The 115,343-nt window shown below is 71.6% G+C and carries 92 protein-coding genes, 2 tRNA genes and 2 pseudogenes (2 of these 96 cut by a window edge); 38 read left to right on the forward strand and 58 right to left on the reverse strand.

The window, feature by feature from the left end; all coding sequences use genetic code 11:
• The 3 genes from C593_RS0102875 to C593_RS0102885 form a co-directional block, all read left to right on the forward strand.
• Nucleotides 1–1,883, forward strand: the 3' portion of a protein-coding gene (locus C593_RS0102875) for a hypothetical protein (RefSeq protein WP_018845807.1). Its footprint begins 526 nt before the window's first position; 1,883 of the gene's 2,409 nt are visible here — the last part of the coding sequence; its start codon lies off the left edge, out of view; the stop codon is at nucleotides 1,881–1,883.
• On the forward strand, nucleotides 1,880–2,935 hold the full coding sequence (locus tag C593_RS0102880) for a hypothetical protein (RefSeq protein WP_018845808.1): 1,056 nt from the start codon (nucleotides 1,880–1,882) through the stop codon (nucleotides 2,933–2,935). Before C593_RS0102875 ends, C593_RS0102880 begins: the two co-directional genes overlap by 4 nt.
• Nucleotides 2,936–3,233: 298 nt before the next feature.
• Nucleotides 3,234–4,649 (forward strand): hypothetical protein, encoded by a 1,416-nt coding sequence (locus tag C593_RS0102885; RefSeq protein ID WP_018845809.1) that lies wholly within the window; start codon nucleotides 3,234–3,236, stop codon nucleotides 4,647–4,649.
• Nucleotides 4,650–4,745: 96 nt separating this feature from the next.
• Here the strand turns inward: C593_RS0102885 and C593_RS0102890 are convergent, their stop codons facing one another.
• The 5 genes from C593_RS0102890 to C593_RS0102905 form a co-directional block, all read right to left on the reverse strand.
• Nucleotides 4,746–6,323, reverse strand: a complete 1,578-nt coding sequence (locus tag C593_RS0102890; RefSeq protein ID WP_018845810.1) for an HsdM family class I SAM-dependent methyltransferase — start codon at nucleotides 6,321–6,323, stop codon at nucleotides 4,746–4,748.
• Nucleotides 6,323–7,120: a restriction endonuclease subunit S gene (locus tag C593_RS31220; protein WP_486591075.1), complete on the reverse strand. Its 798-nt coding sequence runs from the start codon at nucleotides 7,118–7,120 to the stop codon at nucleotides 6,323–6,325. Before C593_RS31220 ends, C593_RS0102890 begins: the two co-directional genes overlap by 1 nt.
• A gap of 26 nt (nucleotides 7,121–7,146) precedes the next feature.
• Nucleotides 7,147–10,707, reverse strand: coding sequence for a DEAD/DEAH box helicase family protein (locus C593_RS0102895; protein ID WP_026277290.1), 3,561 nt, complete (start codon nucleotides 10,705–10,707; stop codon nucleotides 7,147–7,149).
• Between the two features lie 196 nt (nucleotides 10,708–10,903).
• A complete protein-coding gene (locus C593_RS0102900; RefSeq protein WP_020610213.1) occupies nucleotides 10,904–11,386 on the reverse strand; it encodes an NUDIX domain-containing protein in 483 nt (160 codons plus the stop codon).
• Nucleotides 11,387–11,396: 10 nt separating this feature from the next.
• Nucleotides 11,397–12,620, reverse strand: a complete 1,224-nt coding sequence (locus tag C593_RS0102905) for a helix-turn-helix domain-containing protein (RefSeq protein WP_026277291.1) — start codon at nucleotides 12,618–12,620, stop codon at nucleotides 11,397–11,399.
• 206 nt (nucleotides 12,621–12,826) lie between these two features.
• On the opposite strand from C593_RS0102905, the gene C593_RS0102910 reads away from it, so the two are divergent.
• The 8 genes from C593_RS0102910 (at nucleotide 12,827) to C593_RS0102945 (ending at nucleotide 20,384) form a co-directional block, all read left to right on the forward strand.
• Nucleotides 12,827–14,074, forward strand: a complete 1,248-nt coding sequence (locus tag C593_RS0102910; RefSeq protein ID WP_018845814.1) for a methionine adenosyltransferase — start codon at nucleotides 12,827–12,829, stop codon at nucleotides 14,072–14,074.
• A complete protein-coding gene (locus tag C593_RS0102915; protein WP_018845815.1) occupies nucleotides 14,074–15,000 on the forward strand; it encodes an aminoglycoside phosphotransferase family protein in 927 nt (308 codons plus the stop codon). Before C593_RS0102910 ends, C593_RS0102915 begins: the two co-directional genes overlap by 1 nt.
• Complete coding sequence (locus C593_RS0102920; protein ID WP_018845816.1) at nucleotides 14,997–15,710, forward strand: histidine phosphatase family protein; 714 nt, start codon at nucleotides 14,997–14,999, stop codon at nucleotides 15,708–15,710. Before C593_RS0102915 ends, C593_RS0102920 begins: the two co-directional genes overlap by 4 nt.
• Complete coding sequence (gene serS, locus C593_RS0102925) at nucleotides 15,703–16,995, forward strand: serine--tRNA ligase (protein ID WP_026277292.1); 1,293 nt, start codon at nucleotides 15,703–15,705, stop codon at nucleotides 16,993–16,995. The genes C593_RS0102920 and serS overlap by 8 nt, the downstream gene beginning before the upstream one ends.
• A 1-nt stretch (nucleotide 16,996) precedes the next feature.
• Nucleotides 16,997–18,019 (forward strand): glycosyltransferase, encoded by a 1,023-nt coding sequence (locus C593_RS0102930; protein ID WP_018845818.1) that lies wholly within the window; start codon nucleotides 16,997–16,999, stop codon nucleotides 18,017–18,019.
• Nucleotides 18,013–19,029 carry a hypothetical protein gene (locus C593_RS28700; protein WP_018845819.1) on the forward strand — a complete coding sequence of 339 codons (1,017 nt, stop codon included), beginning with the start codon at nucleotides 18,013–18,015 and terminating at the stop codon, nucleotides 19,027–19,029. The genes C593_RS0102930 and C593_RS28700 overlap by 7 nt, the downstream gene beginning before the upstream one ends.
• 473 nt (nucleotides 19,030–19,502) lie before the next feature.
• Nucleotides 19,503–20,102 (forward strand): restriction endonuclease, encoded by a 600-nt coding sequence (locus C593_RS0102940; protein ID WP_018845820.1) that lies wholly within the window; start codon nucleotides 19,503–19,505, stop codon nucleotides 20,100–20,102.
• Between the two features lie 30 nt (nucleotides 20,103–20,132).
• Complete coding sequence (locus C593_RS0102945) at nucleotides 20,133–20,384, forward strand: hypothetical protein (RefSeq protein WP_018845821.1); 252 nt, start codon at nucleotides 20,133–20,135, stop codon at nucleotides 20,382–20,384.
• A gap of 235 nt (nucleotides 20,385–20,619) precedes the next feature.
• On the opposite strand, the gene C593_RS30865 is transcribed toward C593_RS0102945, so the two are convergent.
• The 6 genes from C593_RS30865 to C593_RS0102975 form a co-directional block, all read right to left on the reverse strand.
• The gene (locus tag C593_RS30865; RefSeq protein ID WP_018845822.1) at nucleotides 20,620–21,582 is read right to left on the reverse strand and encodes a ParB N-terminal domain-containing protein; all 963 of its coding nucleotides are present in this window, start codon (nucleotides 21,580–21,582) and stop codon (nucleotides 20,620–20,622) included.
• Between the two features lie 18 nt (nucleotides 21,583–21,600).
• Entirely contained in the window at nucleotides 21,601–23,313 is a 1,713-nt protein-coding gene (locus C593_RS0102955) for a relaxase/mobilization nuclease domain-containing protein (protein WP_018845823.1), read from the reverse strand.
• On the reverse strand, nucleotides 23,310–23,870 hold the full coding sequence (locus C593_RS0102960) for a plasmid mobilization relaxosome protein MobC (protein WP_018845824.1): 561 nt from the start codon (nucleotides 23,868–23,870) through the stop codon (nucleotides 23,310–23,312). The genes C593_RS0102955 and C593_RS0102960 overlap by 4 nt, the downstream gene beginning before the upstream one ends.
• A 334-nt stretch (nucleotides 23,871–24,204) precedes the next feature.
• On the reverse strand, nucleotides 24,205–24,897 hold the full coding sequence (locus tag C593_RS0102965) for a DUF2637 domain-containing protein (protein WP_018845825.1): 693 nt from the start codon (nucleotides 24,895–24,897) through the stop codon (nucleotides 24,205–24,207).
• A gap of 360 nt (nucleotides 24,898–25,257) precedes the next feature.
• Entirely contained in the window at nucleotides 25,258–26,583 is a 1,326-nt protein-coding gene (locus C593_RS0102970; RefSeq protein ID WP_018845826.1) for a DUF3631 domain-containing protein, read from the reverse strand.
• A gap of 233 nt (nucleotides 26,584–26,816) precedes the next feature.
• Nucleotides 26,817–27,011, reverse strand: coding sequence for a hypothetical protein (locus C593_RS0102975; RefSeq protein WP_106434553.1), 195 nt, complete (start codon nucleotides 27,009–27,011; stop codon nucleotides 26,817–26,819).
• 129 nt (nucleotides 27,012–27,140) lie between these two features.
• On the opposite strand from C593_RS0102975, the gene C593_RS0102980 reads away from it, so the two are divergent.
• Together C593_RS0102980 and C593_RS28710 are read left to right on the forward strand one after the other, a co-directional pair.
• A complete protein-coding gene (locus C593_RS0102980) occupies nucleotides 27,141–27,818 on the forward strand; it encodes a helix-turn-helix domain-containing protein (protein WP_018845828.1) in 678 nt (225 codons plus the stop codon).
• Nucleotides 27,815–29,423 (forward strand): annotated as a pseudogene (locus C593_RS28710) (tyrosine-type recombinase/integrase). Before C593_RS0102980 ends, C593_RS28710 begins: the two are co-directional and overlap by 4 nt.
• A 121-nt stretch (nucleotides 29,424–29,544) precedes the next feature.
• Here the strand turns inward: C593_RS28710 and C593_RS0102990 are convergent.
• The 11 genes from C593_RS0102990 to C593_RS0103040 all read right to left on the reverse strand — a co-directional run bounded on the left by C593_RS0102990 (nucleotide 29,545) and on the right by C593_RS0103040 (nucleotide 46,867).
• Nucleotides 29,545–29,618, reverse strand: a tRNA-Thr gene (locus tag C593_RS0102990).
• Between the two features lie 162 nt (nucleotides 29,619–29,780).
• Nucleotides 29,781–31,322 (reverse strand): alpha/beta hydrolase, encoded by a 1,542-nt coding sequence (locus tag C593_RS0102995; RefSeq protein WP_018845830.1) that lies wholly within the window; start codon nucleotides 31,320–31,322, stop codon nucleotides 29,781–29,783.
• Nucleotides 31,323–31,479: 157 nt separating this feature from the next.
• On the reverse strand, nucleotides 31,480–32,685 hold the full coding sequence (locus C593_RS0103000) for a DNA polymerase III subunit delta' (RefSeq protein WP_026277296.1): 1,206 nt from the start codon (nucleotides 32,683–32,685) through the stop codon (nucleotides 31,480–31,482).
• A 317-nt stretch (nucleotides 32,686–33,002) separates the two neighbouring features.
• Nucleotides 33,003–36,551, reverse strand: coding sequence for a dTMP kinase (tmk, locus tag C593_RS0103005; RefSeq protein WP_018845832.1), 3,549 nt, complete (start codon nucleotides 36,549–36,551; stop codon nucleotides 33,003–33,005).
• A 135-nt stretch (nucleotides 36,552–36,686) separates the two neighbouring features.
• Nucleotides 36,687–39,614: a type I DNA topoisomerase gene (gene topA, locus C593_RS0103010; RefSeq protein ID WP_018845833.1), complete on the reverse strand. Its 2,928-nt coding sequence runs from the start codon at nucleotides 39,612–39,614 to the stop codon at nucleotides 36,687–36,689.
• A gap of 293 nt (nucleotides 39,615–39,907) precedes the next feature.
• Entirely contained in the window at nucleotides 39,908–40,105 is a 198-nt protein-coding gene (locus C593_RS0103015; protein WP_018845834.1) for a hypothetical protein, read from the reverse strand.
• Nucleotides 40,106–40,493: 388 nt separating this feature from the next.
• Complete coding sequence (locus C593_RS0103020) at nucleotides 40,494–42,011, reverse strand: N5-glutamine methyltransferase family protein (RefSeq protein ID WP_018845835.1); 1,518 nt, start codon at nucleotides 42,009–42,011, stop codon at nucleotides 40,494–40,496.
• Between the two features lie 121 nt (nucleotides 42,012–42,132).
• Complete coding sequence (locus C593_RS0103025; protein ID WP_018845836.1) at nucleotides 42,133–42,726, reverse strand: hypothetical protein; 594 nt, start codon at nucleotides 42,724–42,726, stop codon at nucleotides 42,133–42,135.
• A gap of 212 nt (nucleotides 42,727–42,938) precedes the next feature.
• On the reverse strand, nucleotides 42,939–45,356 hold the full coding sequence (locus tag C593_RS0103030) for a sodium-translocating pyrophosphatase (protein ID WP_018845837.1): 2,418 nt from the start codon (nucleotides 45,354–45,356) through the stop codon (nucleotides 42,939–42,941).
• A 625-nt stretch (nucleotides 45,357–45,981) separates the two neighbouring features.
• Nucleotides 45,982–46,422, reverse strand: a complete 441-nt coding sequence (locus C593_RS0103035) for an ATP-binding protein (RefSeq protein ID WP_018845838.1) — start codon at nucleotides 46,420–46,422, stop codon at nucleotides 45,982–45,984.
• A 91-nt stretch (nucleotides 46,423–46,513) separates the two neighbouring features.
• Nucleotides 46,514–46,867 carry an STAS domain-containing protein gene (locus tag C593_RS0103040; RefSeq protein ID WP_003967428.1) on the reverse strand — a complete coding sequence of 118 codons (354 nt, stop codon included), beginning with the start codon at nucleotides 46,865–46,867 and terminating at the stop codon, nucleotides 46,514–46,516.
• A gap of 79 nt (nucleotides 46,868–46,946) precedes the next feature.
• Between C593_RS0103040 and C593_RS28715 the strand changes: the two genes are divergently transcribed.
• Nucleotides 46,947–49,508, forward strand: a complete 2,562-nt coding sequence (locus C593_RS28715) for a DEAD/DEAH box helicase (RefSeq protein WP_078521136.1) — start codon at nucleotides 46,947–46,949, stop codon at nucleotides 49,506–49,508.
• 95 nt (nucleotides 49,509–49,603) lie between these two features.
• Here the strand turns inward: C593_RS28715 and C593_RS31225 are convergent.
• The 7 genes and pseudogenes from C593_RS31225 to ssd all read right to left on the reverse strand — a co-directional run.
• Nucleotides 49,604–49,897, reverse strand: a pseudogene (locus C593_RS31225) (Rv3654c family TadE-like protein); the annotation flags it as partial.
• Nucleotides 49,894–50,433, reverse strand: coding sequence for a TadE family type IV pilus minor pilin (locus C593_RS33550; RefSeq protein ID WP_018845840.1), 540 nt, complete (start codon nucleotides 50,431–50,433; stop codon nucleotides 49,894–49,896). The pseudogene C593_RS31225 and the gene C593_RS33550, both read right to left, overlap by 4 nt.
• On the reverse strand, nucleotides 50,420–50,689 hold the full coding sequence (locus tag C593_RS0103055; RefSeq protein WP_018845841.1) for a DUF4244 domain-containing protein: 270 nt from the start codon (nucleotides 50,687–50,689) through the stop codon (nucleotides 50,420–50,422). Before C593_RS0103055 ends, C593_RS33550 begins: the two co-directional genes overlap by 14 nt.
• Before the next feature lie 72 nt (nucleotides 50,690–50,761).
• On the reverse strand, nucleotides 50,762–51,583 hold the full coding sequence (locus C593_RS0103060; RefSeq protein ID WP_018845842.1) for a type II secretion system F family protein: 822 nt from the start codon (nucleotides 51,581–51,583) through the stop codon (nucleotides 50,762–50,764).
• Nucleotides 51,580–52,416 (reverse strand): type II secretion system F family protein, encoded by an 837-nt coding sequence (locus C593_RS0103065; RefSeq protein WP_020610214.1) that lies wholly within the window; start codon nucleotides 52,414–52,416, stop codon nucleotides 51,580–51,582. Before C593_RS0103065 ends, C593_RS0103060 begins: the two co-directional genes overlap by 4 nt.
• A gap of 14 nt (nucleotides 52,417–52,430) precedes the next feature.
• Nucleotides 52,431–53,579 carry a TadA family conjugal transfer-associated ATPase gene (locus C593_RS0103070; protein WP_018845844.1) on the reverse strand — a complete coding sequence of 383 codons (1,149 nt, stop codon included), beginning with the start codon at nucleotides 53,577–53,579 and terminating at the stop codon, nucleotides 52,431–52,433.
• Entirely contained in the window at nucleotides 53,576–54,679 is a 1,104-nt protein-coding gene (gene ssd, locus C593_RS0103075) for a septum site-determining protein Ssd (RefSeq protein WP_018845845.1), read from the reverse strand. The genes C593_RS0103070 and ssd overlap by 4 nt, the downstream gene beginning before the upstream one ends.
• Nucleotides 54,680–55,154: 475 nt before the next feature.
• Between ssd and C593_RS0103080 the strand changes: the two genes are divergently transcribed.
• The gene (locus C593_RS0103080) at nucleotides 55,155–56,012 is read left to right on the forward strand and encodes an HAD-IB family hydrolase (RefSeq protein ID WP_037744632.1); all 858 of its coding nucleotides are present in this window, start codon (nucleotides 55,155–55,157) and stop codon (nucleotides 56,010–56,012) included.
• Nucleotides 56,013–56,433: 421 nt separating this feature from the next.
• Here the strand turns inward: C593_RS0103080 and C593_RS0103085 are convergent, their stop codons facing one another.
• Entirely contained in the window at nucleotides 56,434–57,264 is an 831-nt protein-coding gene (locus C593_RS0103085) for a Fic family protein (RefSeq protein WP_018845847.1), read from the reverse strand.
• Nucleotides 57,265–57,365: 101 nt separating this feature from the next.
• Here C593_RS0103085 and C593_RS0103090 point away from each other — a divergent pair, with 101 nt between their 5' ends.
• Entirely contained in the window at nucleotides 57,366–58,352 is a 987-nt protein-coding gene (locus C593_RS0103090; RefSeq protein WP_018845848.1) for a nucleotide-binding protein, read from the forward strand.
• A gap of 104 nt (nucleotides 58,353–58,456) precedes the next feature.
• Here the strand turns inward: C593_RS0103090 and C593_RS0103095 are convergent, their stop codons facing one another.
• A complete protein-coding gene (locus tag C593_RS0103095) occupies nucleotides 58,457–59,737 on the reverse strand; it encodes a hypothetical protein (RefSeq protein ID WP_018845849.1) in 1,281 nt (426 codons plus the stop codon).
• Between the two features lie 421 nt (nucleotides 59,738–60,158).
• Here C593_RS0103095 and acs point away from each other — a divergent pair, with 421 nt between their 5' ends.
• The 5 genes from acs to C593_RS33555 all read left to right on the forward strand — a co-directional run bounded on the left by acs (nucleotide 60,159) and on the right by C593_RS33555 (nucleotide 65,703).
• Complete coding sequence (acs, locus tag C593_RS0103100; protein ID WP_018845850.1) at nucleotides 60,159–62,114, forward strand: acetate--CoA ligase; 1,956 nt, start codon at nucleotides 60,159–60,161, stop codon at nucleotides 62,112–62,114.
• A 217-nt stretch (nucleotides 62,115–62,331) separates the two neighbouring features.
• Entirely contained in the window at nucleotides 62,332–63,750 is a 1,419-nt protein-coding gene (nhaA, locus tag C593_RS0103105; protein ID WP_018845851.1) for a Na+/H+ antiporter NhaA, read from the forward strand.
• 75 nt (nucleotides 63,751–63,825) lie between these two features.
• A complete protein-coding gene (locus tag C593_RS0103110; RefSeq protein WP_018845852.1) occupies nucleotides 63,826–64,332 on the forward strand; it encodes a phage holin family protein in 507 nt (168 codons plus the stop codon).
• 90 nt (nucleotides 64,333–64,422) lie between these two features.
• Nucleotides 64,423–65,370, forward strand: coding sequence for an alpha/beta fold hydrolase (locus C593_RS0103115; RefSeq protein ID WP_018845853.1), 948 nt, complete (start codon nucleotides 64,423–64,425; stop codon nucleotides 65,368–65,370).
• A 144-nt stretch (nucleotides 65,371–65,514) separates the two neighbouring features.
• Entirely contained in the window at nucleotides 65,515–65,703 is a 189-nt protein-coding gene (locus tag C593_RS33555) for a hypothetical protein (RefSeq protein WP_078521138.1), read from the forward strand.
• 66 nt (nucleotides 65,704–65,769) lie between these two features.
• On the opposite strand, the gene C593_RS0103120 is transcribed toward C593_RS33555, so the two are convergent.
• From C593_RS0103120 to nth, 3 genes are all read right to left on the reverse strand, one after another.
• Nucleotides 65,770–66,969 carry a MarP family serine protease gene (locus C593_RS0103120; RefSeq protein ID WP_018845854.1) on the reverse strand — a complete coding sequence of 400 codons (1,200 nt, stop codon included), beginning with the start codon at nucleotides 66,967–66,969 and terminating at the stop codon, nucleotides 65,770–65,772.
• A 116-nt stretch (nucleotides 66,970–67,085) separates the two neighbouring features.
• Entirely contained in the window at nucleotides 67,086–67,814 is a 729-nt protein-coding gene (locus C593_RS0103125) for an NUDIX hydrolase (protein ID WP_078521140.1), read from the reverse strand.
• 82 nt (nucleotides 67,815–67,896) lie between these two features.
• On the reverse strand, nucleotides 67,897–68,739 hold the full coding sequence (gene nth, locus C593_RS0103130; RefSeq protein WP_078521142.1) for an endonuclease III: 843 nt from the start codon (nucleotides 68,737–68,739) through the stop codon (nucleotides 67,897–67,899).
• A gap of 293 nt (nucleotides 68,740–69,032) precedes the next feature.
• On the opposite strand from nth, the gene C593_RS0103135 reads away from it, so the two are divergent.
• On the forward strand, nucleotides 69,033–69,707 hold the full coding sequence (locus tag C593_RS0103135; protein WP_018845857.1) for a Crp/Fnr family transcriptional regulator: 675 nt from the start codon (nucleotides 69,033–69,035) through the stop codon (nucleotides 69,705–69,707).
• Between the two features lie 332 nt (nucleotides 69,708–70,039).
• Here the strand turns inward: C593_RS0103135 and C593_RS0103140 are convergent, their stop codons facing one another.
• The 4 genes from C593_RS0103140 to sp36 all read right to left on the reverse strand — a co-directional run bounded on the left by C593_RS0103140 (nucleotide 70,040) and on the right by sp36 (nucleotide 72,503).
• Complete coding sequence (locus tag C593_RS0103140) at nucleotides 70,040–70,885, reverse strand: MBL fold metallo-hydrolase (RefSeq protein WP_018845858.1); 846 nt, start codon at nucleotides 70,883–70,885, stop codon at nucleotides 70,040–70,042.
• On the reverse strand, nucleotides 70,882–71,748 hold the full coding sequence (locus C593_RS0103145; RefSeq protein WP_018845859.1) for an NUDIX hydrolase: 867 nt from the start codon (nucleotides 71,746–71,748) through the stop codon (nucleotides 70,882–70,884). Before C593_RS0103145 ends, C593_RS0103140 begins: the two co-directional genes overlap by 4 nt.
• A gap of 132 nt (nucleotides 71,749–71,880) precedes the next feature.
• The gene (locus tag C593_RS0103150) at nucleotides 71,881–72,351 is read right to left on the reverse strand and encodes a RidA family protein (RefSeq protein WP_018845860.1); all 471 of its coding nucleotides are present in this window, start codon (nucleotides 72,349–72,351) and stop codon (nucleotides 71,881–71,883) included.
• Entirely contained in the window at nucleotides 72,348–72,503 is a 156-nt protein-coding gene (sp36, locus tag C593_RS32270; protein ID WP_018845861.1) for a Sp36 family protein, read from the reverse strand. Before sp36 ends, C593_RS0103150 begins: the two co-directional genes overlap by 4 nt.
• 200 nt (nucleotides 72,504–72,703) lie before the next feature.
• Between sp36 and bagA the strand changes: the two genes are divergently transcribed.
• A complete protein-coding gene (bagA, locus tag C593_RS0103160) occupies nucleotides 72,704–73,666 on the forward strand; it encodes an ATPase BagA (RefSeq protein ID WP_026277300.1) in 963 nt (320 codons plus the stop codon).
• The gene (bagB, locus tag C593_RS0103165; protein ID WP_018845863.1) at nucleotides 73,663–74,973 is read left to right on the forward strand and encodes an ATPase BagB; all 1,311 of its coding nucleotides are present in this window, start codon (nucleotides 73,663–73,665) and stop codon (nucleotides 74,971–74,973) included. Before bagA ends, bagB begins: the two co-directional genes overlap by 4 nt.
• Before the next feature lie 65 nt (nucleotides 74,974–75,038).
• Here the strand turns inward: bagB and C593_RS0103170 are convergent, their stop codons facing one another.
• Nucleotides 75,039–75,383: a WhiB family transcriptional regulator gene (locus C593_RS0103170; protein ID WP_018845864.1), complete on the reverse strand. Its 345-nt coding sequence runs from the start codon at nucleotides 75,381–75,383 to the stop codon at nucleotides 75,039–75,041.
• Nucleotides 75,384–76,014: 631 nt separating this feature from the next.
• On the opposite strand from C593_RS0103170, the gene C593_RS0103175 reads away from it, so the two are divergent.
• Nucleotides 76,015–78,273: a transglycosylase domain-containing protein gene (locus C593_RS0103175; protein ID WP_018845865.1), complete on the forward strand. Its 2,259-nt coding sequence runs from the start codon at nucleotides 76,015–76,017 to the stop codon at nucleotides 78,271–78,273.
• A 101-nt stretch (nucleotides 78,274–78,374) separates the two neighbouring features.
• On the opposite strand, the gene C593_RS0103180 is transcribed toward C593_RS0103175, so the two are convergent.
• Nucleotides 78,375–78,839, reverse strand: a complete 465-nt coding sequence (locus C593_RS0103180; RefSeq protein WP_018845866.1) for a GatB/YqeY domain-containing protein — start codon at nucleotides 78,837–78,839, stop codon at nucleotides 78,375–78,377.
• Between the two features lie 104 nt (nucleotides 78,840–78,943).
• On the opposite strand from C593_RS0103180, the gene C593_RS0103185 reads away from it, so the two are divergent.
• Together C593_RS0103185 and C593_RS0103190 are read left to right on the forward strand one after the other, a co-directional pair.
• Nucleotides 78,944–79,882, forward strand: coding sequence for a metallophosphoesterase (locus C593_RS0103185; RefSeq protein WP_018845867.1), 939 nt, complete (start codon nucleotides 78,944–78,946; stop codon nucleotides 79,880–79,882).
• Between the two features lie 89 nt (nucleotides 79,883–79,971).
• Nucleotides 79,972–80,045: transfer RNA gene (locus C593_RS0103190), tRNA-Pro, on the forward strand.
• Nucleotides 80,046–80,089: 44 nt separating this feature from the next.
• Here C593_RS0103190 and C593_RS32875 read toward each other — a convergent pair.
• Together C593_RS32875 and C593_RS28725 are read right to left on the reverse strand one after the other, a co-directional pair.
• On the reverse strand, nucleotides 80,090–80,242 hold the full coding sequence (locus C593_RS32875) for a hypothetical protein (RefSeq protein ID WP_018845868.1): 153 nt from the start codon (nucleotides 80,240–80,242) through the stop codon (nucleotides 80,090–80,092).
• Nucleotides 80,239–81,060: an MFS transporter gene (locus C593_RS28725; RefSeq protein ID WP_051093606.1), complete on the reverse strand. Its 822-nt coding sequence runs from the start codon at nucleotides 81,058–81,060 to the stop codon at nucleotides 80,239–80,241. Before C593_RS28725 ends, C593_RS32875 begins: the two co-directional genes overlap by 4 nt.
• A 435-nt stretch (nucleotides 81,061–81,495) precedes the next feature.
• On the opposite strand from C593_RS28725, the gene C593_RS28730 reads away from it, so the two are divergent.
• Complete coding sequence (locus C593_RS28730) at nucleotides 81,496–81,732, forward strand: hypothetical protein (RefSeq protein ID WP_158686793.1); 237 nt, start codon at nucleotides 81,496–81,498, stop codon at nucleotides 81,730–81,732.
• Nucleotides 81,733–81,919: 187 nt separating this feature from the next.
• Nucleotides 81,920–82,495, forward strand: a complete 576-nt coding sequence (locus tag C593_RS0103210) for a TerD family protein (protein ID WP_018845870.1) — start codon at nucleotides 81,920–81,922, stop codon at nucleotides 82,493–82,495.
• Between the two features lie 115 nt (nucleotides 82,496–82,610).
• Here C593_RS0103210 and C593_RS0103215 read toward each other — a convergent pair whose 3' ends face one another.
• Nucleotides 82,611–83,666, reverse strand: a complete 1,056-nt coding sequence (locus C593_RS0103215) for a helix-turn-helix domain-containing protein (RefSeq protein ID WP_018845871.1) — start codon at nucleotides 83,664–83,666, stop codon at nucleotides 82,611–82,613.
• A 201-nt stretch (nucleotides 83,667–83,867) separates the two neighbouring features.
• Here C593_RS0103215 and C593_RS0103220 point away from each other — a divergent pair, with 201 nt between their 5' ends.
• From C593_RS0103220 to C593_RS0103230, 3 genes are all read left to right on the forward strand, one after another.
• On the forward strand, nucleotides 83,868–84,524 hold the full coding sequence (locus tag C593_RS0103220; protein ID WP_026277301.1) for a hypothetical protein: 657 nt from the start codon (nucleotides 83,868–83,870) through the stop codon (nucleotides 84,522–84,524).
• Nucleotides 84,525–84,865: 341 nt separating this feature from the next.
• On the forward strand, nucleotides 84,866–86,947 hold the full coding sequence (locus tag C593_RS0103225; RefSeq protein WP_018845873.1) for an SPFH domain-containing protein: 2,082 nt from the start codon (nucleotides 84,866–84,868) through the stop codon (nucleotides 86,945–86,947).
• Nucleotides 86,948–87,229: 282 nt separating this feature from the next.
• The gene (locus C593_RS0103230) at nucleotides 87,230–92,215 is read left to right on the forward strand and encodes a DNA repair ATPase (RefSeq protein ID WP_018845874.1); all 4,986 of its coding nucleotides are present in this window, start codon (nucleotides 87,230–87,232) and stop codon (nucleotides 92,213–92,215) included.
• Between the two features lie 155 nt (nucleotides 92,216–92,370).
• On the opposite strand, the gene C593_RS0103235 is transcribed toward C593_RS0103230, so the two are convergent.
• Nucleotides 92,371–92,826: a nuclear transport factor 2 family protein gene (locus C593_RS0103235; RefSeq protein ID WP_018845875.1), complete on the reverse strand. Its 456-nt coding sequence runs from the start codon at nucleotides 92,824–92,826 to the stop codon at nucleotides 92,371–92,373.
• Nucleotides 92,827–92,968: 142 nt separating this feature from the next.
• On the opposite strand from C593_RS0103235, the gene C593_RS0103240 reads away from it, so the two are divergent.
• Together C593_RS0103240 and C593_RS0103245 are read left to right on the forward strand one after the other, a co-directional pair.
• Nucleotides 92,969–94,792 carry a S9 family peptidase gene (locus tag C593_RS0103240; protein ID WP_018845876.1) on the forward strand — a complete coding sequence of 608 codons (1,824 nt, stop codon included), beginning with the start codon at nucleotides 92,969–92,971 and terminating at the stop codon, nucleotides 94,790–94,792.
• A 137-nt stretch (nucleotides 94,793–94,929) separates the two neighbouring features.
• Nucleotides 94,930–95,688, forward strand: coding sequence for an SURF1 family protein (locus C593_RS0103245; RefSeq protein WP_018845877.1), 759 nt, complete (start codon nucleotides 94,930–94,932; stop codon nucleotides 95,686–95,688).
• Between the two features lie 233 nt (nucleotides 95,689–95,921).
• Here the strand turns inward: C593_RS0103245 and C593_RS0103250 are convergent, their stop codons facing one another.
• The 7 genes from C593_RS0103250 to C593_RS0103280 form a co-directional block, all read right to left on the reverse strand.
• The gene (locus C593_RS0103250; protein WP_158686794.1) at nucleotides 95,922–97,079 is read right to left on the reverse strand and encodes a hypothetical protein; all 1,158 of its coding nucleotides are present in this window, start codon (nucleotides 97,077–97,079) and stop codon (nucleotides 95,922–95,924) included.
• Entirely contained in the window at nucleotides 97,076–97,738 is a 663-nt protein-coding gene (locus C593_RS0103255) for a SigE family RNA polymerase sigma factor (protein WP_078521151.1), read from the reverse strand. The genes C593_RS0103250 and C593_RS0103255 overlap by 4 nt, the downstream gene beginning before the upstream one ends.
• A 338-nt stretch (nucleotides 97,739–98,076) precedes the next feature.
• Nucleotides 98,077–99,141 (reverse strand): aspartate-semialdehyde dehydrogenase, encoded by a 1,065-nt coding sequence (locus C593_RS0103260; protein ID WP_018845880.1) that lies wholly within the window; start codon nucleotides 99,139–99,141, stop codon nucleotides 98,077–98,079.
• 25 nt (nucleotides 99,142–99,166) lie between these two features.
• Nucleotides 99,167–100,438, reverse strand: coding sequence for an aspartate kinase (locus C593_RS0103265; RefSeq protein ID WP_018845881.1), 1,272 nt, complete (start codon nucleotides 100,436–100,438; stop codon nucleotides 99,167–99,169).
• A gap of 358 nt (nucleotides 100,439–100,796) precedes the next feature.
• Nucleotides 100,797–101,456, reverse strand: a complete 660-nt coding sequence (locus tag C593_RS0103270) for a DUF5063 domain-containing protein (protein ID WP_026277304.1) — start codon at nucleotides 101,454–101,456, stop codon at nucleotides 100,797–100,799.
• Nucleotides 101,449–102,048 carry a recombination mediator RecR gene (gene recR, locus C593_RS0103275; protein ID WP_018845883.1) on the reverse strand — a complete coding sequence of 200 codons (600 nt, stop codon included), beginning with the start codon at nucleotides 102,046–102,048 and terminating at the stop codon, nucleotides 101,449–101,451. The genes C593_RS0103270 and recR overlap by 8 nt, the downstream gene beginning before the upstream one ends.
• Before the next feature lie 194 nt (nucleotides 102,049–102,242).
• Nucleotides 102,243–102,578 carry a YbaB/EbfC family nucleoid-associated protein gene (locus C593_RS0103280; protein ID WP_078521153.1) on the reverse strand — a complete coding sequence of 112 codons (336 nt, stop codon included), beginning with the start codon at nucleotides 102,576–102,578 and terminating at the stop codon, nucleotides 102,243–102,245.
• 383 nt (nucleotides 102,579–102,961) lie between these two features.
• On the opposite strand from C593_RS0103280, the gene C593_RS0103285 reads away from it, so the two are divergent.
• Entirely contained in the window at nucleotides 102,962–103,714 is a 753-nt protein-coding gene (locus C593_RS0103285) for an SLATT domain-containing protein (protein ID WP_018845885.1), read from the forward strand.
• 157 nt (nucleotides 103,715–103,871) lie between these two features.
• Here C593_RS0103285 and C593_RS0103290 read toward each other — a convergent pair whose 3' ends face one another.
• The 4 genes from C593_RS0103290 to C593_RS0103305 form a co-directional block, all read right to left on the reverse strand.
• Complete coding sequence (locus C593_RS0103290) at nucleotides 103,872–104,753, reverse strand: SGNH/GDSL hydrolase family protein (RefSeq protein ID WP_018845886.1); 882 nt, start codon at nucleotides 104,751–104,753, stop codon at nucleotides 103,872–103,874.
• Between the two features lie 296 nt (nucleotides 104,754–105,049).
• A complete protein-coding gene (locus C593_RS0103295; protein WP_018845887.1) occupies nucleotides 105,050–105,700 on the reverse strand; it encodes a hypothetical protein in 651 nt (216 codons plus the stop codon).
• A 144-nt stretch (nucleotides 105,701–105,844) separates the two neighbouring features.
• Nucleotides 105,845–108,406, reverse strand: a complete 2,562-nt coding sequence (locus C593_RS33560; protein ID WP_018845888.1) for a dolichyl-phosphate beta-glucosyltransferase — start codon at nucleotides 108,404–108,406, stop codon at nucleotides 105,845–105,847.
• Nucleotides 108,403–109,125 (reverse strand): GntR family transcriptional regulator, encoded by a 723-nt coding sequence (locus C593_RS0103305; protein WP_018845889.1) that lies wholly within the window; start codon nucleotides 109,123–109,125, stop codon nucleotides 108,403–108,405. Before C593_RS0103305 ends, C593_RS33560 begins: the two co-directional genes overlap by 4 nt.
• 107 nt (nucleotides 109,126–109,232) lie before the next feature.
• Between C593_RS0103305 and C593_RS0103310 the strand changes: the two genes are divergently transcribed.
• On the forward strand, nucleotides 109,233–109,787 hold the full coding sequence (locus C593_RS0103310; protein WP_018845890.1) for a hypothetical protein: 555 nt from the start codon (nucleotides 109,233–109,235) through the stop codon (nucleotides 109,785–109,787).
• A 70-nt stretch (nucleotides 109,788–109,857) separates the two neighbouring features.
• Here the strand turns inward: C593_RS0103310 and C593_RS0103315 are convergent, their stop codons facing one another.
• The gene (locus C593_RS0103315; RefSeq protein WP_018845891.1) at nucleotides 109,858–111,642 is read right to left on the reverse strand and encodes an FG-GAP-like repeat-containing protein; all 1,785 of its coding nucleotides are present in this window, start codon (nucleotides 111,640–111,642) and stop codon (nucleotides 109,858–109,860) included.
• A gap of 365 nt (nucleotides 111,643–112,007) precedes the next feature.
• Nucleotides 112,008–113,384 carry an aspartate aminotransferase family protein gene (locus C593_RS0103320; RefSeq protein ID WP_018845892.1) on the reverse strand — a complete coding sequence of 459 codons (1,377 nt, stop codon included), beginning with the start codon at nucleotides 113,382–113,384 and terminating at the stop codon, nucleotides 112,008–112,010.
• A 353-nt stretch (nucleotides 113,385–113,737) separates the two neighbouring features.
• Here C593_RS0103320 and C593_RS0103325 point away from each other — a divergent pair, with 353 nt between their 5' ends.
• Nucleotides 113,738–114,346 carry a DJ-1/PfpI family protein gene (locus tag C593_RS0103325; RefSeq protein WP_018845893.1) on the forward strand — a complete coding sequence of 203 codons (609 nt, stop codon included), beginning with the start codon at nucleotides 113,738–113,740 and terminating at the stop codon, nucleotides 114,344–114,346.
• Complete coding sequence (locus tag C593_RS0103330; protein WP_018845894.1) at nucleotides 114,343–114,945, forward strand: MarR family winged helix-turn-helix transcriptional regulator; 603 nt, start codon at nucleotides 114,343–114,345, stop codon at nucleotides 114,943–114,945. Before C593_RS0103325 ends, C593_RS0103330 begins: the two co-directional genes overlap by 4 nt.
• Here C593_RS0103330 and C593_RS0103335 read toward each other — a convergent pair.
• A protein-coding gene (locus C593_RS0103335; protein WP_018845895.1) for an N-acetylmuramoyl-L-alanine amidase crosses the window boundary here: on the reverse strand, nucleotides 114,938–115,343 show its 3' portion. It continues 1,859 nt past the right edge of the window; only the last 406 of its 2,265 coding nucleotides appear in the window; the start codon falls outside the window, past its right edge — the gene reads right to left on this strand; it ends in the stop codon at nucleotides 114,938–114,940. The two genes, C593_RS0103330 and C593_RS0103335, sit on opposite strands and share 8 nt — an antisense overlap.

Genomic DNA, 115,343 nt, shown 5'->3' on the forward strand with positions numbered 1-115,343 from the left:
TGAAGTCACTGAACGGCCTGCAACGGTTCTTTGACCTGCCCATCGAGTTCTACTCCACGCTCCTGCCTGCCGCAGTGGACCTCGAGCCCGCACGTCGCCTCCGCACGCTGAACTCCTGCATGCTGTCTGCCCTCGTCGTGGGTTACGCCCAGGTCGACTTCGGCGGCCGCACCGGGCGGGACGTCCTCCTCGATCACAAGCGGACCTGGTTCCACACACTGCCCTTCCTCGTCACTGACGACTTACTCCTGGTCCAGCAGCGAATCGGCCGCAGCCACGTTATCCATGGCCTGCTGAACAGCGTCCTGCCCACCGTGTCCGCCTTCGATGTGCTGGGCAGCAACCGTCGACATGTACCGCTGCCGGCCCTGTCCCAGTATTCGGTGGCTGAGCAACGACTCGACATCTCTCTCCGACCGTCCACCCAGTCGCCGTACCAGCAGATGATCGAGGTTCAGTGCTACCTCGACGGTGGCTACGTCGACCGCCGCGACCTGGAGGAGGCTCACCGGAGGGGCGTCGCCGCCATCGTGGCGCCGCTGCCGTCCGACCTACGGGCCTTCGTCGAGCAGGACGAACGGCTGAGCGAGACCGTCGTCGTCCCGGGGGAAACCGGCTCCGACTCGGTGGCACAGACTCGGGACCAGGTACTCCAGCTCCTCGTGGCCCGCGCCTACCGGCAGGGCACCGCGTCGGTGCGCAACCAACGCCTCCAGTTCAACCTGGCTCGAGACTTCCCGCTGGAGGAACCCGGCAAGCTCAGGTTCTACCGCGTGCACCGGCACAGCGTGCACGATCTACTCCGGACCTTCGAGAGCCGCAACGGCGTCCGGCTCTGGTGCAGTGTTCGGCGCAGCGGCAAGACCACCGCCGGCTTCGATCTGGCGTCAACGACCGGGGAAGCGGTGGTGGTCAGCCAGACCTGCTCCTCCACCGGTGAAATCGCCAACGACGGTGACTGCTACGAGCGCATCTGCGACGCCCTGGACGAGGGCCGCCGCATCCCTGGCACGTTCTTCGCGAACCTGGTCAACCACTGTGCGGACGGTGCGGCGGCAGACAGTACGCGCACTGTGTTCGTTCTCGACGAGTACGAAACGCTCTTCGGAGTCCTCGGGCAGGCTCTGCGACGTGACCCCGGCATCAGGTACACGGTCGTCCAGCCCCTGCTCAACCAGATGGTTCAGTTCGCCAGGGAGAACCTCCTGGTGTTCCTCGGGCAGCAGCCTGACGCACATTTCATCCTGATGGAACAGAACCAGCTCAGTCCGTACGTACGTCAGGACCCCTTCCCTCTCTTTGCACACGAAAGCGGCTCGGAGGAAAGCGAGTTCGCCCGGTTCACGCAGAAGGTGTTGAGCCAGCAAGTGTCGATGGACGTGGGCTTCATCGACGCTGTTCATGCGGAGACGGCCGGCCACCCGTGGCTCACCGTGAACCTGCTGCGCGACTTCGTGGACTTCCTCATCCAGCAGGAACGGCGGCAGTCCGACCTGTACCTCAGGCAGGAAGATGCCGCCGAGTTCGCCGAGCTGCGGCTACGCGCGAGCCACATCAGTCGTAGCCGGGAGTACGAATTCTTTAGGAGGGCAGCCTCCGAGGCGATGGGCGAGCGTCAAGGCTCGGACACCGTGTGGCTACGCTCCGTATATCGCTGCCTGAGCGAGATCGTCCGCGCGTCGCCAGAGAGCATGCGGTGCAGCATGAAGGACTTCACCGACATCGTCGCGCGACTCGGGCCAGGGACCGGTATCAGCGCCGACCGCCTGCTGTCCAGCGCAACGGAGAGCAACTTCCTCAACCACGATAACGAATGGGTGTGGCCCAAGATTCGCCTGCTGGGCCGAATCGCCGCCACCACACAAGGAGAAGTGACCGCGTGAGCCCCACGGCCTTCGGCGACGATCAGCTCCCGCCAGCCCGCCTTGCCGCCGAGATCAGAGACCGGCTCGCCGCGTCGGACAGTGAGCTGAGCGGGTTCTGGTTCCAGGTTCGGGAGAACCGGTCCGACTACGCCCTAGAGGTGCAGGAACACCTCGCGGGCCATCCCGTGGCGGTCCTGGTGGTGCGCAAGACCCGCTTCGACAACACCAATGCGGTACTCGACGACTTCGTCGAACTGCTCCAGGACAACCAGGAAGCGTGCGAAAAGCACCTGATCGGTGACGTCACCACGGACCGGCGGGCGGTGGTGCTCCTGGCGCGCAACACCCTGGACTTCCCCCAGATCTCCTCCCCGGTCATCCTGCCGGCGTGGTTCCCGCGACTCGGCGGCCGACTGGCCAACGTCATCATTGAGGACCTCACCTGGCGCGTCGCCTGTCCTCTCAACGCGGAGGAAACCGCCGTCGACCAACTCTGCCAGCTTGTCTTCGCCCTGGAAGGGACCATGCTGGAGCGACTCCAGCAGGTGCAAGCACAGAAGAAGTCCGAAGCGGCTTCTTTCTGGGATCACGTGAAGCGCGACAAGGACACGCACAGCTCCTTCGGGGACTTCCTCGAAGGCGTACGAGATGCACGACGCGGGGTGCTCAACCCGTCCTCGTACCGCCCCAGCGTGCGGGACGGCAATTCGCTGCTGGCCCGTATCTGGGGTAAGACACAGGGGACCGCCCCCGATTCCATGGGACGTCTGGCTAAGGCCCTCGCCCGTGCCCTGGCACTCCCCGACTCGCTGGACCCTTCCTGGCACCGCAGCCTGGTCGCCGTCCTGTTCCGCCCACCCAACGACTCAACCCCAGATACTCAGGCCCTCTTCGCTTCCAACCTGCTGACCACAATTCTTGCCACCTGCCAACTGATCACGGCCGCCGCCCACGCCGATGCCTACCCCAGTTACCCGGTACCCCTGATTCGCTCGACGTCCTTTGACCTCCGCCAAACCCTCGCCGATGCTAGACGGACCCTCATCACCCTCGATCCGTACACAGGATGAACAAGTCCTGTGCCTGCTCTCCCTCCCCTTGAGCAGGGCGAGCAGGCACAGGCCCTTCGTCGTGTCTCCCTGATCTCAAGAATGTGGGTACGGTTTGATCGACATGGGGTGTGGCCTCCGTGTTCGACCGCCATCCTGAGGTGACGACGGCGCAGAGCTCTGGGTCCTGTCGACACAGGTGGCTACGCCGGCTGGCGGGCTATCCGACGACCGCAAGCCCGCAGGTATCTGGTGTTGCCAGAGGCGACCACCCGTACGAGTCATTGCTCCTGGCTCGGCTGCGGGGTGAGCTGTTGCCATGCATCGCTGGTCTCCCCTGAACGAACGACAGCTCGCCCTGCTCGGCCGACTCGCGAACGGCAAGGAGTCCGAGGCTTGGGACCCCGGTGAGTTCCGCACGGCCTACGCGCTGCGCGACCGAGGGCTGGTGACGATCAAGCGCAGTGGGGGCGAGATGGATGCCCAGGTCACTGAGGCAGGCACCTTCTACATCAAGCACGGCCACCACCCGGACGATCCCGCGCACGCTGGGGAAGAGAAGGCCGCCAAGGGGAAAGCGGCAGGCAGCACCCGCTCCGCGCCCTACGCCGACAGGCCAGTGACACTCGCCCGCCGGACCAAGGCGAAGGAACTCATCGAGCGACTCGTTACGGACAGGCGGGTCACCTTCACCAAGCCCGACGACGCCACGGTGACGGAGTGGCGACGCGTGATCGACTACGCGAAGCGCCACAGCCTAATCCCTGCGGGTAAGCGCATCGAAAGTCTCCGCATGTGGAATCGCGACCTGCAGATCTCTCTAGTCGAGGGGCCACACCCCAACTCACTGCGACAAAGGCCGGACGAGGCGCCGCCCGTCCACGTACCCACTCAGTTGCGCTCTCCGCATCCGGTGGTGGCCGCACTGAGAGACGACGAGGGCCGACTCGTCATGCCCGCCCCGCTGCGCCGCCGATCGTTGCTGCTTCTCCAGGGCCTCGCCGCCGAGGCAGTACGTCGAGGGCACAAGGTGCAGGAGCATGAAGTCCCCTCCCGCCGGCGCAGCCGTGCCTACACGTACAACGGGCGGCACTACCCCTCCAGCTACTCCCTCCGCGAGGGCGAACTGGACCTGGTCGTGAACGGCTTCACCTACACCGTCACGATCCAACAGGAGTCTCCCCAGTCCGCCGACCCAGAGCGCTCGAAGAGCCTCGTGATCGAACTCGGCTACAGTCAAGCCAGCCGGCAGTCCCGCTGGGCCGACCGCAAGCGCTGGGTGCTGGAGGACATCCTGGGAGCCGTGCTCCGGGAGATCGAGACCCGCGCCGTAGAGGACGCCCAACGGAAGGCGGACGAAGAGCGGGCCAAGGCTGAGCGCGAGGTCCGTTGGCGGGCGGCCATGGAGAAGGCGAAGGAGCTGGCCGCCCAGGAGCAATATGCCGAGGTACTCCGCGCGCAGACCCGCCAGTGGCAGGAAGCGGCGGACCTGAGCGCGTACTGCGACGCCCTGGAACGCCGACTGGAAGACCCGTCTGGACAAGATGAGGCGGCGGTGGACTCAGCACAACGCTGGCTGACCTGGGCGCGCCGTTACGTTCAGAGCCTCGACCCACTGACCCGTCTACCCGCCCTGCCCACCGCTCGCGAACCGAAGCCCGAGGAGCTCGCGCCCTACCTGAACGGCTGGAGCCCGCATGGCCCCGAAGCGCACCGCGGCTGGGGAGCCCGCTGAAGAGAAACGGGAACCCCCACACGAGGCGCTCCCACACCGAGCTGGTGCCGGCCTCGCGCCTTGGGCGGGACCGGCACCGGCGGAAGATCCCCGGACCTACGCCTCCGCGATGACTTCCTCAGCTGCGACGTCCGGCTTGACCTCGCCACCCAGTGCCTCGGCGATCGCCTCAAACTCGGCGAGGGCTGCCTGGAGGTCCTCCACGATCTCCTGGGCGATGACCTCGGGAGGGAGCAGGCTGTCAGCGTCGTCGAGCGCCGGGTCCTTCAACCACGTGACGTCGAGGTTGACCTTGTCACGGGCAACGAGCTCGTCGTACGTGAACCGCTTGAAGCGGCCGTCCTCGGTCTCCTTGCGCGCAGACCGGTCGTCCGCCTTGTACGCCTCGATGAAGTCGGCCAGGTCAGCCAGGCGGAGGGGACGCTGCTTGAGCGTGAAGTGCATCCCGGTCCGGAAGTCGTACACCCAGACCTCGGACGTGTTGGGTACGTCGTCGGCCCGCGGGGGCTTCTTCTCGAAGAACAGGACGTTCGCCTTCACGCCGCCGGCGTAGAAGATGCCCGTGGGCAGGCGCAGGATCGTGTGCAGGTTGAACTCCTGGAGGAGGCGCCGCCGGATCTTCTCGCCAGCCCCGCCCTCGAACAGGATGTTGTCGGGCAAAACAACTGCCGCGCGACCGTCCATCTCCAGCAGCGACATGATGTGCTGCAGGAAGTTCAGCTGCTTGTTGGTCGTCGTCGCCCGGAAGTCAGACCGGTCGTACGTGATGTCCTCACGGTCGGTCTTGCCGTCCGTGCCCACCACAGTGATCGCCGACTTCTTACCGAACGGCGGGTTCGCCAGAACCAGTGACGCCCGGTCGCTGGGAGCATCGGCAAGCGCGTCGCCGGTGGTGACGAGAGACTCACCACCAGCTTCGCCGATGCCGTGAAGCAGCATGTTCATCGCGGCGAGGCGGGCTGTGCCTGGGACGAGCTCGTTTCCCCAGATGCTGCCCTGACCAAGCCCGAGGCGCTGCTCTCGGGTGAGGCCCTTGAGGTGGTGCTCGCGGATGTAGCTGTGCGCAGCAATCAGGAAGCCGGCGGTTCCGCAGGCCGGGTCCGTGATCCTGTCCTTGGGGCCAGGCCGCATCACATGCACCATGGCATCGATCAGGGGGCGCGGTGTGAAGTACTGTCCGGCGCCGGTCTTGGTGTCCTCAGCCCCCTTGGCGAGCAGACCCTCGTATGCGTCCCCCTTAAGGTCGGTGCCTTCGAGGACCCAGTCCGTCTTACCAATCAGGTCGACTACAAGCTTCTCGAGGAGAGCTGGCTCGGTGATCCTGTTCTGAGCCTTTGCGAAGACTGTTCCCAGCGTCGTGCCAGGGCGCTTTCCAAGTTCGGCGAGCACAGCGCGATAGTGCACCTCCAGCTCCTCGCCACGCTTGGAGACAAGAGACTGCCAGTCGTAAGCAGGCGGCACGATGGGACCGGCCGCCTCCTCAGCGAACGGATCCGCACCCAACTCGTCGGCCATCTTTAGGAATAGAAGGAACGAGAGCTGTTCGACGTACTCGATGGTCGACAGCCCATTGTCGCGAAGGACGTTGCAGTAGTTCCAGAGCTTGGCGACAAGCGAGCCGGTCTGCGCGGTTACCTTGGCAGGGGCAGTCGAATTGATCTCAGTAGTGCCCACTAGAGCTCGAACTCCTGCTGAATCTCGGCGTGAGGTGTCGGGGGCGCGACAGCAGAAGAAGACGGCAAAGACGCAGGTCCAGCCTCGGTGCTCTTCTTGCGTGCCCGGCGGGCGCGCTTTGGCGGATTGCCAGCTGCTTGCAGTTCTTCTCCAAGCCGATCGAACAGCAAGCTGGCGGCCTCCTCACTTGGATCCTGAGGAACGAGAGCGCCTGTGAAGGCGCGATACAGGAGGGATTTCCGCAAGCTGGCCGCGCGCAACTGCGCAAGTTCGATACCCCTTTCTGCCATGTCGAGGCGCGAAAGATAGGCATCGAGAGCCCCAACGATCCGCCTTTGCTCATCGATTGGCGGAACGGGTAGCTCTATACCCTCAAGGATCTTCTGGTTGATCTTGTAAATTCCCGCAGTCGTGCGAACCGAATCCTCGATTTGGCTCCTCACGATACTGGAATCCCAAATGAACTCCAGATACTCAGAGAGAATCATAGAACGTCGGACTCGAACGCGAATCATAGTATCCGGAAACGCGACCGGAAACGTCACGCACTTAACCGTCGCACCGCGCCCAACAAGATTCCGAGAGCCGTTTCCGCGACTCAGAAGAAAGTCTCCTTCAGATACCAGAAACGGGGCCGCCTCATCTTCGTTCCACGCCCCAGATTTGTGCTCCGAAAGGTCGACTCCACCACGCTTAAGTGCAGTAAGACGCAAGACCGGGAATCCACCATCCATGCTGCGCACGGAACGGCCATTAATCAACGGCTCACTCAGTACGTCTGCCAGACGGACACGCACCCACCCGGGCGGAAGTTCCGTGGTGCTCAAGCCAGTTCTCGATTCAGCTCATTCAGGAAGTCATGCGGGTTGCGCCCTGGAAATGCCAAGGCCAGCCCCCTGCCGCCGCCGCGGCTGACGAACGGTTCGGCTCGGAAGTCGGGAGGAGCGATGCCGACGTCGCTGGCGACAACATCGCGGATGCCCTCCAGCCACCACATCTGGTCCTCCGTGAAGTCCACGCCGGCCTGCCGCTGCCGGAGTAGCCAGCCTTCGAAGCGCTCCTCTACCGTCTCACGGTACGGCTTGAGCTCCGAATCCACGCCGAGCTCGTACCGGATGAGCGAGATGAGGTCGGGCACGCCGGCCTCCCTGCCCGGCTGCTCAGTGGCACGGCCGAGGTCCTCGTAGTACGTCCACAGGACCTGCGGGGTCCATGCGAAGTCGGGGCGCCGAATCTTGTCGGCCAGCGCCTTTAGCGCCGTGTACGCCTCCGTCGGGCCGACCGAGCGAGGGCTGGAGAGTGCGATGGAGATCGCGGCGATCTTGTCGCGTTCATCCTCGAGCAAGCGACTCCAACGGTCGACCTGCTCGCGTGCCCGCTCCTCGCGGGGAATCGCGTGAACGTTAGTGACGGCGACCGCAGTGGTCTCATCCATCACGTAGTCCTTGTCCCGGCGGATCTCGATGATCAGCCGGCGCAGGTCGGGGCTGGCGGTGAGAGGAGCGACGGCAGAAACAATCAAGGCGTGGGCTGCCTTCTCGCCGCCCTCCGCCGTGGCCCGGTCTTGCCTGTCGGGGTCGGCGGCCTGGACGATCTTGCTCGCGATATCCGAGAGGGTGAGGCCGGCTGCCGCCTTGGTGATCTGATCGCGCTCGCCGTCGTTGAGCTGCTGATTCAGTCGGGCGAGGCGACCGGCAAGGATCTCCGCCTCCGAGGCGCTGATCGACTTGGTGCCGGCCTTGTCGAGGAGCTTGGCCAGGGAGACCTGGCGCTCCCCGGCCGGAACGAGCGGTCGTGCATCCACAAGCGGGGAGTCGGTAACACCGACTGCGTCCACAAGGACGAAGCGCTCCTTGCGCACCCGGTCATCTCCGCCTGGGGTCACCTCAAGCAGCTCGGTGGCGTCGATAGTGCGGGCGCCACGTCCCTTCATCTGCTCGAAGAGGACCGCGCTGCGTACCTCCCGCAGGAAGATCACGCACTCCAGTGCCTTAACGTCGGTGCCGGTCGCGATCATGTCGACGGTCACGGCAATCCGCAGGCGGGGGGACGTCCGCAGGGCACGAATCAGCTCGTCAGGGTCCTCGCCGGCCTTGCGGCTCTTGTAGGTGATCTTCTTGGCAAACTCGTCACCCCGCCCGAAGACTTCCTTGGCCTGAGCGAGAACGTCCTCAGCGTGGTCCTCACCCACCGCGAAGATCAGCGTCTTGGGGACTTCCTTGCGGCCGGGGAACCACCGTTGCCAGTTGTCCCGATAGGCGGTGAGAACGGCTCGGATCTCGTCGACGGCTACCACCGAGCGTCCGATCTGACGGGTGGTGTAGGTGAAGTCGTCCGCCAGCTGCTCGTAGCGCTGGTAGCGGGTCTTGCGGTCGCGGATCTTGACCGTGGTGCCCTCTTCTATGGTCGCGCCGCCGTTCTCCCGCAGATCTGTGTGAATGCGGATGACGTCGAAGTCGACGTTGACACCGTCGGCCACTGCCTGGGGGTAGGTGTACTCGGAGACCAGGTTCCGGCCGAAGAATCCAAGGGTCTGAAGGGTCGGAGTGGCGGTCAGCCCGACGAGGTGGGCGTCGAAGTACTCCAGCACCGCACGCCAGAGGCCGTAGATCGAGCGGTGGCATTCGTCCACGATGATCAGATCGAAGGACTCGATCGGCACAGCCGGGTTGTAGCCCACCTCGATGGGCTTCTCTGCGGCGTAGGACTCTTCGTACGCCGTGTCGTCGTTCGCCTCGTCTATCGGGTCGTCGTCGACGAGCTGCTCACCGGTCAGTAGGCGGTACATCTTCTGGATGGTGCAGATCACCACCGAGCTGCTGTCCTGCAGTCCCGCCGCGCCCAGGCGGTCGACGTTGTAGATGTCGGAGAACTTGCGGCCGTCGTCCGGGGTCGTGAACTTTCGGAACTCGTCCAGCGCCTGCTTACCGAGGTTGTTTCGGTCTACCAGGAACAGCACACGGCGGGCTCGGGCGTGCTTGAGCAGCCGGTACGTCTGGGAGACGGCGGTGTAAGTCTTGCCCGCGCCGGTCGCCATCTGAATCAGGGCCCGCGGCTTGTCCAGGGCGAGTGAGCCCTCCAGCCCCTTGATTGCCTCGATCTGCGCCGGCCGAAGACCGTTGCGGTGAAGCTCCGGAACACTGCGCAAGGCGGCGCGGAAGGTCCGGGCCGCTGGGTGCTCCTCGGCACGGCGCATCCAGTCGGCGATGGTCTCCGGCTTATGGAAGGCGAACACCTCACGGGAGCGCGCCTCGGGGTCCAACCGATTGATGAAGTAGGTCTCAGTGCCCGTGGTCGCGTACCGGAAGGCGAACGGCTCATCCTCGCGCCACACGGCGAGCCGGTGCTCCTTGAGCACTCCGCCGGCGTAGCGGTCGTTCTGAGCGACTGCGCTGGCCAGGTGCGTGCCCTCACGCTTGGCCTCGATGACGCCAGCGATCTGTCCGTCCACGTACAGGACATAGTCGGCCCGTCCAGTGGCGAGCGTGAACTCACGCACGGCCACGCCACGGCCAGCCATGGGATTGACCTCGCTGCGGTCCTGCACCACCCAGCCGGCGGCGCGCAGCAGCTTGTCGATCTCCTTACGGGCTTCGATCTCGTTCAGCGGAGCCCGCCGCTGCGCGCGATGGATGATCTCGTCGCGGGCGGCCGGATCGACCTTGCGCGGGGCCTGACGGGCCTCTTCGTAGGCGGCCGTCTGAGCAACGCGCATCTCGGCGACCTGCGCTGCCAACTGCTCGATCTGAGCCAGGAGCTCCGCGTTGTTCACGCTGGCACTGGCGATGAGACGTTCCGCCTCGGCCCGAGCCTTCCGCTCGGCCTCCAGCTCGCTCGCGGACTCAGTGAGGCGCGTGCGCGCGTCGGTCAGGGCCTGACGGTGCCCGTCCAGGGCCTCGTTCAGTTCCGCGACCTCATCGGGATCCGAGAGGCGTTCGACCGCCTGCGGATCCGTAGGCGGCACGAACTCCGCCACCGTGCGACGCCCGGAGATCGCGTCGTGGAACCACAGGCCGAGCTTGTAGCAGACCCGAACGGCGTCCAACGCTCGTGGCGTGTCGAACAGATGAGCATGGGCGGCCTTGTTGCGGTCCACCCGCAGCTGGTCAAAATCCCGACGCGTCTCGGGGATCAGGACGCCGGCTCGAGTCAGGGCGGTCAGTCGGTCGATCTGCCGGTCGCCATCCACTCGCATGCCGATCCGGGTGATCAGCTCCTCTGCGAGAACCTCACCGAATTGGCCTGCCTGGACGAGCGAGGAGTTCGGGTTCGTGAAGACCGTGGCCTCGGCCTGGGCGCCATAGAGCGACAGCAGGGGCTTCAGTGGATAGAGGATGCCGAAGTTCGGAGAGGACTTCGCCAGTTTCCGCAGCCGCTCGTCCATGTCCCCCACCAGCTACTCCATCCTCGTGGCGCCTGACCGCGTTGCCGCCCTTGCTGTGTCGAAGACACACAGTCTAGGAGGACGTGATCAGTAAGCAGAAGGGAATTGGACAGGTAGGGCAGACCTCAATCGTCATGCCGACGGGTAACGTGCCACGGGCCGTGCCTCCCATTCCCGTGGCCGAGATGGGGAGCAGTCAGGTCCCCGGTTCCGGCGACTGGCCGTGTTCGAGGTAGGCAGTCAGGCCGTTTGTTCGGGCCTGGATGGCCGCTGCGATTCGGCGTGCGAGGCGGGGGATGGTGAGCCCAGGCACTTGGTCGGGGGTATGGAAGTCGTAGCCGCGGAGCTCGTCCGCTTGCAGTGCGATCTGCTCCCGGTGCTCAACGTTCAGGCGACCGCCATCAAAGAGGTAAAGGACCTTGTCGCCCTCCCCCTGGTTCGGCGCCCAGTCGACGGCGAGGAGACGACCGATGTGTGGTGCGATGCCGAGTTCCTCTTGGACCTCGCGTACACAGGCTTGCCGAGGTGACTCCCCTTCTTCGACGTAGCCCCCAGGGATGTCGCGGTAGTCCTTGTAGGACGGCTCGACGAGGAGGACCCGATCGGATTCGTCGAAGAAGAGAGCGCCGGCTGCCATGCGGGGGCGGGCCATCTTCGCTTCGTGCTCGTTCTCGCTCACGGTTCGGACTTTAGCTGCCCGCGACGACGCCCAGTCTGCGGGCCAGATCTGCCACGGGATGGGAAGGCCGGCCCCGGGTGCCACGTATCCAGCCGATGACCAGTTCCCGGCTCAGGTAGTGGTGTCGCACCTGCTCGGGCGCTGCCTGTTCGGCTTCCAGCAAGACGGTCAGGGCTTCGTCGGTGCGGTTCCAGGAGCTCAGCGCCCTGGCGACTTCGAGGCTGTGTCGTACGCGCCGCTCCACCGGCAGGGCGGTCGTGTCGATTCGTGAGCCCAGGTCTGCGGCGATCTGGATGTCGCCGAGTTCGCCGGCGGTGGCCACGCAGTGGATGGCCACGTTGGTCGGGCCGAAGACCGTCCACATGTGATTGGCGTCGGCGCCGAGTCGTTGCGCGGCCTCGTCGGCTTCGCGGAGGAAGGTCTGCGTGGTCGCCCGGTCATCTGCCCGCGCGGCAGCCATCGCGCCGGCGAGGAACAGCGTGCCGTACACCGAGAGGTATTCGTTATTGGCGTCGCCCAACTCCGGCTGCATGACGGCTGCCGCGTCGTTCACCAGCTGGACCGCGGCTGTGAAGCGCCCGGTGGCCAGGAGGCAGTGCGTGACTGCTCGGAAGAGCGAACCCGTAACCTCGCCGCGGCCGCTGGACTGCGCTGCTGCCAGGCCCCGGTCCGCGGCGATCCATGCCAGCTCGGGCTCTCCCAGCTTGCCCAGCACCATGGCCGCCCCGTGGTAGGCGAGAGCGAGCAGCGCGTGGGCTTCCTCCGCCTCGTGCCCCGAGTAGGCGCGGGATGCTGCGAGGGCATCGGCCAGGACAAGGGGGAGACGGCGGGTTGCAAAGCCGTACCGGGATGCCTGGTAGGCATCGAGCACATCGCGCACGTTGCCTCGAAGGTCCTGCAGGGCAGGTGGCTCATCCTCGGCTGCGAGGCTCAGTAAAGGGGTGAGCTGCTTGTAGTCCATGAGTGTTTCGCGCAGCGCAGGGACGGTCCGGCGCCCGCTGTCGGCCGACCACTCCATGAGGGTCGGCTCGGCAAGCAGGTCTCCGAGGGAGATGTCGAGCGCGTCGGCGAGTGAGGTGATCACCGAAAGGCGATCAAGCTCGATCCTGTTGTTCTCCGCCTTGCTCAGCCAGTCCGTCGTACGGCCGACAAGGCCGGCCAGGACCTCCTGGGAGAGGCCGCGCCGACGCCGGTACCAGGCGACGCGCTCCCCGATGGTCAGGTTCTGTGTCATCCCGCGCATGTCCTGATCATCACCTCGTGGCCGAAGTGGACCCCGGAAGGATTTTCCGGGGTGCCCTGGGGTGCCCTGGCTACTGTCGCAGCAGACCGAGAACGCCGCAGGGCGATGCGAGCAACTCAGCCCGTGGCAAACGGCTTTGGCCAAGGACGTTCATCCGTCCCACCCGTCTTCCTCAGGCCGAGAGATCGGAGTTTGTCATGCGCGAAACCATCACGACCGAGGGTGGCTACCTGTCCATTGAGACGGGCACCGCCAAGCCCGGTGCGACCACGATCGTCGAGCGGAAGGGGCTCGGTCACCCGGACACCCTGGCCGACCACCTCGCCGAGCGGCTGTCCCGCGCGTACAGCCGCTACACCGTCGAGCGCTTCGGCGCGGTGCTGCACCACAACTTCGACAAGCTCGCCCTCCTCGGCGGTGCCAGCGAGGTCCGCTACGGCGCCGGCCGCATGACAGCCCCTGTGCGCGTCCTGGTCAACGGGCGGGCCGCGCCCATGTGCGGGGGCGAGAAGATCCCCGTCGAGGAGATCGTCGAGGCCGAGGTCAGGGCGTTCTTCGCCGAGCGGCTCCCGGAGGTGTCGGAGCACCTCAACATCATCTTCAACGTCACCAGCAACTCCAGCCCCGGAGCGGTCCTCACCGGTGACGCGGTGCCGGACCGCACCCACTGGTTCAACCCCCGTTCCATCGACGACCTGCGTGAGCGCCGGGTCCGGCTGTCGAACGACACCTCCCTCGGAACCGGCTGGGCGCCGGAGAACCCCTTCGAGTCGTTCGTCCGCGAGCTGGTGGACCACTTCTCCGGGGAGAGCGACTTCACCCTCTCCCATGCCTGGTGCGGATCGGACGTGAAGCTCATGGGCTACTGGGACGGTGAGCAGGCGGACGTCGTCCTCTGCGTCCCGCAGAAGTCGCGGCTCGTCGCCAGCCGCGCGGAGTACGTGCGGAACACCGAGAGCGTCCTCGCCGAGTGCCACCGACTGGCTGGCCTCCGTCTGCCCGGAGCCGAGACGCGCTTCCGGCTCAACGCGCGCGACGTGCCGGAGAAGGACGAGCTGTACCTCACCTACACCGGCAGCTCGATCGAGTCCGGCGACGAGGGCGTCGTCGGCCGCGGCAACCGGGTCAACGGACTGATCACGCCGCTGCGGCCGATGAACCTGGAGGGCGCCAACGGCAAGAACCCCGTCTACCACGTCGGCAAGCTCTACAACATCGCCGCCCAGCGCCTGGCCCAGCGGCTGCACGAGGCCACCGACGGGCACGCGGAGGTGCACCTCGTCAGCACCACCGGCCAGCGCCTCGACCAGCCGTGGCGGATCGTGGTCCGACTGTCCTCCCCGGAGGTCGAGACTGACAAGGTCCAGGCGCTCGTCGCGGAATCCTTGGAGGGCTTCCCCGCCCTCACGGACGAGCTCGTCTCCGACGGGATCGTGCTGAGCTGATGAAGAAGCGGACGCTCGGCGAAGTCTCCGAGGGATGCCGACGGCGGCTGGTCACGCACTACGGCCCGGGAGTCTCCAGCTGGCTCGACGCCGTGCCCACCTTGATGGAGCGCGCGGCGGAGCGCTGGAAGCTCACGCTAGGGGCGTACCACGACGCCGGACACGCCTCGGTGGTCGTCACGGCCGGAACCTTCGACGGGCGTCCGCTGCTTCTCAAGGCGTGGGCCGATCCCGCCCGGTTCCGCAACGAGGTCACCGCCTTACGCCTGTGGGCAGGCGGGCCGACGGCGGGCGTCGTCGAGGCGGCGGACGACCTGGCCGTGGCGGCCCTGGAGATGATTGGAGGGAGCCCCGGTGGCGGTGAGCGACCGCCTCGCGAGCTTCCGACCGTGGCCGCCGCCCTCCACGGCCTCCACACCTTCGGCCGCCGTCGGCGCCGCCCGCGTGACCTTCCATTCCTGACCGCGTACATCCACCAGGAGGTACGCCCCCGGGTGCGGCGCCGACTGGAATCGGTCGACGTCAGCCCGTGGCAGGAGCACGTCGACGCGGCCCTCCCGGCTCTCGTGGCCCTGGAGGAGGACTCCGCTCGGTCCACCGTCCTGCACGCGGATCTCTATCGCGAGAACGTCCTCTTCGACTGGCTGGGCCACCCTCGCCTGATCGACCCCCTCCCGATGGTGGGTGACGCGGCCTTCGACTGGGCCTTTTGGACCGTGTACTACGACCTCGGACACAACACGGACGCTCGCTTGGCCGCAGCCGCCCGAATCTCCCGCATCCCCGTGCCCGTCCTGGCGCCATGGTGCAGGGCTCTGGCCCTGGACGGCCTTCTCTTCTACCTCGACACCGGTGATCCGCGCGCGCCGAGGATGGCCGACGTCCTCGCGTGGCTGTCGGCGCCGACCCCAAGGAATCGATCATGACGACGTACGTCCTCCGCCACGGACAGACGAACTACAGCCGGCGCTATCTCGTCAACGGCGATCCGACCAAGCCCATCCGCCTGAGCGAGGAGGGCCGCCGGTCGCTGAACAAGGGATGGAGCAACGTCCCCCTCCACAGCGTGAAAACGTGGCTCGCCAGCGAATTCCCCCGCGCCCAGCAGACTGCCAACCTGCTGATGGGAGTCCCCGGGCCGGAACTGATCATCGATCCTCGGTTGAACGAACTCGACTACGGGGAATTCGAGGGAAACCCGTTCCTGGAGTACGCCGTCTGGCTCGACGGCCATGGCGCCCACGAGCGCCCGCCGGGCGGGAGCGAGTCGCAGCGCGAGGGCATCCGCAGGATGCTCACCGGGGTGCTCGCGGCCATGGAGCATCCCGGTCCCCGCGTCCTGGTGGCCCACGGCCTGTTGGTCTCCGTACTTCTGTGGCACCGCGAACGGACTCCTGGCGGGGCCATGCCCCTCTTCTTCCCGGAGGCCCCGTACATCGAGCCCGTCGCCATCCCTGATGACGAGTTGCCGGAATTCGTCAGGGCCCTGATGAACGATCTTGAAACCGGCGTTCTCGATCACGCGGTCGGCTCCGGTGACAGGGAGGTAATGCGGATCGGCGAAGGGGCGGCGGTTGCTACCGTCGATCCCGTATCCCACCACTCGCCGGATCAGAAGGATCTTCCTCATGCATGATGCCCGCGCCCTGATTGAAATGGGTGCCGAAGCGGTTCGTCGGCTCGCTCGTCGCGGTTACTCCCTGGACCTGTCCGAGCTGGAGTCCCTCCAGTCTCGTCGCAACCAGAACATCCGCTCTGCCGATGAGCTGCGGGCCGAGTCCAAGCGGGTGGCGAGTGAGGTTCAGCAGACGGCCAAGCAGGGCGGCGACATCAGCAAGCTGAAGGAGCGCGCCCGCGAGATCAAGGAGCAGGTCCGCGACATCGAAGCAGGGCAGGAAGAGATCGAGGCCCAGCTCCGTGATCTGCTCCTGAGCATCCCGAACCTGCCGGACGACTCCGCGCCTGATGGCGACTCCGAGGAGTTCGCCATCGAGATCCGGCGCGTCGGCACGCCTCCCGCGTTTCCGTTCGAGCCGAAGGACCACGTCGATCTCGGAGAGGCCACGGGCATCCTCGACTTCGGCCGCGCGACCAAGCTGTCCGGCCCGCGCTTCGCGGTCTCCCGCGGCGCCGGCGCCGCTCTGGAGCGGGCCCTGGCCACACTCTTCCTCGACATCCACACCCGCCGGCACGGGTACACCGAGTACGCGGTCCCCTACCTCGTCACCCGCAAGACGATGACCGGTACCGGCCAGCTCCCGAAGTTCGAGGAGGACCTGTTCAAGACCGGTGTCGCCGACCGGGAGCTCTTCCTCATCCCGACGGCCGAGGTTCCGCTGACCAACCTCTACGCGGACGAGATCATCCCGGCCGCCGAGCTGCCGCTTGCGTTCACGGCGCACACTCCGTGCTTCCGCTCGGAGGCCGGCTCGTACGGCCGCGACACCCGCGGTCTGATCCGTCAGCACCAGTTCGCCAAGGTCGAGATGGTCAAGATCGTCGACCCGGAGACGGCGGACGCCGAGCTGGAGGAGATGGTCGGCCACGCCGAGGCGTGCCTCAAGGAGCTCGGCCTCGCCTACCGGGTCATCAAGCTGCCCGCCGGCGACACCGGCTTCTCCGCCCAGCTCACGTACGACCTCGAGGTCTGGATCCCGAGCCAGAACACGTACCGCGAGATCTCCTCGGTCTCCAACTTCGGAACCTTCCAGGCCCGCCGGGCGAACATCCGGACCCGCGGCGAGGACGGCAAGCCCAAGCTCGTCGCCACCCTCAACGGCTCCGGTCTGCCTGTCGGCCGCACCCTGGCCGCGCTCCTTGAGCAGTGCCAGCAGCAGGACGGCTCGATCGTTCTGCCCGAATCACTCTTCCCGTATCTCGGCTTCCGCCGTATCTCGGCGGACGGAACACCGGAGGCATAACGTGCTCGTCGGCGTCTGCGACTTCCCTGGTAGCTACGCCTTTCCACCCGCCGGATACGGCGGGATCGAACGATGGCTGTGGGCGGTCGCCGTAGGCGCCCGTGCCGCAGGCGCCGACGTACACCTCCTCGGGCCGGGCTGGCTCACGGACCTGGAGCACGACTGGGTCCGCAAGCCGGTCCGCCTGGAGGACATCTCCACCGGATCGCTCGCCGAGCGCGAGCTGCGCGACACGGGGTACGACCTCCTGGTCGTCGGCCACGAGTACCCGTCGCTTCCCGCGTGGACGCGCACCTGGAACGAACTGGACTGCGACGTCGCCACCTTCCAGCACTCGCCCGTCTTCCAGCACACCGCCACCGCCTTTGACGGCCAGCGCTCCCGGCTGTACTGCTACTCGCCCGAGATGATCGAACGGTACGCGGACCACCGGCCGATCCCTGAGCTCGCCGTCCATCTCGGCCTCGACGAGGAGGAGCCGCCGGCCACTGCGGGCACCGATCTCGTCTGGCTCGGCCGGATCGACGAGGAGAAGGCACCGCACATCGCCATGCGGGCGGCCCAGATTCTGGGGCGCCGCATTCGGATCGTGGGCCCCGTCTTCGACGAGGCTTACGTGCGACGCCACGAGCGGCTCTTCAGCGCCGACCACGTGAAGTGGATCGGCGAACTCGGCGGTCCCGCCAAGACCGCAGCGATCACCGACGCCTCGGTCTTCGTCTACACGTACGCCCGGCCGTACGTGGAAGCTGGTGCCGCGGTGTTCGGAGAAACCCTCCGCGCCGGCACCCCCATGGCCGCCCTGACCTGGCGCGAAGGAACCTGCGCCCACGCCGCCCTGTGCGACGAGACGGGCGCGGTCGCGGTCGTCGACCCCATGGAGGAGGACGAGACCGCGGCACGAAGGCTCGCCGACGCGATCGAACAGGCGGAAAGCCTCGACCACCAGAGCGTCCAGGCGATCGGAATGCAGCGCTTCGACCCGGCGCGCCACTTCCAGGCGATGTCGGCCCGATCGTGCTGACCCGCGCCGCCGACACCGTCGGAGACGACCTGGCCCAGCGGATACCCGGCGTACTGAGCGCTGCGTTAGGCCCCCACTGGGAGTTCACCGCCGACGGCTCCCACATCGAGATTCTTCACCCGCGCCGGGGCAGTCCCTACCAGCCGCCACGCAGATCACCCACGTGGAGGGAGATCCTCGACTCCCTGGAAGCCGGCTTCGCGCGGGGCGGCGCCCCACGTGACGCCTGCCTCCCACTCCGGTGGGGCAGGGAGACCGAACTGACGATCTCCGCTATCCAGGCTCTGGACCCGGTCCTCAAGGACGGCCAACCCCGCACGTATAGAAGCGGATTCATCCCGCAGCCGGTCGTCCGCTTCACCGGCCAACGGGACGCGGAAGGCCAGTTGATGGACGGCTTCCTGACCTCCTTCGTCAACGTCTCCCGAGTCCAACCCATAGGCGGCCTGGACGAGTACGGCGCCATCCTCGACGGCTGGCTGACCGTTCTCTCCCAACTCGGCTTCCACGCACGGCACCTGAGCATCAACGGAACGCTCACCCCGTGGCGCCGACGGCAGGTCGAAGGCATCACACTGCGCTTCCGCCACCTGGACCTCGCCCTCGGCGACATCGTCCTCCTGTGGAACACGGATCACCCGGACCGGATGGCCGTTGACCTCGGCACTGGACTGGAACGCCTGGCCTGGGCGCGTACCAGGGCGAGCTGGCACCCCCTGATCTTTGGGCGCTTCGCACAGATGGCGACACCACCGACGCTGGATGCCCTCCGTACCGCCACGCTCCTGCTCGGCCACGGGATCGCCCCAGCAGCTCGGGGCGCCGGCGGAATCACACGGCGCGTCATAGGCGCCATCGATCCCGAAGCCACCCGCCTCGGCGTCAGCGCCATGGTTCGTGCCGCCTACGACTACTGGTCGCTCTTCGGTGCCTTGCGCGCTCCGTGGCCGGAGATCGCTCGCGTCATCGAGGGAGAGGGGGAGGCGACGCGCTCGGCCCTGGCGGCATAGCAGTTGTGTGCAGCGCTCGTTCTCGCCCCAAGCCTCGAAACGGCTGAAGCTGGTAGGTCGGGCCGTAAACGCGCAGGTCGAACGACGAGCGCGGGATGGAGCGCGGGGTCCTTCTGACCGAAAATCCATCACTCCCGGTGATCGACTTCTTACATGCTGTCGGTCGTGCGTGCTGTCATACGACCGGCGTGGGGATGCACCAACGGTCCTGGACAGAGGGGGAATTCCTTCATGGCGGTTCAGCTTGCGGAACACGTTCGGGGTGACGTCCCGGTGTGGGCGCAGACACGATGGCATGTGGGGTCAGCCGCGGTAGGCGTTGCCACGTGCACGCCGCATCTGTGTGCTTCCTCCGCCTCGGCGCAGCTGGGCGAGACTCGATGAGCCGCCGCCCGGCGCGGCGTACTGCCCGGCGTCGACGGGTCAGCCGTTCCAAGAGACAGGACGAACAGATCGTTCTGGCATTCGGTGCCGTGGCAGTCATCGGCTTGATCGCCGCCATCGTGCAGTGGCTGCTCACGCACTGGTGGGTTCTCGTCCTCGCGGCCGTCGTCGCCGTGGTCATCGGTGGCTTCTGGTACCAGAGGACCAAGCAGAGGGCGGAATGGGCACGCGTCCGTGCGGCAGCCCTGCGGCTGAGGATCGCTGAGCTGGACGGGCTGGATCACCGCGCGTTCGAGTTTGCCGTACGGGACCTGATGCGCCGCGACGGGTGCGACGCCGAGCGGCTGGGCGGCGCCGGGGACAACGCGTGCGACGTGCGCGCAGTCGACCCCGCCGGCCGAGTCTGGGCGATCCAGTGCAAGCACCGCCGTGACGGGGATCGAGGCTCTGCTGTGGGCGTCGGGGTACTACAGCAGGTCAACGGCACTGCACGCCAGATCCACGGTGCGGACGTCGCGGTCGTCCTCACCAACGGTCGCTTCTCCTCAAAGGCGATCCCCTGGGGTGCGCAGCACCGAATCCACCTCGTCGACCGCCGCATGCTCAGTGAGTGGGCTGCGGGATCCCGGCCCCTGTGGGACCTGCTTGACCGCATCCCACCACCGCACCGCCCTTCGGCGCTGTCCTGATGCATCGGAACGTGACGCCGGAAAGCGGAGATGCCTGATGAATTGCCTGCCAGGAGGGCGTACAGCGTGATCTTGACCATCAACATGGCGGTCCTGCTGGCCGTCGTCATCGTCCTGCGCCTTCGTCGACGTACCCAGGCCCGAAGCCGATTAGATGAGAAGGCGACCGTGATCATTGTGCTCGTTTTCGGAGTGCTGGTTGCTCCGACAGCCTTCGGTCAGGGCGTCTTGGACATAGTGACCCAACTTGCGCGCGGCATCTCGCAGTCCGGCAGCCCCTGATGCTTCCCGGGCATGTCGTTGCCGCAGTCGGCATACGCGCCGGTTGCGTCGAGGTCGAACCTCTGCCTCGCCCATGCCACGTCCTGGGGTGTGGGCTCGGGGTCGGCCGCCCGCGCCAGAGGTTTGCGGAGAGGGAACGGTTGCTGCGCTGACGGAGGTGGTGGGGAAGTCGGTGGCATGAGCGGTCGCCCTCGGGGCCGGCGGCTTTGCTCCGACTCCGAGGGCGTGCTCTGGCTCAGTCCAGGGTGATCAAACGGTGGACAAGGGAACAGGTTGCGGGTGCGAGGCCGCCGAGAATGTCCCGGGCGAGCTGAGTGCCGGGTCGGGCGGCGAGGTCCTGGACGGCGGTCCAGTTCTCGGCGATCAATTGGAGAGCGTGCTGGGCCTGGTCGATGGCGTCTTGCCGGTGGGCGAGGAACTCTTCGGCGCGCTGGTGTGCCTGGCCCCATGTGATGTCGCCGCGTTCGACGAGCTCGGCCAGGGGTGGAGTGGTGTCGCCGTCCGCGAGGCGCAGGGTGTCGGCATCGATCACGTGCTGCCGGAGCCGTTCCGTCTCCAGCCGCTCGTCGAGTGCCGCTGTGGCGTCGTCGAAGGTGAGGAGGCCCTCGGTTACCTGTGTGGCGAGGTCGGGGGCGTGCTCGCGAAGGCGGTCGTACTGGGCCTTGAGTGCGACAGTCCGGTCTCTCCGCTCGCGGGCGGCGGTGTAGGCGGCGTCGAGGCCGAGTGTGCCGACGCGGACTTGTTCGGCCAGGTGAGGGGCGTGTTTGAGGACGGTGGCGGCGTTCGACAGGCGGGTGAGGCTGAGGCCATGGTGCTTGGCCTGGTCCCGCAGGGAGTGTTCCGAAACGGAACAGGCCATGGCGGTGATCATTGCCTGCTGGCCCTTGCTGGTGTGCCTGCGGGCCAGGTTGCCGGACATGATCAGCCTCATGTGATCGGTGCCGGTGTAGGTGGTGAAGCGGGGTTCGACGCCGGCGATCTTGCAGGCGGCGAGGCGGTTCCGGCCGTCGAGGAGGACGCCGTCGGTATCGAGGACGATCGGCTCGTGCTGGCCCTCGGTCTTGATCGACTCGGCGAGGTCGAGCAGTTCGTCCTGGTCGAGCATCGGGAAGATGTCGGCGGCGGGGTGGATCTTCAGGGCGGGCTCCTTGTTGTCGGCTGCGGCGGTGTGGGTGTGTGGCTGTTGGGTGGCTGTCACAGGGGCTCCTTGTGGCTGTCAGCGGCGTCGGTGGCGTTGATCGGTGGGCCTCGTGGGTGTGGTGGTGGGCTGGGGGTGTCGGGCCTGAGGTCCGCTTGGCGGGAGCGCCATCGTGGAGCGGCGGCGGGCGGCTTCGGCACGGGGGTTGGGGGCGGGGTTGCGGCTGGTGTGCTGGATGCGGGTGATCAGGACGCGGGCGGGCTGGCGGGCGGTGGTGAGTTCGCGCTGGGCGGCGGCTTCCTTGAGGAGCTGGTGGGGTTTGTGACCGCCGGCTTCGGCCTCGGCGAGGACAGTGGCGAGGGCCGGCCAGGCGGGGTCGGTGAGGATGCGGTCGGCGTGGTCGGGGACGGCGGCCCGTACGTCGTGGGCGAGAGTCCGGCGGGCCTGATCACTCGGCCCGCGGGTGGCGAGGCTGCCGACGACGGGCGTGAGGGCTTGGTCGGCGGCGGCCTGGAGGTGGTGGAGGGTCTGGCGGGCGGCTTCGGCCTGGTGGGCGTGGCTCTTCGCCTCGTGCCAGCGGGCGGCGACGATCGTGGCCCAGACGAGGGTGGCGAGCAGGGTCGCCAGGGCGCTGCCGTCGGGGCCGGTGGCGGTGTGGGCGAGGTCGCGGGCGGCCTTGCGCAGGGTCGTGGCGGCCTGGTTCTCGGCGCGGATCTGGGAGCGCTGAGCGCGGGCGAATGCCCTTGAGGCTGCTCGTAGTTCGGGGTGTAGGTGGTTGGGGGCTTTCTGAGCGGTGGCTTCGATGAGGTCGCCGAGCGCGGTGATGTGGGCTTGGGTGTGGGTGTCGTCGGCCATCCCCTGGTGGAGGGTTTCGAGGGCGTCGATGGCCTGGTGCCAGGGGGTGGCGGGCTGGTCACGGCGGGCGGTGGGGTGCTCCTCCGGCTCGGTGGTTTCGAGGCGGGCCTTGAGCTTGGGGAGGGTGAGGTCGGGGCCGATCTTTCCGCCGGGGTGGAAGATCTGTTCGCCGTCCTTGTTGAGGTCGCCGGGGCGGCCGACGGCGTAGCCGAGGAGGTCTCCGGACGGTCCGCGGCGGGGTTTGACCGCGATGCCCATGGCTTCGAGGTAGGAGAGGAGTTCCTCGGCGTTGCCGGCGTGGGGGATGGCGGCGCGGATGCGTTCCTGGAGCCAGTCGCGGCTGGTCTGTTCCCAACCGAGGCGTTCGGCCTTGTGCATCTCGGCCTGGGTGGGCCGGCGCCCGGCCGTGCGGTCGCCCTTCTTCAGCTGGCGCAGGCCGTAGTCGGTCTCGATCTGGCGGCAGGCGTCGCCGACGCGGATGCCGCTGTCGTGGAGCCTGGGGCGGCGGCCGTCCTCTCGGACGGTGGTGGCGAGGATGTGGATGTGGTCGTCGGCGTGGCGTACGGCGATCCACCGGCAGGCCAGGTCGTCGCCGGCCGGGGCGATGCCGGCGGCCTCGACGATCCGCTGGGCGATCTCGGCCCACTCGACGTCGGAGAGGTGACGGTCTTCGGGGGCGGTGCGGACGGGGCAGTGCCAGACGTGGTCGGTGACCTTCTTGCCGAACTCGCTGTTCCGAAGATGGACGGGCTCGTCGAGGTGGCGGGCGAGCTGGGTGAGGGTGGCGTCGGGGTCGCGTCCGGGGTCGGGCATGCCGAGCATGGCGAAGCCGGCGACGATGTGCGGGTCGGTGTGCTCGTCGTGGCGGCCGGGGCCGTAGAGGTAGGCGAGCAGGCCACGGGTGTTGGACCCGGCCGATTTGATGGCGGCGATCACGCGGCCAGGTCCTTCCTGGATTCGGTCGGTTCGCGCAGGGCCTCGGCGATCAGCTCCAGCAGGCGGTGCAGCTCATCGAGGCGGTGGCGGATGTCGGGCGGGGTGAGGTCACTGTTGAGGGCGCGGGCGATCTGGTTGACGTTGACGCCGATCCGGTTGAGCTCGCGCAGCACCTGGGCGCGGAACATGTGGGTACGGCGGCGGTCCTCGGACAGCGGCAGGTTCGCGGTGAACTGGCCGGTGATGAAGGCGAGGACGATGTCGGCGGCAAAGCCGGATTCCCCCTTGTAGCCGTGCTCGGCGGCGGCCTCCTGGAGGTCGGCGTGCTCGTCGCCGGTGAACCACAGCGGTCCGACGCGTACGGTCCGCTTGGTGCCGGTGAAACGGCGGATCGCCGGCTGGACGCTCTGCACCGCTCGCTCGCCGACCGGAGGATCGGCGGCGAGTGCGGGGCGGAGGATCTGCTGCTGGACGGCGTGGAGCTCGTCCTGGTCGGAGCCGCCCTCGGCCCCGACCTCCCGGACCGGCGCCCCCTGGCGTCGGGCCGTCTCCGCCACCCCCGGGGCGGAGACCCCCGAAGACCGGCCTTGAGTCGGACTCGGGGTACTACTGGCTCCGCCAGGGGCCGTCCGTCCGAACGCGCTCCGCAAACGGTTCATGAACGTAGGCGACTTCGGCTGGAGGGACGCCGTGTCGGTGCCGGTAGTGGCGTCGTCGTGGGAGTCACGGGGCACGGGCGTTCTCCGATGTGTGGGACAGGGGCGGGTGCTGGGGGCACGGGGAGGGCATGTGTGCGTATCCACAGGAGCGGCCCCTAGGGTGTGGACAAGGCCGTGGTTGGGGTGGTCGGAAGGGTTCCGACCACCCCAACCGGGCTCAGGGTCCGGACGGTCAGGAGGTTTCGGAAGGGGCCTTCGCCTCGGCCCGGAGGATCTTCATGACCTCGGTCAGTCGCTCGCCGGCCATGCCGAGTCCCTGGTCCCGAGCGGCCTTCTTGACGATGGCTCGCGACAGCTCGCCCTGCTCAGCGGCAGCGGCACGGCCGATCTCGACCAGGTCCTCCAGCGAGGCGTCCGGTGGACGTCCGCCTCGCCGCTTGGCCGCCGTATCCCCGGCAGGCTGTTCCGGAGCCTCGGTGGTGGTCTCACGGGTGATCAGGATGTGGAGGTGGACCGCGCCTGCCAGGGCAAGCGGCGCGATGGTGGAGAGGACGCCCACGGTGGCGTCGCCCAGGTACAGGCCGCCGGATGTGACCTGTTGGTTGAGGCGGAGAGCGTGCAGGGCGTTCGCCCAGATGCTCGCCACGGTGGCTGTTCCGAACAGGGTCCACACGTAGAGGCGGGCTCGGAACGGGGCGGCGCGCAGAACGAGGAGGGCTCGTACCCCGTAGGCGATGAACCCGTCGATCACGAGCGGGAAGAGGTAGGTGAGGAACCCGCGGATGTGGATGGCGACGGCCATCTGCTGGAGTGCGTCGTACGAGAGGGCACATGCGGCGGCGCCGAGGGTGAGGATCGCGGCGCGGTCCCATCCGGTCGCCTGGTGGGCTGTGTAGTGGTGGTCGGGTATGGCAGGGGTGCTCAAGCGGGAGGCTCCTGTGGTGGTGCGTGATGTGTCTTGGGCGTCTTGGCCGTTGCAAGCGCAGGTCAGGGCCGGTACGGCAGGTCCGGCCGGTGTCCGTCTTGGCCCCGCCCGCTGAGGATCAGGGGCGAGGACGGTACGAGGCTGTCTTCCGTCTTGGCCTCATGGCCGGTGACCTGCGGCGATACGGCGCGTACGCCTGGGACGGCACGAGACGGATGCGGGCAACGCCCCAGCGTCTACGCGGGCAGCTGTGATCGTGTTGCCGTCTTGGGGCCGGTTGCCGTCTTGCGCGTATGCCCTCTGACCTGCGCGATCACGGCAGGGACGGCAAGGACGGCAACCAGCGGGGGCGGGGCAGGGTCAGCCCTGCGGGAGGGTGGCCGCGGCGTCGACCGGGTGAACGGTCGGGCAGTAGCGGCGCCAGGGGTCGAGGAACTTGTTACGCATGTAGCCCTTGCGCTGGGTTCCGTCGGCGATGCGGACGTTTCCGGGCTTGATGCCGAACTGCCGGAGCATCGAGCCGAGGTCACGTGGGCTCAGCCCGCTGCGCCCCCACTCAGCCCATGGGCTCTCCGGGTCCTGGCGCAGGTGGTGGATCAGCTCCTCCGTGGAGAGGCTGTCGACCTCGCGCTGGGCGACGAAGACGCGCCGGATGTCGGCCAGGATGCGGGCCCCGCTGGGGTGCTCCTCCTCTGCCGCCGCCTCGGCGGAGACCATCTGCTCGCACGCGGTACGGGCCCGGCGCGGCCAGGTGCCGGCGGCGAGGTCGGCGACGATGACGAGCGGTTCCCAGGTGTCTGCGGCCCGGTCCTCGACCGGCATCGCCGGTTCCAGGTCGGCGGCCTCGTCCAGCAGGGGCCTCGCCCAGGCGGCAATACGGTCACGCAGGCCGTGCAGGGCAGGGATATCGCGCCGTGACCGGAAGGGGCGGACGGTCTCGCCTTCCGCCCGTCGGCGCATGCGGATGACCACCGACCGGTCCATGATCGTGTCGGGCAGGTCACCGATCCCTGCGATGGCCGCCATGGCGAAGGTGGCGAACCGGTGGGGCGTGTGATCGTTGCCGACCACCCGTGTCACGTACCGGTTGCGCTGATGGCCGGCGTTCAGCAGGCCGCGCATCTCCTCGTTCTTCTCCGCCTGCTTTGGCGTGCCAAAAATTGTGTCCGCCTCGTCCACCAGGAGCGTGGGCGGCTCCTCGGTGATGGAGCGGAAGACCGCCGCCGGCGTGGTGTTGATGGTGAGCATCGGCTCGTGGACCGTCTCGGTCAGCACGTCCAGCAGCCGCGACTTGCCGCACCGCTTCGCCGGCCCCACCACCGCCAGGCGCGGGGCGTGCTGCCACGCGGGCTGCAGATGCGTCGCCGCCACCCACAAGGTGACCGCGTCGAGCGCCTGCTCGGAGGGGAGGATGACGAACTTCGATATCTGCGCACGCAGTTCGTCGAGCAGCTCCGATCCGTGTGTCGGCTCCGGATCTGCCTGTTCCGTCTCGGGACACCGCTTGGGGTCGAGGTCGGACCGTTCATTTTCGGGACACCGCTCGGCGGGCGGCGAGGTCTGCGCCGGGTCGCCGGCGGCCTGGCCGGTCTCGGATATGGTCAGGCCCGGCTGGCCGGGCTTGGCGACCGGCGGCCACTCGGGCCTGTCAGGGGCGGAATAGGGCTGGGGTTCGGGGTGTTCCACAGGGCAGCTCCTCGTCTGGCGGTGGCGGGCTCGCACGCCCTTACCGCCGGGTTGGTTCTTCCAGGGCCGTTCGGGGTTGCTCGGGCCTCCGGCGTCGCACCGCCGGGGGCCCATCCCCTTCTCGCGGGCAGCAGGCCACCGCGAGGGAACACGGACAGTACGTACACGCCTGGCCACAGTCCAGCGCTTCTGTGTCAGCTCAGCGCAGAACGGCCTGCTAGGTTGCCTCGCCCTCAAGCGGCCAGCCCCAGCAGATTGAGCAGATCCGCGGTCACCACGCGGTACGCCTTGCCCAGTCGCAGGACCTTGCACGGGTACTCGCCCCGCTTGGCCAGCTCGTAACCCTTGCTCCGCCCGAGACCCAGCGCACGGTTGCCTGTGTCCAGGTCAACGGCAGCAGGAAGGGCCAGCAGCTCCTCGCGAACCATCCCCGTCAGCCTGGCCCCTGTCGCGTTGTCGCGCACGCAGCGCTCCTCTCGTACAGCCGTCGGCGAACGCGGTCATCACATCCGGCTCCGGGCTACGAGGAACAAGTGTGATCGAGCTACTGTGTCGTCATGACACAACGCGGATTCGATGATGAAGACGAGGACGACATCCCCGAGTGGGTGGACCAGGTCATGGCGACCGTGGCCAAGGAGGTGAGACGACGCAGGAAGGAATTGGGGATGAGCGCACAGAGCCTGGCCGATGCCTGCGAGAAGATCGGCCATCCGATCCCACGCAACGTGATCGCCAACATGGAGTCCGGACGCCGAGCCAGCCTCCCCCTGGTCGACGTCATGGTGCTGGCCGAGGCGCTCCACACGAACCCGATCTGCCTGATCTACCCCGTCGGCTATGTCGAGCGGGTCCAGAAACTCCCCCTGCGGCCCAGCGAGCAGACCTGGGACGCCATGCAGTGGTTCACCGGCGCCGAACCCGGCGAACCGCTCGCCCTGGACCTCATGCTGCGCCTGTTCCACCAGCACGAGAGCGAGCAGCGGGCCTTGAGCGCGGCCGAGTCCAGCGAGCAGGACGAAGCCTGGAAGGCCAAGTCGGCCAGCGATGCCACTCAACGCGAAGAGGCCCTCAGCGCCCAAGCCTTCTACGCCGAGAGGGCCGCGCTCGCCAAAGAGCGGCTGCGCCACATTCGCACCACCATCCGCGAGGAGGGCGGCACGCCCCCAATGCTGCTGCCGTCCCGGTTCACGAGCCCGTTCGACGACAACAACCACCTGGAGGAAGACTTTTGAAGGGTTCCACCTACCGCCGCTGCTCCTGCCGCGACCCCAAGACCGGCAAGGAGCTCGGCACTTCCTGCCCCAAGCGCAACAGCAGGAATCACTGCACCTACTCCATACGCCAGGAGCTGCCGCCCCGTGAGGACGGCAGTAGGCGGTCTTTTGCCCGTGGCGGGTACACCAACGCCAAGACGGCTCAGGCCGACCTCGACCACGTGCGCGCCCTGCTCGGGCTCGCCGAGGTCGATGACCCCGAAGGCATCCAGCTGCTTGCCGAGATGCTGTCGGAGGTCAGTGGCGAGAAGCTGCCCCTGCCCGACGTGGAAGAAACCCGGCGGCGACTCAAGGCCGGCCAGGACCTCGTCGGAAGTCTGACCGTGACCGAGTGGCTGGACCGGTGGCTCGCGGGCAAGCGGATCCGGAAGTCGGGCATCAACCGGTACGAGACGGACATCCGCGTGCACCTCAAGCCTCACATCGGCCACCGGCGTCTCGACCGGCTGTGTCAGCCACCTGAGCGACATGTTCACCGCGATCACCGACGCCAACGCCGAGATCCTGGAGCAGAACGCCCAGCGGCGTGCGGCGGTCGAGGAGTTGGCGACCGTCCCGTGGAAGGGTGTGGCGAACCGCGCCCGCCGCAAGGCGATGAAGGCGGCGATCGACGCGATGCCGGCCTTCCGCCGCGTCACCGGCCCCGCCACGCGCCAGCACATCAAGGCCACGCTCCGCGCGTCCCTCAACGACGCGATCGGGCAGCAGATCATCACGTTCAACCCGGCGGCCCACGTCGAGATCGACCCGGTGCGCAAGCCGAAGGCGCTCGTATGGACGGACGAACGGGTCGCCAAGTGGGAGCAGACCGGCGAGAAGCCGTCCCCCGTGATGGTCTGGACGCCGGAACAGACCGGCGCCTTCCTCGACTTCGTCGCCGAGGACCGGCTGTACGCGATGTGGCACCTGATCGCCTTCCGCGGCCTGCGTCGTGGCGAAGCGTGCGGACAGCCGTGGTCGGAGACCAACCTCGACCGGCACTCCCTCACGGTCACCGGCCAGCTCGTGCAGGACGGCTGGGAGGTCGAGGCGTCCGAACCGAAGACGGACAGCGGCTTCCGCGTCGTGGCCCTGGACGACGACACCGTCCACGTCCTGAAGCGGCACCGCGAGCAGCAGGAGGCCGACCGCGCCGAGTGGGGCTCGGCCTGGGTGAACACCGGGCTCGTCTTCACCCAGGAGGACGGTTCCTGGCTCCACCCGGGCAAGGTCACCGACCTCTTCGAGCGGCTCGTGGCGGCCTCCGGACTGCCGCCGATCCGGCTGCACGATCTCCGACACGGGGCGGCGACGCTCATGCTGGCCGCCGACATCGACATCAAGATCGTGTCGGACACGCTCGGGCACAGCGACACCCGGATCACGCGCGACATCTACCAGAGCGTGCTCCCCCACGTCGGCAAGAGCGCCGCCGAGGCCACCGCAAAGCTCGTCCCCCTCCAGCGCAAGGCCGGGCAGGAAGAGCAGGTCCGCAAGGCCGCCAAGGAGGCCAAGCGGGCCGCGAAGGCGAAGGCCAAGGGGAAGAAGAAGGGCAAGGCCAAGAAGGCCGCGAATAAGGGCTGACGCCCCTCCGCTCACGCATCGCTCACGCAGGCAAAGTCACCGCACCTCGACCGTGTGACGCGTCACGCCCCGAGCAACAGAAAACCCCAGGTCACGGGCAATGTGACCTGGGGTTTCTCTGAGCCGCCTTCGGGATTCGAACCCGAGACCTACGCATTACGAGTGCGTTGCTCTGGCCAACTGAGCTAAGGCGGCATCCTGCGGACGAAAAGATCCGTCCCCGTGGGGACACGCTCTCATCAGCAGCGGCGCCAAGTCTACAGGGTTCCTCGGGGTGCCTCGCACCACCTCCACCGGCGCCCGGGCGGGCCCGGCACCGCCCCCGGGGCCCCGCCCCGGGACCGGCGCCGGAGGCCGTCAGCAGCGCTTGCCGTCCTTCGGGACCGTGCCCTCCAGGAGGTAGGTGTTGATCGCGGTGTCGATGCAGTCGCTGCCGCGCCCGTACGCCGTGTGGCCGTCGCCCTCGTAGGTCAGCAGGGTGCCGGAGGACAGCTGGTCCGCGAGGCTCTCGGACCACTTGTAGGGGGTGGCCGGGTCGCGGGTGGTGCCGACGACCACGATCGGGGCCGCGCCCTCGGCCGTGATGCGGTGGGCCTTGCCGGTCGCCTGCTCGGGCCAGTAACCGCAGTTCAGCGAGGCGTACGCGAAGCCCTTGCCGAAGACCGGGGACGCCTTCTCGAACTCCGGGACCGCCGCCTCGACCGCCTCGGTCGAGTCGAAGGCTGCGGGCAGGTCCAGGCAGTTCACGGCCGCGTTGGCGAACATCAGGTTCGCGTACGAGCCGTCCGAGCCGCGCTCGTAGTAACTGTCGGCCATCGCGAGCAGGGGCGCGCCGTCGCCCCGCTGGGCGGCGGTCAGGGCGGAGCGGAGCTGGGGCCAGGCGCCCTCGTCGTACATGGCGGAGATCACGCCCGTGGTGGCCAGGGCCTCGCCCAGCGGGCGGCTCTCGCCGGTCGGGACCGGTTCCGTGTCGAGCTGCTCGAAGAACGCCTTGAGCCGGTCGGTCGCGTCCGCCACCGAGGTGGTGCCGAGCGGGCAGTCCGCCTGCTTCACGCAGTCGGCCGCGAAGGCCCGGAACGCCGTCTCGAAGCCGGCCGTCTGGTCGCGGTTCAGCTCACGCGCGGGCAGGGCCGGGTCCAGGGCGCCGTCCAGGACGAGCCGCCCGGTCCGGTCCGGGAACAGCTCGGCGTACGTCGCGCCGAGGAAGGTGCCGTACGAGGCCCCGACGTAGTGCAGCTTCTCGTCGCCGAGGATCGCGCGGAGGATGTCCATGTCCCGGGCCGCCTCCACGGTCGAGACATGCGGCAGGACCTTGCCCGAACGCTTCTCGCATCCCGCCGCGAACTTCTTGTACGCGGCGGTCAGCTCCGATGCCTCGGCGCTGTCGTCGGGCGTCTGGTCGACCTGTGTGTACGCGTCCATCTCCGGACCGGTCAGACACTCCACGGGCGCGCTGCGGGCCACGCCGCGCGGGTCGACGGCGACCATGTCGTACCGGGCGCGCACCGGGGCGGGGTAGCCGATGCCCGCGTACGCCTGGAGGTAGCCGACCGCGGAGCCGCCCGGTCCGCCCGGGTTCACCAGCAGGGAGCCGATCCGCTCGCCGGGTCCGGTGGCCTTCTTGCGGGCGACGGCCAGGTCGATGGACTCGCCGTCGGCGTCCGCGTAGTCCAGCGGCGCCTTCATCGTGGCGCACCCGAAACCGGGCACACCGCACTCGCGCCACGTCAGCTTCTGCGAGTAGTACGGCTCCAGTTCGGCGGCCGGGGCCGCCTGGCCCGACTGCTGGGCGCCGGTGGAAGCGGAACCGCCCGAGGCGTCGCCGCTGCAGCCGGAGAGGAACAGGCCGGCCGTGGCCAGCGGAAGGGTGAGGGTGCGGAACAGGCGCCTGGTGTCCATCCCCCGGAGCGTAATCGCCGGCGGCGGCGGTTGCGCATCCCCTGCCGGGGCGGGTCCGTGCTCGTACGGGTGACGTCCCCGGGCCTGCGGGACAGAAGGCGGGACGGAGGGCGGAACGGGGCCGGGCCCGCGTCAGTCCGAACGCCCCGGGCCCGCGTCAGTCCGAGCGGAGGGCCACCGCCATCGCCTCGACCGCGAGAAGCGGCGCCACGTTGCCGTCCAGCGCGTCCCGGCAGGCGACGATCGCCTCGATACGGCGCAGGGTCGTCTCGGGACGGGACGCGCGGGCCACCCGGTCGAGCGCCTCCCGGACGTCGCCGTTGGCGAGCGCGATCCCTGAGCCGAGCTGGAGGGCGAGCACATCGCGGTAGAAGCCGGTCAGGTCGGAGAGCGCGAGATCGAGGCTGTCGCGCTGGGCCCGGGTCCTGCGGCGCTTCTGCTTGTCCTCCAGCTCCTTCATCACCCCCGCCGTGCCGCGCGGCATCCGCCCGCCCTGCGCCGCGCCCAGCGCCGCCTTCAGGTCCTCTGTCTCCTTGCCGTCGACCTCCTCGGCGAGCTGTGCCGCGTCCTCGGCCGCCGCGTCGACGAGTTCCTGCGCGGCCTTGAGGCACTGGCCGATGTCGTCCACACGGAGGGGCAGCTTGAGGACGGTGGCGCGGCGGGCGCGGGCGCGCTCGTCGGTGGCGAGCCGGCGGGCGCGGGCGATGTGGCCCTGGGTGGCGCGGGCCGCCGCCTCGGCCGCCGCGGGCTCGACGCCGTCCCGCCGGACGAGGGCGTCCGCGACGGCCCGCACCGAGGGGGTGCGCAGCGTCAGCAGCCGGCACCGCGAACGGATCGTGGGCAGGACGTCCTCGATGGACGGCGCGCAGAGCAGCCAGACGGTCCGGGGGGCGGGCTCCTCGACGGCCTTCAGGACGGCGTTGGCCGACTTCTCGTTCAGCCGCTCGGCGTCCTCGACGAGGATCACCTGCCAGCGCCCGCCGGCGGGCGAGGTGAAGGACTTGCGGACGGTGTCGCGCATGTCGTCGACGAGGATCTGGGTGCCGACGGCGGCGATCGAGCTGACATCCGCGTGGGTACCGAGGAGCGCGGTGTGGCAGCCGTCACAGAAGCCGCAGCCGGGCGCGCCGCCGAGGGCGCGGTCGGGGCTGGTGCACTGGAGGGCGGCGGCGAAGGCCCGGGCGGCGGTGACCCGGCCGGAGCCGGGCGGTCCGGTGAACAGCCAGGCGTGCGTCATCCTGGACCCGGCCGGGGCGGGCTCGCCCCGCTCGTGCGCGGTGACGAGCGCGTCGGCGTCCCGCGCGGCGGCCTCCAGCTGCTCCTGGAGCCGCTCCTGGCCGACCATGTCGTCCCAAACGGCCACGGGCCGCCACCACCTTTCGCCTGCGGCCTCCCATTGTGGTCCAGCCGACTGACAACGGAGGACGCGGGCGGGGGCGCCCGGGGGCGCCGTTCACCGGGGCCCGGGCCCGCCCCGGCTCGGGGACGCCACGGCCCGGGTCCGGGCTGACCCGGTCGCCCCGGCGGGCCACGGACCGGGACCCCGGACCCGGGTGCGAACGCGATCGGTCCAGCCCCGCCCCCGGGCCGCCGCCGACCGGGACCCAGCCCCGCACCGGAAAGGACCCGGGCCGGGCGCGGGACCCCCGTTGGTCCCGGCCCGGCCCGTTCCGTGTGCCGTCAGCGGCGCCCGCGTCCGCCCCGCCGGTCGTCCTCGTCCTCGTGCGGGCCGAGGAGTTCGTCCGCCAGCGTCGGAAGGTCGTCCAGCGGAGTCTCCTCCGCCCAGTCGGAGCGGCGCCGGGGCCGCTCCGCCGTGGTCTCCGACCCGTCCGGGTCGATCTGCGGGAGCTCGCGGGTGCGCTCGGCCGCGCTCTCCGAGGCCGCCCCCGACCGCTCGTCGCGGAAGAAGTCCGCCGGAACACGGTCCGCCGGGTCGTCACCGCGACGCCCGTCCCGCACCGGCGGCAGCTTCGCCGTCTCGTCGGCGGCACGACGCCCGCCACCGCTCCCGGCGGCCTCGCCCGGGACCCGGGGCAGCACCGAGGTCTCGGCCTCGTTCGGCACCTTGGGCAGGACGGACGTCTCCGCGTCGTCCCGGGCCGCGTCGTCCCGGGCCGCGTCGTTCGGGGCCGGGTCGTTCGGGGCCGGGTCGTTCGGGGCCGCCGGAACCTTCGGCAGCACCGAGGTCTCGGCGTCACCGCCGCGCGGCGCGCGCCGCGAGCGCGTGTCCGCCGGGCCTGCCTGGCCTGCCGCGTCGTCCGGCACCTTGCGGAGCACCGTCGTCGCGTCGTCGGCCGGGGGCGTGCCCGGGCGGGGCACCTCCTGGGTGATCTCCTCCGGAGGGGTCTCCGGCGCGGCCTGCGCCGACCGCCCCGGGTCCGGCTGCACGACCGGCGTCGCGACGGTCACCTCGTTGGCCGAAGCAGATGCAGAAGCAGATGCAGAAGCCGATCCCGATGCCGCCCCGGCCGCAGAGGCCGCCGACGCCGCAGCCGCCGCCTCGGCGGCCCGCCGTGCCTCCTCCGCCTTCAGCAGCGCCTCCTCCGCCTTGCGCTGCTTCTCCAGCCGGCGCGCCTCGGCCTCGGCCCGCAGCCGGGCCTCCTCCTCCGCCTGCCGGCGCAGGCGCTCCTGCTCCTCCTGGCGGGCCTTCTCCTCCGCCTCACGCCGCCGGCGCTCCTCCTCGGCGCGCAGACGTGCCTCCTCGGCCCGCTGACGGGCCTCCTCCGCCTGGCGCTCGGCCTCACGGCGGCGGGCTTCCTCCTCCTCGCGGCGCTTGCGCTCCTCCTCCTCGGCGCGCAGCCGGGCCAGCTGCTCCTGGCGCTCCCGCTCCAGCCGCTCCTCCTCCGCCTTCCGGCGGGCCTCCTCCTCGGCCCGGCGCCGCGCCTCCTCCTCGGCCTTGCGGCGGGCCTCCTCCTGGGCCCGGATCTCGGCCTCGGAGAGGGGCAGCAGCCGGTCCAGCCGGTGGCGCACCACCGTGGTGACGGCCCCCGGCTCCTGCCCGGCGTCGACGATCAGATAACGGCCGGGGTCGGCCGCGGCCAGCGTCAGGAACCCGGTGCGGACCCGGCGGTGGAACTCGGCCGGCTCCGACTCCAGCCGGTCCGGCGCCTCCGTGAACCGCTCTCGCGCGGTCTCCGGGTCGACGTCGAGCAGCACGGTCAGATGCGGGACGAGTCCGCCGGTGGCCCAGCGCGAGATCCGGGCGATCTCGGTGGGGGCCAGGTCGCGGCCCGCGCCCTGGTAGGCGACGGAGGAGTCGATGTAGCGGTCCGAGATGACGATCGCACCGCGGTCGAGCGCGGGCCGCACCACGGAGTCCACGTGCTCGGCGCGGTCGGCCGCGTAGAGCAGGGCCTCGGCCCGGTTGGACAGGCCGGCGCTGGAGACGTCGAGCAGGATCGAGCGGAGTCGCTTGCCGATCGGCGTCGCACCGGGCTCGCGGGTGACGACGACCTCGTGGCCCTTGGCCCTGATCCACTCGGCGAGGGCCTCCACCTGGGTGGACTTGCCCGCGCCGTCGCCGCCCTCGACCGCGATGAAGAAGCCGTTCGACGCGGGCTTCTGCGCCGGGTCGGCCCCGCCGCGCAGCGCGTCGCGCAGGTCGTGGCGGAGCGGGACGCCGGAGCGGTCGTCCGTCTTGGCGAGGACGAGCGCGGCGACGGGCAGCAGCAGCGCGCCCACCAGCATCAGCGTGAACGCCGCCCCGCCGTGCGCGAACACGAAGTCGCCGCCGGCGAGCCGGTGCGGGCCGATCGCGGCGGCCACCAGCGGGGCCACGACGGCGGCGAGCCCGATGCAGACACGGACGACGGCCTGGAGGTGGTCGGTGAGGCGTGCGCGGCGCGGCTCCTCGGTCTCCTGGTCGACGAGGGTGTGCCCGGTGTTCGCGGCGACACCCGCCGCGACACCCGCGAGCAGCGCGAGGAACAGTACGGTCGCGGTGTCGGGCACCAGGCCCATCGCCAGCAGGGAGATACCCGTGACGGTGATCGCCAGGGCGAGGACCCTGCGCCGCGAGAGGCCGGGGAGTACGGCCCCGGCCGCCCGGATGCCGATACCGGTGCCGCCGGTGAGGGCGAGGACCAGCAGGGCGAAGGCGGCGGGCCCGGCGCCGAGGTCGACCGCGTGGAGGACCGCGAGGGCGACGGCCGAGGCGATCGCGGCGGAGACGGAGGCGCAGGCCAGGACGAAGAGCGGGATTCCGCCGGTCCGCCCCTTGTCGGGCGTGCGGCCCGTGCGCCTGCCCGCGCCCGTGCCCTTGTCCTTGCTGCCGGTGGCCTTGTCCTTGCCGCCGGCGGCAAGGACCTCGGCCTGGTCGGCGCCGGTCTCCCGGGCCCGCGCGACGGTGGCCTCGCCCGCGGACGGGCGGCGCAGCCCCTCCAGCGGCGAACGGGGCCGGGGCGTCTGGGCGTCGGGGAACTGGACGAAGGAGAGGGTGGAGACCGATGCGGCGAAGAGGCCGGCCGCGAGGTAGGAGCCCAGCGCCGCCTGGTGCAGCGTGAACCACTCGATGCCGGTGCCGAGCAGATTGCCGATCAGGGTCGCGACGAGAAGCGCGGCCGCGGCGGCCGGGACGACGGCGAAGCCGGTGCGGATCCACAGCCTGCGCAGCGCGTCGAGGTGGTCGGGCAGCGGCCGGACGGCGGCGCCCTCCAGCGGCGGCGCCGGCAGCAGGGCCGGGGCCGCGCCGTCGCGGGAGATGGTCCAGAAGCGTTCGGCGACCCCGGCGACGAAGCCGGTGACCAGCAGGATCGCCAGCGCGTTGGCGGGCGTCCAGTCGAGCCACAGGGGCGCGACGACGAAGAGCGCGACCCGCAGACCGTCCGCGCCGATCATGGTCCAACGCCGGTCGAGCGGTCCGCTCGGGGCGGTCAGGGAGGTCATCGGGCCCAGCAGCACGGCGCCGAAGAGCACCGTGGCCAGCACCCGGGCGCCGAGGACGGCGGCGACGGCGAAGGCCGCGCCCCGGTATCCGCTGCCGAAGGTCTCCGAGGCGACCCCCGCCTGGAGGGCGAGCAGCAGGAGGACGAGGACGCCGAGTGCGTCCCCGGTCCCGCCCACCGCCTGCGCGTTCCACAACCGCCGCAGCGGCTGCCCGCGCAGCAGGGCGCGTACGGCCCGCTCCCGCGAGTCCGCGGCGAGGGCTTCGGAATCAGAGGCGTCGGAAGCAGTCTCCACAGCGGTACCGGTGACCGCGTGCTGCTCGGCTGGCTGCTCGGCTCGCGTCATCCGCCCAGCCTATCGGGAGCGGTCCGCTCCCCGGCGGGGTGCCCGAACACACGGACGCATTGTCGAGAGCTTGTGAAGGGCCCGTGTCCGACGGCGGACACGGGCCCTGCAGGGACGCTCCTGCGCCCGGCGGTCCTACTCCTCGGCCGACCCGGCCGAGGAGGCGGAAGACGCGGTCTTCCCGGCGGTGGTCCTGGCCGCCGTCTTCTTCGCCGCTGCCTTGGCGGCGGTCGTCCCGGACGCGGCCGTCTTCGACGCCGTCGTCCTGGACGCCGTCGTCTTCTTCGCGGCCGTTTTCGCGGTGGTGGTCTTCTTCGCCGCGGTCTTCTTGGCCGCCGTCTTCTTCGCGGGGGCCTTCTTCGCGGGGGCCTTCTTCGCGGGGGCCTTCTTGGCCGTCTTCTTCTTGGCCGGGCCCTTCGCCCGCTTCTCGGCGAGCAGCTCGTAGCCGCGCTCCGGAGTGATCTCCTCGACGCTGTCGCCGGTCCGCAGGGTCGCGTTGGTCTCGCCGTCGGTGACGTACGGGCCGAAGCGGCCGTCCTTGACGACCACCGGACGCTCGCTGACCGGGTCGGTGCCCAGCTCCTTCAGCGGCGGCTTGGCGGCGGCCCGGCCGCGCTGCTTCGGCTGCGCGTAGATCGCCAGCGCCTCGTCCTGAGTGATCGTGAAGAGCTGCTCCTCGGTCTCCAGGGAGCGCGAGTCGGTGCCCTTCTTCAGGTAGGGGCCGTAGCGGCCGTTCTGCGCGGTGATCTCGACGCCCTCGGCGTCGGTGCCGACCACCCGCGGCAGGGACATCAGCTTGAGCGCGTCCGCCAGCGTGACCGTGTCCAGGGACATCGACTTGAAGAGCGAGGCGGTGCGCGGCTTGACCGCGTTCTTCCCGGTCTTCGGGGTGCCCTCGGGCAGCACCTCGGTGACGTACGGGCCGTAGCGGCCGTCCTTGGCGACGATCTGGCGGCCGGTCTCCGGGTCCGTGCCCAGCTCGAAGTCGCCGCTCGGCTTGGCGAGGAGTTCCTCGGCCAGCTCCACGGTCAGCTCGTCGGGGGCGAGGTCGTCGGGGACGTCGGCGCGCTGGTGCCCCTCGGCGTCCTTCTCCCCGCGCTCCACGTACGGGCCGTACCGGCCGACGCGCAGCTTGATGTCGTTGCCGACGGGGAAGCTGGAGATCTCCCGGGCGTCGATCGCGCCGAGGTCGGTGACCAGTTCCTTGAGGCCGCCGAGATGGTCGCCGTCGCCGTTGCCCGCCTCGGAGGCGGCGCCGGCCGCGTCGCCCTCGCCGAAGTAGAAACGCTTCAGCCACGGCACCGCCTGCGCCTCGCCGCGCGCGATGCGGTCGAGGTCGTCCTCCATCCGGGCCGTGAAGTCGTAGTCGACGAGCCGGCCGAAGTGCTTCTCCAGCAGGTTGACCACGGCGAAGGAGAGGAACGAGGGGACGAGGGCCGTCCCCTTCTTGAAGACGTAGCCGCGGTCGAGGATCGTGCCGATGATCGACGCGTATGTCGACGGGCGGCCGATCTCCCGCTCCTCCAGCTCCTTGACCAGCGAGGCCTCGGTGTAGCGGGCGGGCGGCTTGGTGGCGTGGCCGTCGACCGAGATCTCCTCGGCGGACAGCGCGTCGCCCTCGGTGACCTGCGGCAGGCGGCGCTCGCGGTCGTCCAGCTCGGCGTTGGGGTCGTCCGCGCCCTCGACGTACGCCTTCATGAAGCCGTGGAAGGTGATCGTCTTGCCGGACGCGGTGAACTCGGCGTCCCGGCCGTCAGAGGCGCGGCCGCCGATCTTCACGGTGACGCTGTTGCCGGTCGCGTCCTTCATCTGGGAGGCGACGGTCCGCTTCCAGATCAGCTCGTAGAGGCGGAACTGGTCCCCGCTCAGGCCGGTCTCCGCCGGGGTGCGGAAGCGGTCGCCGGAGGGGCGGATCGCCTCGTGCGCCTCCTGCGCGTTCTTGACCTTGCCGGCGTAGGTGCGCGGCTTCTCCGGCAGGTAGTCCGAGCCGTAGAGCTGGGTCACCTGGGCGCGGGCCGCCGCGACGGCGGTGTCGGACAGCGTGGTCGAGTCCGTACGCATGTAGGTGATGAAGCCGTTCTCGTACAGCTTCTGCGCGACCTGCATGGTCGCCTTCGCCCCGAAGCCCAGCTTGCGGGACGCCTCCTGCTGGAGGGTCGTGGTGCGGAACGGGGCGTACGGCGAGCGGCGGTACGGCTTGGACTCGACCGAGCGGACCGCGAAGGTCGTCTCCGCGAGGGCGGCGGCGAGCGCGCGGGCGTTCGCCTCGTCGAGGTGGAGGACCTGCTCGCTCTTGAGCCGGCCGTCGGGGCCGAAGTCGCGGCCCTGTGCCACGCGGCGGCCGTCGACCGTGTTCAGTCGGGCCGTGAAGACGGAGGGGTCGGAGCTGTCGCCCTTGCGGCCGGTGGCGAAGGTGCCGGTCAGGTCCCAGTACTCGGCGGAGCGGAAGGCGATGCGCTCGCGCTCCCGCTCGACGACGAGCCGGGTGGCGACGGACTGCACACGGCCGGCGGAGAGCCGGGGCATGACCTTCTTCCACAGGACCGGCGAGACCTCGTAGCCGTAGAGGCGGTCGAGGATGCGGCGGGTCTCCTGGGCGTCGACCATGCGCTTGTTGAGCTCGCGCGGATTGGCGACGGCCTCGCGGATCGCGTCCTTGGTGATCTCGTGGAAGACCATCCGGTGGACGGGGACCTTCGGCTTCAGGACCTCCAGGAGGTGCCACGCGATGGCTTCGCCCTCGCGGTCCTCATCGGTGGCGAGGAAGAGTTCGTCGGACTCGGCGAGCTGCTCCTTGAGCTTCCTGACCTGCGCCTTCTTGTCGGCGTTGACGACATAGATGGGCTGGAAGTCATGTTCGACGTCGACCCCGAGGCGGCGCACCTCGCCGGTGTACTTCTCCGGGACCTCGGCGGCCCCGTTCGGCAGGTCGCGGATGTGCCCGACGCTCGCCTCGACGACATAGCCGGGGCCGAGATAGCCCTTGATCGTCTTCGCCTTGGCAGGCGACTCGACGATCACGAGTCGGCGGCCGCCCTGTGCGGTCTCGCTGGTCGGGGACAACTTCGCTCTTCTCTCCGGTCGACATCCGATGGGCGCTCACAGCGGCGCGGCACGCGGCACCGGTGTGGGTGCGAGCGCGACGGCACTGCTGTGACGCTGCTGTCGCTGCGGAGTGTGACGGTACAACCCGCCCCCGTGTCAAACGGCAAAAGCCCGCAACGGCCACTCGAACGGTAACCCGACTCCGGCGGTTTGTGCCGCCCGGACCGGTACGCCGTCCGTCACGTCGTCCGTCACCTCGTCCGTTGCGTCGGCCGTTGCGTCGTCCGTTGCCGGGCCTGTCGGAGCCCTCGTCAGAGACGTCCGAAGCACCACACCCCGGCGGCCAGGAAGGCGGCCCCGCAGAGGATTCCGCAGGCGGTCGCCGTGGCGGGACTCACTCCGTGGGCGACGGGTGCGCGATGGGCGAGCCGCACCCCGGTCCACAGCAGCAGTCCGGCTCCGAACAGTGTGAACGCCGTTCCCGCGAAGATCGCTGGCCCGCTCTCCATCTCGCCACCCGGCCCTTCTCTGGCGCCTCGGTCGTATGGAGGCCGAGGCTGGCACCCCCGGACGTCGCCGACGCGAATTCGCGGTGAACGACGCGTGGGTTCACCCGGCCGGTCGCGCGGGTCGGCCGGCCTGCGGTGGCGTACGCCTGCGGTCACGTCGGATGCGGGCCGCCGGCCTGCGCAGTCGTCGGCTCGGCACGCGCCACGGGACCGGAGTGCGCTCCTCCTCTTTATTACGACGGGAGGGACACCCGCGGGGTTGCGGCCGGAGCGCACGGGGCCGGGGGCGCAATCCGAACAATGGCCGAATCGACGGCGGCGGGTGACGCGATTCCGCCGGGCCCGGAGTGGCACCCGGCCTTCACCCAGGACCCACGTGCGGCCCGGCCTACGCCTCCGCCCGCCCCGCCGGAATCAGGAAGCCCTCCTCCACCAGAAGCCGTACCGCCTGCGGGGTGCGGTCGCGCAGAAGGACCGGGTCCTCGTCGATCAGCTGGGCGATGGCGTCCAGGATCCGGCCGGCGGGCAGCGTCCCGTCGCACGCGCCGGCGAAGCCCGCGCCCACCGCGTCGACCCGGGTCGCCCGGCGCATCCCGCGGTTCTGGCGCAGTACCACGTGCTCCGGGTCCTCCGCGCCGGGCATGCCGACCTGCTCCTGGACCACCTCGGGCGCCAGCGTGAAGTGGTCCGCGAGGAGCGCCGCGTCGTCGTGGGTGCGCAGATACTCCTGGCGGTCGAAGTGGGCGCGGACGGTCGCGTCGAGCGGCTGCTCCACGGGGTGCGGCCACTCCTCGGTCACGATCGAGGGCCGGTCGGCGCCGGACTTGAAGAGGGTGATCCAGCCGAAGCCGACCGCCTTGGTGCCGCGGGCGGCGAACTCGTCCAGCCAGGCGTCGTAGCGGGCGGCGTAGCCCGCCGGGTCCGCGCGGTGGTCGCCGCTGTCGCGCAGCCACAGCTCCGCGTACTGGGTGACGTCCTGGACCTCGCGCTGCACGATCCACGCGTCGCAGCCGCGCGGCACCCAGGAGCGCAGCCGGTCCTGCCAGTCCTCCCCCTCGACGTGCTGCCAGTTGGCGAGGAACTGGGCGTAGCCCCCGTCGTTCAGCCGGTCGCCGGACTGCTGGACGAGGGTGCGGCACAACTCGTCCCCGCCCATCCCGCCGTCCCGGTAGGTGAGCCGGGCGCCCGGGGAGATCACGAACGGCGGGTTGGAGACGATCAGGTCGTAGGTCTCGGAGGCGACCGGTGCGAACAGGGAGCCCTGCCGCAGGTCCGCCTCGGGCGCGCCCGAAAGGGCCAGGGTGAGCCGGGTGAAGTCCAGGGCCCGGGGGTTCAGGTCGGTGGCGGTGACCCGGGTGGCGTGCCGGGCGGCGTGCAGCGCCTGGATGCCGGACCCGGTGCCCAGGTCCAGGGCGGAGGCGACGGGCGTGCGCACGGTGATCCCGGCGAGGGTGGTGGAGGCGCCGCCGACGCCGAGGACGACGCCCTCGCCCTGCCCGCTCGCGCCGCCGGCCCCGCCGACGGCGCAGCCGAGGTCGGAGACGATGAACCAGTCCTGCCCCTCGGGCCCGCCGTAGGGCCGGATGTCCACGGTGGCCCGCACCTCGTCGCCGTCCCGGGTGAGCCAGCCGTCGGACAGGCACTCCTCGACGGGCAGCGCACGGCGCGCCCGCTCGTACGGCACGGGGCGCTGGAGCAGGAAGAGCCGGACCAGCGCCTCCAGCGGGCCGTCGCCGCGGGTGGCCCGCAGGGCGGGCACCGTCTCGCTGCGGGCCAGTGCCGCGTAGGCGGGGGCTCCGAGCAGGTCGAGGAGGCCGTCGGCGGTGAAGTCGGCGGCGGCGAAGGCGTCACGGAGCCGTGGGGCGTGACCGGGTGCGGGAAGACGGGTCGTACTCACGCTTCCCATTGTGGCCGCCGCCACCGACAACTCACGCCTGCCGCCCCCGGGAATCGGCGGACGACCCCGGGCGCGGCCCGCGGACCGGCGCTACGCGTTGCCCGGCGAGGCGTCGGCGCGCGGGCCGGCGCTACGCGTCGCTCGGCGAGGCGCCGGCGCCCGCGCCGGACGCGGGGCTGGAGGTCTGGGCGCGCTGGCAGCCGGGCTGCTTCGCCATCGCGCTGCCCAACTCGCCGGACTGGAGCTTGTTCAGGGCCGCCTGGTCCATGCGCTCGATCTTCTTCAGGCCCTCCGCGACGTCCTGGAGGCCGTCCGCGAACTTCTGCTGGTCCTCGGGGTCGAGGCCGTCGATCTGTTCCTTGAGCTTGAGGTACTCGGCGGCCGTGGCGTTGAGTTCCCGGACCGCGTCGTTCTGGAGCTTCTCGCCGCCGTCGACCGGGGGGACGCCCGCGTCCTGCACGGCCTTGGCAAGTGCCTTGTCCGCGGCGGCGATGTCGGCGAACGCCTTGGAGTCGGCGGCCTGGATGTCGGCGGGAGCGCCGTCCGCGGCCGTGGAGATGATGGCCTGCTGGGCGTCGGCCCGCTTCTTGATCTGCGGCTGTGCCTGGTCGCAGACCTTCTTGGCCCAGTCGTTGACCTTTTCCTCGCTGTCGTCGCCGCATCCCGACAGCACCAGTACCAGTACCGCACCGCCGGACAGCGCGGCCGCAAGCTTCTTGTTCACCGGATGGGTCCCTTCCGAGGCTCTCGGCCCCGGAACATACACGCCGTACGGGCGCCCACCACATGCGGGAAGTCCGGTTCATAGGCTATTGAAGCCATTTGCACCAAGGGAGAGAAGCCTCACCCGGCACCGCGCCCGGGCGGGCGGCGGACCCCTCTGGCGCACTCACCGGTACACCAAGGTCCGCCTCCCGTCCGGTCCCTGAACGCCTGTCAGGGAACCGCGGCCGGATCGGGTGACGCCGAGCCCGAACCGCGCCCGGCCGCGTCCGGGCCGTCGTCCCCGTCGACCGCGATACGGCGCCGCTTGGAGACGTACACCGCGCCGACGATCACGGCCACGGCGAGCACCGCGACCAGGGCCCGCACACCCGCGCTGGCGTCCTCCCCGAAGCTGAACTGCACGACCGCGGGCGCGATCAGCAGGGCCACCAGGTTCATGACCTTCAGCAGCGGGTTGATCGCGGGGCCTGCGGTGTCCTTGAACGGGTCGCCCACGGTGTCCCCGATCACGGTGGCCTCGTGGGAGGCGCTGCCCTTGCCGCCGTGGTGCCCGTCCTCGACGAGCTTCTTGGCGTTGTCCCACGCGCCACCGGAGTTGGCGAGGAAGACGGCCATGAGCGTGCCGGTGCCGATCGCCCCGGCGAGGAACGCCCCCAGCGCGCCGACCCCCAGCGAGAAGCCGACCGCGATCGGGGTCATCACGGCGAGCAGCCCGGGCGTGGCGAGTTCCCGCAGCGCGTCCTTGGTGCAGATGTCGACGACGCGCCCGTACTCGGGCTTCTCGGTGTGGTCCATGATCCCGGGATGCTCGCGGAACTGGCGTCGCACCTCGTAGACCACCGCGCCCGCGGACCGGGACACGGCGTTGATCGCGAGACCGGAGAAGAGGAAGACGACCGCCGCTCCGAGGATCAGGCCGACCAGGTTGTTGGGCTGGGAGATGTCCATCACCAGGTTCATCGGGGCGCCGTCGCCGAGCGTCTCCCCCACGTCCCGGGCCGCTGTGGCGATGGCGTCGCGGTAGGACCCGAAGAGGGCGGCCGCGGCGAGGACCGCGGTGGCGATGGCGATGCCCTTGGTGATGGCCTTGGTGGTGTTGCCGACGGCGTCGAGGTCGGTGAGGACCTGCGCCCCCGCGCCCTCCACGTCCCCGGACATCTCGGCGATGCCCTGGGCGTTGTCGGACACCGGGCCGAAGGTGTCCATGGCGACGATCACGCCGACCGTGGTCAGCAGTCCGGTACCGGCGAGCGCCACGGCGAACAGCGCCAGCATGATGGAGGTGCCGCCGAGGAGGAACGCCCCGTAGACGCCGAGGCCGATCAGCAGGGCCGTGTAGACGGCGGATTCGAGGCCGATGGAGATCCCGGCGAGGACGACGGTCGCCGGCCCGGTGAGCGAGGACTTGCCGATGTCCCGGACGGGACGCCGGTTCGTCTCGGTGAAGTAGCCGGTCAACTGCTGGATCAGCGCGGCCAGCACGATGCCGATGGCGACCGCGACCAGGGCGAGGACGCGCGGGTCCCCGTCGTGGGCGGCGACCGCCGCGTCGCCGACGCCGTCCAGTTCCGCGTACGAGGACGGGAGATAGACGAAGGCGGCCACGGCCACCAGGACCAGGGAGATCACCGCGGAGACGAAGAAGCCGCGGTTGATGGCGGACATCCCGCTGCGGTCGGCGCGCCGCGGGGCGACCGCGAAGATGCCGATCATCGCGGCGACCACGCCGATCGCCGGGACGATCAACGGGAAGGCCAGCCCGGCGTCTCCGAAGGCCGCCGTGCCGAGGATGAGCGCCGCGACCAGGGTCACGGCGTAGGACTCGAAGAGGTCGGCCGCCATGCCCGCGCAGTCGCCGACGTTGTCGCCCACGTTGTCGGCGATGGTCGCCGCGTTGCGGGGATCGTCCTCGGGGATGCCCTGTTCGACCTTGCCGACGAGGTCGGCCCCCACGTCGGCGGCCTTGGTGAAGATGCCGCCGCCGACCCTCATGAACATGGCGATCAGGGCAGCGCCCAGGCCGAAGCCCTCCAGCACCTTGGGCGCGTCGGCGGCGTACACGAGCACGACGCACGACGCACCGAGCAGGCCCAGGCCCACCGTGAACATGCCGACGACACCACCGGTACGGAAAGCGATCTTCATCGCCTTGTGCGCGACGGCGGTCAGATCCTTTTCCGGTTCGCCTTCCGCCGGGGTCGCCTCACGGGCGGCCGCGGCGACTCTGACATTCGCTCGGACGGCCAGCCGCATTCCGATGTATCCGGTGGCCGCGGAGAAGAGCGCGCCCACCAGGAAGAAGAGTGATCGGCCGATGCGCTGCGACCAGTCGTCGGCGGGCAGGAGGAGGAGAAGGAAGAACACCACGACGGCGAAGACGCCGAGAGTGCGCAGTTGCCGTGCCAGATAGGCGTTGGCGCCTTCCTGAACAGCCGCGGCGATCTTCTTCATGGCATCGGTGCCCTCGCCCGCGGCGAGGACCTGGCGCACGAGCAGTTGGGCGACGACCAGCGCCGCGAGGGCGACGACCGCGATGACGACGACGATCAACCGGTTGTCGTCCGTGAGCGTTGCCGCCATGTGGAAAGCGGGACGATCGGTCAGGTGCGGGTTGGAGAGCCCCGTCATTCGTCCTCCTTGACGCTCAGAGCTCAGATGTGGACGGATTGTAGGGATCAGAACCCGATCAAAACAGAGCACGGCAAATAGGAACGACCTTGTTCCGCCACTCGGGAAATGATCGCTTCCGGGAAATGCGCCCGAATGCAGTAATGGGCCGGGGGCGTTTCCGGTACGTCGCCGATCCGTCGTCGGTCCGCCGTCAGTCCGTCGTCGATCAGCGCGGATCTGCAAGGGATCAGTATTGACGCGCGGCCGGTCACCGAATGGGGGAGGAATTGCCGATCAGGTGCCGCCCGTCGGGGCCCCGGCCCGTCGGGCGCCCTCCGCGTGGCGCGAGGGGGTGGGCCGCCCTTGGGGCCCGCGGAACCGGGGCGGCAGGGCTCGGGCCCACGGAACCGGGCGGGGCAGGGCTCGGGCGGCGTCGGTCCGCCGCCGGAGGCGGACCGGGGTGCGGCCCGGGGTGCGGCCCGGGCGGGCCGTGCGCGGTGGCATACGCCGGGCGCGGGTAGGGGCGCGCGGGCTCCGACTGGCCCGCGCGGCGCAGATCCGGCCGGACCTCATTGGGCCGAACGGGTGACCGGGCGAAAAAACGAACGGCCGTCCCGGGCCCACTCGCCCGGGACGTGACCCGTCAGGACTCGGTGACCGGAGGCGGTGTCGCGGGCCAGCTCATGCGGATCAGCCCGCCGCCGTCGGTGGAGGAGACCTCCACGTCGTCGACGAGACCGCTGATCACGGCGAGGCCCATCTCGTCCTCGCCCTCCGGATCGGCGTCCTCGTCCGCGCCCGGCCCGCCGGCCGCGGACGACCCGGAGCCGACGCTCGGGACCTCGTCTCCGACCTCGATCGAGAACGCCTTCTCCTCCTCGGTGAGCCCGACCCGCACCGGCGCCGTGATGCCGTGGCTGCGGTGCAGCCCGACCGCACGGCTGCACGCCTCACCGACGGCGAGACGGACCTCGTCGAGCACCGCCTCGTCGACCCCGGCCCGGCGTGCGACGGCGGCGGCGACGAGCCGCGCCGTCCTCACATGCTCGGGCTGGGCGCTGAACCGGAGCTCGACGGTGGCCATGGCGGATCCCCCTCGGAGTACGAGCGTGCGTATCCGGGGCCCGGGCTGGATGCCCGGTGCCCCTCCTGCTTCCGGCAGTCCCGGCCGACCGTCAGTCGGTGGCCGCGACGGCCTCGTCGACCGTGGTGTGGATGGGGAACACCTTGGTCAGGCCCGTGATCCGGAAGATCTTGAGAATGCGCTCCTGGTTGCAGACCAGACGCAGCGAGCCCTCGTGGGCCCGCACACGCTTGAGACCGCCGACGAGCACGCCGAGGCCGGTGGAGTCGAGGAAATCCACGCCCTCCATGTCGACAACCAGGTGGTAGCTGCCGTCGTTCACCAACTCGACCAACTGCTCGCGCAGCTTGGGCGCGGTATAGACATCAATCTCGCCACCGACCTCGACGACCGTACGGTCGCCACCAGGGCCGGACACATTGCGAGTCGACAGGGACAGGTCCACGGATCCTCCAGCACCTTGCTATCGAGCGGCCGCCCCCTGAGGTCTCCCCGACGGAGCCGGAGGACGGTCGCCAGCCGCGATGGCATTCAATCACTTACCAGCAGCCATGCACGACGCCTTGGGACCATTGTCCGTCACGCCAGTGACACACTCGGTGCCGATGGCCAAGAATCAGCGTCCCAGTCGACCTCCCGGGAACGGGGAAAACAGCCCCTCCCCCGGCGAGGTCCTCGACCGGCTCACCGCAGGGGCGAACCGGGCCGCGCGCATCACTCATACGGAGCACCTGCCCCCGAGGCCGGGCCGGCATGCCGTCTGGCCCGAACGGATCCGCGCCGAAGTGATCGCGGCCGTCCAGCGGGCCGGGGTGGAGCACCCCTGGACCCACCAGGCCGAGGCCGCCGAGCACGCCCTCGACGGGGAATCCGTGGTCATCGCGACCGGTATGGCGTCCGGCAAGTCCCTCGCGTACCTCACCCCGGTCCTCAGCGCCCTCCTGGACGGCGCCGAGGCCCCGAACGGCCGGGGGACCACGGCCCTGTACCTGGCGCCCACCAAGGCTCTCGCGGCCGACCAGCGCCGGGCCGTCCGGGAACTCGCGGCCCCGCTGGGCAACCGCGTCCGCCCGGCGGTCTACGACGGCGACACCCCCGTCGAGGAACGCGAGTGGGTGCGCCAGTACGCCAACTACGTCCTGACCAACCCGGACATGCTCCACCGCGGGATACTCCCCGCCCACCCCCGCTGGTCCTCCTTCCTGCGCTCACTGCGCTATGTGGTCATCGACGAATGCCACACGTACCGGGGCGTGTTCGGCTCCCACGTGGCCCAGGTGCTGCGCCGTCTGCGCCGGCTCTGCGCCCGCTACGGGTCCGATCCCGTCTTCCTCCTCGCCTCCGCCACCGCCGCCGAACCGGCGGTGGCCGCCCGCCGCCTGACCGGCCTGCCGGTCCGGGAGGTCTCCGACGACGCCTCCCCGCGCGGCGAACTCGTCTTCGCCCTGTGGGAGCCGCCCCTGACCGAGCTGCACGGGGAACGCGGCGCCCCCGTGCGGCGCACCGCGACCGCCGAGACGGCCGACCTGCTCACCGACCTGACGGTCCAGGGCGTGCGCAGCGTCGCCTTCGTCCGCTCCCGGCGCGGCGCGGAGCTGATCTCCGTGATCGCCAAGGAGCGCCTCGCCGAGGTCGACCGGTCCCTCCCCCGGCGCGTCGCCTCCTACCGGGGCGGCTACCTCCCCGAGGAGCGCCGCGCCCTGGAGCGGGCCCTTCACTCCGGCGAACTCCTGGGCCTCGCCGCCACCACCGCCCTGGAACTGGGGGTGGACGTCGCCGGGCTCGACGCCGTGGTGATCGCCGGCTACCCGGGGACCCGCGCCTCCCTGTGGCAGCAGGCCGGGCGCGCCGGACGGTCAGGGCAGGGGGCCCTCGCGGTCCTGGTCGCCCGGGACGACCCGCTGGACACCTTCCTGGTCCACCATCCGGAGGCGCTGTTCCGGCGGCCGGTGGAGTCCACCGTGCTCGACCCGGACAACCCCTACGTCCTCGCGCCCCACCTCTGCGCGGCCGCCGCCGAGCTGCCCCTCACCGAGGCCGATCTCGAGCTGTTCGGGCCCGCGACGGGCGAGCTGATGCCCCAGCTGGAGAGCGCGCGGCTGCTGCGCCGCCGGGCCTCGGGCTGGCACTGGACGCGCCGCGAGAGGGCCTGCGACCTGACCGACATCCGGGGCGGCGGGGGCCGGCCGGTCCAGATCGTCGAGGCGGCCACCGGACGCCTCCTCGGCACGGTGGACGAGGAAGCGGCCCACGCCTCCGTGCACGACGGCGCCGTCCACCTCCACCAGGGCCGCACCTATCTGGTGAAGAACCTCGATCTGGAGGACTCGGTCGCCCTCGTGGAGGAGGCGAACCCCCCGTACTCGACCACCGCACGGGACACGACGTCCGTCTCCGTCCTGGAGACGGACGTCGAGATCCCGTGGGGCGACGGGCGGCTGTGCTACGGATCGGTGGAGGTCACCAACCAGGTCGTCTCCTTCCTGCGCCGCCGGCTGGTCACCGGCGAGGTGCTCGGCGAGTCGAAACTCGATCTGCCGCCCCGCACCCTGCGGACGCGGGCCGTGTGGTGGACGGTCACCGAGGACCAGCTCGACGCGGCCCGGATCGGTCCGGAGCAGCTCGGGGGCGCCCTGCACGCCGCCGAGCACGCCTCGATCGGGATGCTGCCGCTCTTCGCGACCTGCGACCGCTGGGACATCGGCGGTGTCTCCGTGCCTCTGCACCCGGACACTCTGCTGCCGACCGTCTTCGTGTACGACGGCCATCCGGGCGGCGCCGGGTTCGCCGAACGCGCCTTCCGCACCGCACGGGAGTGGCTGGCCGCGACCCGGGAGGCCATCGCCTCCTGCGAGTGCGAGGCGGGCTGCCCGTCCTGCATCCAGTCCCCCAAGTGCGGCAACGGGAACGACCCCCTGCACAAGCGCGGTGCCGTCCGGCTGCTCACCGAACTCCTGCGCGGCGCCCCGGCGGACCCGGCCGTGCCGGAAGGACCGAACGCCGGGGACGAGCCGGGGACTTCGGCCCCGCCACCCGCCCCCGACGAGCCTGGCACTTCCGACGGGCCACCGCCCCGGGACGGCTGAGCGGGCGGCTCCGCGCCCCCGGGAGCCGGTCCGGCCGGACCGGCCCGGGCCCGGCCGCGCGGCGCGTACGGGCCGAACCGGACCTGCGCCGTCACCTCCGCGATCTCGCCCGTCACCACGCACCGGACCACCTCGGCCCCCTGCGCACGGGCGACCTTCGCCGCGAAACCGCAGGCCGCCTCCGCGCCGCCGAGGGCACGGTCGGCGGCTGCGAGGGCCGCGAGGTCGGCGGCGGCCGCCGCCCGGTGCCGCGCCACAACCGCCTGCCCCAGGGCGAGGACCACGGCGAACACCGCGCAGAGCACCGTGGTGACAGCCGCCACCCACACGGTGGCGGACCCCCTGTCGGCCCGCGATCCCGCGCCGTGACGGCCCCGGCCGCAGCTCATGTCCCCACCCCCGGCGCGCCGTTGCCGGTATCGGATCCCGGGAGCGCCTCGCCACCGCCGGGCCCGGGCCGTACCTCCGCCCCGCCATTGCCCGGCCCGGGCCCCGGGACCGTTCCGGGCGGCGCCGGCCCAGGCACCGGCCCGCCCTCGCCCACCGCGTCCTCCGCCGCGGCCGCCGCCCCCGAGCGCAGTGTCAGCCCCAGCCCGCCCGGCCCGGGAGCCGGCGCCTCGACCCGGACCCGCCAGAGGTCCCCGTCCCGCTCCACCGCGACCCGGGCCCCGGACGGCGCGGCCGCGCGGGCGACCGAGACCGCGACCGGGACGGGCTCCGACCTGGCGGCCGCGCGAGCCCCGGCCCGTGCCGCGTCCACGCACTGGATCTGCGCCGCTGCGGCCATGAGCCCCCAGACGAGCGCCGCGGCGAAGACCACCAGTGCCGGCAGCGCCACGGCCGCCTCCGCCGTCACGGACCCCCGGTCGGGGATGCCGCGCGGCCGCCGGGTCCGGGCCGGGGCCCGGGCCTCAGAACTGTCCATCGAGGGCCTTCCTGATGACGGATTCCAGGGCCTTGGACACCGCCCCGCTGGTGACGACCTTGTAGAGCACGGCCGCGAACGCACACGCGGCGATGGTCCCCATGGCGTACTCGGAGGTGGTCATACCGCCGTCCCCGCGAAGCCTCGACGCGAGCCCGCCGACCGCCCGCGCCCAGGCATCGCGCAGGCCGCCGCCCGGCCCGCCCCTGCCCCGGCCTGCCGTGCGCCGGATCGTTTCCCGCATGTGCGACCTCATGTGCAACCTCCTGATGGTGAAAAGCGGGTGATGAACTGCTGCCAATGAATGAGCTGCCGGTGAGGAACGGGGTCAGCCGGTCCGGAGCAGGCCGCCGACGAGGCCGATCACGACCGGTGCCACTCCGATGGCGAGGAAGGCGGGCAGGAAGCAGAGCCCCACCGGCGCCGTGATCTGCACCTGGGCACGGCGTCCGCGCGCGGTCGTCGCGCGGGCGCGCTCCGCTCTGAGCCGGTCGGCAAGCCGTGCCATCGGCTCCGCCATCGGCACGCCGGTGGAGTCCGCGCGCTCCAGACAGCGGGCGAGGGCCTCCGCGCCCACGGAGCGGCCGAACCATTCCCAGGCGTCCACCGGATCGCGTCCGAGCCGCAGATGGGCCGCGACCGCCGCCAGGCGTCCCCCGACCGGCCCGCCGAGCGACTGCCCCACCGCCTCGGCGGCCTCACGCGGACCCGCGCCCGCGGCGATGCACGCCGCCAGCAGGTCAGCCGCCAACGGCAGTTGACGCGCGGCCACCGCGGGATCGGCAGTCACCGCGGAGCCGTCCCCCCCGGCCCCTCCGTCGCACTCACGGCGCCCCGTCCGGGCCCGCTGCCGGCGCCGCACCCCGTACCGGACGCCGAGCCCCGCGATCACCCCCACCAACACCCCGGCCGGACCGCCGACGAGCACATAGCAGGCCGCAAGGGCACCGAGGGGCCCGGCGGCCTCCCGCAGACGGTGGCGCAATACGGCCCTCGCGCGGCGCTGTTGACGCTCGACGGACAGCAGTGCCTCGATCCGTCTCCGCCCGGCCCGCGCCCGGCGGTGCGCCGAGAGCAGGGCGACCACGGCTCCGGCGGCGGCGAGCCCGGAGAGCACCGCCCCCAGCCGCTGCAGGGAGTCGGCCGTCATGACGCCTCCCCCGCGCGGACGATCCGCCCCGCCCACAGCAGCCCGGCCGCCTCCAGCAGGCCCCCGGCGACCAGGCAGGCGTACCCGGCCGGGGTGTGGAAGAGCACCCGCAGCGGATCTGCGCCGAGCGCCCAGCCCATGGCCAGCCCGGCGGCCGGAAGCAGCGCGAGAAGCACGACGGTGGAGTGTGCTCCGGCCAGCTGGGCTCTCAACTCCTCGCGTTGTTCCCGCTCCGCCCGCAGAGCCGCCTCCAGCCGGTCCAGTCCGGCGGCGAGCCCGGCACCGCTGTCCACGGCCACCTGCCAGCAGGCCGCCATACCGGCCAGGCCCTCGGCCCCGTCCTGCCGGGACGCGTCCCGCAGGGCCTCGGGCACGTCCCCGCCGAACCGCGCCGCCGCCAGGACCGCCGGCTCCGCGTCGCCGAGTGCCCCCGTGTGCCGCGCCCCGGCCCGCAGGGCCTGCCCCGGCTGGAGCCCCGCCCGCAGCTCGCCCGCGACGGCCCCGCACAGGGCTACCACGGCCTCGGCCCGGCGGTCCCGCTCCAGCCCCCGAGCCCTCCGGCCCAGCTTCCGCCGCACCAGCGGCACGGCCAGGGCGCCCAGCACGGCGGGCACCACGGACGCGGCCAGCACCGCCAGCAGAAGCCCCGTGGGCACGCACAGCCACTCCCGGTGGCGGCGGACGGCGTCCGGCACCCCGGTCCATGACCACCTCGGCGGCCAGTCCGCGGCCGGACCCCCGGCGAGCAGCAGCCTCGCCCGCCGCCGCCCCTGGTGCTCCCGGCCGGCCAGCAGCCAGGCCGCGGCTCCCGCGCAGACGGCCGCCGCGCACATCGCCTCCGCGGTCCTCACAGCCGCTCCCCGGTCAGTTCGCACAGCTGCCGCCAGCCCGCTTCCCGGGTGAACGCCCCGGTGCCCCACCGCAGGGCGGGCACCGTGACGACCAGCCCGGCGGGGTCGCGCTCCAGCACATGGATCTCCGCGACGCGCCGCTGTCCGGTCGGGCTCCGCACCAGGTGGACCACGACGGCCAGAGCCGCCGCCAGCTGGCTGTGCAGAGCCGCCCGGTCGAGCCCGGCCGTGGTGCCCAGGGCCTCCAGCCGAGCGGGCACATGCGCCGCCGCGTTGGCGTGGACCGTGCCGCAGCCCCCTTCGTGGCCCGTGTTCAGGGCGGCCAGAAGATCGGCGACCTCGTGTCCTCGCACCTCCCCGACCACCAGCCGGTCGGGGCGCATCCGCAGTGCCTGCCGGACCAGGTCCCGCAGGGTCACCTGGCCCACGCCCTCCTGGTTGGGCGGCCGGGATTCGAGCCGGACGACATGGGGATGGTCGGGCCGCAGCTCCGCCGAGTCCTCGGCGAGCACGATGCGCTCCCGGCCGCCGACGAGACCGAGGAGGCTGCTCAGCAGCGTGGTCTTCCCCGTGCCGGTGCCCCCGCTGATCAGGAACGACAGCCGTGCCCTCATCAGCGCCGCGAGGACCCGGTCGCCACCCGGTGGCACGGTGCCCGCCGCGACCAGCTCCTCCAGGGAGAAGGCCCGGTGCCGGGCCACCCGCAGGGAGAGGCAGGTGGACTCCACGGCGACCGGCGGGAGGACGGCGTGCATCCGGGTGCCGCCGGGCAGCCGCGCGTCGACCCACGGGCGGGCGTCGTCCAGGCGGCGCCCCGCGACGGCGGCCAGCCGCTGGGCGAGCCGGCGCACGGCGGCCGCGTCCGCGAAGGTGACGTCGGTCAGCTCCAGACCGATGCCCCGGTCCACCCAGACCCGGTCGGGTGCGGACACCAGAACATCGGTGACGGACGAGTCGGCGAACAGGGGTTCCAGCGGGCCCGTGCCGACGAGTTCGCCGCGCAGTTCGGCGGTGCCGCCCAGGACTTCGGCGTCCCCCAGCAGCCGGCCCTGGGCGCGCAGGGCGGCGGCCACCCGGGCCGGGGTGGGCTCGGCCCCGCTCTCCACCAGCTTCTGGCGGACCGCGTCCAGCAGCCCGGTGCTCATGACCCGGCCTCCGCGGGAAGGGCCTGCTCCCAGAAGGCGCCACAGAACCTGGCCAGAGGCCCCCGGCCGCCCGCGCCCGGCGGTGAGCCGTCGTCCCGCGCGGCCGGCAGGCCCGGATCCACCGGGAGTTCGCCGGCGAGCGGCAGTCCCAGGGCTCCGGCCACCCAGCGGTCGTCCAGACCCGGCGCGTACGGCCCCCGGGCGACGACCCGCAGATCGGCCAGGACCATGCCCACCGCCGACGCCACGCGGTTCGCGGCGGCCACGGCCCGCAGCTCGCCCGGGACCACCAGCAACCCGACGTCCATCTGGGCCAGCGCCTCGGCCACCCCCTCGTCCACCCGGCGCGGGAGGTCCACGACGACCACCCCGCCCCTGCGGCGGGCCGCCGCCAGCACCGAGCGCATCGCCTCCGGCGGGACGACCACGGAATCGCCCCGGTCCCAGCTCAGGACCCGCAGGGAGTGCAGCCGGGGAAGCGACTCCTCCAGCGCTCCGCCCGCCACTCGCCCCTTGGAGGCCGCGAAATCAGGCCATCGGCGGCCCTCCGCGTGCTCCCCGCCGAGGAGCACGTCCAGCCCGCCGCCGAGCGGGTCCGCGTCGACGAGCATGGTGCGCCGGCCGGAACTGGCCGCGGTGACGGCGAGGGCGCAGGCCAGCGTCGACGCGCCCGCCCCGCCGCGCCCGCCGATCACCCCGACGGTCAGCGCCGGACGCCCCACCCCTTCGACCACGTCAGCCAGCCGGTCGACCAGCCAGGTCTCGGCCTCGGGCAGGCACAGCACACTGTCCGCGCCGATCTCCACGGCGCGCCGCCAGACATCGGGATCGTCCTGGTCCCGGCCGACGAGCAGGACTCCGCTGCGCCGTACGGCACCGCGGCAGCGGTCGGCCGCGTCCCCGCCGACGAGGATCAGCGGCGCGCCCTCCCAGACGCCCCTCCGTTCGGGCACGCCGTGGTGAACTTCCGGTTCCGCTCCGGCCGCCGCGCACAAGCGCAGCAGGTCGTCCAGCAGATCGGTGTCCTCGGTGACGATCAGCGGTCCGTCCCGGCGTGCTTCACCGGTGTGCGGTCGCTGCGATGCGATGGATCCGGCCACGGTCCCACCCCTCTCCGTGCGCGCCCGCATGGCGACGGAACGCGCGTTTTCCTCCGGCCCGCGAAGTTCGCGGCTGGAATCACGGTGGAGCGCACCGGAAAATCGTGTGGATCTTGCTGAAAAACTGTGGACAACCCGCTGACTGTGAATATCCCGGTAGCTCATACCGGTGAGTGGTGATTCCTCCCGCAGCGCAGCACGACAACTACACAGAGTGATGCATTCAGGGCAGAGCCTTCCGCTGCCGGGGCGGCGCCGACGAGGGCTGCAGTTGTGCGATCGAACGGGCGACTGGGCCCGAAACCCACCCGGACATGCGACGACCCCCGCCGGGGGGGAGAGCGGGGGTCGTCTTTCCGGCCGACTCGGGGGGGGAGGAGCCGGGCCGGGTTAGCACGGTCGCGAACGATCCGTGACTTCCATGGTGTACCCGAGAGCCTTCTCAGGCAAACCCACGCGCCCTAGCGTACGCCGAATGGCGGGCGCATATGCTCTGCGCGTGGAAAACCACTCGTTGCCGCGCACCGCAGCCTTCTTCGACCTGGACAAGACGGTCATTGCGAAGTCCTCGACGCTGACCTTCGGCAAGTCCTTCTACCAGGGCGGGCTGATCAACCGCCGCGCCGCGCTGCGCACCGCCTACACGCAGTTCGTCTTCCTGGCCGGCGGCGCGGACCACGACCAGATGGAGCGGATGCGGGAGTACCTGTCCGCGCTCTGCAAGGGCTGGAACGTGCAGCAGGTGAAGGAGATCGTCGCGGAGACCCTGCACGACCTCATCGACCCGATCATCTACGACGAGGCCGCCTCGCTGATCGAGGAGCACCACGCGGCCGGCCGCGATGTGGTCATCGTCTCGTCGTCCGGCGCCGAGGTCGTGGAGCCGATCGGGGAACTGCTGGGCGCCGACCGGGTGGTGGCCACCCGCATGGTGGTCGGCGACGACGGCTGCTTCACCGGCGAGATCGCGTACTACGCCTACGGTCCGACCAAGGCGGAGGCGGTCCGCGAGCTGGCCGAGTCGGAGGGGTACGACCTGTCTCGGTGCTACGCGTACAGCGATTCGGCGACCGACATCCCGATGCTCGCCGCGGTCGGCCACCCGCACGCGGTCAACCCGGACCGGGCCCTGCGGCGGGAGGCGGCGCAGCGCGACTGGCCGGTCCTCGCCTTCAACCGCCCGGTGCGGCTCAAGCAGCGGCTGCCCGCCCTGTCGATGCCGCCCCGCCCCGCACTGGTGGCCGCGGCGGCCGTCGGGGCGGCGGCCGCGACGGCCGGGCTCGTCTGGTACGCCAGCCGCCGCCGCGGGGCGGCCCGCGCGGCGGCGGTCTGAGCCCTGCCAGCCGCGGGCGGCCCCGGACCAAGTTCCGGCACGACGGCCGCGCACGGTCCGGCGTGCCACCGCTCCGGACCATGGCCGGTTTTCGCCCTGTTTGAACCTGAAAGTAAAGATCTGCGGGCAGGGGTTTCGCATCGCAGCACGCAGGAGTACAAAGGATTCAACGGCCCGCGAGACCGAGGACATCCGAAAGGATCACCTTTAATACGCACAAAGGCCCCACGGACCGATGCATGGAAGCCGAGCACCCACGCGACGTCGACCCGTCGATTACGGGCCAGCCACACCAGGTGACGGGCAAAGAACCCGACCTGATGGGCGCATACAAGAGGACGCTTGGTAACTGGGTGGACATGCCAGCGGCGGTACCACAAGGTACCGCCGCATCTCTGTGTCCGAGCGCATCCGCACGGGCTCAGGCGGCGCCCCGCTGAAGCGCTTCGCAGACCGCGGTCGACTCCCGCACCCCCAGCTCCACGGCCCGCCCGCAGTGGGCGATCCACGCGGCCATCCCCTGCGGCGTCCCGGAAAGATAGCCCTCGAAGGCGGCGAGATACGCCGCGCGCCCCTGCTCCGCGTGCCCGACCTCGGCCGGGCAGATCGACTTGGGGTCGAGTCCGCTGCCGATCAGGACGATGCGTTCGGCGGTCCGGGCGATGAGCCCGTTGTGCGAGGTGAACGGCCGCAGGGCGAGCAGTTCCCCGTGCACGACCGCCGCGGAGACCAGGGCGGGCGCCGAGCTGCCGGTGACGATCAGCTCCGCGAGTCCGTCCAGGCGTCCGGCGACCTCGTCCGCGTCGGGCAGGGCCGTCTCGACGAGGGGTTCGTCGACCTGCTCACCGGCCAGCCGCGGACGCCCCACCGTGGTGTCGTCCGCGCCCCCGCTCGCCGCCACCAGGTGCAGGCGGGCCAGGACCCGGAGCGGGGACTGCCGCCAGATCGAGAGCAGTTGACCGGCCTCGGCGGTCAGCCGCAGGGCGGCGCCGACGGTGCGCGCCTCGGGTTCACCGCCAAAGTCGGTGCGCCTGCGCACCTCTTCGAGGGCCCAGTCGGCCCCGGACAGGGCGGCGGAGCCACGGGCTCCGCGCAGCGCGGCCTCGGAGGTGATCTCGTTGCTGCGCCGGCGCATGACCCGGTGCTCGTAGACCCGATCCACGGCTTTGCGGACGGAGTCCACGGAGTCCGTGACACCCGGGAGCGCGCCGAGAGCGGCGAGCGGATCGGTCGACGAGGCGTTCGTACTCATAACCAGCGAGGCTACGCGCCCGCGCCCGGGACCCCACCTTGGAGTGGTCTTCTTCACGCACTTGACAACCATGTGCATCCGTGCGGCTACCCTAGGTGAACATGAAGATCGCTTTCGTGGGGAAGGGCGGCAGCGGGAAGACCACCCTGTCGTCGCTTTTCATCCGTCACCTCGCGTCCGAGTCGGCCCCGGTCATCGCCGTGGACGCCGACATCAACCAGCACCTCGGCGCCGCACTCGGTCTGGACGAGGTGGCGGCGGCCGCGCTGCCCGCCATGGGGGCCCGGCTTCCGCTGATCAAGGACTATCTGCGGGGGACCAATCCCCGGATCACCTCGGCCGAGACCATGATCAAGACGACTCCACCCGGCCACGGGTCCCGGCTGCTGCGGGTCCAGGAGGAGAACCCGGTCTACGAGGCGTGCGCCCGCCGGGTCGCCCTGGACGACGGCGGGATCCGGCTGATGGCGACCGGCCCGTTCACCGAGTCCGATCTCGGGGTCGCCTGCTACCACTCCAAGGTCGGAGCGGTGGAGCTGTGCCTCAACCACCTGGTCGACGGCCCCGGCGAGTATGTCGTGGTCGACATGACGGCCGGCTCGGACTCCTTCGCCTCCGGGATGTTCACCCGCTTCGACATGACCTTCCTGGTGGCCGAGCCGACCCGCAAGGGAGTGTCCGTCTACCGCCAGTACAAGGAGTACGCACGGGACTTCGGCGTGGCCCTGCGGGTCGTGGGCAACAAGGTGCAGGGCCCCGAGGACGTGGACTTCCTGCGCGAGGAGGTGGGCGACGACCTCCTGGTGACCTTCGGCCACTCGGACTGGGTCCGCGCCATGGAGAAGGGCCGGCCGCCGCACTTCGACCGCCTTGAGTCGGGGAACCGCGAGGCGCTGCGGGTCCTGAGGTCCGCGGCCGACGCCACGTACGAACGGCGGGACCCCGAGCGCTACACCCGGCAGATGGTCCACTTCCATCTGCGGAACGCGGAGAGCTGGGGGAACGCGAAGACGGGGGCGGACCTGGCCGCCCAGGTCGACCCCTCGTTCGTGCTCGGCGAGCACGCGGCCGTCCCCCAGCCGGGCTGACCATGCGGCGGGGTGGTCACGGTGTCGCCGCGACCACCCCGCGTGCGGAACGCATCCGGCGCCCCGGCATAGGAGCACGTCCGGTGCCCGGCCCGGCTGTTCGGCTACCGGCCGGACCTGGGAGCCGGCGGAGCGGCCGCCTCCGGGGGCGCCGCCAGGAACTGCGCCCAGCCACCCTTCGGCGCCTCCCCGACCTTCAGCTGCCGCATCTTCTCCAGGACCAGCGGGTCCTGCGCGTCGAGCCAGTCCACGAGCTGACGGAACGACACGCACTTGACGTCGCTCTTCACGCAGACCGTGGCGATGGTCTCCTCGATGGCGTCCATGTAGACGCCGCCGTTCCACGACTCGAAGTGGTTTCCGATGATCATGGGAGCCCGGTTGCCGTTGTAGGCGCGCTCGAAGCCCCGGAGGAGCCCGTCACGCATCTGGTTGCCCCAGACCTTGTGCATGGCCGGGTCGCCCTGGGTGGTGACCGACTGGTTGACCAGGAAGTTGTAGTCCATCGCCAGCGTCTCGAAGGCGCGCCCGGGGACCGGGACCATCTGCAGGGAGACGTCCCACAGGCCGTGCTTCTTCTGCGGCCACACCTGGTCGTTGACGCCGCTGGTGTCGTAGCGGAAGCCGAGTTCGCTCGCCGCGCGCATGAAGTTCTCCTGCCCTTCCAGGCAGGGGGTGCGGGCGCCGATGAGTTCCTTGTCGTAGTCGAAGGGGAGCGGATCGGCGGAGGGCAGGCCGGCGTTGGTCTTCCAGTTCTTCACGAAGGACTTGGCCTGGGCGATCTCGCTCTTCCACTCGTCGACCGACCAGGTGCCCACCCCCCCGTCAGCGCCGCAGAAGTGGCCGTTGAAGTGGGTGCCCACCTCATTGCCGTCCTGCCAGGCGGCGCGCAGTTCGCGGACGGTGTTCCTGATCCCCTCGACGTCGTTGAAGCCGATGTCGGAGCGGCCGGCGGCGTGCTGCGGGGGCTCGTAGAGGGCCCGCTTCTCCTCGGGCAGGAGGTAGACGCCGCTGAGGAAGTACGTCATCGTCGCGTCGTACTTCTTGCCGACCGCGCGGAAACGGGAGAACAGCTTCTGGCTGTCCTCGCCTGCGCCGTCCCAGGAGAAGACCACGAACTGGGGCGGCTTCTCGCCCGGCGCGAGGCGCTTGGGCTTGAGCAGGTTGGGCTGGGCGCCGGTGAAGGCGGTGGACCCGTCACCGATCAGGCGGACGGCGCTCTTGGGCGCCGCGACGCCCTCCTTCCCCGCCTGGGCGCCGGGCTCGCTTCCGCTCCCGCCCCGGTCACCGCCGGACGTGGAGCACCCCGCGAGCCCGGCGATCAGGGCCGCGGCGACTGCGCCGACGGCGACGGTTCTCTTGGTGACCTTCGTGACGGCCAGCATCCGCCCACCTCTTTCATATGCCGATACGACTGTCTGATGGCGGTGTCGTGGAGCCGACAAGGTCGCACCGAGGGGGCGAAGGGGAGGGGGCGACGGGCCGCGATGAAATCACTAATCACCACATCAGGTGAGTGATTGCCCTATTTGCCCGAATGCCCTGCGTGTCCGCGGGGTCCGCCATGCGGCTGAACCGCGCGGACACCCCGGCCGTGAGAAGGGATGGCACCCCTCCCCACCGCTCGGGGCCGGGGCACCGCCGTCCGGCGGTGCGAGGCGCTTCGACCCCGCACCGCCGGGCGCCCGAAAGACGCGCACAGGTCTAAACCAATTACCCGAAGGCCCTTGTCACCCGGCCCCGCGGCTGATGAGCTATGGCCTGGGACACATACGCACAGAAGACGCCCTGGGAAAGGGAGATGTCGTGAGCAACGAGAGCCTGGCCAACCTTCTTAAGGAAGAGCGGCGGTTCGCGCCGCCGGCCGAGCTGGCCGCGAACGCCAACGTGACGGCCGAGGCGTACGAACGGGCTGCGGCGGACAGGCTCGGCTTCTGGGCCGAGCAGGCGCGGAGGCTCGACTGGGCCACCGAGCCGACCGAGACCCTGGACTGGAGCAACCCGCCCTTCGCCAAGTGGTTCGCGGACGGCACGCTCAACGTCGCGTACAACTGCGTCGACCGCCATGTCGAGGCCGGGCACGGCGACCGGGTGGCGATCCACTTCGAGGGCGAGCCCGGTGACAGCCGCTCCCTCACCTACGCCGAGCTCAAGGACGAGGTCTCCCGGGCGGCCAACGCCCTGACCGAGCTGGGCGTCCGCAAGGGCGACCGGGTCGCCGTCTACATGCCGATGATCCCCGAGGCCGCGGTCGCGATGCTCGCGTGCGCACGCATCGGCGCCGCCCACTCCGTCGTCTTCGGCGGCTTCTCCGCCGACGCCGTCGCCTCCCGCATCCAGGACGCCGACGCCAAGCTGGTCATCACCGCCGACGGCGGCTACCGCCGCGGCAAGCCCAGCGCCCTCAAGCCCGCCATCGACGAGGCCGTGAGCCGCTGCCCCCAGGTCGAGCACGTGCTCGTCGTCCGGCGCACCGGCCAGGACACCGCCTTCACCGAGGGCCGGGACGTGTGGTGGCACGACATCGTCGGCCGCCAGTCCGCCGAGCACGCTCCCGAGCCCTTTGAGGCCGAACACCCGCTGTTCATCCTCTACACCTCGGGCACCACCGGTAAGCCCAAGGGCATCCTGCACACCTCCGGCGGCTATCTCACCCAGGCCGCCTACACCCACCACGCCGTCTTCGACCTGAAGCCCGAGTCGGACGTCTACTGGTGCACGGCCGACATCGGCTGGGTCACCGGCCACTCGTACATCGTCTACGGGCCCCTGGCCAACGGCGCGACGCAGGTCATGTACGAGGGCACCCCGGACACCCCGCACCAGGGCCGGTTCTGGGAGATCGTGCAGAAGTACGGCGTCACCATCCTCTACACGGCGCCGACCGCGATCCGCACCTTCATGAAGTGGGGCGACGACATCCCCGCCAAGTTCGACCTGTCCAGCCTGCGCGTCCTCGGCTCGGTGGGCGAGCCCATCAACCCCGAGGCGTGGATCTGGTACCGGGAGAACATCGGTGCCGGCAAGACCCCCGTCGTCGACACCTGGTGGCAGACCGAGACCGGCGCCATGATGATCTCCCCGCTGCCGGGCGTCACCGAGACCAAGCCGGGCTCCGCCCAGCGGCCCCTGCCGGGGATCGCCGCCACCGTCGTGGACGACGAGGCGAACGAGGTCCCGAACGGGGGCGGCGGCTACCTGGTGCTCACCGAACCGTGGCCGTCCATGCTGCGCACCATCTGGGGCGACGACCAGCGCTTCATCGACACCTACTGGTCGCGCTTCGAGGGGCGCTACTTCGCCGGCGACGGGGCCAAGAAGGACGAGGACGGCGACATCTGGCTGCTCGGCCGGGTGGACGACGTGATGCTGGTCTCCGGCCACAACATCTCGACCACCGAGGTGGAGTCAGCCCTCGTCTCCCACCCGAAGGTCGCCGAGGCCGCGGTCGTCGGCGCCGCCGACGAGACCACCGGGCAGGCCATCGTCGCCTTCGTCATCCTGCGGGGCACCGCGAGCGAGGACGCGGGCCTGGTCGACGAGCTGCGCGCGCACGTCGGCGCGACGCTCGGCCCGATCGCCAAGCCCAAGCGGATCCTGCCGGTGGCGGAGCTGCCCAAGACCCGCTCCGGCAAGATCATGCGCCGGCTGCTGCGCGATGTCGCCGAGAACCGCGAGCTGGGCGATGTCACCACGCTCACCGACTCCTCCGTGATGGATCTCATCCAGACGAAGCTGCCGAGCGCGGGCAGCGAGGACTGATACTCCACCGCTTCCCGCCGCAGAGCACCGGGCCCCGTCGCCGCACCGGCGACGGGGCCCGTGCCACGCGCACGATCCCGCCGCCTGCACCGGCGACCGGCCCGTATGACATGGCCATGATCCACCCGAACAGTTCGTATGGGTACAGTAAAGGCGCGTCAACGACGTGAAGCTGTTTCATGGTGCGCCGGGAAGTCTGGTCGGCAACTGTTCAGCCATGCCATCCGACCCGGAGGTCTCCCCCGTGGCCGCGCCCCGCACTCCCCGCCAGTTCCTCGGTCGCCTTCCCCTGCCCGAGCGCACGTTCGTCGCCGACGCCCTGCGCGCCGAGACGGTCGGCGGCGTCCTCCTGCTCGTCGCCGCCATCGTGGCACTCGTCTGGGCGAACGCCTTCGGCGGCAGTTACGAGGCGGTACGGGACTTCCACTTCGGCCCCGCTGCTCTCGGACTCGATCTGTCGGTTCAGCACTGGGCCGCGGACGGTCTTCTGGCGATCTTCTTCTTCGTCGCGGGCGTGGAACTCAAGCGTGAGCTCGTCGCGGGCGAACTGCGCGACCCCCGCGCAGCAGCCCTGCCGGTCGTCGCCGCGCTCTGCGGCATGATCGCGCCCGCCCTCGTCTACCTGACGGTCAACCTCACCGGCGGCGGGTCCACGGACGGCTGGGCCGTGCCCACCGCGACCGACATCGCCTTCGCCCTCGCCGTCCTCGCGGTGCTGGGCGCCTCGCTGCCGTCCGCCCTCCGGGCGTTCCTGCTGACGCTCGCCGTCGTGGACGACCTCTTCGCCATCCTGATCATCGCGGTCTTCTTCACCAGCGACCTGAACTTCGCCGCCCTCGGAGGAGCCGTCGCCGCCCTGGCCCTCTTCTGGCTGCTGCTGCACAAGGGCGTGCGGGGCTGGTACGTCTACGTCCCGCTCGCCCTCGTGGTCTGGGGCCTGATGTACAACAGCGGCGTGCACGCGACCATCGCGGGCGTGGCGATGGGCCTGATGCTGCGCTGCTCCCGCCGCGAGGGCGAGAAGGCGTCGCCCGGCGAGCACATCGAGCACCTGGTCCGCCCCCTGTCGGCAGGACTGGCGGTGCCGCTGTTCGCGCTGTTCTCCGCGGGCGTCGCCGTGACGGGCGGGTCGCTGTCCCAGGTGTTCACCCGCCCGGAGACCCTGGGTGTGGTGCTCGGCCTGGTCGTCGGCAAGGCGTTCGGCATCTTCGGCGGCACCTGGCTCACCGCCCGCTTCACCAAGGCAGAACTCAACGCGGACCTGAGGTGGCCGGACGTCTTCGCGCTCTCCGCCCTCGCCGGCATCGGCTTCACCGTGTCCCTGCTGATCGGCGAGCTCGCGTTCGAGGGCGACGCCGCGCTCACGGACGAGGTGAAGGCTTCGGTCCTGGTCGGTTCCCTGATCGCCGCAGTCCTCGCCGGGATTCTCCTCAAGCTGCGGGTACGCAGGTACCAGGCCATGTACGAGGAGGAGGAGCGCGACGAGGACATGTCGGGGGTCCCGGACATCTACGAGCAGGACGATCCCGCGTACCACCTGCGCATGGCCGCGATCCACGAGGAGAAGGCGGCCGAGCACCGCCGGAGGGCAGAGGAGGCAAGGGCAGCGGGCGATGGCGGCGACAGTCCGGCATGATCTGACATCGGACGGTCGTACGCACGCGTACGTACGACCACGCACGGACCGCAGACACGGGAGAGGGAGTCAGCGATGAGCGACCCCGGCAACACCACGGCGAAGGCTGTCGGCGCCGACCGCAGTATCGGCCAGCTGGTCGCCTCGGCGACGGCCGAGATGTCCGCACTGGTGCACGACGAGATCGCACTGGCCAAGGCCCAGCTCCGGCAGGACGTGAAGAAGGCGGGCATCGGCGGGGTGGTCCTCCTCCTCGCCGCGACCGTGCTGCTGTTCTCGCTGCCGATGCTGAGCTTCGCGCTCGCCTACGGCTTCCGGACGTGGACCGGCTGGAACATGGCCCTGTGCTTCCTGCTCTCCTTCGCGGTCAACGTGATCGTCGCCTTGCTGCTGGCGCTGATCGGCGTGGTCTTCATGAAGAAGGCCAAGCAGGGCAAGGGCCCGCAGAAGGCGGTCGCCTCGGCCAAGGAGTCGGCGGCCGTGCTCCAGAACGCCAAGCCCCACCCCCGTACCGCCGACACCCAGGTCGCGCTGCCGGGCGTCGACAGCCCCGTCGCCATCGAGCAGAAGGTCCGCGTGTGACCGGACGCGGACGGCCCGCGCCCGCGCCCGCACGGCGTCCGGCCGGGGCGCGGCGAACGCGGGCGGCCCGCGTGTGGCACGCTCATCGGCATGACTGACCCTGAAACCGGCCCCGGCGGCTTCGGCGCCTCGGCGAGCCCCGTCCGCGTCGACGGTCCCTGGACCCATCGCGACGTGGCGGCCAACGGCGCCCGCTTCCACATCGCCGAAATGGGCGACGGGCCGCTGGTGCTGCTGCTGCACGGGTTCCCGCAGTTCTGGTGGACCTGGCGCCACCAGCTGCCGGCCCTCGCGGACGCGGGCTTCCGGGCGGTCGCCATGGACCTGCGCGGTGTGGGCGGCAGCGACCGCACCCCACGCGGCTACGACCCGGCGAACCTGGCGCTGGACATCACCGGGGTCGTCCGCTCTCTCGGGGAGCCGGACGCCGCGCTGGTCGGCCACGACCTGGGCGGCTACCTGGCGTGGACGGCGGCGGTGATGCGGCCGAAGCTGGTGCGCCGTCTCGTGGTGTCGTCGATGCCGCATCCGCGCCGCTGGCGCTCCGCGATGCTCTCGGACCTCGGGCAGACCCGCGCCGGGTCGCACATCTGGGGCTTCCAGCGTCCCTGGGTTCCTGAGCGCCAACTGGTCGCGGACGACGCCGCACTGACGGGCCGGCTGATCGAGGAGTGGTCGGGGCCCCAGCCGCTGGACCGGGAGGCGATCGGCGTCTACCGGCGCGCGATGCTCATCCCGTCGACCGCGCACTGCTCGATCGAGCCCTACCGGTGGATGGTGCGCTCGCTGGCGCGGCCCGACGGCATCCAGTTCAACCGCCGGATGAAGCGCCCGGTCCGGGTGCCGACGCTGCATCTGCACGGGTCGCTCGATCCGGCGATGCGGACCAGGAGTTCGGCGGGATCGGGCGAGTACGTCGAGGCCCCCTACCGCTGGCGGCTGTTCGACGGTCTCGGCCACTTCCCGCACGAGGAGGATCCGGTGGCCTTCTCGAACGAGCTGATCGGCTGGCTGAAGGACCCCGAGCCGGACCGCTGAACCGCACGGTTCCGGCCGATCGGCCGCACGCCCGGGAAGCCCGGACGAACGGTTGTCCTACGAACAGCCAAATGCCTGGCGCATAGGCCAATTGGCCGCGCTCCCGGCGGTTACCGACCTTGGGGCCCGGGCAGACGTCCGAGTATGGGCTGGACGCACGACTACGGTGACGCAGCACGCACCCGCAGATCGGCCGAGAGGCCGATCACCCACGACAGGGGTGACTCCCCGGGCGGGAGCCATCAGCACCCCGGACAGGGGATCGGCATTCCGCGCATCCTCAGGCGCCGCGCCCGCTGGGTGTCGGCGCGACTCCGGCACACCCGCGCCTGACCGGGGCCGGGCCCGTTCCGGCGGGCCCGGCCGCGAGCGGGCCGTGGCCCCGGCTCACGGCGGTCCTCACAGGGCGCAACCCTGGCTGTCGACCTGACGGTTCGCGGTCCGGCCCCGCTCGATGTCCTCGCGGATCTCGTCGACGGTCAGCGCGTATCCGGTGTTCGCGTCGTCCAGGGATCGGGCGAAGATCACGCCGTAGACCTTGCCGTCGGTGGTGAGAAGCGGTCCGCCGGAGTTGCCCTGACGGACGGTCGCGAAGAGCGAGTACACATCGCGGCGGACGGTGCCCCGGTGGTAGATGTCCGGGCCGTTGGCGTTGATCCGGCCGCGCACTCGGGCGGAGCGCACGTCGTAGGCGCCGTTCTCCGGGAAGCCGGCCACGATGGCGCTGTCGCCGCTGCGCGCGTCCTCCTCGGTGAACTGGAGGGGGCGGGCCCTGAGGTCGGGGACATCGAGCACGGCGATGTCGCGCTGCCAGTCGTAGAGGACGACCTTGGCGTCGTAGAGCCGTCCCTCGCCGCCGATCTGGACGGTGGGCTCGTCCACTCCGCCGACGACATGGGCGTTGGTCATGACCCGGCGCTCGTCGAAGACGAACCCGGTCCCCTCCAGTACCTTGCCGCAGCTCGGCGCCGTGCCCACCACCTTGACGATGGACTGCTTGGCGCGCGCCGCCACGGGGCTGCCGACGAGGGCCGGGTCCGGGGCCTGGACCTCGGTGATGGGCTCGTTGGCGAAGGGGCTGAAGACCTGCGGGAAACCGTTCTGCGCGAGGACGGAGGAGAAGTCGGTGAACCAGGTGGACGCCTGATCGGGCATCACCCGCGAGACCCCGAGCAGCACCTTGGAGCCACGCACCTCCTTGCCGAGGGTGGGCAGGGAGGTGCCCGCCAGCGCGGAGCCGATCAGCCAGGCGACCAGCAGCATCGCGACGACGTTGACCAGGGCGCCGCCGGTGGCGTCCAGCGCGCGCGCCGGCGACCAGGTGATGTGGGTGCGCAGCTTGTTGCCGAGGTGGGTGGTGAACGCCTGGCCCACCGAGGCGCAGACGATCACGATGACGACGGCCGCGATGGCCGCCGCGGTGGAGACCTCGGAATCGTCGGTGGCCGCGCTCCAGAGCACGGGGAGGAGGTGGACGGCGACGAGCCCGCCGCCGAGGAACCCGATCACGGAGAGGATGCCGACGACGAACCCCTGCCGGTATCCGATGATCGCGAACCATACGGCGGCGACCAGCAACAGGATGTCCAGCACGTTCACTCTTCAGCCTCGCTGTGTCGTCGCCGGGTGCTCCGTGTCCGGCTGGTGGTCCGGGTCCGCGGCGCGGCCGCTTCGTCTGTGCGCCCCGGGGTTGCGCTCGTGTCCGGGTCAGCCTGTCATGCGTGCCAGTCCAGCGGGACCTCCCGGTCGCGGTCCCACGGGCGCTCCCAGCCTGCGAAGTGCAGGATCCGGTCGATGACCCCCGCCGTGAAACCCCAGACCAGAGCGTCTTCCACGAGGAACGCGGGCCCCGCGTACCCTCTCGGGTGCACGGCGGTCGCGCGGTTCGCCGGGTCCGTGAGATCCGCCACGGGCACGGTGAAGACGCGCGCGGTCTCCGCGGGGTCGACCGCTCCGACCGGGCTGGGGGTGCGCCACCATCCCAGTACGGGCGTGACCACGAAACTGCTCACCGGGATGTAGAGCCGGGGCAGGACGCCGAAGGTCTGGACACCGGACGGGTCGAGTCCGGTCTCCTCCTCGGCCTCACGCAGGGCGGCCCGCAGCGGCCCGGCGCCCGCCGGATCGCCGTCCTCCGGGTCGAGGGCGCCGCCGGGGAACGAGGGCTGGCCGGCGTGCGAGCGGAGGGTGCCCGCCCGCTCCATCAGCAGCAGCTCCGGGCCTCTCGCCCCCTCACCGAAGAGGACGAGCACCGCGGACTGCCGCCCCTCGCCGCCCTCGGGCGGCAGGAACCTGCTCAGCTGCCGCGGCTCGACCGTCTCGGCGGCGCGGACCACCGGGTCCAGCCACTCGGGCAGACCCTCGGTGGTCACCGTCACCGGGCCGGCACCGCTCCGGCCGGACCGCTCCCTGGCCCGGTACGTCTCTTCTCCCGCACGCGTCATGGGCACCCCCTGCTGCTCAACGCCCGAGGCCGCCGGGATCGTTCCTCCGGCGGGCGCGCGCGGCCCGCCGTGCGCCGACGGCTCACCCCGGCGCACCGAGGGCGGGGGCCGGCTTCCCGGGGTAGTCGGCCGGCGGCTTCAGCCGCTGGCCCGGCTGGCCGCCGAGCTCGTACTTGAGGAGCTTGCGGGCCTTCTCCGGGTCGGTCTCTCCCTCCCCGAAGGAAGGGCAGAGGTGGGTGATCGGGCAGGCGCCGCAGGCCGGGCGGCGGGCGTGGCAGATGCGGCGGCCGTGGAAGATCACCCGGTGGGAGAGCATCGTCCACTCCGTCTTGGGAAAGATCGTGGCGATCTCCGCCTCGATCTTGACCGGGTCGTCCTGGTCGGTCCACTTCCACCGGCGCACCAGGCGCTGGAAGTGGGTGTCGACGGTGATCCCGGGGACCCCGAAGGCGTTGCCGAGCACCACGAACGCCGTCTTCCGGCCGACGCCGGGCAGGCTGACCAGGTCTTTCAACGTCCCGGGCACCTCGCCGCCGAAGTCGTCCCGCAGGGCCCTGGAGAGCCCCATGATCGATTTGGTCTTGGCGCGGAAGAACCCGGTAGGCCGGATCAGCTCCTCGACCTTCTCCGGCACGGCGGCGGCCAGGTCCTCGGGGGTGGGGTACGCCGCGAAGAGGGCCGGTGTCGTCTGGTTGACCCGCAGATCTGTGGTCTGGGCCGACAGGACCGTGGCGATCAGCAGCTGGAAGGGGTTCTCGAAGTCGAGCTCGGGGTGGGCGTAGGGATAGACCTCGGCGAGCTCGCGGTTGATCCGGCGGGCGCGGCGGACCATAGCCAGCCGGGACTCCGGTTTGTCCGCTTTCTTCCTTTTACCCGGACCGGGCGACACCTGTTCGCCCACAGCGGAATCCTGCTTCCCGGACACACTCCCCGCCCTCTCGGCCTGCACTCTCACCGGCGACTTGGACACCCGGCCAGCCTAAGCGCCCCCACCGACATCCGCGCCGGTCCCCGGGAATCACGACCCAATCGGGCCCCTGCCGCACGGATGGACGCGCCCGTACGTCAAACTTGTTGTGATTGATCGCACGATTGTTTACTACCGGGGTCCGTATCCCCGACGATGCCGCCGCGGGACACCGTGTCCCCAGGACAGAGCAGCAGGGTCCGGCATCATGGGGGACTGGTCCCCTGAGCAGGTCGACAAGGAGAGAACTCGTGGACGACGTTCTGCGGCGCGCCCCGCTCTTCGCGGCGCTCGACGACGAGCAGGCCGCGGAGCTGCGCGCCTCGATGAGTGAAGCGACGCTCGCCCGTGGCGACGCGCTCTTCCACGAGGGCGACCCCGGCGACCGCCTCTATGTGGTGACGGAGGGCAAGGTCAAGCTCCACCGCACGTCCCCCGACGGCCGCGAGAACATGCTCGCCGTCCTCGGCCCGGGCGAGCTGATCGGTGAGCTGTCCCTCTTCGACCCGGGCCCGCGCACGGCGACCGCCACCGCGCTGACCGAGGTCAAGCTGCTCGGCCTCGGCCACGGCGACCTCCAGCCCTGGCTGAACGTCCGCCCCGAGGTGGCCACCGCGCTGCTGCGCGCCGTCGCGCGCCGGCTCCGCAAGACCAACGACCAGATGTCCGACCTGGTCTTCTCCGATGTGCCGGGGCGTGTCGCCCGGGCGCTCCTCGACCTGTCCCGCCGCTTCGGCGTGCAGTCGGAGGAGGGCATCCACGTCGTCCACGACCTCACCCAGGAGGAGCTGGCCCAGCTGGTGGGCGCTTCCCGGGAGACCGTGAACAAGGCACTGGCCGACTTCGCCCAGCGCGGCTGGCTCCGGCTGGAGGCCCGCGCGGTCATCCTGCTGGACGTCGAGCGCCTGGCGAAGCGCTCCCGCTGACGGCGCGCGCCGCCGCACCGACGAACGCCGAGGGGCCGCCCGCAGTACGCGGGCGGCCTCTTCGCGCGCCCGGGGCCGGGCCTTTCGAGGGTGCCCGGGGCGTGCCCGGCGGGCGGCGCCGACCGCGTCGAAGGTGACCGGCACCCGACCTCGCGGGCGCTGACCACAGGGACGCAGCCGGCCACACCCGCGAAGCGCCCGGCGATCAGCGCGCCCCGCTCAGCAGGACACGCCGGAAGGTCCCGCACAGCTCCCGTGCACCGGGAACAGCCCGGACCGGGCGGCGCCGGTTCACGCCCGGCCCGGACCGGGCGAAGCGGGTGGCTCCGGCGTCAGGCCCGTTCGTCGTCGATCAGGCCGTGCTCGCGCAGGTACTGGAGCTGGGCGCGTACCGAGAGCTCGGCCGCGGGCCAGAGCGAGCGGTCCACGTCCGCGTAGACATGGGCGACGACCTCGGGAGCGGTGGTGATCCCGTTCTCGACCGCCGTCTCCACCTGCGCCAGCCGGCCGGCCCGGTGGGCGAGGTAGAACTCGACCGCGCCCTGGGCATCGTCCAGGACGGGCCCGTGGCCGGGCAGCACCGTGACCACCCCGTCGTCGACGGTGAGCGAGCGCAGCCGCCGCAGCGAGTCGAGGTAGTCGCCGAGCCGGCCCTCCGGGTGCGCGACGACCGTCGTGCCCCGGCCGAGGACGGTGTCCCCGGTGAGCACCGCGCGGTCGGCGGGGAGGTGGAAGCTGAGCGAGTCGGCGGTGTGGCCGGGGGTCGGGACGATCCGCAGTTCCAGTCCGCCGGTGGTGACCACGTCTCCCGCCGCGAGGCCCTCGTCGCCGAGCCGCAGGGCCGGGTCGAGGGCGCGCACGCGGGTCCCGGTCAGCTCGGCGAAGCGGGCCGCGCCCTCCGCGTGGTCGGCGTGGCCGTGGGTGAGCAGGGTGAGGCCGACCCGCCGGCCCCCGGCCTCGACGGTGTCGATCACGGCCCGCAGGTGCTCCTCGTGGAGCGGACCCGGGTCCACGACCACGGCCAGTCCGGAGTCCGGTTCCGCGACGATCCAGGTGTTGGTGCCGTCCAGGGTCATCGGGGACGGGTTGGGCGCCAGGACGTTGACCGTGCGGGTGGTGGCCGGCCCGGAGAGCACCCCTCCGCGGGGCCGGCCGGGCAGGGCCGCGGCGTCGGTCATCGCGGGTCTCCCCCCGGGACGTGCTTGGTGAACTCCTCGTGCCCCGGCCAGCTGAGCACCACCTCGCCGCCCACCAGTTCCGCCCGCGCCAGGACGGGCGCGAGGTCACGGGCGGCGGAGCCCGCGAGGGCGTCGGCGGCGCTGCGGTACGCCTCCAGGGTGCGCAGGGTGGCGATCGTCGGGGGCATCATCAGCAGCTCGCCCTTGTCGTAGCCGGCGGTCGCATCGGCCGGGCGGATCCACACCGTGCGGTCGGCCTCGGTGGAGGCGTTGCGGGTGCGCTGGCCCTCGGGGAGGGCGGCCACGAAGAACCAGGTGTCGTAGCGGCGCGGCTCGAACTCGGGCGTGATCCAGCGGGCCCAGGCGCCGAGCAGATCGGATCGGAGCACCAGATTCCGGCGCTCCAGGAACTGCGCGAAGGACAGCTCCCGGTCGACCAGGGCCCGCCGGTCCGCCTCCCAGTCGGCGCCGGTGGTGTCGCCGACGACGGTCTCCGGGGTGGGCCCGGCGAGCAGGACGCCCGCCTCCTCGTAGGTCTCGCGCACGGCCGCGCAGACGACGGCCTGCGCGACGGCGGTGGTCTCGGTGCCCAGGCGCTCGGCCCAGCGCTCCAGGGAGGGGCCCGCCCAGCGGACCGGCCGGTCGTCGCGGGGGTCCACACCGCCGCCCGGGTAGGCGTAGGCGCCGCCGGCGAAGGCCATCGAGGTGCGGCGGCGCAGCATGTGGACAGCGGGGCCGTCGGCGCCGTCGCGCAGCAGCATCACGGTGGCGGCGCGCTTGGGGGCCGCCGGGGTGAGCTCGCCGGCCGCGAGGGCGCGGATGCGGTCGGGCCATTCCGGTGGGTACCACTGACCATTGGACATGGCCGGATGCTATGCGTTCCCGCGTGGATGTTCGAGGGCTGGCCGAAACGCCCCCGCACCCGGCCCGGAGGGACGGCTGCGGGGGCGTTTCGGTGTGATCGCTCGCGATCGGGCCCGGGCGGGCCGGGCGGGTCAGTCCTGGACGAGTTCGACCTGGATCTCGACCTCGACGGGGGCGTCCAGCGGCAGCACCGCGACGCCCACGGCGCTGCGGGCGTGCACGCCCTTGTCGCCGAGGACCTCGCCCAGCAGCTCGCTCGCGCCGTTGAGGACACCGGGCTGCCCGGTGAAGTCCGCGGCGGAGGCCACGAATCCGGTGACCTTCACGACCCGCGCGATGCGGTCCAGGTCTCCGGTCACCGACTTCACGGCGGCCAGCGCGTTCAGCACGCAGGTCCGCGCCAGGTCCTTGGCCTCCTCGGCCGTGACCTCGGCCCCCACCTTGCCGGTCACCGGAAGCTTGCCGTCCACCATCGGGAGCTGGCCCGCGGTGTAGACGTACACACCCGAGACCACGGCCGGCTGGTAGGCGGCGAGGGGCGGTACGACGGCCGGCAGGGTCAGGCCCAGCTCGGCGAGCCGGCTCTCGACGGCCCCGCTCACGGCCTGGGCCGCTTCAGGTAGGCCACGAGCTGCTCGGGGTTGGGCCCGGGCACGACCTGGACGAGCTCCCAGCCGTCCTCGCCCCAGGTGTCCAGAATCTGCTTCGTCGCGTGCACGAGAAGGGGCACGGTCGCGTATTCCCACTTGGTCATGGTGCCGACTGTAGCCGCCCCGGGCCGAGGGCCGGTGACGCAGCCCGGGCACCCCGCCCCCCGCCCCGTGCCGCGTGCCGTCCCGGAACGCCGGGGAACGCGTCACGGGGTGTCCGGGAACGCGTCACGGGGCGCGCCCGGACACAGCGGGTGGGCGGGCTCGTGCGTAGGCCATGCCTTCACTGGTTAGGCTCGAATACGTGAGCAGGCTCCAGGTCGTCAGTGGCAAGGGTGGTACCGGTAAGACCACGGTGGCCGCCGCTCTCGCGCTCGCCCTCGCGACCGAGGGGAAGCGGACCCTCCTCGTCGAGGTGGAGGGCAGGCAGGGCATCGCCCAGCTCTTCGAGACGGAGGCGCTGCCCTACGAGGAACGCAAGATCGCCGTCTCCTCGGGCGGCGGGGAGGTGTTCGCGCTGGCCATCGACGCGGAACGCGCCCTCCTCGACTACCTCCAGATGTTCTACAAGCTGGGGTCCGCGGGCCGCGCCCTCAAGAAGCTCGGCGCGATCGACTTCGCCACCACGATCGCCCCCGGCGTGCGCGACGTACTGCTGACCGGCAAGGCGTGCGAGGCCGTCCGACGCCGGGACAAACGCGGGCGGTACGTCTACGACTACGTCGTCATGGACGCGCCGCCCACCGGCCGCATCACCCGCTTCCTGAACGTGAACGACGAGGTCGCCGGGCTGGCCCGGATCGGTCCGATACACAACCAGGCCCAGGCGGTGATGGGGGTGCTCAAGTCCCCCCAGACGGCGGTCCATCTGGTGACCCTGCTGGAGGAGATGCCCGTCCAGGAGACCGCGGACGGCGTCGCGGAGCTGCGCGCGGCCGAGCTTCCCCTGGGCAAGGTGATCGTGAACATGGTCCGCCCCCACCTCCTGGACGAGGAGGCCCTGCGCGACGCCTCGGCGGGCCGCCGCAAGGCGATCGCCGCCTCGCTCGCCTCGGCCGGGGTCCCGGGCGGGGCCCGGCTGGTGCCGCCGCTGCTGGAGCAGGCGGCGGAGCACGCGCAACGGGTCGAGCTGGAGCGGACACAGCGCGGGGTGCTGACCGGGCTGGGGCTCGACGCGTACGAACTGCCCCTGCTCAGCGAGGGAGTGGAGCTGGCCGGGCTCTACCAACTGGCCACGGAACTGCGCAAGCAAGGGGCGGGCTCATGACCCTGGACACGGCGGCGCGGCTGGAGGTCGATCCCCTGATCGACGACCCGGCGACCCGGATCATCGTGTGCTGCGGTGCGGGTGGCGTCGGGAAGACGACCACCGCGGCGGCGCTGGGGGTACGCGCCGCCGAACGGGGCCGGAAGGTCGTGGTCCTGACCATCGACCCGGCCCGGCGGCTGGCCCAGTCCATGGGCATCGACTCCCTCGACAACACCCCGCGCCGGGTCACCGGCATCGAGAGCGCGAACGGAACCGGGGCCGGGGACGGCGGGGGCGAACTCCACGCGATGATGCTCGACATGAAGCGCACCTTCGACGAGATCGTCGAGGCGCACGCGGACGCGGACCGGGCCCGCGCGATCCTGGAGAACCCCTTCTACCAGTCCCTGTCCGCCGGTTTCGCCGGCACGCAGGAGTACATGGCCATGGAGAAGCTGGGCCAGCTCCGCGCGCGGGACGAGTGGGACCTGATCATCGTCGACACCCCGCCCTCGCGTTCGGCCCTGGACTTCCTGGACGCCCCGGGGCGGCTCGGCTCCTTCCTGGACGGCACGTTCATCAAGGTGCTGATGGCCCCGGCGAAGGTCGGCGGCCGGGCCGGGATGAAGTTCCTCAACGTCGGCATGTCGATGATGACCGGGACCCTCGGCAAGCTGCTGGGCGGCCAGTTCCTGCGGGACGTGCAGACCTTCGTGGCGGCCATGGACACGATGTTCGGCGGTTTCCGCACCCGGGCGGACGCCACGTACCGGCTGCTCCAGGCGCCGGGCACCGCCTTCGTGGTGGTCGCCGCGCCCGAGCGGGACGCGCTGCGGGAGGCGGCGTACTTCGTGGAACGGCTGGCGGCCGAGGACATGCCCCTGGCCGGCCTGGTCCTCAACCGGGTGCACGGCAGCGGGGCGGCCTCGCTCTCCGCGGAGCGGGCGCTCGCGGCCGCCGAAAATCTTGACGACAATCTCGACGACGCCGGCATTGTGGATCAGGGCGACGGGAATGCTGGTGGTCGTGACGCCGCGTCCGTCTCTCCCGAATCCCCGGCCGCGGACCACTCCCCCGAGTTCGCGGCCCCGGCCCCCGCGACGGACGACCCGGCCACCCGGCACCTGACCGCCGGTCTGCTGCGCCTGCACGCCGAGCGGATGCAGATGCTCGCCCGCGAGCGGCGCACGCGCGACCGCTTCACGGCGCTCCACCCGGAGGTGGCGGTCGCCGAGGTCCCGGCCCTGCCCGGTGACGTCCACGACCTCGCCGGTCTGCGCGCGATCGGCGACCGGCTGGCGAAGGCGTCCTCCGCGCTGGGCTGAGCCCGAGCGCGCGCTGCGGGTCACGGGCGGCGACACCCGCGGGGATACGGGCGTACAGGCGGGGGTCAGCCCGCCGCCGCGTACTCCTCGTACGTCTCGTCGTCGTCGAGGCCGACCGGCAGGATGCCGGCGCCGCGCTCGTACTCGGTGCGCGCGGTCTCCAGCAGCCGGCGCCAGGAGGTGACGGTGGGGCGCCTGCGCAGCAGAGCGCGCCGCTCCCGTTCCGTCATCCCGCCCCAGACGCCGAACTCGACGCGGTTGTCGAGCGCGTCGGCCAGGCACTCGGTCCGCACCGGACACCCCGTGCACACCGCCTTGGCCCTGTTCTGCGCTGCCCCTTGTACGAACAGTTCATCCGGATCCGTCGTGCGGCAGGCTGCCTGCGCACTCCAGTCGGTAACCCAGCCCATGCCGGTGCCGTCCTCTCCCGAATCGAGGCTCCCCCACGGCGGCAGCGGCATATTCACCGCTGCCAGTTGAGGACGTTACGGAAGGCTGGAACAGCGCAACACCCCCGCGGGGCCCAATCTTGAATGGCCCGAACGGACTATGCGTACGCGGCAGATCACCCAGGGGAGTGACCTGCGGACATACCGCCACAATGCAGACATACTCGTCATTTCACCTGCGCCGGCGGGGACTTCAGGGACGCCAGTGACGCATTCGGACATGACTCCGCCGGATTCGGGTACAGCGGAGTCTGTCGGCGATGTGAGGCGAAACCGCACTGCTGTGACAGTTGAGAGCAGCTTAGGCCAATGCCTTTGCGCCTGTCCGGCGAATGCATACGTCCGCGCCCCGATTTACCGCGCCGTCGGCTGTACGACGAGCTCGGGAGTTCGCGAGTGGTGCAATCCAGGGCACGCGGACTTCGGGCCGCAGACACGGGTGACGTGCGGAACACTTCGCGGAGGCGGTCGGCTTCGGCTTCGCTGCCGGGCCGGCGGTCGGCCGCTCCCGGATGTCACGGTCTGGTACTCGAACGCCCCGAGAGGCACCCGCTCCTGCGGAACGCTCCCCGCGATTGATTAGGCTGCACCCATGCCAAACAAGCGCTCGGGCGGCGGTCTGACCGGGACCCAGCAGGCCGCCAAGTTCCTCGGTGTCAGCGTGCTCGCCGGAGCGGTGCTGGCGGGCATCGCCCTGCCCGCCGCCGGTGCGCTGGGGCTCGCGGCCAAGGGGACGGTCGAGGGATTCGACGAGATCCCCTCGAATCTCAAGACCCCGCCGCTGAGTCAGCGCACCACGATCCTCGACAGCGAGGGCGGGCAGATCGCCACGGTCTACTCCCGCGACCGCACCGTGGTCCCCCTCAAGGACATCGCGCCGACCATGCAGAAGGCGATCGTCGCGATCGAGGACGCCCGCTTCTACGAGCACGGCGCCGTGGACCTCAAGGGCGTGCTCCGCGCGCTCAACAAGAACGCGCAGGCGGGCGGGGTGTCCGAGGGCGCCTCCACACTGACCCAGCAGTACGTGAAGAACGTCTTCGTCGAGGAGGCCGGCGACGACCCCGAGAAGGTCGCCGAGGCCACCCAGCAGACGCTCGGCCGCAAGATCCGCGAGCTGAAGTACGCGATCCAGGTCGAAGAGGAACTCGGCAAGAAGAAGATCCTGGAGAACTACCTCAACATCACGTTCTTCGGGCAGCAGGCGTACGGGGTGGAGGCCGCGTCCCAGCGGTACTTCTCCAAGAGCGCCAAGGACCTCAAGCTGGAGGAGGCGGCCCTGCTGGCCGGCCTCGTCCAGTCGCCGAGCCGCTTCGACCCGGTCAACGACACCGAGGAAGCCACCAAGCGCCGCAACATCGTGCTGCAGCGCATGGCCGACGTTCACGACATCTCCCAGGAGGAGGCGGACAAGGCCAAGGCGACGCCGATCGCGCTCAAGGTCAGCAAGCCCAAGAACGGCTGCATCACCGCCGTCAAGGGCTCCGGTTTCTTCTGCGACTACGTCCGCAAGACGATTCTCAACGACCCCGTCTTCGGCAAGACGGAGGAGGAGCGCTCCAAGCTCTGGAACCTGGGCGGCCTGACCATCCGGACCACCCTGAGCCCGCGCGCCCAGGCCGCGGCCAACGAGGCCGCCACCGCCAAGGTCAACAAGACCGACGGCGTCGCGGCCGCCGTGGTCCAGGTGCAGCCGGGCACCGGCAAGATCCTCTCCATGGGCCAGTCCCGTCCCTACGGCCTGGACCAGAAGCAGCACGAGACGGTGCTCAACCTCTCGGTCGGCGGCAGGATGGGCGGCACGACGTACGGCTTCCAGGTCGGCTCGACCTTCAAGCCGATCACGGCGGCGGCGGCACTGGAGAAGGGCATCAGCCCGGCCCAGACCTTCTCCAGTCCCTGGAAGATCTCCGTCCCGATGGCCTCCTACCGCACGTGTGACGGGGGCCCGGCCGGTGGCGGGCAGTGGCCCCTTCAGAACGAGCTGCAGTCCGAGGCCGGCACCTGGGACATGAGCAGCGCGCTCGGCAAGTCCATCAACACCTACTTCGCCAAGCTGGAGCAGATGGCCGGTCTCTGCGAGACGGTCGAGCTGGCCCGGAAGATGGGCTACGAGCGGGAGTTGGGCAAGAAGCTCAAGGAACTTCCCTCGATCACCCTGGGCGGCCAGGAGAGCACCCCGCTCGACATGGCGGCTGTCTACGCCACCTTCGCCAACCGGGGGACCTACTGCACGCCGGTCGCGATCGAGACCGTCACCGACGCCAACGGCAAGCGGATCAAGGTGCCCGGCTCGCAGTGCTCCCAGGCGATGAGCGAGCAGACCGCCGACTCGATCAACCAGATGCTCAAGGGCGTGGTCGAGGACGGTACCGGCGTCCAGGCCGGTCTCCAGGACCGCGACAACGCGGGCAAGACCGGTACCACCAACGACCGCAAGGACGCCTGGTTCGTCGGCTACACCCCGAACCTCTCCACGGCGGTGTGGGTCGGTGACGACGTCGGCGAGAAGCAGTCGATGTTCAACATCACCATCGGCGGTCAGTACTACCCCAAGGTCTGCGGCGGCTGCCTGCCCGGCCCGATCTGGAAGATCGCGATGACGGGCGCGCTCGACGCCTCCGAGACCCCCGGCTTCAACCCGGTCTCCATCCCGCGCGGGAACGACAAGGAGAAGGACGACAGGAAGCGCGACCGGGACCGCGACCGCGACCGGGGCGACGAGGACCGTGACCGGGGCGACGACAAGCCCGGCGACGGGCCCATCCCCGGGATCAGCATCCCGCCGGACCTGATCGGCGGCGGCGCCAACCGCGGGCAGGACGGCGGGGGCGACGGCAACCGGCGCTAGGCGCCGGGACGAGTGGCGTACGAGTGAGGGGGACCCGGTCGGACCGGGTCCCCCTCACTCGTGCCGTACCGGGGGCGACGCCCGCCGGGCCCCGGCCGCCCTCAGCCCGCCAGGAGCCGCTTCACCGCGGCGGCCACCCGGCCGCCCTCCGCACGCCCGGCCACCTTCGGGTTCACGATCTTCATCACGGCGCCCATGGCCCGGGGGCCCTCCGCGCCCGCGGCCCTGGCCTCCTCGACGGCCCCCGCCACGATCCCGTGGAGCTCGTCGTCCGTGAGCTGCTGCGGCAGGTAGGCGTCGAGGATCACGCCCTCCGCCTTCTCCCGCTCGGCCTGCTCGGCGCGGCCGCCCTGGGCGAAGGCGTCGGCCGCCTCGCGGCGCTTCTTCGCCTCCTTGGCAATCACCTTCTGCACCTCGTCGTCGGAGAGTTCACGGGCCGTCCTGCCCGAGACCTCCTCCTTGGTGATCGCGGCGAGGGTCAGACGGAGCGTCGAGGAACGCAGTTCGTCGCGCGCCCTGATCGCCTCGGTGAGGTCTTCCTGCAGCTTGGACTTGAGCGTGGTCATACGGACAAGTGTGTCAGGTGCCGGGTGCCCGACGCCCGCCAATTCGGCCGCGGCCCGCGAGGCCACCGCTCCCCCGTACCCGGCGGGTCTGCGACGATGGACGCATGCGCGCACGCTACGGGACCCCCCTGAAAATCACCGCAGGAATCACGGCAGTCGGCGCGGCCGGTCTCGCCTACGCCGCCGGGTTCGAGGCCCGCTCCTTCCGGCTCCGCCGGATCACGGTGCCGGTCCTGCCGCGCGGCATGCGGCCCCTGCGCGTCCTCCAGGTCTCCGACATCCACATGGTGAGCGGCCAGCGCAAGAAGCGCGCCTGGCTGCAGTCCCTGGCCGGGCTGCGCCCCGACTTCGTGGTCAACACGGGTGACAACCTCTCCGACCCGGAGGGCGTTCCCGAGGTCATGGACGCCCTCGGGCCCCTGCTGGAGTACCCGGGGGTCTATGTCTTCGGCTCCAACGACTACTACGGCCCGAAGCTGCGCAACCCGGCGCGCTACCTCCTGGAGAAGGTCCAGGGCCGCCACGGCCTCAACGGCAACCCGCCCGCGGTCGGCGCCGTCCACAACCCGTGGGAGGAGATCCGCGACGGCTTCGACGCCGCCGGCTGGCTGGACCTCACCAACACGCGCGGCCGGCTGAAGCTGGACGGCTACGAACTCGCGTTCACCGGCCTCGACGACCCGCACATCAAGCGGGACCGCTACGACCTGGTGGCCGGCGGCCCCGAGAAGGACGCGGACCTGTCCCTCGCCGTGGTGCACGCGCCGTACCTGCGCAGCCTGGACGCCTTCACCGCCGACGGCTACCCCCTGATCCTCGCGGGCCACACCCACGGCGGGCAGCTCTGCATCCCCTTCTACGGCGCCCTCGTCACCAACTGCGACCTGGACACGGACCGCGTGAAGGGCCTCTCCCGGCACACCGCGGAGGGCAGCACCGCCTACCTCCACGTCTCGGCCGGCTGCGGCACCAACCGCTACACCCCGGTCCGCTTCGCCTGCCCCCCTGAGGCCACCCTCCTGACCCTGGTCCCCCGCCCCTGACCAGGCCCGTCACCCCACCCGAAACCGGATTTCGCCTCCGGGCGCGGGTGGGCTAAAGTAAACGACGTCGCCGAGACAGCGGGCGGCATCGGGGTGTGGCGCAGCTTGGTAGCGCGCTTCGTTCGGGACGAAGAGGTCGTGGGTTCAAATCCCGCCACCCCGACAGTGAGACATCAGGTGAGGCACCTACGATTTTTCGTAGGTGCCTCACCTGTTCTGTGCGCGGCCCGCGTCGGCCGCCTCGCGCGCGACCAGCCGGCGGCTGACGAGGGTGACGATCGCCGAGGCGGTGAGGACCACGGCGCCGCCCACTTGGAGGACGGCGTCGTAGACCTGCTCGGGAGGGTGTTCCGGGGTCATGGACGCGATGGTGGCCGCCGCTGCGGCCAGGGCGATGGCGCCCAGGGTGACGAGGAACGTGAGCAGGACCCCGGACGCCTCACCCGCGCGGGCGGGTGGGACGACCTGCTGTGTGGCGACGCTGGAGAACGTCCAGCCGAGTCCCAGCCCCAGGCGCTGCCGCGTTCGACGGCCAGCGTCACGGAGGCGAGGGCCACGACCAGGGTGAGGCAGCCGGCCAGGTCGAGCCGGCGCGGAGCGGAGGGGTCGCGCGAGTCCGGTACGTAGAGGAGGGCGAGGAGCAGTGACAGCGCGGCGAGCGGCCCGAGCAGCCAGAAGATCCAGCGCCAGCCGGGACCTTCCGTGAAACCACCGCCGACCCACTGCCCGAGTGCCGTGCCGATGTTCGCGACACCGAACGCGGCCCCCAGCACCCGGGCCCGTTCGCCCTCGGGGAAGACGTTGCTGATGACGGATACCGAGACGGGGACAAATCCCGCGCCGATCCCCTGAACGATACGGGCGGCGACGAGGAGGGAGATGTCGGGCGCCAGCGCGCAGCCCACCGAGCCGAGGACGAAGAGACCGATGCCGAACAGCAGTAGGCGCCGTCGTCCGAACACGTCACCGGCACGGCCGCCGACGATGAAGAAGCACCCGACGGCCAGCATGTAGGCCGAGAGGGTCCACTGCGCCACCGATGTCGACACGTCGAGTTCCCGGCTGATGCCGGGGATCGCGAGGTGCAGGGCGAAGAAGTCGGCCTGGACGGAGAGGAGCGCCACCGCGACCGACGCGAAGGCCCCTCTTCTCGTAAGGGCTCCGGAGCCGTCGGCCATGCGGCGCCCTTCCGTCGGTTCCGTCCGCGACTCGCACCGGGGCGGCCGCGCAGCCACTGTCGCGGCGCCCGGTCGAGGCCGCAGCGGTACCCGGCGGGCAGGCGGATCGATACTGCCGATGTGCACCCCGAACTCCTGTACCTGAGCTTTGACCACATTCAGCCACTCTCGTCGAGTGGTCCGGGGTGCCGGAACGGCTTCGGGGCGGGTCCGGGGACGGGGAGGGTCCGGATGTGACGGGGCGGGTCCCCGATGGAGGGACCTCTGGAGCACCCCCGGGCCGCTGACCGGTTTTCGGCTCCGTTTCCGCCGTTCACGGGAAGATCTTGGCCAGTTCTCCGGGAGGGACGACACATGATCGACGATCTGTACCGGACGTGCGGGCGGCCGACCCGTTCAGGGAGCCCGTGCCGGATCCGGATCTCAGGGTCGGACGTGGCCTGCGGCACACACGCCACGGAGCACGACAAGGAGATCGCGGAGGCTCATCGCCGCGGGTGGCGGGAGGGCTGGGACTCGGGGCACGAGAACGCCACCTACCTCTCCCGGGCAGAGGTCGAGCGCCTTGAGCGGCGAGTGGTGGCGCTGGAACAGCAGCTGGGCGAGGTGCGGCGCGAGCGGGCGGTCGCGGACGGCCATGTCATGCGGCGGGAGTCGGAGGCCGGCGAGTAGGGCGGGCGGGGCCGGGGCGGTGCTCCGCCGGAGCTCCACGGCGGTGCCCCGCATACCGTGCGCCGAACGGGTGAACGCGGAGATTGTCGGGCGGACCGGGAACCCGACCGAGGGGCGGGTCGTTGGCACGGTTGGGCAAAGAAATCGTCAAGTGGCGTGGCCCGCGCCGGATTGCGCAGGGATTTCGATGGGTGTCAGCCTTTCCAAGGGCGGCAATGTCTCGCTGAGCAAGGAGGCCCCTGGCCTGACCGCGGTCATCGTGGGTCTGGGCTGGGACGTACGGACCACCACCGGCACGGACTTCGACCTCGACGCCAGCGCGCTGCTGGTCGACGCCAACGGCAAGGTCCTCAGCGACCAGCACTTCGTCTTCTTCAACAACCTCAAGAGCCCGGACGCCTCCGTCGAGCACACGGGCGACAACCTCACGGGCGAGGGCGAGGGCGACGACGAGCAGATCAAGGTCAACCTGGCGGGGGTCGCCGCCGAGGTCGACAAGATCGTGTTCCCGGTCTCCATCCACGAGGGCGAGAGCCGCGGCCAGTCCTTCGGCCAGGTGCGCAACGCCTTCATCCGCGTCGTCAACCAGGCCGGTGGGGCCGAGCTGGCGCGCTACGACCTCTCCGAGGACGCCTCCACCGAGACCGCCATGGTCTTCGGTGAGCTCTACCGCAGCGGTGCGGAGTGGAAGTTCCGCGCGGTGGGCCAGGGTTACGCGTCCGGCCTGCGCGGTATCGCTCAGGACTTCGGCGTCAACATCTGACGTACGTATGTCAGTGAGCCACTGACGTACGGCGGACGGCAGTCGGCCGGTGGTGGCCGGCCGGCAGCCGTCGGCCCGGCCGCCAACGGCCGGGCCGCTACGAACCGTTCCGGTGTCAGAGCTCGCTGTCCGGCCAGTCCAGCAGCCGGGCGCCGATCGCGGCCGTCTGGAGAGTGAAGCGGTGCCGCGGGTCCGCCGGGTCGGCGCCGGTGAGCCGGTGGATGCGGTCCAGGCGGTAAGTGAGGGCACGGACGCTCAGGTTGAGGCGGCGGGCCGCCTGGGCGGAGACGCAGCCCGCGTCGAAGTAGGCGTGCAGCGTGTCCAGAAGGGGCCTCGCCCCTCCCCTGGCGTCACGCAAGGGGCCGAGTGTGTTGCGTACGAGGTCGGACATCGCCTCGCGATCCCGGGCAAGGACGGGGTACACGAGCAGGTCCGCCGCGTAGAGGACAGGCTCGTCGAGGTCCATGCGCTGCGCCAGGTCGAGGGCCTTCAGTGCCTCCTCGTAGGAGCGGACCACGCCGCCGGGTCCCGAGTGGGGCCGTCCGACCGCGGCCCGGCCGCCGGCGGTGGCCGCGTACGCCTGCTTGGCGAAGTAGCGGACGACGTCGTCCTGGTTGCCCGGGACGATGCAGATCAACCGGTCGTCCTTGGTGGTGAGCAGGATCCGGCGGTCCCCGAAGCGGGCGAAAAGGGCGGCTTCGACCGTGCGCGTCACAAAGTGGGTGTCGTCGTAGGGTTCGGGGCCCTCGGCCACGCCGACGGAATGGTCGTGGGCGAGCCGCAGCCCGAAGCGCTCGGCGCGCTGGGCCATGCGGGCGGGGTCGGACCGGCCGTGCAGAAGATCGTCGATGAACTCCCGGCGTGCGGCCTCCTCCTTGCGGACGGCGAGGCGCTGGGCGCGCTCGTATCCGCCGGCGAACGCGTCCACGGCCTGCTCGACCGCGGCCAGCACGCTGTCCGGGGCCGTGGTGGCGGGCCAGTTGGCCCGGGTCGCGGCGAGATGGGCAATCACCAGGGAGCGGAGTCCCCGGCCCGCTTCCGCCGCCTGTTCACCGAGTGCCCGGCGCCCCTCCAACTCGTCCCGGGTGAGCCGCCGTCCGGTCTTCCCGACCTCGGCCAGGATCTCCGCGTACCCCTCGACGTAGGTGTCCGTCGCCTCCGGTGTCGCCACTGCCTTCCTCCCCCGTCCGCTCCGTCCGGGCGGCCGTATCGGGTTTCGTCCGACGGCCCGATCCGGCATCAGGAGCGCGTTAAGACTGCCGGAATCCGGCAATGCGAGCAAGTCCGGTTGCCTGACACGATGGGAGCGCGCCGAGGCAAGGGGATGCCCCGGGTGCCGCTTGGCGGCAATGAGCGAACGGGGGTCGGAACGGTGAACGAATTCCTCTTGGCCGTGGCCGGCTTTCCCACCGCGCTGTTCAGTGCCGCTCTCGTCGTGGTCCTGGTCTTCTGGCTGCTGGTGGCCGCGGGCGGCGCGTCGCAGGACATGTTCGACTCCGACGCCGACACGGCGTTCTTCGGCTCCGCCGGTCTCGGCGGTGTCCCGGTGACGGTGGCCGTGTCACTGTTCGTCGTCCTTGCCTGGTCCATCTCCGTCACCGGTTCTCTGCTGCTGCGCGGGTCCGGCCTCACAGGGGTGCCGTACGCGGTCGTCGCCTGCGCGGTGCTCGCCGCCGCGGTGCTCGTTCCCTGGAGAGCCACCCGGCGCCTGGTGCGCGGCCTGGCCAGACTGTTCCCCGAGGAACCCGGGCCGTCCCGCCAGGACTTCATCGGCATGACGTGCACCATCCGCACCGGGCGGGTGGACGCGCACTTCGGCCAGGCCGAGGTCCGGGCCGGGGACGGCTCCACCGCCGTCGTCCAGGTGCGGCGACTACCGGGCGAGAAACCGGGCCCGGACGGACCGGGCCTCGTCGCGGGCTCCACGGGACTGCTGTTCGCGTTCGACGACGACGGCGAGTTCTTCTGGGTCGCGCCGTTCTCCGCCCTCGACGGACTGCCGGACTCCGGCCGCCCGAGAGCCGCCTGACGGCTCACCGACGACCGGCTGACGGCTTGCCGGCAGGGACCTGGCGCCCACCGCCGGCCGTCCGAGCAGCCGGAACCCGGCAACCAACACCGACCAACCACCACAGGACGCGGCGCGTCCCGGTCCGCCCTGCGCGGACCCGGGGCCCGAGCGGCGCGGCCCACTCCGGGCCGCCGGTGCACTCGCGCCGCCGCCCGTCCGTGACCACGACCGCCCGATCGGTCGCGCTCACGGACAGACGGCGGAGCCCGGTCCACCGGCGGCCGGGGACGGCCGGACCGCCTCCAGTGCGCCACGCCCGCTGAACCTACCCACCTCACCAAGGACTTCCGAGGACTCGTATGGACTCCATCACCATGGGCATCGGCGTGCTCATCGCCGCCGTCCTGCTCATCGCCTTCTGCCTGCTGCTCGTCGTCACCCGGCTGTTCCGCAAGGTCGAACAGGGCAAGGCCCTGATCGTCTCCAAGATGCGCAAGGTCGACGTCACCTTCACCGGGCAGGTCGTACTGCCGGTGCTCCACAAGGCCGAGGTCATGGACATCTCGGTGAAGACCATCGACATCACCCGCGCCGGCCGCGACGGCCTGATCTGCCGGGACAACATCCGCGCCGACATCCGGATCTCGTTCTTCGTCCGCGTCAACAAGACGGTGGAGGACGTCATCAAGGTGGCGCAGGCGATCGGCACCGCGCGGGCGAGCGACAAGGAGACGCTGCAGGATCTGTTCAACGCCAAGTTCTCCGAGGCGCTGAAGACGGTCGGCAAGCAGATGGACTTCACCGACCTCTACACCAAGCGGGACGAGCTGCGCGACCGGATCATCCAGCTCATCGGCACCGACCTCAACGGCTACAGCCTCGAGGACGCGGCGATCGACTACCTGGAGCAGACCCCGCTCAAGCAGCTGGACCCGTCCAACGTCCTGGACGCGCAGGGCATCCGGAAGATCACCGAGCTGACGGCGGTCGAGCACGTGCGCACCAACGAGTTCCAGCGCACCGAGGAGAAGGAGATCACCCGCCAGAACGTGGACGCCCGCGAGGCGATCCTGGAGCTGGAGCGCCGGCAGGCGGACGCCGAGATCAAGCAGCGGCGCGAGATCGACACCGTGCGGGCCCGCGAGGAGGCCGAGACCGCCCGGGTGGTCGAGGAGGAGCGGCTGCGTGCGCAGAGCGCGTTCCTGCGCACCGAGGAGCAGTTGGGCGTCCAGCGGGAGAACCAGGCCCGTGAGGTGGCCGTGGCCGAGAAGAACCGCGAGCGGGTCATCGCCATCGAGAACGAGCGCATCGAGAAGGACCGGCTCCTGGAGGTCATCGCCCGGGAGCGGGAGACCGCGCTGACCAGGATCGCCGCCGACAAGGAGGTCGAGGCGGAGCGCCGGGAGATCGCCGAGGTCGTCCGGGAGCGGGTCGCCGTGGACCGGACGGTCGCCGAGCAGGAGGAGTCGATCAAGCGACTGCGCGCCGTGGAGGAGGCCGAGAGGGAGCGTCAGGCGATCGTTATCGCGGCCGAGGCCGAGGCGCAGGAGAAGCTGGTCAAGGACATCAAGGCGGCGGAGGCCGCCGAGCAGGCGGCGGTCCACCGCGCGGCCGAGGAGATCACCCTCGCCGAGGCGCGGGTGAAGTCCGCGGACCTGGACGCGCGCGCCAAGCAGCGTCTCGCGGAAGGCGTCCAGGCCGAGGCGGCCGCCGAGGGACTCGCGGCCGTGCAGGTGCGCGAGAAGGAGGCGGACGCGATCGAGCGCGCGGGCCGCGCGGAGGCCGAGGCCACCCAGGCCCGGCTGCTCGCCGAGGCGGAGGGCGTCCGGGCCCAGGGCGCGGCGAGCGCGGCGGCCATCAGCGAGAAGCTGAAGGCGGAGGCCGCCGGTCTGACCGAGAAGGCGGCCGCGATGGCCGCCCTGGACGAGGCGTCGCGCGGGCACGAGGAGTACCGCCTGCGGCTGGAGGCGGAGAAGGACGTCCGCCTGGCCGGTCTGGACATGCAGCGCCAGGTCGCCGAGGCGCAGGCCACCGTCCTCGCCACGGGCCTGGAGAACGCGGACATCAGCATCGTCGGCGGTGAGTCGGCCTTCTTCGACCGGATCATGTCGTCGATCTCGCTCGGCAAGAGCGTGGACGCCTTCGTGAGCAACTCCGAGACGGCGCAGACTCTGGCGAAGCCGTGGCTGGACGGTTCGTCGAGCTTCACGGAGGACCTGACCTCGGTGCTCGGGAACGTGTCCACGGGCGATGTGCAGAACCTGACGGTGTCCGCCCTGCTCACCCGGCTGATGCGGTCCGGCGGAGGCGGCGCGGGGGAGCTGCGGCAGCTGATGAACGAGGTGGACCGTCTCGGCCTCTCCGACCTGTCCCTCACGGACCTGACCGGCCGGTCCCCGGCCGTCGGGCAGGCCCCCCTGAACGGCACGCCGTCGTCCTGACGGCGCGCCCCGGCCCCGGTGCTGCCCGACGGGGGTGAGCAGCATCGGGGCCTCCCTCCGGGCCGGGCCCACAGAACCGTGGGCCCGGCCCCGGTCCCAGACGGGTCGAGCCGCGGGTTCCACGACCGGCCCGGGAGCAGGCCCGCCCGCCCGGAACCAGGACCGGAGCCAGGTCCGGAAACAGCCGGGACCGCCCGGAACCAGGCCCGGACCAGGTTTGGAAACCAGGCCCGGAACCAGGTCCGAAGGACGCGAGCGCAGGACAGGAAGCGAGCACATCAGATGACCACGCCCACCACCCGTCCCGCCGACGCGCGGTCCACCGGCTCCCGGGAGGAGTCCGGAGCGTACGAGGTGCTGCGTGACCGGCTCGAGGCCCAGGCCGCGGAACTCGCCCGGCGCGCCGGGGAGCTGAACGAGCGCCGCATCGAGACCTTCGGCTCCATGGAGCTGCGGCTCGCGGGGACGGAGAGCCTGCGCACCGAGCATCCCGGGCTGCCGCAGGACATCGCGGCCGTCGGGCCGTATCTGCTGTTCGGCTTCCGCGCGACCGCCGGCGCCACCTCGGCCGGGGAGGTCTCCGTCGCCGATGTGCTCACCCTGCACGACGCCTCGCTGGAGCGGCTGCCCGAGGAGACCGTGCCCGGGCTGCTCGACGACCCAGCGTTCCGGCAGGAGTTCGAGGCGCTGCACCGCTACTACCGGGACGCCCAGCTGCTCCAGTTGCGGGTGCTGGACGGGAAGCTGCTGGCGGTGTTCCGGACCGGGCCCGGCGGCGGCCGCGGCCCGTCCGACGGCCACGGCACCGACCGGACGGGCGACATCCGGGTGCTCCGCTGGGCCCTGGAGACGCCCGCCGGGGGCCCGGTCTCGGCCCGGTTCCTCGATGCCCGAGGGGAGCGCGACCATGTCTTCCCGCCCTCGCACGACATCGAGTGGACGGCCGCGACCCGCGAGGACCACGTCCTCGGCCGGCACCCCCATGTCTCCGTCGGCGGCGAGCTGTTCGTCTCGACCGTGGGCGGTTCGCTGACCCTGAAGACCTCCGACGACACGGAGACCGCCGAGGGCATCCACTCCGAACCTGTCGACGAGCCCCTGCAGTCGCTGGCCGACGCCGAGGTGGCGCACGCGCGCGTCGGGCCGCTGATCCTGCTGCGCGTCCGCCCCTACAAGGAGACGCGCGACCGGCACTTCGTCTTCGCCACCACCACCCGCGAGGTCAGCCGGCTCGACGGGATCGGCCGGGCGTGCCTGCGGCTGCCGGACGACCAGGGCATCGTCTTCCCTGGCGGCTACTGCCTCGCCTCGACGGGATCGGCCCGCACCTTCGACCTCGACCCGGAGCTACTCGCCTCGCTGGTCCACGAGCGGACCGTACGCTCCCCCAACGGCGAGGACGTGCTGTACGCGTTCCGGTCGCCCGCCCAGGGACGCCTTCTGCTGCTGCCGTACAACGTGATCGGCAAGGGCGTGTCCACCCCGCTGACCGGCTCCGGGTACGCCCTCTTCGAGGACGGCCGGCTGCTGGTGCTGCGCGCCCGGGAGGACAAGCCCGCCCGGGTGCACCCGGTGCAGCTCTGGGAGTCGCCGTACGTCTCCGACACCTACGCGGCCGCACGGCCGGCCGGGGAGGGGCCGCTCGCGCGGATCGGCAACGCGGACCTGGTGCGGGGGATCTCGGACTGCCTCTCGCTGGCCCGTTCGGTGTCCGGGACGACACCGACGACCGAGGTGTACCAGGCCCTTCTGGCGGCCTGTGCACGGGCGGGCGACGCCTACCACTGGCTCTCCGACGCGGGCACGGGTGACCTGCGCACCCCGCTGGACGCCATGCGGGAGACGGCCGCCCAGGTGGTCGCGGAGTTCGAGACGGTGCGGGAGCTGACCGCGCGGGCCGCCGGAGCGCTGGACGCCTCGGCTGAGCGGATCGCCTCGCTGGTGCGGCGGCTGCGGGGCGAGACCCCGCGCACGGCCGGCGCGTGGGTCGAGGGGCTGACGGGCCTGCGCCGCGCCCAGGGCGAGCTGATCACACTCAAGGAGATGCGGTACGCCGACACGGACCGCATCGACGCCCTGGCGGCGGAGACGGACGCGGACATCGCCTCGTTCGCCCAGCGCGCCATGGCGTATCTGGCGCGGGAGGACGCCTTCACCGGCTACCACGACGAGATCGCGGAGCTGGCCGGTGAGGCGGAGGAGGTGGCGACCGCCGCAGGGGCGGGGCCCGTCGCCCAGCGGCTGGACGGCCTGGAGGAGGGGCTGCGCACGGTGACCGCGGTGGTCGCCGGTCTGGAGTTCGGCGACGCGGTGGTGCGGACGGCGGTTCTGGAGCGGACCGCCGAGGTGCTGGCCGGGGTGAACCGGGCCCGCGCGGTGCTGGACGCCCGCCGCCGGGAGCTGGTCGCCCGGGAGGGCCGGGCCGAGTTCACGGCCGAACTGGCTCTGCTCGGGCAGGCGGTGACGGGTGCGCTGACGGCCGCCACGGACCCCGCGGCCTGCGACACGCAGCTCGCGTCGCTGCTGTTGCGTCTGGAGGACCTGGAGTCGCGGTTCGCCGACTCCGACGCCTGTCTCGCGGAGCTGGGCGACAAGCGCACCGAGGTGTACGAGGCGTTCACGGCCCGTCGCCAGACGCTCCAGGACGCACGGGCGGCCCGGGCGGAGCGGCTTGCCGCCTCGGCCGGCCGGGTGCTGGAGACGATCGCCCGACGCGCGGCCACACTCGACGGCCTGGACGCGGTCAACGCCTTCTTCGCCTCCGACCCGATGGCCGCCAAAGTGCGGCGCACGGCCGGACAGCTGCGTGAGCTGGGCGACTCGGTGCGGGCGGAGGAGCTGGACGGCCGGCTGAAGGCCGCCCGGCAGGAGGCCGCGCGTGCGCTGCGCGACCGCACCGATCTGTACGCCGACGGGGGTTCGGCGATCCGGCTGGGCCGGCATCTGTTCACCGTGAACACCCAGCCGTTCGAGCTGACCCTCGTCCCGCAGGGCGACGGGCAGGTGTTCGCGCTGACCGGCACCGACTACCGGGCTCCGGTCACGGCCGACCCGGAGTACGCCGCGACCCGCCCGTACTGGGAGCAGTCCCTGCCGTCCGAGAACGCCGAGGTCTACCGGGCCGAGCACCTGGCCGCCCGGCTGCTGGACGAGCACGGCGCGGAGGCGCTGGAGGGAGCGGCGGGCCTCGGCGACCTGGTGCGCCGCGCGGCGGAGGCGGCGTACGACGAGGGCTACGAGCGGGGTGTGCACGACCACGACGCGACCCTGATCCTCCGGGCGCTGCTGCGCCTGCGGGAAGACGCCGGGCTGCTGCGCTACCCGCCGCGGGCCCGGGCGGCCGCCCAGCTGTTCTGGGCGCATGACACCGACGAGGCCGGGCGCACCGCATGGACCCGGCGGGCCGTTTCGCTGGCCCGGGCGCGGGAGACCTTCGGGCTGGCCCCGGCGATCGACGCGTTCCGCGCGGAGCTGGCCGAGCGGATGGGAGGCGGTGGTGAACTTGCCGCGGAGTACCTCTTCGAGGAGCTGACCCGCGGGCCGGAGGGTTTCGTCACCGGCGCCGGGGCACGGACGCTGCTGGAGAAGTTCCGCCGCTCGGTCGACACGGCCGCCTACGAGGACGGCCTGGCCTCCCTCGGCGACGACCTGCCCGCCCGCCGTCAGGTGGTCGACAACTGGCTGGGCGCGTACGCGCAGGCGACGGACCCGGGCATCGACGCGGGCGACCTCGCGGAGGCCGCCGCCCTCGAACTCTGCCCGGACCTGGCCCGGTACGCGTGCGAGGCCCCGCTTACCGAGCGCGTCGAAGGACTGCTGGGCGACCACCCGCGCATCACGGGACGCGCGATGACCGTCCGGATCGACGAACTCCTGGCACGGACACGGCACTTCCGCGCCGTGGTCGCCCCCGGATTCCGTGAATACCGGCAGCGTCGCACCGCCCTGGCGGCGACGGAACGCGCCCGGCTGCGCGTCGACGAGCACCGGCCGCGGGTCATGCCGTCCTTCGTACGCTCCCGGCTCATCGACGAGGTGTATCTGCCCCTCATCGGCGACAACCTGGCCAAGCAGCTCGGTACGGCCGGGGAGTCCCGGCGCACCGACAGCAACGGCCTCCTGCTCCTCGTCTCCCCGCCCGGCTACGGCAAGACGACGCTGATGGAGTACGTGGCGGACCGCCTGGGCCTCGCCCTGGTCAAGATCAACGGTCCGGCCCTCGGACACTCGGTCACCTCCCTCGATCCGGACGAGGCGCCGAACGCCACCGCCCGCCAGGAGGTCGAAAAGATCAACTTCGCGCTGGAGGCGGGCAGCAACGTCCTGCTCTACCTGGACGACATCCAGCACACCTCCCCGGAGCTGCTCCAGAAGTTCATCCCGCTGTGCGACGCGCAGCGCCGTATGGAGGGTGTGTGGCGCGGTGAGAGCCGCAGCTACGACCTGCGCGGCAGGCGCTTCGCGGTCTGCATGGCGGGCAATCCCTACACCGAGTCCGGTCGGCGCTTCCGGATCCCGGACATGCTGGCCAACCGCGCCGACGTATGGAACCTGGGCGAGGTACTGACCGGCAAACAGGACGTGTTCGCGCTGAGCTTCGTCGAGAACGCGCTGACCTCCCACCCCGTACTGGCTCCCCTGGCGGGCCGGGACCGGGCCGACGTGGACCTGCTCGTCCGCCTGGCCTCCGGGGACCCGGCGGCGAGCGCGGACCGGCTGGAGCACCCCTACGCGCCGGCGGAGCTGGACCGGATCCTGGCCGTGTTGCGCCATGTCGTGGCCGCCCGGCGTACCGTGCTCGCGGTCAACGAGGCGTACATCGCCTCCGCCGCGCGCAGCGACGAGACCCGCACCGAACCGCCGTTCCTGCTCCAGGGCTCCTACCGCAACATGAACAAGATCGTGGAGCGGATCAGCCCGGTCATGAACGACGCCGAGCTCGCGTCCGTGGTCGAGGACCACTACACGAGCGAGGCGCAGACCCTGACCAGCGGAGCGGAGGCGGCGCTGCTGAAGCTCGCGGAGCTGCGCTCGGCGCTCACACCCGAGCAGGAGGCCCGCTGGGCCGAGGTCCGGGCGCGCCATGTGCGCGCCCAGGCCCTCGGGGGTGCGGAGGGCGATCCGCTGACCAGGGCCGTCGCCGCGCTGGGGCTGCTGGCAGACCGGATCTCCGCGGTCGAGACGGCGATCACCCGGGCCGCGGACCCGCGGCATCTGCTCGCGGCCCCGGGGCGCCACGCCGCTCCGGGCCACCGCGACCCCGGGTGACCGTTCACCCGTCGGGCGGCGGCCGCTCCGCCGCTCCGGGCCACCGCGACCCGGGCCCACGCCCACCGCGACCGCGAACCCGGCGGCCGCGACGGCGACCGCGACCGGCCCCCGTCCACGTCCACGTCCGCGTCCGCGTCCGGGTCCACGTCCGCTCAGTAGCGCTCGGTCAGGTGCTCCCGGCCCGCCGGGGGCTCGTAGGGCTCCGGCCAGAAGTCGGATATCGCCGTGATCCTGCCCTGCGCGTCCCCGGTGAAGAAGGTGACGGCGTGCATTTCCTCGGCGCCGACCCTGGCATGCACCCAGGTCACCGCCTGGTCCCCGTCGGCCACCAGGCGGTCGACCCACACATGCCAGTCCCCGGGGTACTCGCGGTAGAAGCGCAGGAACGCCTCCCTGCCGCGTATGCGTTCCCGGGTCTGCGGAAGCTCGTAGACCAGGTCCTCGGCGAGGGTGGCGGCGAGAGCCGCCCAGTCGCGCGCCTCGGTCGCGGTCCAGTGCGCGGCGACCGTCGCGGCGAGGCCGGCCGGTGCCGAGAGGGAAGACACGAGGGAGTCCGTCACGGAGGCCGCGGAGGCCGCGGATTCGGTGCGGGAGCCGTCTGTCGTCATGAGGTGAGTCTGCACCCGGCCACCGACAGCGCCCCGGTTGTCCACAGGTCTGTGCACGCGGCCCCCAGCAGGGATGACGGAGTTGTTCACAGGTGGCCGGTTGTCCACAGGGCGCGGATGGACCGGGGCGGTTTCCGGTTTGATGGACGGCATGAACGACACCGACACCACACCCGACATGCCCGGCATGCCCGACTGGGAGAAGCGGTTCCGGGCACCGCGTGTATCCCTGCCCGAGTGGGCGGAGGACGCCCCCGACCGCTCCCTGTTCGTTTCGAACGCGACGGGCACCTACGAGCTGTACGCATGGGACCGGGCCACGGGCGAGCGCCGCCAGGTCACGGACCGGCCGAACGGGACGACGGACGGCACCCTCGCCCCGGACGGCGAGAGCATCTGGTGGTTCTCGGACACGGACGGCGACGAGTTCGGCATCTGGATGCGCCAGCCGTTCGCCGGCGGCGAGGACGTGCCGGCCGTTCCCGGCCTCCCGGCGTCGTACTCGGCCGGGCTCGCGATAGGCCGGGACGGCACCACGGTGGTCGGCCGTTCCACGGACGAGGACGGGACCACCGTCCACGTCGTGCGGCCCGGTGCGGAGCCGTCCGTGGTCTACCGGCACCGGGAGTCCGGGGGCGTGGGCGACCTCTCCCACGACGGCACGCTGCTCGCGATCGAGCACACCGAGCACGGGGACGCCATGCACGCGGCCCTGCGGGTGCTCCGCCTGGACGGCTCGGTCGTGGCCGAGCTCGACGACACCCGGGGCGGCACCCGGGAACTCGGCTTGGACGTCCTCGGCTTCGCCCCGGTGGACGGAGACACCCGGCTCCTCGTCGGCCACCAGCGGCGCGGCCGCTGGGAGCCGATGATCTGGGACGTGGCCACGGGCGAGGAGACCGATCTCGCCATCGACCTCCCCGGCGACGTCAACGCCGAGTGGTACCCGGACGGCTCCGGGCTGCTGGTCGCCCACAGCTTCGAGGCACGCGGCGAACTGTGGCGGTACGACCTCACGACGCGGGAGCTGGAGCGTGTCCCGACGCCGGTGGGCTCGGTGTCGGGCGCCACGGCCCGGCCCGACGGCAGCGTGGAGTACCTGTGGTCCTCGGCGGCCGAGCCGCCGCAGGTCCGCTCGACCTCCGGCGGCGTGGTCCTCGACCCGCCGGGGATGAAGGCACCCCGCTCCGTCCCGGTGGAGGACGTGTGGGTGGACGGCCCCGGCGGCCGCATCCACGCGCTCGTCCAGCGGCCGGCCGGGGCAAGCGGCCCCCTGCCGACCGTGTTCGAGATCCACGGCGGCCCGACGTGGCACGACAGCGACCAGTTCGCCGCCGGCCCGGCCGCCTGGGTCGACCACGGATACGCGGTGGTCCGGGTCAACTACCGCGGCTCCACGGGCTACGGGCGGGAGTGGACCGACGCGCTCAAGCACCGGGTCGGCCTGATCGAGCTGGAGGACATCGCCGCCGTGCGGGAGTGGGCGGTCGGATCCGGTCTGGCGGACCCGGCGCGGCTGGTCCTCGCGGGCGGTTCCTGGGGCGGCTATCTGACCCTGCTCGGACTCGGCACCCAGCCGGAAGCCTGGGCGCTGGGCCTGGCGGCGGTCCCGGTCGCCGACTACGTCACGGCCTACCACGACGAGATGGAGGCGCTGAAGGCCATGGACCGCACCCTCCTCGGAGGGACGCCGGGGGAGGTCCCGGAGCGCTTCGCCGCCTCCTCCCCGCTGACGTACGTGGACGAGGTCCGGGTCCCGGTCTACATATCGGCGGGGGTCAACGACCCGCGCTGCCCGATCCGTCAGGTCGAGAACTACGTGGACCGGCTGGCGGCCCGGGGAGCGGTCCACGAGGTGTACCGGTACGACGCGGGCCACGGGTCCCTGGTGGTGGAGGAGCGGATCAAGCAGGTGCGACTGGAGATCGACTTCGCCGACCGCCATCTGGGCCGCCGGGCCGACTAGCGGGGCGACCGGCGCCGGGCCGGGACCGTCCCGGCCCCGGACCGGTGCCCGGTCGGGCCCGCTCGGAACCCGGCTGGGCACCGGTGCGGACCGGACCCGGGACAAAGGGGGTCGGGGCCGTTCCGTACCGTGGAGGGGTGTACCGCTTCCTGCTGACGCCCCGCTGGTGGGGGATCAACGTCTTCGTCGCGCTGGCGATCCCGTTCTGCCTGTTCATGGGCTCGTGGCAGCTGGGGCGGTTCGAGGACCGCGTCGAAAGTCACCGGGAGGCCGGGCAGCGCCCGGCGGAAGCCGCGCGCGAGAAGCCCGCGCCCCTCGACGAACTCCTGCCGGTGGACAAGAACACGTCCGGGCGGCAGGCGACGGCGACCGGGCGCTACGGGGAGCAGTTCCTGGTCCCCGGGCGGAAGCTCGACGGCAGGACGGGCTCCTATGTGCTGACCCTGCTGCGGACGGACGGGGGCCGGGCCCTGCCGGTCGTGCGGGGCTGGCTCCCTCAGGGCGGCAGCGCCCCGGCCGCGCCGGACGGGGTGGTCACGGTGGCCGGTGCCCTCCAGGCATCGGAGACCACGGGCACCGACGGCGCGCACACGGCCGGCGGGCTCCCCCGGGGACAGCTCGGCATGATCAGCGCGGCCTCCCTGGTGAACCTGGTCCCGGACGATGTCTACGACGCCTGGGTCACCCTGGAGAAGGCGGACAGCGGGCTGACCGCCGTACCCGCGGCGGCCCCCCAGAACAGCGGCCTGGACCTGAAGGCGTTCCAGAACCTGGGCTACACCGGGGAGTGGTTCGTGTTCGCGGGCTTCGTGCTCTTCATGTGGTTCCGGCTGGTGCGGCGCGAGGCGGAAGCCGTGCGGGACCGGGAACTGGGTCTCGACCCCGAGGCGGCCTGAGACACCTGAGGCCGCCCGCCCGGGCCCGCCACGCCCACGCGGGACCCCACACGGGCGGCCGGACGGTCCGGAGGCGGGGGCGGTCCGGCGTCCGTCCCGCCCGGCCGGAGGATGCCCGTCCGGTAGATCGTGCCCGCGGGGCTACCCCGCCGGGAGGATGCCCGTCCGGTAGATCGTGCCCGCGGGGCTACCCCGCCGGGAGGATGCCCGTCCGGTAGATCGTGCCCGCGGGGCTACCCCGCCGGGAGGATGCCCGTCCGGTAGATCGTGCCCGCGCACGCGTTGGACAGGGTCGCCTGGGCACTCGGGGCGCCCGCGTCGGCGGAGTGGGTCACCGTCACGCTGCCCGGCTGGACGCCGTCCGTGGTGCGCAGCTGCGCCGCGGTGCCGTCCACCGGGCCTCCGGCGCCCGTCTCGCCCGTGCTGCCGCCCGTGCTCCCCGTGCCGCCCGCGGCGGTGCCGTCGGAGGGGGACGGGTCCGGCGAGGGGCCGGTCGTGGGGCAGGTGTCGGAGGGGATCCAGGCGAACTTGACCTCGTAGGCCGCGGAGGGCTTCAGCAGGACCGAGGACACCTCCGCCGAGGGATCCGGCAGCCCCCCGGCCGGTCCGTCGCTGGTGTGCCCGACGACGCTGATCCGGGCCGGGTCGGCCGCGCCCGCGGCCTGGAAGCCGACCGAGCCGCCGCCGGTGACGCTGCACTCGGACTGTGAGACGTTGGCGACGCGGAAGGTGCCGTAGACCTTGCCCTCGGCGTCGGGGCCGTTGGTCGTGGCGGACGCGCCGAGCTGGGAGATCTCGCACCGCGGTACGGTGCCGCTCCCGGCGGCGTCCCCGGCCTCGGGTGCGCCCGACGCCCCGTCGGACGCGCTCTGGCCGGGCTCCTCGCCCGGCCGGGTGCTGCCGGGCTTCTCGCCCCGCTCCGTGTCCTGGGCGCCGGCGCCCGGGGGCTTGAGCGGTTCCTTCTCGCCGCCCGTCGCGCCGGGTTCGTTGCCCGCGCCGCCCTGCGTCTGCTCGCCGTGCCCGGCGTTGACCGCGTTGGTGTCGGCGGCGCCGCCCGAGTTCGCCACGTGCAGGAGGGCGGGGACCGCGGTGCCGGCCAGCAGAACCGCGGCGGCGGCGCCGACCAGCGCCTGGCGCTTGCGCGCCCGGCGGGCGGGGACCGCGCGGCGCAGGTGGTCGAGGGCTCCCTCCGCGGGCTTCAGCTCGCCGACGGCGCCCTGGAGGAGCCTGCGCAGCGCGTCCTCGTCGGCGTCGAAGCCGTTCCGCTCGTGTTCCGGTCCCGGCCCGTTGCTCACTTTTCCGTTCCTGGTCCGGTCGTCCGCAAGCCCGTCCGGCTCGCACCGCTCGGCATCGTCGTCGCCCCGGTGCCCGCTCATGCCGCGCCCGCTCATGCCGTGGCCTCCATGGCGATGCGCAGCGCCGCGATGCCGCGGGAACCGTACGCCTTGACGGAGCCGAGGGAGATGCCGAGGGTCTCGGCGACCTGCGCCTCGGTCATATCGGCGAAGTACCGCAGGACCAGCACCTCGCGCTGGCGCCGCTGGAGCCCGCGCATCGCCTTGATCAGCGCGTCCCGCTCCAGCTGGTCGTAGGCCCCCTCCTCGGCGCTCGCCATGTCGGGCATCGGCTTGGAGAGCAGCTTGAGGCCCAGGATGCGGCGCCGGAGCGCCGACCTGGAGAGGTTGACCACGGTCTGGCGGAGATAGGCGAGGGTCTTCTCCGGGTCCCGGACGCGGTTGCGCGCCGAGTGGACCCGGATGAACGCCTCCTGCACGACGTCCTCGCAGGAGGCGGTGTCGTCCAGGAGCAGCGCGGCGAGACCCAGCAGCGACCGGTAGTGGGCGCGGTAGGTCTCGGTGAGGTGATCGACAGTGGTGCCGGTGGCCATGGCGTCGTCAGCGCCCTGCCGCTGCGCGGGCACGCGCGTGGTGCCGGACGCCGGCGCAGGCGCGATCACCGGCATGCCGCCGGACGGGCGGGCTCTGCGGATCGGGCGCACCACCGCGCCACGGACCGGGACCACCCCTGCGATGTCGAGTACTTCTGCCACGCCTGTTGGACACGTTTCCCCCCGTCAGGGTTGTACGCGTACGCCACTGCTTTCGGCGAAGCACCCCAAGTCGTCATGCACACTCGATCTTCCCCACAGCCCCGTATCCCATCGCACCACCTCGAGGCGTCCGAGAAGACGCTCTCCGCCCACCCGCCGGTTGCGACAAGGAGGAAAGCGATGATCGAACACCCGGGCGCCCCAGTTCAAGTGGTTCAGACCTTCGAATCGATCACAGGGCGTTCACAGATCCTACAAAGGAGATCGGACACTCCGCGCCGGATTTCGGTGCGGCCCCGCCCTGCCGCCGACACCGTCCCCGGTCCCGGGTCCGCGCGTCAGCGCGGATCCCCGGCGATCATCTCCGCGAGCTGGGCCGCGTTCAGGGCGGCCCCCTTGCGGAGGTTGTCGCCGCAGACGAAGAGGTCGAGCGCCGTGGGATCGTCCGGGGCCCGCCGCACCCGCCCGACCCACGTCGGGTCGGTGCCCACCACGTCGGCCGGGGTCGGGAAGTCGCCGGCCCCGGGGTCGTCGTAGAGCACGACCCCCGGCGAGGTGGCCAGGATCTCGTGCGCCCGTTCCACCGTGACCTCGCCCTCGAAGACCGCGTGCACGGCGAGGGAGTGCGCGGTGAGGACCGGTACCCGCACGAAGGTCGCCGCGACCTTCAGGCCCGGGAGGCCGAGGACCTTGCGGGTCTCCGCGCGCAGCCCCAGTTCCTCGGACGACCAGCCGCCGTCCACGGGCTGCTCGCCCGGCGCGCCCGTCCACGGCACCACGTTCAGTGCGAGGGGTGCCGGGAACGGCCCGGGGGCGTCACCCACCGCCCGCCGTACATCGCCCGGCCCCGTCCCCAGCTCGGTACCGGCGACGAGGGAGAGCTGCGCCCGCAGTTCCGCCGCCGCCTCCCGTCCGGCGCCGCTGGCGGCCTGGTACGAGGAGACGACCAGTTCGCGCAGGCCGAACTCGGCGTGCAGCGCGCCCAGGGCCGGGAGCAGGGTGAGGGTCGTGTCGTGCGGGCTCGCGACGATGCCCCGGGGCCTGGTCCGCACGGAGTGCGGATTGACCTCGGGGACGACGAGCGGCACCTCGGGGTCGGCGCGGAAGGCCGGGGAGCTGTCCACGACCACCGCGCCCCGGGCGACGGCGACGGGCGCCCACCGCGCGGACACCTCGCCCGGCACCAGGAACAGCGCCACGTCGATGCCGTCGAAGGCGTCCTCGGTGAGCGGGACGACCTCGCACTCCTCCCCGCGCACGGTCAGCTTGCGGCCGGCCGGGCGCGGGGAGGCGAGGAGCCGGATCTCGCCCCAGACGTCGGCCCGCTGCGAGAGGATCCGGAGCAGCACGGCACCGGCGGCGCCGGTCGCCCCGACGACCGCCAGTGCTGGTCCGTGGATCATCGCCCCGCGCCCGGGCGCGGGCGGGTCATCGCCCGGTGCCGCCGTAGACGACCGCCTCGTCGGAGTCGGAGTCCAGGCCGAAGGCCGTGTGGACGGCGCGGACGGCCTCGTTGACGTCGTCGGCGCGGGTGACCACCGAGATGCGGATCTCGGAGGTCGAGATCAGTTCGATGTTCACGCCCGCGTCGGAGAGCGCCTCGAAGAAGGAGGCGGTGACGCCCGGGTTGGTCTTCATACCCGCGCCGACCAGGGAGATCTTGCCGATCTGGTCGTCGTAGCGCAGCGAGTCGAAGCCGATGGCGGCCTTCTGCTTCTCCAGCGCGGCCATCGCCTTGGCACCGTCCGTCTTGGGCAGCGTGAAGGAGATGTCGGTCAGGGCGGTGGTGGCCGCCGAGACGTTCTGCACGACCATGTCGATGTTGATCTCGGCGTCGGCGATCGCGCGGAAGATGGCCGCGGCCTCGCCCGGCTTGTCGGGCACACCGACGACGGTGACCTTGGCCTCGGAGACGTCGTGGGCGACTCCGGAGATGATGGCGTGCTCCACCTTCTGATCCCCTCGCGGTTCGTTGCTGACCCAGGTCCCCTGAAGCCCCGAGAACGAGGACCGGACGTGGATCGGGATGTTGTAGCGGCGTGCGTACTCGACGCACCGGTGCAGCAGCACCTTGGAGCCCGAGGCGGCGAGCTCCAGCATGTCCTCGGAGGAGATCCAGTCGATCTTCTTCGCCTTCTTCACGACCCGGGGGTCGGCGGTGAAGACGCCGTCGACGTCGGTGTAGATCTCGCAGACCTCGGCGTCCAGCGCTGCGGCGAGCGCGACGGCGGTGGTGTCCGAGCCTCCGCGGCCGAGGGTGGTGATGTCCTTCTTGTCCTGGGACACACCCTGGAAGCCGGCGACGATGGCGATGTTGCCCTCGTCGAGCGCGGTGCGGATGCGGCCCGGCGTCACATCGATGATGCGCGCCTTGTTGTGGACCGAGTCGGTGATCACGCCTGCCTGGCTGCCGGTGAACGACTGGGCCTCGTGGCCCAGGTTTTTGATCGCCATGGCCAGCAGGGCCATGGAGATCCGCTCTCCGGCGGTCAGCAGCATGTCGAATTCGCGCCCGGCAGGGATCGGGGATACCTGCCCGGCGAGATCGATCAGCTCGTCCGTCGTGTCGCCCATCGCCGAGACCACGACGACCACCTGGTGGCCGTTCTTCTTGGCATCGACGATTCGCTTGGCGACACGCTTGATGCCTTCGGCATCGGCGACGGAGGAGCCTCCGTACTTCTGCACGACAAGGCCCACGTGCGCTCCTCGCTCGGTCTTCTGCAGCCTTCGCTGCGGTCGGCTCAGTCTATCGAGCAGCCGGGGATCACCCTCCTCGTGCCACATGATGAGATGTCCCGCTCATCACACGACCGAGGCGATCATGGTGGATCAGGGTGGAACCCGGAGCTGCCCGCAGGGGGCGACTGCCCAGGCCGATGCGGGGTACGCGGGAATGTGTGCCATGTCACGCGTCGGAGCGCGGGGCTGGAGCGCGCGTGCGCGTTCAGCCGCGCGCTCCAGGAGCGGTCGGGGCACCCGGCCGCGCGCTCCCGGTGAGCCGGCGCACCCGGCCGGGAAGGCCCCGGTGCGCCCGCGCTACGGGCCGCTGAGGCCCTCAGTGCCCCCGGCGGAGCCCCAGGGGCGCCGCGATCTCCTCGACCATGACCTTGCCGGCCTCCTCCGCGAGGATCTCGTCGGTCAGGTCCTCGTCCGTGTCCAGGCCGTCGAGCGCCGCCAGCGGCTGGTCCAGGCGGACGTGCGCGACGAGGGACTGGAGGGCGCGCAGGGCCGCCGAGGCGGTGGGGCCCCAGTTGGAGAAGTACGAGAACTGCCACCACCACAGGGCCTCGGTGACGCGGCCGGCCCGGTAGTGCGCCAGCCCGTGCCGCAGGTCGCTGACGATGGTGGCCAGACTGTCGGAGATCCGCGAGGGCACCGGTGCCTTGCGCGGCTCATAGGGGTCGAAGACCTCCGAGAAGACGTCGACCGGGTCGAGCAGGACGGCGAACCGCTCGCGCAGTTCGTCCACGTCCATGTCCGGTCCGGTGTCCGGCTCGTAGCGCTCCTCGGGGACGATGTCCTCGTGCGCGCCGAGGCGTCCGCCGGTCAGCAGCAGCTGGGAGACCTCCAGCAGCAGGAACGGCACGGCGCTGTCCGGCTCGTCGCCCTTCGCGACCTCGGCGGTCGCGACGATGAACGACTCGATCGAGTCGGCGATCTGGACCGCGAAGTCGTCCGGGTCCTGGTCCACGGCGTGCAGCATGGCGTCAGACATCGAGCAGTCGTCTCCCCTCGAAGGCACGCCCGAGCGTGACCTCGTCGGCGTATTCCAAGTCTCCCCCCACCGGGAGTCCGCTGGCCAGCCGCGTGACCTTGAGTCCCATCGGCTTCACCATGCGTGCGAGGTACGTGGCGGTCGCCTCGCCCTCGAGATTGGGGTCCGTGGCCAGGATCAGCTCGGTGACCGTGCCGTCGGCGAGACGCGCCAGCAGCTCACGGATGCGCAGGTCGTCGGGGCCGACGCCCTCGATGGGGCTGATCGCCCCGCCCAGGACGTGGTACCGGCCCCGGAACTCCCGCGTCCGCTCGATCGCGACGACGTCCTTGGGCTCCTCCACGACACAGATGACGGCCGGGTCGCGGCGGGGGTCACGGCAGATCGCGCACTGCTCCTGCTGGGCGACGTTGCCGCACACCGCGCAGAAGCGGACCTTGTCCTTGACCTCCAGCAGCGCGTGCGCGAGACGCCGGACGTCGGTGGGCTCGGCCTGCAGGATGTGGAAGGCGATCCGCTGCGCGCTCTTGGGACCGACGCCGGGCAGCCTGCCCAGTTCGTCGATGAGGTCCTGAACCACGCCTTCGTACAACGGAACGCCTTTCCCTGCGTGCGTGCTGCTTACGGTAGTTGGTGAACGTGGCGCGCAGAAGACGCCCGGGCGGCCGGAAGGGAGCGGACCGTACGGGGCGCCCCCGGCCGGACGGCCCGCCCACGGGTCACAGCGGCCCGCACCTGGGCCGGCGCGCACCGCGCACGGGTCAAAAGACGCGCACCGCGCACGGGTCAGAAGGGCAGACCGGGCATGCCGCCGAGGCCCTGCGTGAGCGGGCCGAGCTTGTCCTGCTGAAGCTGCTGCGCGTTCTCGTTCGCGGCATGGACGGCGGCGACCACCAGGTCCGCGAGGGTCTCGGTGTCCTCCGGGTCCACGGCCTCGGGGTCGATGACCAGGCCCCGCAGCTCACCGGAGCCGTTGACCACGGCCTTCACCAGACCGCCGCCCGCCTGGCCCTCGACCTCGGTCCGCGCCAGCTCCTCCTGGGCCCGGGCCAGGTCCTGCTGCATCTTCTGCGCCTGCTGGAGCAACTGCTGCATATTGGGCTGCCCACCACCGGGAATCACGGGTCACTCCTGTCCGTACGGATGTCGCTTCGGTACGGCCGAGCCTACGTGGTGGCCGCGGGCGGTGCCCCACCCGCCGGTGAGGAAGTCCCCCCCGGCCCCCGCCGGGCCGCCGGGGAACTCTTTCGGGTGAGAGGGACCGGTCGCGACCAGCCTCCTTTACCTGACCACACCCCTCGTGCGGGCGGAAATACGGGGATCGGCGGGCCCGGGCCCACCATTCGGCGGTATGAAGGGGGCCAGCACGTGGGCGGGGGCACCAGAACGCACGCGCGCACCGTACGTCACACGGTGTAACGTCAGCAGCTTTTGAGCACCTTTTTTCGAGTTCTCGAGCACCGTGTCAGCCAAGCCGCAGCGGTAAGAGGTAGAGGAGCGCGCCGGTGAGCCAGCCGGAGATGCAGCCCGGGGGGCCTGCACGGGAGGAGGGCGGCAAGGAGCCGCTGGGTGACCTGACCGGGCGGGCGTTCCCGCTCGGCGACTGGGGCGAGCCCGCGGTCCGCCTGGACGAGCTCTACCGCTGGGTGGAGGCGGACGCGCTGCGCACGGCCGACTGGTACCTGTCGGACCGGACCCGCAAGCGCCGCTGGGCGCGGCTGCTGCGCCTGGGCACGGCCCTGGGCGTGGTGGGCGGTGCGGCGCTGCCGCTGCTGGACCTCGCGGGAATCCTGGGGTCGGGGGCGCCCTGGGGGTATCTGTCGCTGCTGCTGGCCGCCGCGTGTATGGCGTGCGACCGGTACTTCGGGCTCACCGCCGGATGGATGCGGGGCGTCGCGACCGCGCAGGCGGTGCAACGGCGGCTCCAGGTGCTCCAGTTCGACTGGGCCTCGGAGAGCGTCAAGGAGGTCCTCGGCCCGGCCGAGGGCACCGCGAGCGAGGCCGCCGAACGCTGTCTGGGGGTGCTGCGCCGCTTCTCGGAGGACGTCTCCGACCTGGTGCGCACGGAGACCTCGGACTGGATGCACGACTTCCGGGTGCCGGGGCCGTCGCCGCTGTCGCTCTCCCCGCTGCCCGCGCGCGGGCAGGAGGCGGGTCCGGCGGGACCGGCGCCGGGCGTCATCCAGGGCCGGTTCCCGCTGCCGCCGGGTACCCGCCCGAACATGCCCCGCCAGCGCCCGCCGGAGCCGCCGCGCTGAGGGGCGCGACGGCTCCGGGGCGGGGCGGCTCCGGGGCGGGGCGGGGACGGCCCACCGGAGCGGGACGCGACGACCGGGGCCGGCACCCGGCTGCGGGACCGGGGGTGGGCCCGCGCCCGGGGCCCGGCCCGGGATGGGGCCAGGGCGTGGGGCCGGGTCAGCCCAGGCCGAGGACGGCCGCGGCCCGGTCCGCCATCGCCGCCTCCCCGGCCGCGTTCGGGTGGACGGGGACGATGTTCGTCCCGAAGAGCAGCGGCTCGACCCAGCGGGTGCCCGCCGGAGCGCAGGCGTCGCGGCCCTGGGAGGCCGCGGCCATGTCGACGAAGGTGACGCCGGTCTCGTCCGCCGCGCGCTCCACGGCCGCGTTCAGGTCCCGCTGCATGGCCCGCAGATAGGGGATGTCCCCCTTGGCGACGGGCATCTTGAAGAAGCAGCCGGGGACGGCCTTCTCGGGGACGATCCACGGGTAGCCGAGGATCGCGACCTCCGCGTTCGGCGACGCGGCCCGGATGCGGTCGAGCGCGGTCCTGATGGCCGGATAGGTCTTGTTCCGGATGTCGTTGGAGAACTTCGCCCCGTGGGTGTCCTTGCAGGGGCTGCCCTGGCCGGCGGTGAGGACGCCGAGGCCCCCGCAGGCGACGATGGCGCTGATGAAGGTGTTGTTGTCGTTGCCGCCGATGGTCAGGGTCACCAGGTCGGTGCCGGCGCTCAGGGCGTTGTACTGCGGTGGGACACCCGGGTACTGGGCGGTCGCGAAGTGCTCGGTCTTCGCACCGCCGCAGGTGACGTCGGTCAGCTCCGCGCCGGTGCGGGCGGCCAGCAGCCTGGGGTAGTTGCGCGTGGTGCGGGCGCAGAGCAGGGAGGCGGACGGGTCGAGGGGGAGGACGCCGGACCCCGCGCTGTAGCTGTCGCCGAGGGCGACGTACTCCAGCGGTTCGGGGGTGGTGGCGGCATGGGCGGGGGCGGCGGTCAGTCCGGTGACGGCCGCGGCGGCGGCGACACAGGCGGACAGGGCCCGGCGGGGGATGCGGAACGGCATGGGGGGGCGCTCCTTCGGGGCAGGTGAGGCGGCTCGTGCGGGGCAGGTGGTGCGGCTCCGGGCATGGTGGAGCGCCCGGTGCACCGGCCTGCGGAGCCACGGCCTGTACTCCGGGGCGCGTTCACCCGTTCGGTGCGGGAAGCGTAAGCGCGTGCCCCGGCGGCGGCTTCTGTGACGGGACCCCAACTCCCGCCGCCGATTTCGTGAATCGTCACCAACGCGGGACCGCCGTCCTGTGCTTGCGCCCCGCCCCGCCGGGGAGGCCGCCGCCCCCTCGGCGGGGCCGGCCCGCCGCGTCAGCTGAAGATGATCATCGAGCCCTGGCCCAGGCTCCGGGTGGCCGCCGCGTGCAGCCCCAGCCACACGTACCGCTCACGGGCGAACGGGCTGTCGTCGTACGGCATCGGGCCCGCGGGTTCCTCCAGGGCGGTGGGCCGCTCCGGCGGGGCGGGCGCGGCCGGGGGGTTGGCCGGGTCGATGCCGATGACCGGGGCCACGTACTCGAGTTCGCGCAGCAGGCCCTGGGTGGAGCCGAGCGGGCCGCCGCCCTCCAGGAGTTCGTCGTTGAACAGGGGCGCGGGGAAGTCCACGGGGACATAGGCACCCGCGTGGTCGTAGTGCCAGACCAGGTGCGACTGCTGGGCCGTCGACTCGAACATCTCCAGCAACTGCTCGTAGTCGCCCCCCAGTTCGTCCACCGGGGTGACCGCCAGGCCGCACAACTGGAGGAGGTAGGCGCGCCGCAGGAAGTGGAGCGCGTCGTAGTCGAACCCGGCGACCGGCGCGACGTCGCCCGAGAGGCCCGGCATATAGGCGAACACCGGCACGGTCGGCAGACCGGCTCCGGTCAGGGCCTGGTCGTAGGAGGCGATCTCCTCGGCGAACGGGTTGTCGGGGCTGTGGCACAGCACGTCGACAAGGGGGACCAGCCACAGGTCACAGGCCAAGGGAGGACTCGCTCTCAGCAGTTCGGGAGGGTGTGCTCGACGGGCTCGTGGACGGACCCGACAGCGTAGTCGGGGGTGGTCGTACGGCGTAGAGGGCGGGTGCCGGGGCTCCTGTACGGGCTGCGGACGGGCGGGCGGCGGCGGTCAGCGCGTGCCCCCGGCCGCCCCCACGTCCCATACCCATACCCCGGCGACGCGCTCTCCCGGCCGGCCGAGCAGCTTGGTGACCGTCTCGTAGAGCGGCGCCTCGTTGTACTGCGGGGGCAGCACGACGACGCCCGCCCGCCAGGCCCGCAGGTCCGCCTCGGCCTGCGCCTGCCACTGGGGGCCGATCTCGGGCACCTGTCCGGTGTCGCGGACCTCGCCGAGGAGGTGGGAGGTGTGGCGCGGGGTCGCGCCGTAGATGCCGATCCGGTCCGGTCCCCAGGGGCCGTTGAAGTAGCCGCCCGCGACCGGGAAGCCGAAGCCGGTGGACGACTGCCAGTACAGGGCCTCCGCGCTGCCCGGGTCGGGCAGCGGCACGGTCACGATCGACTCCCCCTCGCCCAGGTAGGAGCGGTACGCGCCGTGCGCGATGAAGCCGGGGACCTCGGCCCGCTCACGCACCGGGTACGGCGTCGGCAGCACCGGTACCAGAGCGGCGGCCAGCGCGGCGAAGCCGACGGCCCGGTACGTCCGGACCCGGGCGACGGCCAGCCGGTCGGCGGCGAGGGCGAGGAGCATCCCGAGGACCGGGGCGCAGATCATGGCCGTCCGGGACTCGATGACCGACTCGAACAGCGGCTGGTGGGCGAGGAGCCGCCACGGCCCGGTGAGGACGAGGTCCGTGTACGGGACGCGGAACTCGACCCCGAGGGAGAGGAGCGCGGCCGCCACCGCGGTCGCGGCGAGCGCCTTGACCAGCGCGAGCCGCCAGAGCCGGATCACGACGGCGACGGCGAGGGCCACGAGCGGCCAGCCGTAGAAGGCGTTCTGCTCGGTCCGGTTCATCGCGAGCGGATCGGCGCCGGCGTCGGTCCCGGCGAGCGAGCGTCCGGCGAACTGGAGGAAGGCGAGCGGGCTGTTGCCGGTGTTGTCCCCGTGCATCACGCTCGCGTAGCTCTGCGGGCCGAAGAACTGCCAGCCCAGCGGGAACGACACCAGCGGCAGGCAGACCAGCAGCGCGATCCCGAGCCCGCGCAGCAGCGGCCGCCACGCGCGCCGGGCGACCTCGGGCCGCACCGCCGCGTACGCGAGGGCGAACAGCAGCATGCCGACGGCGGCGAGCAGCAGCGGCTCCTCGCCCAGGAAGACCTGGTACGCGGCGAACAGGCCGAGGAGCACGCCGTCCCGCACACTGCTCCCGTCCGGGACCCGGGTCCCCGGTGCCTTCCCGGCCGGGGCCGCCCCGCCCGCCGGGGCCGCCCCGCCCGCCGGGGCCGCCTCGGCCCCGCCACGGCTCCCGCCCGCGCCACTGCTCCCGCCTCCGCCACGGACCGCGCCGTCGACCAGCCGCAGGGCCCGGTCGACGATCAGCGGCAGCATGAACAGGACGAGGAAGTTGGGGTGCGCGTTGCCGTGCGAGATCATCGGCGGCGCGAAGGCGGCGAAGGCCGCGCCGAGGGCGGCGGCCCACCGGTGGCGGACCAGCCGGCGGGCGATCAGCCAGTACCAGGCGGTCGCGGTCGCCGTGAGCCCCAGGGTGAGGACGAGGGCCCAGGTGACCGTCGGGCCGAACAGCAGGGTGACCGGGGTGAGCGGCACGGAGAGACCGAGCATGACCGTGTTGGCCATCAGGTTCACGCCCTCCGGATGGCCCTGGAGGGTGGTGAAGAGCGGGTTGCGCAGATGGGCGACGTTGTCGGCGGTGACCGCGAAGAACCACTCCCACTGGTTCTGGTCCTGGCCCGCGTCCCGCAGATAGCCGCCGGACAGGTCGGCCCACAGACCCTTGTAGAGCAGGACCGACGCCAGCAGGAAGAGCCCGGTGACCGCGAGGTCGGTGCGGCGCACGGCACGGGCCCGCAGACGCAGCAGCTCCAGCAGCACCCGGCCGTAGTCAGCGGGCCGCACCTTGGAGCCGGGGACGTGCGACCAGCGCACCGGCACCTCGGTCACCGGCCACCCCCGGGTCCGGAAGAAGCGCAGGATCTCGACGTCGATGCCCCAGCCGGTCAGCCGGGAGTCGGCGAACGCGGCGCGCGCCTTCTCGCCGTCGAAGAGCTTGAAGCCGCACTGCGTGTCCCGGATGCCGGGCACCGCGACCAGGCGTATCAGGCGGTTCCCCGCACGGCCCAGCCACTCGCGCAGCCTGCGCTGATGGACCTCGATCCGGGCGCCGGGCCGGGCACGGGAGCCCACGGCGGCCTCGGCGCCAGTGCGGGTGAGCGCCTCGTCGAGGCGGTCCAGCTCCTCGACGGGGGTCGCGAGGTCGGCGTCGGTGAACAGCACCCGGCGGCCGTACGAGGCGAGCACCCCGAGGCGCAGGGCGTGGCCCTTGCCCCGGTTGGGGCCGCCGGAGAGCACCTGGATGCGCGGGTCCTCGGCGGACGCCTTCTCGGCGACCTCGGCGGTGCCGTCGGTGGAGCCGTCGTCGACGACGATCAGCTCCCAGCTGCCCCAGCGCTCCGGATCCGAGCAGAGGTGCGCGCGGATCGCGTCCAGCGTCGGCCCGAGCCTGCTCTCCTCGTTGTACGCGGGGACGACGACGGTCAGATCCACGCTCACCCCCGCACCGGCCCCTCGCCGGCCGGGTCCGGCCCGGCATCCGCGTCCAGGTGGTCCGCCCAGGCCAGGGCCTGGGCGTCGTAGGACTGGATCTCGGAGCGCATGCCCTCGGCGTCGCCCCTGGTCACGGCGTCCACGATCCGCTCGTGGCCGTCCCAGAGCCAGGCGGGGGCGGCGGGGTCGGCGCGCAGGTGGGGGACGGCGAAGACCCAGGTCTGCACCCGGAGGCGGTGCAGGAAGTCGGCGATGCAGGCGTTGTCGAGGGCGGCGCCCAGCTCCCGCCAGAACCGCAGGTCGTAGCCGATCAGGATGTCCAGGTCACCGGCGCGGGCGGCCCGGGCGGCCTCCTCGGCCCGGCGGCGCACGGCCATCAGCGTGGGGACGTCGAAAGAGACCCGCACGTACTCCCCGCCGCGCAGGACGCCGTCCAGGACCAGGGCGCGGGCCCGGACCATGGTGCGGAAGTCACCGACGGAGAAACGATGCACCCGGAAACCGCGGTGCTGGTCGGAGTCGAGCAGCCCCTGCGCGGACAGGTCGACCAGGGCCTCGCGGACGGGCGTCGCCGAGACGCCGTACTGGTCCGCGATCTCCCGCACGGTGAACTCCTGCCCGGGCGCGAGGCGGCCCGCGAGCACCTCGTCGCGCAGCGCGTCGGCTATCTGCTGCCGCAGGGTGCTGCGGGTGACGGCGGTGCCGCCGGTGCCGTTGCCGGGCATCGTGGCGTTCTCCTTCTGCTTCGGTCCCGGACACGATAGGCCAGGGCCGGTGGACGAGGTCCGGTCCACAGGGTCCGGATGAGAGGGGAGAGCCGGAAGTGACGGATGTGTTCGAGCCCGCGAGCGGGGACGGGCCGCTCCCGGAGGGGGCGGTACGCCCGGCTCCGGCGGCCGTGGGCAAGACCCCGGCGGGGGGCGGCCCGGCCGGGGAGACCGCGCAGGCCCAGGCCGGGGACGCGGCCAAGGTCACAGCGGCGGCCCGGGCGCGGGCCGCCGAGGTGGCGGCCGCCTTCGAGGGGCTGCTGCGGATCCGCCGGGTCACGGCGGACCCGGCCGCGCCCGCCCCGGAGGCCCGGCCGGCCTCCTGGGAGCTGCACCGGCCGGTGCGGGCCCTGGCGCTCGCGCTGGAGGCGGCGGGGCTCCCGCCGTCCGCGACCGCCCCGGACGGCTCCCGTACGGCGACGGGCTACCGCGTGGCGGAGGGCGAGCGGCCGGGCACCGCGCGCATCGAGTGGCTGGGTCCGGCGGGCGGCGGGGCCGCCCAGGACGAGGAGGCCCGCCTCAAGGAGTGCGCCCGGGTCCTGAACCGCCTCGGCTGGGAGGCGCTCCTGTACCGCGGGCCGCGCCGGCGGCGGTACCTGGAGGTGGAGCCGGGGGCGTGAACGCCCGTGGGGCGGGGCGCCCGCGCGCCCCGCCCCACGGGTCCGGCCGGACCGCCGCCCGGAACCCGGATCAGTACAGACCCGAGTACTGGGTCCAGCCCGAGCTGCCGATCGTGACCTTGGCGTTCCACGTGCCCCGGCCGTTGGCGTCGTAGCGGTGCAGCGCGCCGTTGCTGGTGCGCGCGAGCAGGTCCGCGCGGCCGTCGCCGTTCAGGTCGCCGGCGATCAGCAGGCGGTCGAACTGGCGCCAGGCGGAGGTGCCGATCTCCCGCTTGGGCTTGAACGGCTTGGACGCGACACCCGTGCCCTCGTAGAGGTACATGCGGCCGTCGCCGCCCCGCGCGACCACGTCGGCACGGCCGTCACCCGTGGTGTCACCGCCGCCGAGGATGGCGTTGAACTGCTGCCAGCCGCCGGTGACCCGCACCCGGCTGCCGAAGGCCGTGCCCGAGCCGTTGCCCGGGAACACCCACAGCACACCGGACTTGTCGCGGCCCAGCAGGTCGCCCTTGCCGTCGCCGGTCAGGTCGCCCGGGCCGGCCAGCAGGTTGTAACCGCTCCAGCTGCCACTGAACTTCTTCACCGAGCCCGACTTGTGGCTCAGGTTGTAGAGCGCGCCGTTGTAGACCTCCAGCAGCGTCGTCCGGCCCGTGTCGTCGAGCGAGGAGACGGGCGTGAGCTTGGCGCCCTTCCACGCCCCGGCCGCGCCGATCTGCTGACGCGCCGACAGCTTGCCGTTGTTGAGGTCCCAGTAGTAGAAGAGCGTGCCCTTGGGCTGGAGCGCGAAGACGGTGTCCCGTCCCCACGAGGCCATGTTGCCCGCGTTCGCGAACTGGTTGACCGTGTGCCAGCCGGAGCCGAGCTTCACCCGCGCACGGAAGGAGCCGGTGCCGGTGGAGCTGAGCAGGTAGAGGTCGCCGCCGACCGTGCGGGCGAACAGGTCGCCGTTGCCGTCCTCGTCGAGGTCGTCGATGCTGACCAGCGAGTTGTACTGGTTCCAGCCGGAGCCGACCTTGACCTTGCCCTTGAAGGGCCGGGAAGCCACCCCGGTGCCGCTGTAGAAGTACAGGTCGCCGGCGGTGGTGCGGGCGAACAGGTCCGCGATGCCGTCGTTGTTGACGTCGTTCATGCCGACGAGCTGGTCGAACTGCTGCCAGCCGCCGCCGATGAGCTGCTTGTCCCCGATGAAGGGACGGGAGGAGTTCTTCGCGCCCCGGTAGAGGAAGAGCTGGCCCGCGTGGTTGCGGGCGAGGATGTCCCCGACGCCGTCGCCGGTCAGGTCACCAGGCGAGAAGACCTTGTTGAACTGCTGCCAGCCGGTGCCCGAGTAGAAGCCGTAGGCGCTGTCGGTGTAGCTGTCGTACGCCGTGAGACGGCCCGCGGCGGTCAGAGTGAAGTGCGCGGGCCCGCCGTCGCGCATCCCGGAGACCGAGAAGACGTCCTTGTGGACCTCTCCGGAGGAGGCCGTGGAGCTGTAGAACGGGTACTCGTAGGTGTCCGAGCCCGTGGACACGTAGAACGAGCCGTCCAGGTCCTGGAAGATCAGGTCGGAGAGGCCGTCGCCGTCGACGTCGCTGCGGGGCAGCGCGAGCGGGGCGCCTTCGTCCTGGGCACTGAAGCCGCCGCGGGGCGCGGCCGGGGCGCGGTCCAGCTTCAGACCGGGGGTCTTCGCCTCGGGGGCCTTCGGTTCGACGACGACCGGGCCGGGCCCGCCCGGGGTGGCGGCCTGGGCGGTGGGCGCGGCGAGGAGCATGCCGGCGGCCACGGCCAGGGCGGTGCAGGCGGCGACACGCACGCGGCGCCGCCGGTTTCTGTGCGAGCTGGCCGCGGCGCGGCCGGACTCGATGGAAGTCACGGTCCCCCCTCGAAGGGTGTTGCCTGCGCCGGCGGGTCCGCGGCGCAGCGCGGTGGCGCGCGCTCGTCGGGTGTCCGGAGGAGATCCGGAGCGCCGGGCAGAGTAGTGGCACCCGGATAGACCTCCGGGGCGGGACGAGGGATGTACGGGATCCCGATCTTTCTTCACAGGTTTTCCACGCGGCAGCGGCCGGCGGTACGCGGAGGGGACAACGACCGGGGCGGCACCCTCACGGAGTACCGCCCCGGCTCGACCGTCACCCGGCCCCGGCCTTGCCGTCGCACGGCCCGGGCCCCCGCCGTCGCACGTCCCGGGCGCCCGCCGCCATCCGGCACGGGCCCGGAACCGCGCTGCGCGCGGGCCGGTTACGCCGTCGCGCCACCGCCCCGGGCGGTGTGCTCGTCCGCGACCGACAGCGCCGCGTCCAGGATCGCGATGCCCTCCTTGACCTCCGCCTCCGTGACGTTGCAGGCCGGAACGACGTGGGTGCGGTTCATGTTGACGAAGGGCCAGAGACCGCCCTCGCGGCACGCGGCGGCGAACGCGGCCATCGGCGCGTTCGCCTCGCCCGTCGCGTTGTACGGGACCAGCGGCTCACGGGTCTCCCGGTCGCGGACCAGGTCGAGGGCCCAGAACATGCCCAGACCGCGCACCTCGCCCACCGAGGGGTGGCGGGCGGCGAGTTCGCGCAGCGCGGGGGCCACCACCGTCTCACCGAGGTGGGCCGCGTTCTCGACGACCTTCTCCTCGGCCATGACCCGGATGGTGGCGACGGCCGCCGCGCAGGCCAGCGGGTGCCCGGAGTAGGTGAGGCCGCCCGGGTAGGGGCGGCGGTCGAAGGTGGCGGCGATCCGCTCGGAGATCGCGACGCCGCCGAGGGGCACATAGCCCGAGTTGACGCCCTTGGCGAAGGTCATCAGGTCCGGCACCACACCGAAGTGCTCGGCGGCGAACCACCGGCCCGTACGGCCGAAGCCCGCCATGACCTCGTCGAGGACGAAGACCATGCCGTACCGGTCGCAGATCTCGCGGACGCCGGCGAGGTAGCCCGGCGGCGGGGTCATGATGCCCGCGGTGCCCGGCACGGTCTCCAGCACGATCGCGGCGATCGTCCCCGGCCCTTCGAAGGCGATCGTGTCCTCCAGGTGCGCGAGGGCGCGGGCGCACTCCTCCTCCTCGGTCGCCGAGTAGAACGGCGAGCGGTAGAGGAACGGACCCCAGAAGTGCACGACACCGGCCGAGGCGGTGTCGCTCGCCCAGCGGCGCGGGTCACCGGTGATGTTGATCGCGGTGGCGGTGCCGCCGTGGTACGAGCGGTACGCGGAGAGGATCTTGGGGCGGCCGGTGTGCAGGCGGGCCATCCGCACGGCGTGCTCGACCGCCTCGGCGCCGCCGTTGGTGAAGAAGATCTTGTCGAGATCGCCGGGGGTCCGCTCCGCGATCAGCCGGGCCGCCTCGGAACGGGCCTCGACGGCGAAGGCGGGGGCGAAGGTCGCGAGCCGGCCCGCCTGCTCCTGGATCGCCGCGACGACCTTCGGGTGCTGGTACCCGATGTTGGTGTAGACGAGGCCGCTGGTGAAGTCGAGGTAGCGGTTCCCGTCGTAGTCCCAGAAGTGCGCCCCCTCGGCGCCGGCGACGGCGAGCGGGTCGATCAGGCCCTGGGCGGACCAGGAGTGGAACACGTGCGCGCGGTCCGCCGCCTTGACGGCGGCACCGGCCTGCGGATCGGCATGAGGGGTCATGCGGGCCAGGGTAAGGAAGGGGCCCGGGGACCGGTATGGCCACCCTGTCGGGGGGTGGGCCGCATATCTGGGCAGGGTGTCGGCCACCGCGGAGCCGGATGGCGGCCACCGCGGAGCCGGATGGCGGCCGCCGCGGTGCCGCGTGGCGGTCGTCGCGGTGCCGGATGGCGGCCGTGGCGGTCGTCGCGGTGCCGGATGGCGGCCGTGGCGGAGCCGCGTGCCGGTCGTCGCGAAGCCGGGTGCCGGCGGTGTCCGGCCCCCACCCATTGACAGCATGCTGACGTAATGACAGCCTGCTGTCATCGGCTCGACGCGACGAGCCGGTACCGAGGGCCGACCCCGAGGAGAGCGCCATGACCGGCAGCAGCGCCCACGGCAGTACCGTCCACCTGGCCGTCTACGACACCTTCGCCGACTGGGAGACCGGCCACACCACGGCGCATCTCACGCAGAACGGATTCACCGTGCGCACGGTCGGCCTCACCACCGACCCGGTCACCACCATGGGCGGGCTCCGCGTCCGCCCCGACCTCGCCCTGGCGGACCTGTCCCCCGCCGACAGCTCCCTGCTGATCCTCACGGGCGCGGCCCTGTGGGACACGGGCGACACACTCGCGCCGTTCGCCGCCGCCGCGCGTACCTTCCTGGCGGCGGGCGTCCCGGTCGCGGCGATCTGCGGGGCGACGGCCGGACTCGCCCGCGAGGGCCTGCTCGACGACCGCGCGCACACCAGCGCGGTCTCCTTCTACCTCGCGGCCACCGGCTACGGGGGCGGCGAGCGCTATGTGGAGGCCGACGCGGTCACGGACGGCGACCTGATCACCGCCGGGCCGACCGAGCCCGTCGCCCTGGCCCGGGAGGTCTTCGCGCGGCTGGGCGTCTACGAGGGCGAGAAGCTGGACGCGTGGTACCGCCTGTTCCACGACTCCGACCCGTCAGCGTACGAGGTCCTGTCCGCGTGAACGAGCACCGCACCACCGGCACGGACGGCGCCGCGCACCCGGCCGGTACCACGGCCGGACCGGGCGCGTCCCCCGCCGGGGCGGCCCCGGCGGGGGACGCGCCCGACCCGCGGGAGCTGCTGACCCGCACCGCCCTCGGGGTCTTCCGGCTGAACGGCCGGTTCCTCTCCGTCTCGGACGGGCTCGCCCGCGCGGGCGGTCTCACCGCCGCCCGCTGGCAGGTCCTCGGCGCGGTGCTCCGGGCCCCCCAGTCCGTCGCCGGCATCGCCCGTGCCATGGGGATCACCCGCCAGAGCGTGCAGCGCGTCGCGGACGTCCTGGTCGGGCAGGGCCTCGCCGAGTACCGGGAGAACCCCGCCCACCGCCGCGCCAAGCTCCTGCACGCCACCGAGCACGGCCGGGCGGCGGTCCGCAGCATCGACCCGGGCCACGCGGCCCTGGCCGGCCGCCTGTCGGCCGCCCTCGGCCCGGCCGCCTTCGCCGAGACCGCGGAGGTCCTGGAGCGCCTGGCCCGGGCGATGGAGGAGATCGAGGCGGAGGGGCCGCCGGGCGACCCGTCGGACGGCTCGCCGGACGGCCCCTCCGCCGGGGTCACTTGAGGTAGACCAGGCCGTCCGTGGTGATCGTCGGCCGCCCCGAGGTGCCCGCCACGACGATCTTCACCGTGTGCTTGGCGCTGGTGGACCAGGACTTGGTCCAGATCGCGTCCCGGTACCTGGTCGTCGCGGACTTGAGGTCGACCGTGGTGGCCTTCACGCCGTCCACGTAGATGTGGACCTGTCCGGAGGTCGCCGCGCGGGAGACCACCCAGGAGACCGACCGGCCGGTGAAGGTCCAGCTCAGGCTGGCGTTCCTGGCCGAGCTGGAGAGGGATTTGCCGCCCAGGTAGCTGCCGGAGGAACGGCTCGTCCACGCGCCGCCGCGGGTGGCGGAGGTCTCCTGGAGGATCACCGGCGTACCGGCGACGGAGGCCGAGGCGGTGTTCCCGGCCCGGTCG

The organism is Streptomyces sp. CNT372, from assembly GCF_000377145.1.

Coding starts and splice junctions, on each gene's coding strand:
- C593_RS0102885 (WP_018845809.1), top strand. CDS start 3,234: ATGCATCGCTGGTCTCCCCTGAACGAACGACAGCTCGCCCTGCTCGGC.
- C593_RS0102895 (WP_026277290.1), bottom strand. CDS start 10,707: ATGGACGAGCGGCTGCGGAAACTGGCGAAGTCCTCTCCGAACTTCGGC.
- C593_RS0102905 (WP_026277291.1), bottom strand. CDS start 12,620: ATGACACAGAACCTGACCATCGGGGAGCGCGTCGCCTGGTACCGGCGT.
- C593_RS0102910 (WP_018845814.1), top strand. CDS start 12,827: ATGCGCGAAACCATCACGACCGAGGGTGGCTACCTGTCCATTGAGACG.
- C593_RS0102915 (WP_018845815.1), top strand. CDS start 14,074: ATGAAGAAGCGGACGCTCGGCGAAGTCTCCGAGGGATGCCGACGGCGG.
- C593_RS0102920 (WP_018845816.1), top strand. CDS start 14,997: ATGACGACGTACGTCCTCCGCCACGGACAGACGAACTACAGCCGGCGC.
- serS (WP_026277292.1), top strand. CDS start 15,703: ATGCATGATGCCCGCGCCCTGATTGAAATGGGTGCCGAAGCGGTTCGT.
- C593_RS0102945 (WP_018845821.1), top strand. CDS start 20,133: ATGCCTGATGAATTGCCTGCCAGGAGGGCGTACAGCGTGATCTTGACC.
- C593_RS0102975 (WP_106434553.1), bottom strand. CDS start 27,011: ATGGTTCGCGAGGAGCTGCTGGCCCTTCCTGCTGCCGTTGACCTGGAC.
- C593_RS0102980 (WP_018845828.1), top strand. CDS start 27,141: ATGACACAACGCGGATTCGATGATGAAGACGAGGACGACATCCCCGAG.
- C593_RS0102995 (WP_018845830.1), bottom strand. CDS start 31,322: ATGGACACCAGGCGCCTGTTCCGCACCCTCACCCTTCCGCTGGCCACG.
- tmk (WP_018845832.1), bottom strand. CDS start 36,551: ATGACGCGAGCCGAGCAGCCAGCCGAGCAGCACGCGGTCACCGGTACC.
- C593_RS0103015 (WP_018845834.1), bottom strand. CDS start 40,105: ATGGAGAGCGGGCCAGCGATCTTCGCGGGAACGGCGTTCACACTGTTC.
- C593_RS0103020 (WP_018845835.1), bottom strand. CDS start 42,011: ATGGGAAGCGTGAGTACGACCCGTCTTCCCGCACCCGGTCACGCCCCA.
- C593_RS0103030 (WP_018845837.1), bottom strand. CDS start 45,356: ATGACGGGGCTCTCCAACCCGCACCTGACCGATCGTCCCGCTTTCCAC.
- C593_RS0103035 (WP_018845838.1), bottom strand. CDS start 46,422: ATGGCCACCGTCGAGCTCCGGTTCAGCGCCCAGCCCGAGCATGTGAGG.
- C593_RS28715 (WP_078521136.1), top strand. CDS start 46,947: ATGGCATTCAATCACTTACCAGCAGCCATGCACGACGCCTTGGGACCA.
- C593_RS33550 (WP_018845840.1), bottom strand. CDS start 50,433: ATGGACAGTTCTGAGGCCCGGGCCCCGGCCCGGACCCGGCGGCCGCGC.
- C593_RS0103055 (WP_018845841.1), bottom strand. CDS start 50,689: ATGAGGTCGCACATGCGGGAAACGATCCGGCGCACGGCAGGCCGGGGC.
- C593_RS0103060 (WP_018845842.1), bottom strand. CDS start 51,583: ATGACGGCCGACTCCCTGCAGCGGCTGGGGGCGGTGCTCTCCGGGCTC.
- C593_RS0103065 (WP_020610214.1), bottom strand. CDS start 52,416: ATGTGCGCGGCGGCCGTCTGCGCGGGAGCCGCGGCCTGGCTGCTGGCC.
- C593_RS0103070 (WP_018845844.1), bottom strand. CDS start 53,579: ATGAGCACCGGGCTGCTGGACGCGGTCCGCCAGAAGCTGGTGGAGAGC.
- C593_RS0103080 (WP_037744632.1), top strand. CDS start 55,155: ATGGCGGGCGCATATGCTCTGCGCGTGGAAAACCACTCGTTGCCGCGC.
- C593_RS0103085 (WP_018845847.1), bottom strand. CDS start 57,264: ATGAGTACGAACGCCTCGTCGACCGATCCGCTCGCCGCTCTCGGCGCG.
- C593_RS0103090 (WP_018845848.1), top strand. CDS start 57,366: ATGAAGATCGCTTTCGTGGGGAAGGGCGGCAGCGGGAAGACCACCCTG.
- C593_RS0103095 (WP_018845849.1), bottom strand. CDS start 59,737: ATGCTGGCCGTCACGAAGGTCACCAAGAGAACCGTCGCCGTCGGCGCA.
- nhaA (WP_018845851.1), top strand. CDS start 62,332: ATGCCATCCGACCCGGAGGTCTCCCCCGTGGCCGCGCCCCGCACTCCC.
- C593_RS0103110 (WP_018845852.1), top strand. CDS start 63,826: ATGAGCGACCCCGGCAACACCACGGCGAAGGCTGTCGGCGCCGACCGC.
- C593_RS0103115 (WP_018845853.1), top strand. CDS start 64,423: ATGACTGACCCTGAAACCGGCCCCGGCGGCTTCGGCGCCTCGGCGAGC.
- C593_RS33555 (WP_078521138.1), top strand. CDS start 65,515: ATGGGCTGGACGCACGACTACGGTGACGCAGCACGCACCCGCAGATCG.
- C593_RS0103125 (WP_078521140.1), bottom strand. CDS start 67,814: ATGACGCGTGCGGGAGAAGAGACGTACCGGGCCAGGGAGCGGTCCGGC.
- C593_RS0103140 (WP_018845858.1), bottom strand. CDS start 70,885: ATGACCGACGCCGCGGCCCTGCCCGGCCGGCCCCGCGGAGGGGTGCTC.
- C593_RS0103145 (WP_018845859.1), bottom strand. CDS start 71,748: ATGTCCAATGGTCAGTGGTACCCACCGGAATGGCCCGACCGCATCCGC.
- sp36 (WP_018845861.1), bottom strand. CDS start 72,503: ATGACCAAGTGGGAATACGCGACCGTGCCCCTTCTCGTGCACGCGACG.
- bagB (WP_018845863.1), top strand. CDS start 73,663: ATGACCCTGGACACGGCGGCGCGGCTGGAGGTCGATCCCCTGATCGAC.
- C593_RS0103170 (WP_018845864.1), bottom strand. CDS start 75,383: ATGGGCTGGGTTACCGACTGGAGTGCGCAGGCAGCCTGCCGCACGACG.
- C593_RS0103175 (WP_018845865.1), top strand. CDS start 76,015: ATGCCAAACAAGCGCTCGGGCGGCGGTCTGACCGGGACCCAGCAGGCC.
- C593_RS0103180 (WP_018845866.1), bottom strand. CDS start 78,839: ATGACCACGCTCAAGTCCAAGCTGCAGGAAGACCTCACCGAGGCGATC.
- C593_RS0103185 (WP_018845867.1), top strand. CDS start 78,944: ATGCGCGCACGCTACGGGACCCCCCTGAAAATCACCGCAGGAATCACG.
- C593_RS32875 (WP_018845868.1), bottom strand. CDS start 80,242: ATGACCCCGGAACACCCTCCCGAGCAGGTCTACGACGCCGTCCTCCAA.
- C593_RS28725 (WP_051093606.1), bottom strand. CDS start 81,060: ATGGCCGACGGCTCCGGAGCCCTTACGAGAAGAGGGGCCTTCGCGTCG.
- C593_RS0103210 (WP_018845870.1), top strand. CDS start 81,920: ATGGGTGTCAGCCTTTCCAAGGGCGGCAATGTCTCGCTGAGCAAGGAG.
- C593_RS0103225 (WP_018845873.1), top strand. CDS start 84,866: ATGGACTCCATCACCATGGGCATCGGCGTGCTCATCGCCGCCGTCCTG.
- C593_RS0103230 (WP_018845874.1), top strand. CDS start 87,230: ATGACCACGCCCACCACCCGTCCCGCCGACGCGCGGTCCACCGGCTCC.
- C593_RS0103235 (WP_018845875.1), bottom strand. CDS start 92,826: ATGACGACAGACGGCTCCCGCACCGAATCCGCGGCCTCCGCGGCCTCC.
- C593_RS0103240 (WP_018845876.1), top strand. CDS start 92,969: ATGGACGGCATGAACGACACCGACACCACACCCGACATGCCCGGCATG.
- C593_RS0103250 (WP_158686794.1), bottom strand. CDS start 97,079: ATGAGCGGGCGCGGCATGAGCGGGCACCGGGGCGACGACGATGCCGAG.
- C593_RS0103260 (WP_018845880.1), bottom strand. CDS start 99,141: ATGATCCACGGACCAGCACTGGCGGTCGTCGGGGCGACCGGCGCCGCC.
- C593_RS0103270 (WP_026277304.1), bottom strand. CDS start 101,456: ATGTCTGACGCCATGCTGCACGCCGTGGACCAGGACCCGGACGACTTC.
- C593_RS0103290 (WP_018845886.1), bottom strand. CDS start 104,753: ATGCCGTTCCGCATCCCCCGCCGGGCCCTGTCCGCCTGTGTCGCCGCC.
- C593_RS0103305 (WP_018845889.1), bottom strand. CDS start 109,125: ATGCCCGGCAACGGCACCGGCGGCACCGCCGTCACCCGCAGCACCCTG.
- C593_RS0103320 (WP_018845892.1), bottom strand. CDS start 113,384: ATGACCCCTCATGCCGATCCGCAGGCCGGTGCCGCCGTCAAGGCGGCG.
- C593_RS0103325 (WP_018845893.1), top strand. CDS start 113,738: ATGACCGGCAGCAGCGCCCACGGCAGTACCGTCCACCTGGCCGTCTAC.